This is a genomic window from Hydrogenophaga sp. (assembly GCF_035481345.1).
In the GTDB taxonomy this organism is placed as follows: Bacteria; Pseudomonadota; Gammaproteobacteria; order Burkholderiales; family Burkholderiaceae_C; genus Hydrogenophaga.
This window is the reverse complement of record NZ_DATIGV010000183.1, coordinates 1-88186: the sequence shown is the minus strand read 5'-3', so window position 1 is coordinate 88186 and position 88186 is coordinate 1. Positions and strand designations below refer to the sequence as shown.

Genomic DNA, 88186 nt, shown 5'->3' with positions numbered 1-88186 from the left:
CCTTGTCCACCTTCGCGGCGCCGACGATCGTGAAGCGGCTGGTGGACCATGCCGAATCGCACGGCCTGGCGCCCGAGGACGCGGCGGCGGCCTTCAAGACCATCGTCTACGGCGGCGCGCCGATGTACCTGGCCGACATCCAGCGCGCGCTGCGCGTGATGGGCTCGCGCTTCGTTCAGATCTACGGCCAGGGCGAGACGCCCATGGTGGGCACCGCGCTCTCTCGGCAACACATCGCCGACGCCGCGCACCCGGACCACGCTGCGCGCCTGGCCTCGGTGGGTGTGGCGCAGACGCCAGTGCAGGTGCGCGTGGCCGGTGCCGATGGCCAGCCGCTGCCGCTGGGCGAGGTGGGCGAGGTGCTGGTGCGCGGCGACACCGTGATGGCCGGCTACTGGCGCAACCCCGAGGCCACCCACGCCGCGGTGCGCGAGGGCTGGCTCTGGACCGGTGACATGGGCTCGATGGACGCGCACGGCTTCCTCACGCTCAAAGACCGCAGCAAGGACCTGCTCATCAGCGGTGGCTCCAACATCTACCCGCGCGAAGTGGAAGAGGTACTGCTCACCGCGCCCGGCGTGGCCGAGGTGGCGGTGGTGGGCGCGCCCGACCCCGAATGGGGCGAGGTCGTGGTGGCCTTCGTGGTGGTCGCGCCGGGTCAGGCGGGCGATGCCGCCGCACTCGACGCCCACTGCCTCGCGCGCATCGCGCGCTTCAAGCGGCCCAAGCGCTATGTCTTCGTGAACGCGCTGCCCAAGAACCACTACGGCAAGGTGCTCAAGACCGAGCTGCGCCAGCGCGCCGCTCAGGCGCAGCCCCCCGCGTGACGGCAGGCCTCAAGGTGAACCACTACGCCCAGACGACCAGGATCACTTGCAGCGGCGCACGCACCACGCCAGCCCCCGAAAGCGACGTCCTTGCGACGAATCGCCACCCGATGGGTGCCACTTGCCGGAGCGCGGAGCGAAGCGCCATCGCCCCTGCGCACAGGCGGTAGGGGCCGCCGCGCAGGAGCATGGCCTGGGTCGGGCTACATCCGGCCCCCGTCCACCAGGAGGCTGCGCCCGGTGATCCATCGCGCGTCGTCCGAGCACAGGAAGGCCACCACATCGGCGATGTCCTCGGGTTCGGCCAGGCGACCCAGCGGGGTCAGGCGCGTTTCGTCCTTCAATTGCTCAACCGGAATGTCGGCCGTCATGTCGGTGCGCGTGATCGCGGGGGCCACTGCGTTCACGCGGATGCCGCGTGCGCCCAGTTCGATAGCGCAGCCGAGCGTCAGGCTATCGACTGCCGCCTTGCTGGCCGAGTAGCTCACGGTCTGGGGTTCCGGGCGCACCGCCAGGCTGCTGGAGACGTTCACGATGGCGCCGCCCGCGGCGGGAAAGTGCTCGAGCGCCGCCTGTATGCTGGCAAGCACGCTCCAGGCGTTGACAGCGAACTGCCGGTGGAACGACTCTCGGCTGATCTCACCGACGGGTTCGGCTTCGAATATCCCGGCGTTGTTGACCAGCGCATCGACGCGCCCGAAGTGGCTCACCACCTCGCGCACGGCCAGACGCACCGCGGCCTCGTCCGCCACGTCGGCCTTGAACGCCGCCGCCCGCCCGCCCGCGGTCTCGATCGCACGCACCGTGGCGTCGGCCGCCTCGGCGTTGCTGCGATAGAACAGGGCCACTTGCGCGCCTTCGCCCGCGAGCCGGCGCGCGATGGCCGCACCGATGCCGCGTGAACCGCCGGTGACGATGGCGACTTTTCCAGACAACTTCATGAACGCTTCCTTCCGTGTGTGATGGGAAGAAAACGATAGCCAGCGCCCCTCGGCAGGGGTAGCCGTCGGCCGCGCAACGCGGCGTTCCAGATCTGCAACGCGCTCAGGCCATGTCGCGGAATCGCGCTTCCAGAAAGTCGATCAGGGTGCGCACCGCAAAGCTCAGCCCGCGCCGGCTGGGGTAGATCGCGTACACGGTGGACGGCGGTGGCGCGAGATCGGGCAGCAGTTCGACCAAGGCGCCATCGCGCAGCGCGTCGCGGCAGGCCTCCAGGGGGATTTGTGCCATGCCGGCCCCCGCGAGCACCGCTTGGCGCATGGCGAGCAGGTTGTTGCTGACGAAGCGGGGCTGGGGCAGGTGCGTCACCTCGCGCCCATCGGGAAGCCGAAAGACCCAGGAGCGAACCGTCTCGGCCTGGCCCTGCGCCACGAGCGGCCAGCGGTCCAGATCGGCCAGCGTGGCGGGTGCGCCATGGCGCGCCACCGCTGGCGCGCTGGCCACCAGCACCATCCTGCCGGTGCCGATCGGCTTCGCCACGATGTCCGCCGCCGCCAGCGGCGCACCCGAGACACGGATCGCCAGGTCGATGCGCTCGGCCAGCATGTCCACATAGTGGTTCGACAGGTCCAGCGACACGCGCACCTTCGGGTGCAATTCCATGAACTCGCCCAGCCAGCGAGCCAGAAAAAGCTCACCCTGCAGCAGGGACGAGCTCACGCGGATCAGGCCGCTCGGCTCGGCCAGGGATTCGCTCACCGTGGCCTGCACGGCGTCGGCCTCGTCGGCCATGGCGCGCGCGTGCCGGTACACCCGCTCGCCGACGTCGGTGAGGTGAAAGGCATGCGACGAACGCTGCACCAGGCGAACACCCAGTTGCCGCTCCAGCGCGGCAATGCGCCGGCTCAGGCTCGACTTCGGGACGCCCGTGCTGCGCTCGGCCGCCGAGAACCCGCCGGCGTCGGCCACGCGCAGGAAGGTGATCAGGTCGTCGAGCTTGTCCATGGCCTCCCCGGGCGGGCGCCCTGGCTCAGTTGCCTTTGGCGCCAGAGGCCGGCGCTCGCCAGCCGAAGAACATGGGGTAGACCTTCTGCACCACCGGGCCGTCGAAATCCCAGGACACGCACTGGCCCAGGTGCGGCGGCGGGCGGCCGTCGTCGCGCGGCGAGAAGGCGCCGGCGCGCGTCTGCATGGCGGCCGTGGCCAGGTTGTAGAGCAGCTCGCGCAGGTGGGTGCAGCCCTCGGTGTTGCCCAGGTGGCGCTGGATGGTGTGGCGCCAGCCCTTGCCCAGCACCTCGCCCACCATGCGCTGCATGTTGGGCAGGATGCCCGGGCAGGGTTCGTGCGGGAAGGCGTCCATGGCGACGGCGATGTCGCGGATCACCATGGCCTCGTCGTAGGTGACGCGGATCCACATGTGGTGGATGGGCTCGTGTGCGGCCCAGCGGCCCTCCCCACGGATGTCGACGTCGAAGGGCTTGCTGTCGTGCAGCTCGCCTTCGATCTCCCACAGACCGTCGTCGCGGCGAAAGCCCTGGTAGTGGACGCGGCGGGTGTGCATGGGCTGGCGCGCAGCGGGGGTGGGCAATGGCACGTGGGGCTCCGGGGCATCGGGAAAACCCGCAATTGTCGGACCAAGCCCCGCAAGGCGCTGGCACACTGGCGTCTTGCCCCCAGGAGCGCGCCATGGCCCACGACCACCACCACCCGCACGACGAGCACGAACACGGCCATGACCACCCCCACAGCGACGCGCCCTGGAAGCACAACGGCGTGCGCGTGATCCCGGGGAACCAGCTCGACGGCAACGTGCCCTCCACCCCGGGCATGGACCGCAAGGCCGCGATCAACTTCGCGCGCGTGGGCGCGCAGAAGCTGTGGGCCGGCACCGTCACCATCCACGCCAACGCCAAGACCGGCGCCCACCACCACGGCCACCTGGAAAGCGTGATCTACGTCGTCCGGGGCCGCGCGCGCATGCGCTGGGGCGAGCAACTGGAGTTCACCGCCGAGGCCGGCCCGGGCGATTTCATCTATGTGCCGCCCTACGTGCCGCATCAGGAGATCAACGCCAGCCCGACCGAGGTGCTGGAGTGCGTGCTGTGCCGCAGCGACGGCCAGGCGGTGGCGGTCAACCTGGACATCGAGCCGGTGGAGAAGCCCGAGACGGTGCTGTGGGTGGACCCCACGCACCCCACCGGGGGGGTCTGAGTCCCTGCTGGTGCGACTTTGCAACGAACTGCCCCGACAAGACAGTTCGCCACAGCGCCGGCCCTTGACGGAGCCGAGACGCCTCGCGGATAAACCTCCCGGACCACCACGCATCAACAATCCTCAAGGGAGGGGAGCATCCATGACGAATCGTTATCACGCGGCGCTGACGCGCCTGGCGCTGGGCGGCGCGCTGGCGCTGGCGGTCGGCTCCCTGAGCCTGGCACACGCACAAGACAAGGACAGCACCGAGAGCGAGTTCGAACGCAAGATGGCGGCCCTGGCCTGGTACAAGCCGGGGCAGATCGGTGACATCGCGGGCAAAGCCACCTTTGCGGCGAGCGAGAAATACACCTTCCTCAACCCCGGCGACACCGACACCTTCCTTCAACTCAATGGCAACCCGCCTCGGCAAGATTCCTACACGGTGGCCGGGACACAGGCCGACTGGTTCGCCATCCTGCACTTCGCGCCCGAAGGCTACGTCAAGGACGACGAGACGATCGACGCCGACGCGCTGCTGAAGCAGCTCAAGGAGAACAACCGCCGCGAATCGGAGGAGCGGCGCAAGCAGGGCTACCCTGTGCTCACGCTCACCAGTTGGGCGATCCCGCCGCGCTACGACGCGCAAAACCGGCGGCTCGAATGGGGCACGCTGCTGCGCGACGAGAGCACCCAGCAGATGCACGCCAACGTCAGCACCAAGGTGCTGGGCCGCAGCGGGTACACCAACGTCGTGCTGGTGACTTCGCCTGAGACCGTCGAGCGCGACCTCGCCGATTTCAAGACGGCCCTGGGCGGCTTCAACTACGTCTCCGGCGAGAAGTACAGCGACTGGAAACAGGGCGACAAGGTGGCCGCCTACGGACTGGGCGCGCTGGTCCTGGGCGGCGCGGCGGCCGTTGCCACCAGCAAGGGCGGACTCAAGGCGCTGGGCATCGCCGTGCTGGGTGGTCTCGCTGCGTTGTGGGCCGGCATCAAGCGGTTCCTGCGCCGCGGCAAGCCGTCCTGAGCGGAGCAGCGCGCGGTCTCTCGTGCCCCACGAAATCGCCCTGTTCTGGTTGGTCGTCGCCGGCTTCCTGGTGGCCGACAACCTCGTGTTGGTGCCGGCGGGCTGCGACCTGCTGCGCTTCGGGCGCCGGGGGGCCATCTGGTACGACGCCGGCGCGCGGCTGAGCGCCGCACGCCGCGAGTTGGTGCTGCTCAACCCCCTGAACCTCTTCGACCGGGCGTTGATCACCACCCGCTGTTTCGGCGACATCGAACCCCGACAGTGGCGCCAGGGGCGCTCGTTGGTGCGCTCGATGCTGTCGCCGCTCAACGGCCTGAGCCTGCTGGGCTATGCCTACCTGGTGCTCACCGTTTGCCTGGCTGTGCTCTCCTTCCACGTTCCGTTCGCGCCGGTGTTGCTCGGCTTCGCGGCCTTGCATGCACTGATGTGGGCGCTGAACGTGGTCGCGCTGATCTGCCTGCGCCACCGGCTGCAATTGAGCGGGTACGAGACCTTCGTGCTCTGCGCCGAGGCGGGCTTCGTTCCCGCCTATCTCATGAACATGGGAAAACGCGTGCTGCACAAGAAGCGGGTCGACATCCCCTCTCTGGGCATGGGGTTGCGCGAGCTCAAGCGCACGACCGACGAAGGCGAGCGCGAGTGGCGGGCCATGCGGCTGCAAGAGCGGCTGCAATGGCTGTGCATGACGCAAGGGCACGAGCGAGACGAGGTGGCTGCCACGGCGGGGCTTGCCCCGGGCCGGCTCAGCGCCACCCAACACTGGATCATGAAGGCCGAGGCATGTTTGAAGAGCTGAGCACCCAGGAATGGTTCTTCCTCGCCTTGGCCGCGGGCACAGGCTTCCTGGTGGTGCGGCACTTCATGGACAAGCTCCCGGGCGGTCCCGGCGGCGGGCCGCGCCGCCCGCAAGAGCCGCCCACGCAACCACCGCGCCAGCACGGCGCCGATGCATCCCCCTGGTTTCGCGGCGACACGCGCGATGGCAACGATGCCGCGAGTGACGGCCTGGCAAACGGCGGCATCCGAACGGACGGCAGCAGCGCCCCTGTCCCGCCTCTCGAAACGCCCTCTGTACCCTGGTACCGGGTACTCGACGTGAGCCCAACCGCACCGGTGGGAGAGATCAAGTCCGCCTACAGGCGCAAGCTGCGGCTGTACCACCCCGACAAGCTCGCGGGGCTGGGGCCCGAGTTCATCGCTGTCGCCGAAGCCAAGGCCAACGAAGTGGCGCAGGCTTACAGGCAAGCCTGCGCGGCCCGTGGCATCGTCGATCCAGCGCCCTGACTACCTCCCTGCGACAGGTCGCCTGAACGACGTTCGGGCAGAAGAGCCACCACGATCAGCACCAGCGCCTTGACCCACCAGGGCGTGTCCGGGTGGCGGCGCGCGAACCACAGGGTCATCGCGTCGGCCTTGAGCCGGCGCGCCCAGGCCTTCAAGCGTTCGAGGGGACCGCCGGCCATGGTGCGGGGCGTGGCCGCTCAATCGCCCTGGAAGCCCCCAGCCCGCAGCGTCACCACCAGCGTGTCGCGCCAGCCGTGGCCATCGGCGGGGTCGGGCTGGATGGGCGTGCTCTCGTGGATCACGCGCTCATCGTCGAGCAGGAGCAGCGACCAGGGGTCGCGCAGGGTGAAGCGCTGGCCGCTGGGGCCGTTGGCCTCGAACACGCGGCTTTCACCGCCCTTGATAGCGTGGCGCCGCACCAGGAACACGGCCACGAGGTCCACCCCGTCCCGGTGCGCGCCCTCGGGCGTGGGGCGGCCGATGCCGTCGGTGGTGTCGATGCGGAAGGGGTGGGCCTCGACCGCCCAGGCCTGGTCCCCACGCAGGGCGCTGGCCGCCGCGCCCAGGCGCTGCAGCAGGCGCGTCCAGGCCGGCGCCTGGACCATCGCGGCTTCCATGGGCTCGAACCAGCGCTGCATGCCGCCATGCAGCGCGTTGTATTCCACCGGCTGCCAGTGGGCGCGGTGCGGCACCTGCTCCACGCGCTCGCCATCCGCCACGAAGCAACTGTGGCGGCGCAGCCGGTAACGGCCACCGTCCTTGAGGTAGGCGTCGGGCGCCAGGCGGTCCCAGTGCGGCTCCAGGGCGCGCAGGTCGGCCAGCGGCACGCCGATCCAGGTGGCGGTGTCCTCGCCGCTGAGCAGGCCCGCGCCGCGCTCGCGCAGCGCGGTGTCGATGGCGTTGGGGGAAAGGTAAGGGGGGGAGAACTCGGCGGCGCTCATGCGCAGGAGTGTAGGCGCGCGCCTCGGGGTAAGCCCGCATCGGGGAATGCCGGCGCCGGTGGCCCAATGCCGCCATGAATGCCGCCGCAGACCCCGAACCCGCTGAAGCGCCTTCCTCAAGCCAGGTCACACGCGAACCCTCGGCGTTGGAGCAGCCCATCGCCCAGTTGCGCCCTGGCGACCCGCCGCGCTGGCTGCGGGCCGGCTGGGCCGACTTCCGGCGCTGCCCCGGCATCGGCCTGTTCTACGGCGCCTGCTTCTGCGCCATGGGGCATGCGCTGCTGGGCGTCTTCCAGGCGGCGCCAGCCTATGTGCTCGCTCTGTCGGCGGGCTTCCTGCTGATGGGCCCTTTCCTGTGCCTGGGCCTGTACGACGCCAGCCGCGCGCTGCAGCGCGGCGAGACGCCCTCGCTGGGCCGCTCCCTGCGCGCCTGGGTGCCCACCAAGGGGAGCATGGCCCTGTTCGCGGGCGTGCTGCTGGTGCTTGAAATGCTGTGGGGACGCGCCTCGCTGGTGGTCTTCGCCGTCAGCTTCACGACCCTGCCGGATGCGCAGAACCTCGTGGCCCAGGTGCTGCGCGGCCAGCACCTGGAATTCCTGATCACCTGGACGCTGGTGGGCGCCGTGTTCGCGGGCCTGATCTTCGTGACCAGCGTGGTGAGCATTCCGATGATCCTGGACCGCGGCGCCGACGCGATTTCGGCCGGTCTCACCAGCATCCGCGCCTGCCTGCAGAACCCGGGCGTGATGCTGTTCTGGGGCTTGCTCATCAGCGCCATCGTGGCGCTGTCGATGCTGCCGTGGTTTCTGGGCCTGCTGGTGAGCGGCCCGGTCATCGGGCACGCGAGCTGGCACGCCTACCGCGCCACCGTGGCGCCAGGCGGGCCTGCCCCCAACAACTGATCAGGCGCCGCGCTGCGGGCGGCGGCGATCGCGCCGCCCCGCCGCCGAGCCCAGCAGGGCCGGCTCCACCAGACCGTCGAACAGCGGCTGCAGCTTCATGATGCTGTCCATGGCGGCGCGCTCGTCGAGTTCGCGGCACAGCCAGTGCAGCACGTCGGGACGCATGAACCACAGGGCACGGGCCGATTCGGCCACCAGCAGCCGGTGGCGCAGCTGTTCCGCCTCGAAGCCGCCGTTCTCGCCCACCAGGGCCAGCATGGCCTTGCGTACGCGCGCCAATCGGTAGGGATCGTCGTCGTGGCGGTTCTCGCCCTGCAGCCGCTGGGCAACGGTGTCGAAAAGGGTCGAGAGGAACTGCTTCATGCCTGGGTGGGCGCAACTCTTGTATGGGCTTGTCGGAACATCCACTGACGACGGGCGCCATTCCAGCACAAAACGCCCGTTTTGTAACGAGCTTCGTGACGCTTCATGGCGCCACGCCCGTGGGCGCCTCTTCTCGCCACAGCCGAAGGGCCAGCCACCACGACAGCAGGGTGTTCGTCAACGCCAGCAGGCCCAACGCCAGGCGCATGCCCGGCGGCGGCTCGTGGATCTGGACGAACAGCACCAGGGCGCTGGAGAGCGCCTGGAAGCCGAGCATGAGCCAGAACAGGCCCTTGCGCGGCTGCCACAGGCGGCGAAAGGCGGCGGCGAATGAAGGCATGCGCTCATTGTGCCCGGGCGGGTTCGGCCCCTTGCGCTTCCTGGCCCCGTTCGGCCTCCCGCTCCTGCAGCCAACGCCACATGACCTTGCCACTGCCGCTCTTGGGCAGGGCGTCCACGAACTCGACCTCGCGCGGGCACTTGTACGCCGCCATGTGCTCGCGGCACCAGGCCAGGATGTCGGCCTCGCTGGTGCGGCCCTTCGCGTCGGCGCGCAGCACCACCACCGCCTTCACGCTCTCGCCCCGGTAGGCATCCCGGGTGGCGATCACACAGGCCTCGGCGATGCCGGGGTGCTTGAACATCAGCGCCTCCACCTCCGCCGGCCAGACCTTGAAGCCGCTCGCGTTGATCATGCGCTTGAGGCGGTCGGTGATGAAGAAGTAGCCGTCTTCGTCCACGCGGCCCAGGTCGCCCGAGCGGAAGAAGCGCTTGCCCTCGATCTCGATGAAGGCGGCGGCCGTGGCCTCCGGCCGCTTCCAGTAGCCGTCGAACACCATGGGGCCGTGGATCACGATCTCGCCCGTTTCGCCCTGGGGCAGCTCGCGCAGCGTCTCGGGGTCGACCACGCGCGCGTCGGTACTCATGAAGGGAATGCCCAGGCACTGCTGCTTGGGGTCGTCGGGCGGGTTGCTGTGCGAGGGCGCGGCCGTTTCGGTGAGGCCGTAGCCTTCCACGAAGCGCAGGCCGAACAGCTCGAGCAGGCGCTGCGCCACGGCCTGCGGCATGGCCGCGCCGCCGCCGCCGATGTAGACCAGGCTGGACAGGTCGTACCGATCGAAGCTGGGGCTGGCCAGCAGGTCGATCACCATGGTGGGGATGTTGGTCCAGTGCGTGACGCGCCAGCGCGAGATCAGGCGCCCGGCGAGTTCGCGGTCCCAGCGCGGCATCAGCACCAGGGTGGAGCCGGCGTAGATGGCCGTGTGCATGCCCGTGACCATGCCGGTGATGTGGAACAGCGGCACCACCAGCAGCGCCACCGTTTCCGGCGAGCTGTCCCCCCACAGGCTGCCCGCCACCGCGTTGTGCATCAGCGTGCGGTGCGGGTGCATGCAGCCCTTGGGCAGGCCGGTGGTGCCGCTGGTGTAGGGCAGCACGGCCAGGTCGTCGGGACCGCGGTTGTGTTCGGGCAGCGGCGCGGTGTTGGCCAGGGCCTCGGCCCAGGTGGCCACGCCGCCGCCGGGCAGCGCGGGGCGATCGTGCCGCGTGCCCAGCCAGCCCTGCCAGGCCGGGGGCAGGCCGCTGGCGTCATCCAGCGGGCCCATGGCGTCCGCGTAGTGCGTCACCACCAGGTGGCGCAGGCGCTTCGCCTCGGGCAGTTCCGCGTTCGCCTTCAGCAGCTCGCCGGCGAGATCGGCGGCGCACACCGCCACGCGCGCATCCGGGTCGGTGATGTAGTGCCCCAGCTCGTCGGCCTTGTTCATGGGGTTGACCGGCACCACCACCGCATTGGCGCGCAGCACCGCGTAGCAGGCCACGATCCACTGCGGGCAGTTCTGCAGGAGCAGGATCACGCGGTCGCCGTCGCGCACGCCCTGCGCGCGCAGGTGCGCGGCCAGGCGCTCGGCCTGCTCGTACAGCTCGGCGTAGGTGGTGACACGGTCGAAGAACACCAGCGCGGCCTTGTCCGGGTAGCGCCGCGCATTCACCGCCAGGTTCTCCCACAGCGAGGTCTGCGGCGGGTGCAGCGCGTGCGGCAGTCGTCTGGGCCAGACGCGGTGGTGCGCGCGCACCGGCGGCTCCTGGTGGCTCATGTCGGGTGGTCTCCTGTGTGGTTCTCGTGTGGCACGAATACTGCATCGGCCATGGGGCCGAATCGATCGGATTGTTCAATAAAGTTTTTGCATAAGCCTCCCACGTAAACCCCGATCCCTGGCCCAAAAGGCCAGGACTACATTGCCCCGCTTACGGGCGTCGCACCGAACGGGTGCCCGCGCGTACGTGTCCGACAACATCACCGACCTACGGAGTACCCGATGAAACTCAACGCCCTGAAGCTGACCGCCCTGACCCTGGGCACCACGGCAGCGCTCCTCTGCGCGCCAGCCCACGCGGGCAAGGACGTCGACGCGATCAAGAAGCGCGGTGAGCTCAACTGCGGGGTCAACACCGGCCTGCCCGGCTTCTCGGCGGCCGACAGCCAGGGCAAGTGGAGCGGCATGGACGTGGACCTCTGCCGCTCGGTGGCTGCGGCCATGCTGGGCAACCCCGACAAGGTGCGTTACGTGCCGCTGACGGCGCAGCAGCGCTTCACCGCCCTGCAATCCGGCGAGATCGACGTGCTGGCGCGCAACACCACCTGGACGCTCACCCGCGACGCCTCGCTGGGCCTGAGCTTCGTCGGCGTCAACTTCTACGATGGCCAGGGCTTCATGGTGCCCAAGAAACTCAACGTCAAGAGCGCCAAGCAACTCAAGGGCGCCACCGTCTGCGTGCAGTCGGGCACCACCACCGAACTCAACCTCACCGACTACTCGCGTGCCAACAACCTGGGCATCAAGCCCGTGGTGTTCGAAAAGCTCGAAGCCGCGCTCGCCGCCTACTCCTCGGGCCGCTGCCAGGCCTACACCACCGACGCCTCGGGCCTCGCCTCCTCGCGCGCCAAGGACATGGCCAAGCCCGACGACCACGTGATCCTGCCCGAGCTGATCTCCAAGGAACCCCTGGGCCCGGCCGTGCGCCGTGGCGACGACGACTTCGCCGCCATCGTCAAATGGGTGGGCTTCGCGCTCATCGAGGCCGAGGAATACGGCGTGACGCAAGCCAACGTCGACCAGCTCAAGGGCTCCAGCACCAACCCCTCCGTCATGCGCCTGCTGGGCATGGGCAACGAAGACACCGGCAAGCTGCTGGGCCTCGACAAGGAATGGGCGTACCGGGCGATCAAGGCCGTGGGCAACTATGGCGAGCAGTTCGAGCGCCACGTCGGCCCCAAGACCGCCATCGCCTTGCCGCGTGGCGTCAACAACCTGTGGACCAAGGGCGGCGTCCTGTACGCCCCGCCGATCCGCTGATCCACGCGGGGCCGCCATTGCGGCCCGGCCCGCTTGCAGCCCGCAGCGACCTCCGTCGCTGCGGGCGTTCTTCGTGTCCGTAGTACGTTCGTCGCGAGGTCTCCGTTGACCACACCCTCCACCCCTCCACCCCCGTCCCGGCGTTGGTCGCTCAACAGCCGGGCCACGCGCGGCGTGCTGTACCAGTTGCTCGCCCTGGCCCTGCTGGGCCTGGGCCTGTGGTACCTGGCGCACAACACGCAGGCCAACATGCAGGCCCGCGGCATCCAGAGCGGTTTTGATTTTCTCGGCGCCAACGCCGGCTTCGACATCGGCGAAACCCTCGTCCAGTACGACCCGAGCCAGAGCTATGGCAAGGCCATCTGGGTGGGCGTGCTCAACACCGTCAAGGTGGCGCTGGCGGGCATCGTGTTCACCACCATCCTGGGCGTGGCGCTGGGCGTGGGCCGCTTCTCGCGCAACGCCCTGGTGCGCGGCCTGTGCTACGGCTACGTCGAGGCCTTCCGCAATGTGCCGCTGCTGCTGCAACTGCTGATGTGGTACCTGGTGTTCATCGAGCTGCTGCCCGCCTCGAACGAGGCCATGGCGGTGGGCGGCCTGCTGTTCCTCAGCAAGGGCGGCCTGTCCTTTCCCTGGCCCACGGCCGGGGTGGGCCACGTGATCGGCGGACTGGCCCTTGGTGTGATCGCCGGCGTGCTGTGGCGCCGCCGCGTGCAGAAGCGCTTCGAGGCCACCGGCCAGGACGGTGACCGCTTCTGGGCGCCGCTGGTCATGCTGCTGGTGTTCGCCGTGGTGGGCTGGGTGGTGGCCGGCATGCCCCGCGAATGGAGCGTCCCCGAGCAACTGCCCTTCATGGTCGATGGCGGCCTGGCCCTCACGCCCGAGTTCCTCGCCCTGCTGATCGGCCTCACCACCTACACCGCGTCCTTCGTGGCCGAGGTGGTGCGCGGCGGCATCCAGTCCGTCAGCCGCGGCCAGGACGAGGCCGCGTCCGCGCTCGGGCTGAACCCGCGCCAGAAGATGAAGCTCGTGGTGCTGCCCCAGGCCATGCGCGTGATCATCCCGCCGCTGACCAACCAGTACCTCAACCTCACCAAGAACTCCTCGCTCGCCGTGGTGGTCGGCTACCCCGACGTGGTATCCATCGCGAACACCACCATCAACCAGAGCGGGCGCGCGGTGGAGTGCATCGCCATCATCATGCTGGTCTACCTCAGCACCTCGCTCACCACCTCGCTGGTGATGAACTGGTACAACCGCCGCATGGCGATCCGGGAGCGTTGATCGCCATGAACGCACAGTTCCAGCCCATCGCGCCCCGGCCCTCGCCGGCGCGCCACTCCGGCGCCCTGGCCTGGGCGCGCCGCAACCTCTTCGCCGACTGGAAGTCCACGCTCGCCACACTGATCGTCGGCGCGGTGCTGCTGTGGGCCGTGCCGAAGCTGTGGCAATGGCTGATCGTCGGCGCCGTGTTCCGGCCCGACGCCGACGCCTGCCAGGCCGCCCGCGGTGTGGGTGCCTGCTGGGGCGTGGTCGCCGAGAAGTACCGCGTCATCCTGTTCGGACGCTACCCCTTCGACGAGCAATGGCGCCCCCTGCTGGCCACGCTGCTGATCGTCTTCACGCTCGTGATCAGTTGCATGCGCGTCTTCTGGACGCGCTGGCTGGCCCTGATCTGGCTTGCGTCGCTGGCCGGCTTCTTTGTGCTCATGGGGGGCGGCGTGCTCGGCCTGTCCAGCGTGCGCACCGAGCTGTGGGGTGGCTTGCCGCTCACCCTCATGCTGGCGGTGCTCTCGCTGTTCCTGGCCTTCCCACTTGCCGTGCTGGTGGCCCTGGGCCGGCGCGCGAAGCTGCCCGCCATCCGCACCATCAGCGTGCTTTACGTCGAACTCATCCGCGGCGTGCCGCTGATCTCGGTGCTGTTCATGGCCTCGTTCATGTTCCCGCTGTTCGTGCCGCGCGGCGTGACGGTGGACGTGCTGGTGCGCGTGGTCGCTGGCCTCACGCTGTTCATCGCGGCCTACATGGCCGAAACGGTGCGCGGCGGCCTGCAGGCCGTGCCCAAGGGCCAGTTCGAGGCGGCCGATTCGCTGGGCCTGGGCTACTGGCAGACGCAACGGCTCATCGTGCTGCCTCAGGCCCTGTCCATGGTGGTCCCCAGCATCATGAACACCTTCATCTCGCTGTTCAAGGACACCTCGCTGGTCACCATCGTCTCGCTCTACGAGCTCACCGGCGCGCTCGCACTGGCGCTGAACTCCGACGTGCAGTGGCGCCCCTTCAAGCTCGAGGCCTATTTCTTCATCACCTTCATTTACTTCACCGGCTGCTTCGCCATGTCGCGCTACAGCCTGTGGGTGGAAAAACAGCTTGCCGCCAGCAAGGCGCGCTGAAAGCACAACATGCCAGAACAAGCCCAACCCATCATCCGCTTCGACCAGGTCAACAAGTGGTACGGCAACGATTTCCACGTGCTGCGCGACATCGACCTCAGCGTGGCCAAGGGTGAACGCATCGTGATCTGCGGCCCCTCGGGCTCGGGCAAGTCCACGCTGATCCGCTGCATCAACCGGCTCGAGGAACACCAGCAAGGCGTCATCGAGGTCGACGGCGTCGAACTCAAGGACGACATCAAGGCCATCGACCAGGTGCGCAAGAACGTCGGCATGGTGTTCCAGCAGTTCAACCTGTTTCCGCACCTCACCGTGCTCGAGAACCTCACACTCTCGCCCATGTGGGTGGGCAAGATGCCCAAGAAGGAAGCCGAGGAACGCGCCATGCAGCAGTTGAAGCGCGTGCGCATCGCCGAGCAGGCCGGCAAGTACCCGCTGCAGCTCTCGGGCGGCCAGCAGCAGCGCGTGGCCATCGCGCGCGCGCTGTGCCTCACGCCCAAGATCATGCTGTTCGACGAGCCCACCTCCGCGCTCGACCCCGAGATGATCAAGGAGGTGCTCGACGTCATGATCGAGCTGGCCAACATGGGCATCACCATGCTGTGCGTGACGCACGAGATGGGCTTCGCCAAGGCCGTGGCCGATCGGGTCATCTTCATGGACCAGGGCCAGATCGTCGAGCAGAACACGCCCACCGAGTTCTTCAACAACCCGCAGAACGAACGCAGCAGGGACTTCCTGTCCAAGATCCTCGGCCATTGACTTGAGGCGGTCATCGCGCGCTGACACAATGCGCGCGACACGGAGCCTGTGCCCCACAGGCCCGACAAGGAGACCGCCATGTCGCTGCAACCCCTCCCCGCCGCCCGGCGACTGACCTGGCTGCGCTGGAGCTGCACCACGGCCATGGGCTTGTCGCTGTGGTGCGCGGGTGCTGCCCTGGCTTTCGATGTGCAGGGCCACCGCGGCGCCCGGGCGCTGGCGCCCGAGAACACACTGCACGGTTTCCAGCGCGCGCTGGCCATCGGTGTGAGCACCCTGGAGCTGGACGTGGTGCTGAGCGCCGAGGGCGTGCCCATCGTGTCGCACGACACCACGGCCAACCCCGATATCACGCGCGACCCGAGCGGGCGCTGGCTGCAGACGCGCGGCCAGCCCTTTCACACCCTGACGCTGGCACAGATCGCCGAGTTCGACATCGGCCGCGTCAACCCGTCGAGCCGCTACGCGCGCGATTTCCCGCAGCAGGAAGCGGCGGACGGTGAACGCATCCCCACGCTGGCGGCGGTGTTCGACCTGGCCAAGCGCCTGCGCGCCGACCACGTGCGCTTCAACATCGAGCTCAAGCGCAACCCCGAACGGCCACAGGAATCGCCCGAACCCGAAGCCTTCGTGCGCGCCGTGCTGGAGGTGCTGCGAGGCCATGGCATGGCCTCGCGTGCCAACCTCCAGAGCTTCGACTGGAGTCTGCTCAGGATCGCCCAACGCCAGGCGCCCGAGCTGCCACTGGCCTTCCTGAGCGCGCAGCGGCCGCGTTTCAGCACCCTGAGCACCGGGCTGTGGACCGCTGGCCTGCGCGAGGCGGATTTCAAGGACGCGCCCGCGCTGCTGGCCGCCGCGGGCGCCCGCCTGTGGTCGCCCAACTTCAACGACATCGACCGCAAGCTGATCGAGCGCGCGCGCGAGGAAGGCCTGCGCGTGATCCCCTGGACGGTGAACGAGGTGCCCGACATGGAGCGCCTGATCGATTGGGGCGTCGATGGCATCATCACCGACCACCCCGACCGCCTGCGCGCCGTGATGCTGCAGCGCGGCATGGCCCTGCCCCCCACCGTCACCGGCCAAGCGAACTGAGCACCGTGCCCCACCCCCTGCTGCAACCCTCGGCCGACACCTTGGCTGACCTGCGCGACGGCCGGCTTGCGCCCGCGCAGGCCAGCGAGCGCCTGCGCGCGCAGCGCGAACTGCTCGCGGCCTTGCCGCCGCGTTTCACCGAGGTGCTGAGCGACCTGCTCGACCGGCTGGAGTCGAGCGCGCTGTTCGATGGCGAGAGCTGCTCGTTCAGCGCACGCGACCTGCACGACAGCCTGCAGTGGTGGATCGACAAGGCCGAGGCGCGCCTGTCGGCCTCCTGAGCGGCGCCTGGGGGCGGGAACTTCCCGGGCCCCGCGCCGATCATTGCCTCGCCACGAGGCCGACCCGCACGGGCCACTTCGCGTGCTGCTCAAGAAAGGAAGAACACCACCATGCCCCGCATCCACCGACGACACCTGCTGCTGAGCGGCGCCGCGCTCGCGCTGCCGACCTGGGCCCTGGCGCAGACCAAGGCGCCACTGCCCACCCTGCAGGTCTGGAAAGACCCCAACTGCGGCTGCTGCAAGGACTGGGTCGCCTACCTGCAGGCCGACGGCTTCACCGTGCAGTTGCACGACACGGGCAACACCGCCGTGCGCCGCCGCCTGGGCCTGCCCGAGCGCTACGCCTCCTGCCACACCGGCCTCATCGGCGGCTACGTGATCGAAGGCCACGTGAACGCGCGCGAGATCCGCCGCCTGCTCGCCGAGAAACCGCCAGCCCTCGGTCTGGCGGTGCCCGGCATGCCCGTGGGCAGCCCGGGCATGGACGACCCGGTCTACGGCGGCCGGCAGGATCCTTACGAGGTGCTGCTGGTGCAGCGCGATGGCACGGCGCAGGTGTACCAGTCGTACTTCAATCGCCGCTGACAACGGCGTCGCAGACTTTCCATGCGGGAGCGGGCCACTCCTGGCCGGCGACCCAATCGAGAATGCTGCACGTTGTGCGTGAACTCCAGCGCCGCTCAAACGATTGGGAGGACCACCAACTCGCAGAGATCGAAGCGGTGAAACCTTGATCTGCGTCAAACCCGGCGCCCGACGTGGCGCCGGGCGCGCGCGTAGCGCTACATATCGGCGAACAGAGGCCGATATGACGGGAACGAGGCGGCCGAACCAAGAGCCGCCCCTCCTGACCACCGTTCCATGCGCGCCAACCTCCCCGTCTCCCACCAGGAATACGTCATCCCCGACGGCGTGACCCTGGTCTCCACCACCGATCTGCAGAGCCACATCACCTACTGCAACCCCGCCTTCATCGCGGTCAGCGGCTTCGGTCGCGAGGAGTTGATGGGCCAGCCGCACAACATCGTGCGGCACCCCGACATGCCCCCCGAGGCCTTTCGCGACATGTGGGACACGCTGCGCAGCGGCTCGCCCTGGTCGGCCCCGGTGAAGAACCGCCGCAAGAACGGCGACCACTATTGGGTGGTGGCCAACGCCACGCCCATCGTGCAGGACGGCCAGACCGTGGGCTACATGTCCGTGCGCACCAAGCCCACGCGCGAGCAGGTGCAGGCGGCCGAGGCGCTGTATGCCCGGATGCGCGCCGAGCGCGAGAGCGGCCAGATGACGATGCGCCTGCGGCGCGGCCAGGTGGTGCACAGCGGCCTGGCCGGCTGGCTGGGCCGGGCCCTGCGGCCCAGCCTGGGCCGCGCCATCGGCGGGGTCTGCGTGGCGCTGCCGCTGGCCGGCCTGGCGCTCGGCGGCATCGGTGCCCGCCTGGGCACCACGGCCCAAGCCGCCCTGGCGGTCCCCCTGCTGGCGGCGGCCCTGTTCGCCGCCTGGGCCCTGCGCCGCCAGACCGTGCAACCGCTGGCGCAGGCGGTGCGCTTTGCCAACACCATGGCCGCGGGCGACCTCACCACGCGCCTGGCCCTGCGCGGTTCGGCCGAGTTCGGCGAGCTCGCCTCGGCCCTGAACCAGCTCAACGTGAACCTGCAGGCCGTGGTGGCCGACGTGCGCCACGAGCTCGAGGGCGTGCAGGTCGCCAGCCACCAGATCGCCAGCGGCAACCAGGACCTGTCCTCGCGCACCGAGGCCCAGGCCAGCAACCTGCAGCAAACGGCGGCGTCCATGGAAGAGATGAATGGGACGGTGGCGCAAAGCGCCGGCACCGCGCAGGAGGCCACCCAACTCGCGCAGCGCGCGGCCGCCGTCGCTCGCGAAGGCAACAGCGCCATGTCGCAGGTCATCGCCACCATGGGCGAGATCAGCCACAGCTCGTCGCGCATCGGCGAGATCATCCAGGTCATCGACGGCATCTCGTTCCAGACCAACATCCTCGCGCTCAACGCGGCGGTGGAAGCGGCGCGCGCGGGTGAGCAGGGGCGCGGCTTTGCCGTGGTGGCGGCCGAGGTGCGCCGCCTCGCTCAGCGCACGCTGGATGCGGCCCAGGAGATCAAGACCCTGATCGAGGACTCGTCGGACAAGATACGGCGTGGCAGCGAGCTGGTGCACGGCACGGGCCAGACCATGGGCCAGGTGGTGGGCGCGGTGGAACAGGTCAACGCGCTCATCGGCGACATCACGCACGCCACGCGCGAGCAGTCCAGCGGCATCGGGCAGATCAACCAGGCCGTGGGCCAGCTCGATGCGGTGACGCAGCAGAACGCGGCCATGGTGGAGCAGCTCGCGGCCGCCGCGAGTTCGCTGCAGTCGCAGGCCGAGGTGATGCACCAGGCCGTGCAGGTGTTCCGCCTGCAGCCGCGCGGCAGCGCCCAGGGCTGAGGACGGGGCGCCGGCCACCGGGGCCTTCGCCAGGCGCCGCCATTCGCGCCGCGCTGGCGGCGTTTCACGGCGCCAGCGCGGCGTTTCGTCTCAGCCCCGTGGCGCGCCCGGGGCCGGCGCTCGACAGTGTGGTCTCACCGCCTCACCGGAGACCGCCATGCAGCTCACCCCCGTCATCGCCATCCACCTCAGCGCCGCGCTTGCGGCCCTGGCCATCGGCCCCGTGGCGCTGTGGGCGCGCCGCAGAGGCCACCCACGCGCCGTGCTGCACCGCGCGGCAGGCTACGCCTGGGTCACGCTGATGCTCATGGTCGCCATCACGGCCGTGTTCATCCGCGATTTCCGCCTGCCCAACATCGCCGGCTACACGCCCATCCATCTGCTGGTGCCGGTCACGCTGGGCTCGCTGGCGCTGGCCTTCTGGCACCTGCGGCACGGCCGCATCCGCTCGCACCGGCTGACCATGATCGCGCTCTACATCAGCGCCTGCATCGTCACCGGCGCGCTCACCCTGCTGCCCAACCGCTACCTCGGCCAACTGGTCTGGGGCCAGTGGCTCGGCCTCATCTGACACCTACCCCGAAGGAGATCGCCATGAACACCGCCCTGAACTCCCCCTCCACCGCGTTCGACAAGGACCTGGAGCGCACCGCTCGCCGCCGCGTGGCCGCCCGCATGGGCTGGACGCTGCACGCCCTCATCTTCCTCGCCGTCAATGCCGGCCTGGTCTACCTGTCGATGCGCAGCGGGCGCGACTGGGCCATCTACCCCGCCTTGGGGTGGGGCCTGGGCCTGCTCATCCACGGCGTGGCCGTGTGGGTGCGCCTGGGCGGCGGCGGCCTGTACGAGCACTGGATGGACCGCGAGCGCGAGCGCCTGCAGCGCGAGCGCGGCCAGCGGCCCTGAGCCCCGCCCCGGCATACTGCGCCCATGGTCGCCTTCAACCCCCGCACCGTGGCGCGCCGCGTGCTGATCGCCGCGGTGTTCAACACCGTGCTGGCGCTGGCCATCAGCGCCATCAAGGGCGACAGCTTCGCCACCACCTTGCTGTATTCGCAGTTCATCGGCTTCTACATCTGGGCCGGCATCGACGGCGGACGCTACCTGCTCTCACCCGGCGGCTGGCCCGGCGTGCGGCCGATGGCGGTGCTGGTGGTGGTCGTCGTGTTCGCGGGTTACGCGCTGGGGCTGGCCTCGGGCAATCTGGTGACGGGCCGTCCCCTGCTGTCCAGCGCCAACAACCTGCCCGGCGCCACCGTGGGCTTCCTGCTCATGTCGCTGGCGCTGGGCGCCTTCGGCGCCTACTACTTCACCAGCCGCGAGATGCTGGCCAAGGCCCGTCTGGAACAGGAAGAGGCGCAACGCCAGGCCAGCGAGGCGCGGCTGCGCCTGCTCGAATCGCAGCTCGAGCCGCACATGCTGTTCAACACCCTGGCCAACCTGCGCGCCCTCATCGCCACCGATCCACCGCGCGCCATCGACATGCTCGACCGGCTCAACGGCTTCCTTCGCGCCACGCTCGCGGCCTCGCGCAGCGACGCCCACGGCGGGCGACACACCCTGCGCGACGAGTTCGCGCGGCTGGACGACTACCTCGCCCTCATGGGCGTGCGCATGGGCCCGCGCCTGCGCGTGCGCCTGGACCTGCCCGAGGTGCTGGCCGCCCTGCCCGTGCCCGCTCTGCTGCTGCAGCCCTTGGTGGAGAACGCCATCCGCCACGGCCTGGAGCCCAGCGCGCGGGGTGGCGAGCTCCACGTGAGCGCGCAGCGCGAGGGCGACACGCTGTGCCTGAGCGTGAGCGACAACGGCGTGGGCAGCGAGCCGCCCGCACGCGAGGGCTTCGGCCTGACGCAGGTGCGCGAGCGCCTGCAGGCCCTGCACGGCCCCGCCGCGCGCCTGGAATGGCACAGCGCCCCCGGCCAGGGCACGCGCGCGCGGCTGTACCTTCCCATGCCGACCACCCCATGAACGCCACCGCCCTCATCGCCGAAGACGAACCCTTGCTGGCGCAGGCCCTGCAGGCCGAACTGGCCCGCGCCTGGCCGCAACTGCGCGTCGTTGCCACCGTGGGCGACGGCGCCGCCGCCGTGGAGCAGGCCCTGGCGCTGCGGCCCGAGGTGCTGTTCCTCGACATCCGCATGCCCGCCCTGAGCGGCCTGGACGCCGCCGCCACGCTGGCAGACGACTGGCCTGCCGAGCAGCCCCTGCCCGCGCTGGTGTTCGTCACCGCGCACGACGAGTTCGCCGTGCAGGCCTTCGAAGCGCAGGCGCTGGACTACGTGCTCAAGCCCGTGCAAGCCGAGCGGCTGCAGCGCACGGTGGCGCGCGTGCAGGCCGCGCTGCGGGCCCGCGCCGCCAGCGCGGCGCCCGACTGGGCGGGCCTGCGCGCCTTGCTCGCGGGAGCGCCCTCGGCCGCTCCACGGCTGCGTCACCTCATGGCCAGCGCGGGCAACAGCGTGCAGCGCATTGCCATCGACGAGGTGCTGGTGTTCGAAGCGGCCGACAAGTACCTGCGGGTGCTGACGGTGGGGCGCGAATTCCTGATCCGCACCCCGCTCAAGGAACTGCTGCCGCAGCTGGATCCTGAGGGGTTCTGGCAGATCCACCGCGGCACCGTGGTACGGGTGGACGCCATCGATCGCGTGACCCGCGACGAGGCGGGCAAATGGCGGCTCACGGTGCGTGGCCTCGACGAGGCCTTCGCCGTCAGCCGCCTCTACGCCGACCGCTTCCGCGCGATGTGAAGCGGTGCGCGGCGGAGCGTGGGGGCCATCGTTTCAGTCGTCCCAGCCGCCACGGCGACCGTCGCGGTAGCCATGCCTGTAGCCGTGGTGGTAGCCGTGCTTGTGCCAGTGCTTCGGCGGACGGTCGTGGCGCCACTGGCGAGGATGCTCGTACACGGGGTACGAATGCACCACCACCGGATGCGGGTGCACGACCACGGGCCGTGGGTAGACCACCACCGGGCGCGGGCTGTACACCGGATAGCCATAGGACGGGTAGCTGTAGACCACGGTTGGCGCGTTCGACACGCCCACGTGCACACCCGGCGAATTCACGCCGATGGACCAGTAGACGTTGTCGCGGGCCTGCGCCTGCGTGGCCATGCCCGACAGCGCCCAGGCGCCGGCGGCCAGCGACAGCAAGGCCAGGCCGCGCAGCGCGCGGTGGTGGCGGGGGCTGAGAGACAGGGTGTTCATGGGGGACTCCAGAGAGACGGCGGCATGCCGCACCTGAATTACAGACAATGCCGGGGCCGCGCGCACCCCACGCCCGGTCAAAGCTGTTGCAACTCGTAAATGACGACCGATCTTTACATTCCCCCTCAGGCAAAACCCTTGCTCGATCAGTGGTGCGGCGACGGTCTCACCCGCCACTGGCCCAGCGAACCGCGCGACAAGCTCTGGTTCGGCTTCGACCCCGCGCAGGACGAGGAGCTGCGCCGCCGCTACGGCGCGCTGGTGGACGAGGCGCTGGCCGGCGGCCTGACCGATTGGGCCGATGCACCCCTGGGCCGCCTGGCCCTGGTGCTGCTGCTCGACCAGTTGCCGCGCAACCTGTTCCGCCGCCAGGCGCGCGCCTTCGCCGGCGATCCGCGCGCCCAGGCGCTCACGCACGCGGCCGTGGCCAGCGGTGAAGACGAGCGCCTGCCCGTGGTGGCCCGGGTGTTCCTCTACATGCCGCTGGTGCACGCCGAATCGCTGGCCCTGCAGGACGAGGCCGTGCGCTGCTTCGAGCGCCTGCGCGAGCAAGCCCCGGCGTTCTGCCACCCCACGCTGGACGAGAACCTGCGCTACGCGCGGCTGCACCGCGACATCGTCGCCCGCTTCGGGCGCTTTCCGCACCGCAACGAGGCCCTGGGGCGCGAGAGCACCGCCGAGGAACTGAGCTTTCTGAAGGACGGGCCGCGCTTCGGGCAGTAGGCGTTCGCTCAACGCCCCGCCAGCGGCCTCAAGGCCGCCGGCAGCCAGCCCGAGAGGCGCGCATGGATGCGCGCTTCGCGCCGCTGCCACCAGATGCCCAGCGCCACAAACCCCAGTCCCAGCAGCGTGAGCACGAAGGGAAACAGCAGGCTGTCGGCGAACACCTTGTAGCTGAGGTAGCCCACGTAGCCGGCCACGCCAATGGCGCCGAACACCGTGAACACGCGCCGCGCGATGGCCGCGCCCAGGAACACCAGCACCACGTTGATGAGCGCGTAGCCCAGCTTGGACAGCTCGGAGTCGCTCTCGCGAAAACTCAGCCCGCACCAGAACATGATGGCGCCAAACAGGTAGAGCCAGAAGGCGAAGTCCTGCCGGTCGCGCGGGTCGCTGGCCAGGCGGCAGCGCAGGTCCACCCACACCGCGATGGCGCAGGTGGCCAGGCCGAACACCAGGGACACGTCGCGCGTGAATTCCCAGTCAAAGCCTTCCTGGCGCGTGAGCATGTGCGCCACGTCCATGTTCATGTACCACAGCGTCACGGCCACCGGCATCACCATGAAGGGCAGGCGCAGCCACCACAGCATGACCACCGCGGCCGCCAGCGTGAGCAGCTCCAGCGTCAGCCAGCGCCAGTCGATGAGCCGGTGGTAGTCGCGGTAGCTGTCGGGCCCGCCCTCGGGCCACAGGCCCAGGCCGCTCTGCACCGACCACGCCGCCAGCGGCACCAGGCAGACAGCGATGGTCGCCAGGATGCCCGCCGGGATGTGCAGGCCGCGGCCTTGCAGGTGGCGCGCCACTGCCACCGCGCCCGCCGCATAACCCAGTGACAGCAGCAGCACACCCCAGGCGCCGAACAGCTCCCAGCCCAGGGTCATGAACAGCGTCATGGCACCGATGGCGAGCATGCCGCCGAAGTAATAGAGCACGTGGGTGAAGCTGAAGCGCGCCGGGGCGATGGCATCGCCCGCCCAGCGCGCCCACAGGCGCTCGGCCTGCTCGGGTGAGATATCGCCGGCCTGCGCGGCGGCCTGAAGGCGGGTCCAGTCGATCTGCAGGCGCTGGCTTCGGTCCGCCGCCGGGGTGTTCTCGTCGCTCATGGGGTGCTCCTCCTGGCGCGCACGATAGCGCACAAGCCCGCGGCCCTCCACCGCCCCACGGGCATCCTGCCTACCCCCTTGGCAGAAGCGGCCTTAGTCCCGAGCCGACCCTCCCTTGGTCTAGACCCGGAACGGCCCGACACAGCCCTTCACCCAAGCGCCGTCTCTTGATCATTTCGAAACATCAGATGAGCTCACTCCACGACGCGACCGATGCCCTGCGCCTGCTCACCCAAGCGAGCGAACGGCTGACCCAGATCACCGGTGTCACTGAAACCGACGATGCCACCTGGTTCATCGACTTCCAGGGCGACGGCGGCTTCATGGCCGAGTGGTCTGCCGATTGGTCTCGCCTGGTGCTCACCGCCGACCTGGGACAGCCCACGGCCGAGGGCGAGCTGAGCGCGCTGAACCTGGCCCTGTCCTACAACGCCCTGTGGCGCGAGATCGGCGACCTGCGCATCGCGCGCGACGGCGACGAAGGCGAGTTGATGCTGATCGGCGAATTGGGCCCCGAAGACGGTGACCCCGAGACCTTCAACGCCGCGCTGCTGCACTTCGAGGCCCTGCGGCGCTGGTGGATCGACGCCATTGCACGCGCGGCGACCAGCAACCCGGCGCCGCCCGCGCCACCGGGGGTCATGTTCGATCGCATCTGATTCCGCGGCGGCGGTCCCTAGAATCCGCCCATGACCTCCCCCGCATCCCCCGCGCCCACTGAAGGCGACACCAAAGCCAGCAACTTCCTGCGCCAGATCATCGAAGCCGATCTGGCCAAAGGCACCTACGCCAGCCGCCAGTGGGCCGGCTCCCCGGGCGACGCCGCCCACCAGGCCGCCGGCCAGCCGGATCCGGCCAGGATCCGCACCCGCTTCCCGCCCGAGCCCAACGGCTACCTGCACGTCGGCCACGCCAAGAGCATCTGCCTGAACTTCGGCCTGGCGCGCGATTACGGCGGCGTCTGCCACCTGCGCTTCGACGACACCAACCCCGAGAAGGAAGACACCGAGTACGTTGACAGCATCATCGACGCGGTGAAATGGCTCGGCTTCTCCTGGGAGGGCAAGGGCGGCAGCCACCTCTACCAGGCCAGCGACTACTTCGACTTCATGTACCGCGCGGCCGAATCGCTCATCGAGCGTGGCCACGCCTACGTCGATGAGCAAAGTGCCGAGGACATGCGCGCCAACCGCGGCGACTTCAACACGCCCGGCAAGAACAGCCCCTTCCGCGACCGCACCCCGGCCGAGAACCTGGCGCGCTTTCGCGAGATGCGCGACGGAAAACTGGCCGATGGCGCCGCCGTGCTGCGGGCGAAGATTGACATGGCCTCGCCCAACATCAACCTGCGCGACCCGGCCATCTACCGCATCCGCCGCGCCACGCACCACAACACCGGTGACAAGTGGTGCATCTACCCCATGTACACCTATGCGCACCCCATCGAGGACGCGCTGGAGCAGATCACCCACAGCCTGTGCACGCTGGAGTTCGAGGACCAGCGCCCGTTCTACGACTGGCTGCTGGAGCGCCTGACCGAAGCGGGCCTGCTGGGCAGCCCGCCGCCGCGGCAGTACGAGTTCGCGCGGCTGAACCTCACCTACGTGATCACCAGCAAACGCAAGCTGGCGCAACTGGTGAACGAGAAGCGCGTGAGCGGCTGGGACGATCCGCGCATGCCCACCATCGTGGGCCTGCGCCGCCGCGGCTACACCCCCGAGGCCATTCAGCTCTTCGCGGAGCGCATCGGCGTGACCAAGAGCGACAGCTGGATCGACTACAGCGTGCTCGAAGGCTGCCTGCGCGAGGACTTGGAGAACAAGGCCCACCGTGCGATGGCCGTGCTGGACCCGGTGAAGCTGGTGATGAGCAACTGGGGCGAGGTGTTCGGCAGCGACGACCACCTGGAGACCTGCATCCAGCCCGCCTTGCCGCACTCGGCCATCGCCGAGGGCCAGACCCCACCGCCCGATCGTGTCTTCAAGATCGGCAAGGCCGTCTGGATCGAACGCGAGGACTTCGAGGAAGTGCCGCCCAAGGGCTACAAGCGGCTCTTCCCCGGCAACGTGGTGCGGCTCAAGGGTGGCTATGTCATCGAGTGCACGGGCTGCGCGAAGGACGCGGATGGTCGCGTGACCGAGGTGCACGCCAAGGTGATCGCGGGCACCAAGAGCGGCACGCCGGGCGCCGACAGCGTGAAGGCCAAGGCAGCCATCACCTGGGTGGGCGTGGCGGACGGTATCCCCGCCGAGGTGCGGCTGTACGACCGGCTGTTCAGCGACCCGCACCCGGACGCGGGCGGCAAGGACTTCCTGTCGGCGCTGAACCCGGACAGCCTGAAGGTGGTTCAGGCGTGGGTGGAGCCCTCACTGGCCACCGCCAAACCCGACGACAAGTTCCAGTTCGAGCGGCACGGGTACTTCGTGGCGGACCGGGTGGAGCATGGCGTGGGTGGCAAGGCGGTGTTCAACCGGGTGACGGGGTTGAAGGATTCGTGGGGAAAGTGATACCAAGCGCGCAGTGAGCTTTCACGAAGTGCCGGCGGCTCGCGAGGGTCGCCGGCACTTCGTTTGAGGAATGGCTGATTTGCAGCGGGAGCGGCCGGCCCGGCTTGCGCGGTGAACGTTCGTTCTGCGCCACGTTGCGGACATTCAGGCGGCCGCGAACTGTGAGGACTGCTTGCAAGCGGCGGAGTCATGGCTAGACTGCCGCAATCGGCCAGGAGCGGACAAAGGGGAGGGTCAATGGTGCACAAGGCGAACGGGCGCAGAGTAGCTATCAGTCTCTCTTGCTGGCTACTTTCCAGCGTTGGCGTGATGCTGTCGCTCACGATGATTTCCGGCTCCTCGATTGCCGCGCTCGTCACAAACCCCGCCGAGGCCATCAGGAATGCCACGTTCTACTACGGCGTCGCAACAGCTTTTGCCTGGACGGCTCTTGCCGTGATGAACGTTGCGTGGTGGCGAGGTCAAACAACGTCTCGTTTTTGGCCAGTCGCAGGCGGTTTAGCGGGTTTGGTATGTACGGTCAAATTCCTGCCCCTCATCTTTCTTTTTCTCCCTTGCGCATTGCTCGGCGGGTATCTTTGCCTTGCTCATTTGGACGACGACGTGGTCAACGAACACGAACCGCATAGTGGAGGTTCTGCTTGACGGCGCCCGCTTCGGACCCGACTCAGTCCCGAGTGGCACGACGGTCATCGGCCAGGAGCCTACGTTGCCTCACGGCGTTCAGACAGTATTGAGAGCCCCCATGAGAGCCGAGTTTGAGTTTCCGGGTGATCTCACAATCGACAGTCGGGTAGAGGCAAGTCCGGTTTATTTACGTTGGTCGGACAAGTTTCTGCGTCTTTCCGGCAACGCCGAAACCGGCCCGCATCGCGATCTATTGCTGCATCCTTGCCCAAGGAGCCTGTTCTCATGCGAGCTGGTCGAGAATATCCATAAAGGCTCAAGGACGGTTTTTGCTGGGGACAACATCGGGTCTATCCTCGACATTCCGCTAGATCGGGAAGGAGGCGGCATCTATCGGATCAAGACTTGGTCGCTGAATCTGAGGTACCAAGTTGGCCCATCTCCACTTCAAGTCCAGATCGAGGGGTCAACCAATCCAGATGTTCGCTTACTACAGTCAAGCGGCAGGTACGTCGGAGGGAACGGGTTGAACTTCGTCGCTGCCTTCACGGTGCCGGACTATCCGGAGCTTCAATCAATGCTCGGCATGGCGGATCTTCGCTTCAAGTACTTTCGAGAGCACTTGGAGTCTCGCCTTAAGATGCCTTGATATTGAAGTTCGCTCGTCTTGACGGGGATTCCCCGGAGGTCAGCTCAGGGCGGTGGATTCAACACACGATGCCGCGACTAACTGCCGGGCGAACCAAACACCAGGCTCCATATCAGGGCAGATGCGAAAAGCGCCCACCCTACAAATGTTGCGCCCTTCTTAAACCAGTAGTAGTGGTGCTCGTTATTCCTGCGGTCGTAGTGGTCGACGACCAGCGCAAGCATGACAGCCGCAGCCATCACAAATGCCCCAACCATCAGCCAAGCGGCTGTCCCATGGAGATGGAAGCCTCGTGTGTACCGACCGCGCAAATAAAGGTCATCTATGTACAAGCTCAATAAGCCATAGATGAGAAGACATGCTGCCAAGAAGAGATTCCATCCTCGCTCAGCAGCCGAAAAGCGGTTCGGCACGTAGGGGCCGGACGCCTCATCGTGCTTCTCCGGTCTCACAGTGAAACGCTCCAGTCGTGGCCTACTTGGCTCCGGAAGGTTGTGGGAGTGCCTTTGCATTTCGATCTCTTCGCTCCCAAGTGGCCGCCCATGAAAGACCGCTTCTCTGATCGGCCCCCCTTGTCAAGGGAATCCGCGTTTTCTTCTGGCCGATTGCCGCAGTCTAGCCATGGCATCGTTACGTGCAAGCCATCTACATCGACGACCAGCATCCGAAGGTCTGCGACGTGGTTTAGATCGGACGTTCAAGGCGCCGACTCTGCCGACCGCAACCAGGTCTGAGCCAGCCCCTCGCTTTACCCAGTGACACATCAGAGCGCGCCAAATTCAGCGTCACTGAGTCGACCCGAATCGCCCGCCAAATTCCCCTGTCCCGCCCACCCCCACAATCAAGCGCTGCGTCGCCCGCGTCGCCCCCACGTAAAACAGTCGCGCCTCGTCGCGCTCATGCGCCCCGGCCGCGGGCATGTGACCCACGCCCACCAGCGCCACCACTGGGAACTCCAGGCCCTTGCTCACGTGCATCGTCATTACCTTGATGCAGTCGGCGGCGGGGTTGAAGGTGCCGGCGCCTTTGCGAATCTGGTGCGGCAGGTGGCGCTGGCGCAGGGCATTAGCGCAGATGTCCATCTCGCTCCAATGCCGGCACAAGATGGCCATGTCGCCCCAGGCGTGGCCCTCGTTGTGGGCGCTGGCCAGCAGTTCGACCACTCGTTGCGCCTCTTCGCGCAGAGTGGGCAGCCGGATGACGAGCGGGGCGTCGCCATCGCGGCCGCAACTCACGGGCTTGAGCAGTGGCACGCCGTCGTCGTCCTTGTCTTCGGCGGTCAGCAAGTCGGCTGCGATCAGGCTGGCGGTCTCCAGAATCTGCCGCGTGTTGCGGTAGTTGATCTTGAGGATGGTGGTGCGGCCCTGGGCCTGGATGCCCACACTCCTGAAGCTGAACTGGCGGTTCTTGGTGTGCTCGTAGATGCTCTGTGCGTCGTCGTAAAGCACCAGCAGACTGTTGGTGGTGGGGTCCACCATCTGCACGATGAGCTTGAACCACTCGGGCGCAAAGTCGTGGCCCTCGTCGATGAGCACGGCCATGTACTGGCCGCCGGGAATCTGCCGGCGCTCCACGCCGTGAATGACGCGGCGGACCATGTCGTCGAAGAAGTGCTCGCGCGGCAGGTTCTGCGCGGGCAACTCCTGCCCATACGCCACCAGCTGGTCGCGGCACCACTTGTGGAAGTGCACCGCGTGCACACGGTCGGCAATGCCTTTGGTGTGCATCGCCTGTGCCAGTTGCTTGGCCAGCGGCTCGTTGTAGCAAAGGATGAGCACGGGCTTGGTGTGTGCGGTTTGCGCGCGGGCCAGGTGCTCGGCGCGGTAACCCAGCAGCATGGTCTTGCCGGAGCCCGCCACCCCGTGGATGACGCGGTGCCCGTCGCCCAGGCTGCGCGCCAGTTGCTCTTGCTGGATGTCCATCACACGCATGATGGACGGCAGGTCGGGCGCCGCTTCGTCGGCCGCATTGAACAGCGCGCCCTGCACCGGCACGCGGACGTCGGGGAACATGATCCAGCGCACGCGGTCGATCTGCGGCAGGCTCAGCGCCTTGTTGCCAAACGCGTGCGGAAACATGTGCCACAGGCGCTGCTGGAAGGTTTCGACGTCCACCGCTTCCGTCATCTCATCGGAGCAGATGACCAGGTGCGACTCGATGGCCTCGCCCAAGCCCGCCGTTTCGAACTGGCGCCGCGTGATGTGCGTGAACACCACGCCAAAACCCCAGGGAAAGGCCAGCTTGCCCTGGTGCGGGCCAGGCCCCTGCACCAACTGCGGGTCGCGCTCCAGCGCATTGACGACCTGGATCGCGCAATGCCGCGCCTGCGCCAGCGGATTCATCACCACCTTCACCTGGCCGTCGGGCGCGATCTCCCACATCTGGCGCGTGGCGCGCTGCACCGTCTCCAGCCGCCAGTCCTTGGTCTCCAGTATGAGCAGGCCACGGCGCGGGTGCAGCAGCACGAAGTCGGGGTGCGTCTGCTTTGGGCCAATGGGCACGTCGTACCAGAGCAGGTAGTCGTCTTCCAGCTTTTGTTCGAGCCGCTCGGCGAGGCGCCGCTCACCGGGGGTCATGCGCGATGCGCAACTGCCGATTGCCGGAATCAGTGTGGCCATGCCGTTGTAAGAATTGACGTCCCTGGGGTGGCATGATGCACGCAAATACCCCCAACCGCATGCTTCGGGTGTCAACGGCGCCAATTGAGTGATCGCCGTCACGTCCGTGCAACCCGACCTCATGATGCTCGCCAATCTCACCCCCTTCCTCCTCCACTGGGCCCTCACCGCCTTCGCGCTGTGGGTGGCCAGCCATGTGTTCAAGGGCATGCGTTTCAGCGGCACCGGCGCGCTGGTGGTGTCGGCCTTGTTGCTGGGCCTGGCCAATGCCATCGTGCGGCCCCTGCTGGTGTTCCTGACCTTGCCGCTCACGCTGATCACCTTCGGCCTGTTCCTGCTGGTGATCAATGCCGTGGTGCTGATGCTGGTGGCCAAGCTGGTGGAAGGCTTCCAGCTCGACGGGTTCTGGACCGCCTTGTGGGCCAGCCTGTTCATGTCGGTGCTGAGCTTCGTGTTGGGCGCCTTCCTGCTGGGCGGCACGCCGGAGTTCACGATCCAGACCAACCCGGGGCAGGTCTGGCTCTGATCGGCTGGCGCTCGCGCGGCGCCGCTGCCCTCAAGCCGCCGGGTCCGCTGTCAACGCTGCACCTGGCATGGGCAACTCCAGGCCCTCCCACTGCGTGAGCACCTTGACCTGCCGTTCCAGGTAGTCCGTGGGGATGGCTTGCGATCCCCACACCGGCACCCGACCCGCGTATTCACCCAGCAACCAGAACTGGCGCACCGCCACGAAGGGCGCGAGCGCAGCGGTGTCGGCGTCTCCCAACGGCCGTACCTCCTGGTAGGCCGAAATGAACTGGCCCCAGCGCGCCAGTGCTTTGTCGCTCCACACCCCGTCGACCGTGCGCGGATGCAGCCACCACGGGTACACCGCCAGTTCGTAGGCCAGATGGCCCGGGCCGGTTTCATCGAAGTCAAAGAACACGGCCTCGCGGGAGCCGTCCTCGCGCGCGCGGACGAAGTTGTTGTCGCTGTGGGCGTCGCCATGGCACAGCACCTGGGTCAGCGGGCCCAGCGAGGCAATGCGCTCGTGCAGGCGCCTGCCCAGGGCCTCGAAGGAAGGGCGCAGACCGGCGTTCATGGTGGGCGCACGCAGCAGGCGCTCCAGGGGGCGCCGCAGCAGGTGATCGAGGTCCAGCCGGTACCGGCTGGTGCTCACGTCCATGCCGTCGCCGGCAGCGTGCAACTGCGCCAGTCCCCGGCCGAAGGCCTGGATGTTGGCCGCCAGGTCGGCCGTGGCTTCGCCCTCGACGTGCTCGAACAGCATGAGTGCGCGTTCCCCTTCGGGCAGGCGAACGCGGATCGCGACCTCACCATCGGCCGCGGGCAGACTGGCGGCCACCGGGAAACCACGGGTCCGCAGGTGGCGCAGCACCGCGGCCTCGAAGGCCAGATCGGGCTCACCGCGCGGGCGTTCAGCGCACAGGCGCGCCACCACTCGGCGCCCGTCAGCGAGCGCGAGCCCGTAGACCTGGTTGAAGCCGCGCCGCAGCAACTCGCCGGAGACGACCTCACCCACGGCGTAATTGGCCATCACCACGCGCGCGATCGCCGCGGCGGTGGGCGTTGACTGCGCAAACTCCAGTTCCATGGCAACTCCGCGCGAAAAAGGGCGCGATTCTAGGCGGGAGCCGATACTTCGGCCCAAGCCCGCTGCACTGCCGCGCCAATGCCCCGCCCTCACCACCACGTCTACGTCATCGAGCTGCACCCCGACGTGCTGCAGGAGCGCAAGTTCCGCCAGTGCAACCCGGGCTACGTGGACGGCAAGCCCTGTGTCTACGTGGGCATGACGGGACTGGACCCCGACACGCGCTTCGACAAGCACAAGGCCGGCATCCAGGCCAATGCCTATGTCTTCAAGTACGGTCTGCGGCTGCTGCCGGACCTGTACGAGGGTTTCAACCCCATGCGGTACCAGGACGCGGTGGACAAGGAGATCGAGGTCGCCATCGACCTGCGCTCGGCCGGCTTCGGCGTCTGGCAGGCCTGAAGCGGTTCAGTGCGTGGCGCCCGCCGCCAGCGCCTCGTCCTGCCGCACCCGCAGCGCGCATTGCACGGCCAGCCGCAAGCCGCGCACGATGTCGTCGAGTGCCATGTGCGGCGTGCCCTGTTCGGGCAGCCAGGGCACGTGCACGAAGCCGCCGCGCGTGTGGCGAAGGCTGCGGCGGGTGGCCAGGGTGCGCATGAGGCCATAGAACACGTGGTTGCAGACGAAGGTGCCGGCCGTCTGCGACACCTCGGCCGCGATGCCGGCGGCCCGCAGCTCGGCCAGCATGGCCTTGATGGGCAGACCCGTGAAGTAGGCGGCGGGCGCGCCCAGGCTCACGGGCGTGTCGATGGGTTGCCCGCCCGCGTTGTCGGCGATGGGCGCGTCGTCCACGTTGATGGCCACACGCTCCAGCGAGAGGGCGCCGCGCCCGCCGGCCTGGCCCACGCAGATCACCAGCGCGGGCCGGTGCGCGTCGAGCAACGCCGTCAGACACCGCAGCGATTCGCCGAACACGGTAGGCAGTTGCGCCGCCACCACCGAGTGGTCCAGCAGGCGCTCACCGTGCAGAGCCTGCACGGCCTGCCAGCTGGGGTTCACGGACGCGCCGCCAAAAGGGTCGAAACCGGTCAGCAGGACCGTGTCGGACGGCGCGGATATCGAGTTGGCGCGGGTGGGCATCGCACCAATCTACCGCACATGGCCCGGCGCCTCAGCGCCGCGCGACACGGCCGCGAATGTCCACCAGCTTGGCCTGCACGCGGCGCTGGTTGTCCGCCCCCATGCGCAGCAGGATCTTCTGGCCCGCCGACATCGATTGCAGTTGGGGATCGACGTACTCGTAGCGCACCCAGGGCCGGGTGGAGACCACCTCGCCCTTCACCTCCACCAGCACCACCGCCGGCGGCGAGGCAGGCACGGGCGTGGCGATGAGCTGGTCCAGCACTTGCACAAGGCGGTCGTTGAAGTAACGGCCGGGAAAACCCAACTCCTCGTACGCCTGCTGGAACAGCGGGTACAGCCGGCGGTACAGCGCCACGGCCTGGCCCGTGTCCACCGATTCGACGAACCGCACGAAGGGCGTGTAGCGCGCGGCGTTGTCCGGGTGGATGGTCTCTGCCGCGCCGTCGGCCCCCTTGGCGGAAGCGAACCGCCCGGGGGTGGGGTTGACCGGCCATACCAGTACCGGCGCGTGCGAGCGGCCCAGGTTGTCGACCGTGGCCACGGTGCGCTTCACGAAGCCTTCGAGCTGCAGGAAGCGCAGCACATTGGGTCGGCCGAGCAGTTCGCCCAGGCGATCACCGACGTAGGGATCCGCATCGGCCAACGCGGGCAGCGGTGCTGGCTCCGCCGCGGGCTCGGCGGCCGGGGGCTCCACCGGGTGCTGGATGGCAGGCGTTGCCGGCTCGGCTGGTGCGGCCGGACCGACGGGAGCGGTCGCCACCGGCGCGGGTTCCGGGGCAGGCTGAACCTGCCGGGATTGGTAATACTGCCAGCCTAAGTAGCCGGCCACGGCCAGCACCAGCAGGGCGAACAGGTAGAGGGAAAGGCGGGAGTTGTCGTCTCGTTCGGGTTCGCGCGGCATGCCTCGTCACTCGGGAAAGGTCGAAAGGCGACCCATCCTACGCGCCCGGTTGTGTCCCGGCAAACGGCTGCGAGAAGCCTTCAGTGCTTCTTGCCCGACGGCTGCGGCACCTTGCCCCCGGCCTCTCGCGCCTCGGACAGGCCGATGGCCACCGCCTGCTTGCGGCTGGTCACTTTCTGGCCCGAGCTGGACCGGAGTTTGCCTTCCTTCATCTCGTGCATCGCTTTCTCGACCTTCTCCGATGCCTTCGGGCCGTACTTCGCCATGGCCGTATCTCCTTGATTGGAAAGGGGATTGCGTCTGGCAATCCGCATGCCGCACGCTTTCATTTCCTCAATGTGAGCGGCCACAAACTTTTCACCACAGGCCTTGGGCGTGAATGGAACTTCCGCCTTAGCACTCCCTCCAAGCGAGTGCTAATATTCCTGTCCGATACCCCGAGGAGGTCATCCATGTCCCATTCGCTTGTTCCCGTGGCCGCTGCCTCGAGCAGCGATCTGGCCGTGGCCGGTTCCTGGAACCGCGCGCTCACGCTGCCGCCGCTGGGCCATCTGGATGCCTACATTTCCGCCGTGAACCGCCTGCCCATGCTCAGCCTGGAGGAGGAGCAGGACGCGGCGCGCCGCCTGCGCGACCACAACGACCTGGACGCCGCCGGCCGCCTGGTCATGTCGCACCTGCGCCTGGTGGTGTCCATTTCCCGCCAGTACCTGGGCTACGGCCTGCCCCACGGCGACCTGATCCAGGAGGGCAGCGTGGGCCTGATGAAGGCCGTCAAGCGCTTTGACCCTGACCAGGGCGTGCGCCTGGTGAGCTATGCCATCCACTGGATCAAGGCCGAGATCCATGAGTACATCCTGAAGAACTGGCGCATGGTCAAGCTGGCCACCACCAAGGCCCAGCGCAAGCTGTTCTTCAACCTGCGCTCGCGCAAGCAGGGCCTGCGCGCCGAGGCCGCCGATGGCGACACCCACCGCGAGGTGCTGAGCGACGCCGAGATCGGCTTGGTGGCGCGCGAACTGAACGTCAAGCCCGAAGAGGTGCGCGAGATGGAAACGCGCCTGGCGGGCGGCGACGTGGTGCTCGATCCCACCCCCGGTGACGATGGTGAAGACGCCTTCGGTCCCATCGCCTACCTGGCCGACGGCTCGCACGAGCCCACCGCCATGATCGAATCCGCCCAGCGAGACCAGTTGGCCACCGAGGGCGTGGCCCGCGCCCTGAGCGAACTCGACGAGCGCTCGCGCCGCATCGTGAGCGAACGCTGGCTGCAGGTGAACGACGACGGCTCGGGCGGCATGACGCTGCACGAGTTGGCCGCCGAGTACGGCGTGAGCGCCGAGCGCATCCGCCAGATCGAGGTGGCGGCCATGAAAAAGATGCGCAAGGCGCTCGCCGCCTACGCCTGATCCGGCCGGAGCGATTGCACAATCGCTCCCCATGCCTTCTGTTTCCCTGTGGCGGCGCCTGAGCGCCGCCTTCGGCCTTTGCCTGGCCCTGCTGTCTTCCCCCGCGCTCGCCGCCCCCGACCCGGTCATGCCCGCCGACGAGGGCCCCATCGTGCTCGATCAGCGCCGGGCCACCGTTCCCCTGGCCGGGCGCAGCCTCCAACTGGTGGACCCGAGCGGCGCGCTGGGCATTGAGGAAATCGCCTCCGTAGAGCGCGAACGGCCCTGGCGCCCGCTCGGCGCGGGCGACCGGGTGCGGCTCGGCGAGCACGCGGCGCTGTGGTTGCGCTTCGACGTGCTGATGCGCCACACCGACGTGCACTGGGAACTGGAACTCGCGCGCTCGGGCACCGATGCCATCGAGCTCTACTACCGCGATGCCCAGGGCCAATGGCGCGTGCAGCGCGCTGGCGATCGCCTGGCCGTGCGCGACTGGGCCAACCCCGACCGCTACCCCGTCTTCGGCCTGGACGTGAGACCCGGCGAGACCGTTCGCTACTGGGTGCGGGTGCAACACGCGCGGGTGCCGTTCTCGGGTGTTTTCCAGATCCACGACCACAACAGCCTGCGCGAGCAGCGCATCCACCAGCAGTTCGCGCTCGGCGCCTACTTCGGCATGGCCCTGCTGCTGACGCTGGTGGCGCTGGTCAACATGGCGGTGTTCCGCGACGCGGCCTTCGCGGCCTATGCCCTCTACATCACCCTGCTGGGCCTGTCGCTGGCCGCGTCGCTGGGGGTGGCCGGGCAGTTCCTGTGGCCCGGACTCGCGCTCTGGAACCAGAAAGCCGAGTTCATCCTCCTGCCGCTCCTGGGCCTGGTGGGCATGATGTTCGTGCGCCAGGTCGCCCAGCCGCGGCGCATCGGCCGCACGCTGGACCGGCAGTGCCTGCTGCTGGCGCCGCTGTGGCTGGCCGGCATCGCGTGGGACCAGCTCCTGCCGAGCCAGTTCAGCCTGCAGGCCGTCACCGCCCTGGTCTCGGTCTGCATGGTGGTGGTGGCCGCCATGCTCTGGAAAGCCTGGCGCAGCGGCGACATTTGGATCCGGTGGTTCGTGGTGGGCATGCTGCCGATGCTGGTGACCGCTGCCCTGCCGGTGATGCGCAACTTCAACCTGCTCTCCTCAGGTTTTCTGTCGCAGTACGGCATGGTCATCGCGGCGGCGATGGAAGCCCCCCTCCTCATCTACGCGCTGCTGCAGCGCTCGCAACTGCAGCACGAGGCCCAGGTGCGCGCTCTGGCCCTGGAGCGCACCGAGCCGCTCACCGGGCTGACGCACCGCCCGCATTTCCTGCAGCGCCTGCACGACAGCCTGGTGCGCGCCGAACGGTACGGGCACCAGGGCGCGGTGCTGCTGGTGCATCTGGACAACCACGCCGAGCTCAACGAGCGCCATGGCCGCGAGATCGCCGACCGCGCGCTGGTGATCGCTGCCTCTCAGTTGCGCTCGGTCGCGCGCGACGTGGACACCGCCGCGCGCGTGGACGACGACAGCTTCGCGCTGTTGATGGAAGGCCCCGTGAAGGACGAACAGGTGCTGCACACGGCCACCAGCCTGGTGGCCAACGGCCTGCGCCCCTCGCCCCGCCTGCCGGCGGGCACCACGCTGCGCCTGCGCGTGGTCGCGGCCCTGTTGCCTGACGCGAAGGGTGAGCTCGCTCAGGACGCCGGCGCGCACCTGGACTGGTTGCGCCAGGGCATGCTCACGCTCAGCGAGGACCCGCGCAAGGCGATCCTGCGGCTGAACTTCTGAGCGACCGGTCCGAGCGCGCTCAGCCCTCGCGGCGCAGCGCGGGGAAGAGGATCACGTCGCGGATGCTGGGGCTGTCGGTCAGCAGCATCATGAGGCGGTCGATGCCGATGCCGCAACCGCCCGCGGGCGGCATGCCGTACTCCAGCGCGCGGATGTAGTCGGCGTCGAAGTGCATGGCCTCGTCGTCGCCGCCGTCCTTCGCGTCGGCCTGCGCCTGGAAGCGCGCGGCCTGGTCCTCGGCGTCGTTGAGTTCGGAGAAGGCGTTGCCGAACTCGCGGCCGGTGATGTAGAGCTCGAAGCGCTCGGTCACCTCGGGCCGCTCGTCGTTGGCGCGCGCCAGCGGCGAGATCTCGGTGGGGTGCTCCATGATGAAGGTGGGGTTCCAGAGTTCGGCCTCCACCTTTTCCTCGAAGAACATCACCTGCAGCGAGGCCAGGCTGCGCGTGGACAACTGGTCTTTCTCTTCGCTGAGGCCCAGCTTGCGCAACTGGCCGCGCAGCCACTCGGCGTCGTCCACGTTCGCACCAGCGTCCGTGTACTTGACGATGGCGTCGCGGATGGTCAGGCGCTCGAACGGCGAGTCGATGTCGACCGCGCGGCCCTGGTAGGTGATCTCGCCCTCGCCGCGCACCGTGCGCACCACGTGGCGAATGAGCTGCTCCGAGAAATCCATGAGATCGTTGTAGTTCCAGTACGCCGCGTAGAACTCCATCATGGTGAACTCGGGGTTGTGGCGCACCGAAATGCCTTCGTTGCGGAAGTTCCGGTTGATCTCGAACACCCGATCGAAGCCGCCCACGAGCAGCCGCTTGAGGTACAGCTCGGGCGCGATGCGCAGGAACATCTCCTGGTCGAGCGCGTTGTGGTGCGTGACGAAGGGCTTGGCGTTGGCCCCCCCGGGAATGGGGTGCAGCATGGGCGTCTCGACCTCCAGGAAGCCGTGCGAGACCATGAACTGGCGCAGCGCCGTGACGGCCTGGCTGCGCGCGACGAAGCGGCGGCGCGCGCCCTCGTCGGTCATCAGGTCCACGTAGCGCTGGCGGTACTTGATCTCCTGGTCGTGCACGCCGTGGAACTTGTCGGGCAGCGGGCGCAGGCTCTTGGTGAGCAGGCGGATCTTGTCGGCGTGGATGGTGAGCTCGCCGGTGCGGGTGCGAAACAGCACCCCCTCGGCGGCCACGATGTCGCCCAGGTCCCAGTGCTTGAAGGCGTTGTGCTGCGCCTCGCCCACGCTGTCGTTGTTCAGATAGATCTGGATGCGCCCGCCGCTCTCGCCCAGGGAGGCGTCCTGCAGGGTGGCGAAGCTGGCCTTGCCCATCACGCGCTTGAGCATCATGCGGCCCGCCACGCTGGCGCGCACCGGCGCGGCCTCCAGCTCTTCCTTGCTGCGCTGGCCGTGCGCGGCGAACAGGGCGGCCGCGTTGTCGGTGGGCTTGTGGTCGTTCGGGAAGGCCACGCCCTCGCCCCGCTTCTGGGCCTCGCGCAGGGCCTTGAGCTTCTCGCGGCGTTCGGCGATGAGCTGGTTGTCGTCTTGTGCGACGGGCGCGGCGGCGGTGTCGGGGGTGTTGGCTTGGCTCATGAAAATGAAAGCGGGTTGGGCGCCTGAATGGCGCGCAACCCGCGATTGTAGTTTTTGGCGGCCCGCCGGGCCGCCAGCGGTCATTCGCCCAAATAAGCTGCGCGGACCTTGGGATCGGTGAGCATCTGCTTCGCGTCGCCCGTCATGATGATCTCGCCCGAGTCCATCACGTAACCACGGTCGGCGATCTGCAGCGCGCGGCTGGCGTTCTGCTCCACCAGCAGGATGGTCACGCCCTGCGCCGACACGTCGCGCACCACCTCGAAGATCTTGTCGACCATGATGGGCGACAGGCCCATGGAAGGCTCGTCGAGCAGCAGCACCTTGGGCTGGCTCATCAGCGCGCGCGCCATGGCCAGCATCTGCTGCTCGCCACCGCTCATGGTGCCGGCGAGCTGGTCCTTGCGCTCCTTCAGGCGCGGGAAGATGCCGAACATGCGCTCGATGTCCTGCGCGATGCCGGCCTTGTCCTTGCGAACGTAGGCACCCATCTGCAGGTTCTCGGTGATGCTCATGCGCGTGAACACGCCGCGGCCCTCGGGCACCATCGCCAGGCCCTGCTTCACCAGGTCCCAGGCGCCCTTGCCCTTGATGCTCTTGCCCATGTACTCGACATCGCCCGCCTCCATGGCGAGCGATCCGGTGATGGCTTTCATGGTGGTGGTCTTGCCGGCGCCGTTGGAGCCGATGAGCGAGATCAGCTCACCCTCGTTCACTTCGAGGTCGATGCCCTTGACCGCCTTGATGCCGCCGTACGCGACCTTCAGGCCGGCGACTTTGAGTAGTGTGTTTGCCATGCTGTTCTCCTGCCGACTCAATGACCACCCGTGCCGAGGTAGGCCTCGATCACTTTCGGGTCCTTCTGCACCTCGGCCGGCGTGCCGGTGGAGAGCTGCTTGCCGTAGTCGAGCACGGTCACGCGGTCGCACAGGCCCATGACGAGCTTCACGTCGTGCTCGATCAGCAGGATGGTGCGGTTGTCCTTTCGGATGCGGTCGATGAGTTCGCGCAACTGCACCTTCTCGGTGGCGTTCATGCCGGCCGCGGGCTCGTCGAGCGCGATGAGCTGCGGGTCGGTCGCCAGGGCGCGCGCGATCTCCAGGCGGCGCTGGTCGCCGTAGCTGAGCGTGCGCGACTTGTAGTCGGCGAACTTGGCGATGCCCACGTAATCGAGCAGTTCCTTCGCGCGTTCGGTGATCTCGCGCTCCTCGCGCTTGAACTTGGGCGTGCGCAGGATGGCGCCGAGCAGCCCCGAGCCGGTGCGCACGTGGCGTCCAACCATCACGTTCTCCAGCGCCGTCATCTCGGCGAACAGGCGGATGTTCTGGAAGGTGCGCGCGATGCCGGCCCTGGCCACTTCGTGGACGGCGCTCGGCGTGTAGGACTGGCCCGCGAGTTCGAAGGTCCCGCTGTCGGGCGTGTAGAGGCCCGTGAGCACGTTGAAGAAGGTCGTCTTGCCCGCGCCATTGGGACCGATCAGGCCGTAGACCTGGCCGCGCCGGATTTCGATGCCCACGTCGCTGAGGGCTTGCAGGCCGCCGAAACGCTTGGAGACGCTGGCGACTTTCAGGATGGTGTCTGTCATGCCGCGCTCCTCACTTGCTCAGGGACTTGCCGTGTTCGGGAGACGGCCACAAGCCCTTGGGACGCAGCAGCATGATGACGATCATGGCCAGCGCGATGAGCAACTGGCGCAGGATCTCGGGGCCGAGACGGCCGTCCGTCATGGCCGTGAGCGGATGCGCCACGTGGCGCAGCAACTCGGGCAGGCCCGCCAGCACCAGCGCGCCCAGGATGACGCCCGGGATGTGGCCCAGGCCACCCAGCACCACCATGGCAACGATCATGACCGACTCCATGAGGATGAAGGACTCGGGGTAGACGCCGCGCATGAAGGAGGCGAACAACACGCCGGCGATGCCGCCGAAGGTGGCGCTCATGCCGAAGGCCGCCAGCTTGAGGTTGCGCGTGTTCAGGCCCATGGCCTTGGCCGCGATCTCGTCCTCGCGGATGGCCATCCAGGCGCGGCCGATGCGCGAGTCCTGCAGGCGGTAGGCGATGACGATCGCCACGACCACGAAGAACAGGATGAGGTAGTAGTACATCGTGACCGCCTCGAAGGTGTACGAGAAGTCGCCGATGTTGATTTCCAGGCGTTGGCTCATCCGGTGCCCGAACACGCTCACCGCGTCCACGTTGGTCAATCCCTTGGGGCCGTTGGTGAGGTTGATCGGCCGGTCGAGGTTGAGCATGAAGATGCGCACGATCTCGCCGAAGCCCAGGGTCACGATGGCCAGGTAGTCCCCGCGCAGCTTGAGCACGGGAAAGCCCAGGATCAGCCCGGTGACGCCGGCCACGATGCCCGCCAGCACCATCACGAGCCAGAAGTTCATGTGCAGGCCGTTGGGGAAGGTGGCGGCCAGCCAGGCGAAGGTATCGGTCAGGTGCGGCGAGGCGAGCAGGCCGTACAGGTACGCGCCCACCGCGAAGAAGGCGATGAAGCCGAGGTCGAGCAGGCCGGCGTAGCCCACCACGATGTTCAGGCCCAGGGCCAGCAACACGTAGAGAAGCGCCACATCGACGATGCGCACCCAGGAGTTGCTGCCCGTGGATTGCAACACCAGAGGCAGGACCAGCATCAGCACCGCGACCACCAGGAAGGCGATCAGCTTGACGGGTTTGGAGTTCATCATGAGCGTTCCCCCGTCGGATCAGGCGCGATCCGCCACGCGCTCACCCAGCAGGCCCGAGGGACGCAGGATCAACACGAAGGCCAGCACGATGAAGGCGAAGATGTCGGTGTACTGGCTGCCCAGGAAACCGCCTGTGAGGCGGCCCAGGTAGCCGGCACCCAGCGACTCGATCAGCCCCAGGGCCACGCCGCCGAGCACGGCGCCCGCCAGGTTGCCGATGCCACCCATGACCGCGGCCACGAAGGCCTTGAGGCCGGGCATGAAGCCCATCGCGTGCTGCACCGTGCCGTAGTTGGACGCCCACATGATGCCGGCGATGGCCGCCAGCATGGCGCCGATGATGAAGGTGGCGGAGATGACCACGTCGGGCTTGATGCCCATGAGCGCGGCCACGCGCGGGTTCTCGGCGGTGGCGCGCATGGCGCGACCCAGGTTGGTGCGGTTGACCAGCCACATCAGCAGCGCCAGCACGATGACCGTGGTGGCGAGGATGGTGATCTGGGTGATGGAGAGCACGGCGCCGAAGAAGTCGATCGGCTCGCGCGAGAGAGTGGAGGGGTAGGACTTGGGGTTGGGCTTCCAGATGATCATCGCCAGGGTCTGCAGCAGGATCGATACCCCGATGGCGGTGATCAGCGGCGCCAACCGCGGCGAGTTGCGCAGCGGCCGGTAAGCCAGTTTCTCGATGGTGAAGTTGAGCGCCGCGCACACCACCATGGCGATGACGGTGGCGACGATGAGCACCAGCCAGCCGGGCATGCCGGGCGAGGCGTCCTGCATCGTGGTGATGAGGGTCCAACTGGTGAGCGCCCCCACCATGAGGACGTCGCCGTGGGCGAAGTTGATGAGGCCGATGATGCCGTACACCATGGTGTAGCCGAGGGCCACCAGTGCGTACATGCTGCCCAGCACCAGACCGTTGAGGATCTGCTGTAGCAAGACTTCCATGAAAGGTTCTCCGTGGTTTTTGACCGCGGGGGTGCTGTGGACACGCCCCCCGTTTCAACCTAGCAAAAAACCCGCCAGAGACGGCCTGGATAAGGCCGGGGGCGGGTCGGTGGTGCGCGATTGTAGCGAGGGGTATCGGGCTTCCGATTGGGGAGATTCCCCGGTAAATCAAGGGAAAACCCGGGTCTTGAACACCCGCATCAGTGTCTCTGCGGGTGCATCAGCCTTTCTGATGATTGAGGCGGCGCAGCTCGCGCAGCTTCTCGCCGATGCGGATTTCCAGGCCCCGGTCCACGGGCTCGTAGAAGCTCGGCGGCGACATGCCCTCGGGGAAGTAGTTCTCGCCCGCGGCGAAGCCGCCCTCCTCGTCGTGGGCGTAGCGGTAGTCCTTGCCGTAGTCCAGCGACTTCATCAGCTTCGTCGGCGCATTGCGCAGGTGCAGGGGCACGGGTCGCGTGCCATCGCGCTTGACGAAGGCCTTGGCCTCGTTGAACGCCTTGTAGACGGCGTTCGACTTGGGCGCGACCGCCAGGTAGACCACGCACTCGCCCAGGGCGAGTTCGCCCTCGGGGGAGCCCAGGCGCTCGTAGACCTCGCTCGCGTCGAGCGCGAGCCGCAGCGCGCGCGGGTCCGCCAGTCCGATGTCCTCGGCCGCCATGCGGATGAGGCGGCGCGCCACATAGCGCGGGTCCACGCCACCGTCGAGCATGCGCACGAACCAGTACAGCGCGGCGTCGGGGTCGGAGCCGCGCACGCTCTTGTGCAGGGCGCTGATGGTGTCGTAGAACTGCTCGCCACCCTTGTCGTAGCGGCGCATGCGCTCGCCCAGCACCTTGAGCAACCAGGCGTCGGTGACGCTGGCGAGCTTCTCGCGCGTGGCGGCCACGGCCAGGGTCTCCAGCGTGTTGAGCAAGCGGCGCGCGTCGCCATCGGCGTAGGCGATGAGGCGGTCGAGCGCGGCGTCCTCGACGGCGGGGATGGCGTCGATGGCGCGCGCCTTGGCCACGATGGCGCGCAGGTCGTCCTCGGTGAGCGGCTGCAGCACGTACACCGCCGCGCGCGACAACAGCGCGGAGTTGACTTCGAACGAGGGGTTCTCGGTGGTGGCACCGATGAAGGTGAACAGGCCGCTTTCCACGTGCGGCAGGAAGGCGTCCTGCTGGCTCTTGTTGAAGCGGTGCACCTCGTCGACGAAGACGATGGTGCGCTGCGGGTGCAGGCCGTCGCGCGCGAGCTGCGCCTTCTCCACCGCTTCGCGGATGTCCTTCACGCCGCCCAGCACCGCGCTGATGGTGATGAACTGCGCATCGAACGAATCGGCCATGAGCCGCGCGATGGTGGTCTTGCCCACGCCCGGCGGGCCCCAGAGGATGCAGCTGTGCGGCTGACCGGATTCGAAGGCCAGCCGCAGCGCCATGCCCTCGCCCAGCAGATGCTGCTGGCCGATCACCTCGCCCAGGGTGCGCGGGCGCAAGCGCTCGGCCAGGGGCGCGTGAGCGAGGGTGCTCACTGGCGGATCACGTCGGCGCCGGCCGGCGGTTCGAAGCGGAAGTCGCCCGTGGCCAGGCCCGGGTTGGCCTGCCATCCCTTGAAGGTGAGTTCGGAACGCTGGCCCAGGCCGTCCTCGATGTCGAGCACGGCGAGCTGCCTGGCGCGCAGGCCTACGCGCACGCGCTGGAGCTGGCCATCGCGCGCCTTCGGCACGGCCTCCACCCACTGCAAGCCGTCCTTGTCGGGCAGGGCCTTGAAGTCGAAGGCCGCGCGCAAGGACGAGAGGTCGCCGCCCGAAGCGATCAGCGCGGCGGGCGTGCTGCCCAGCGCGTCTTTCTGGGCGCGCACGGTCACCTGGTTCAGGTCCACGTCGTGCAGCCAGAGCCGCTGGCCGTCGGCCACGATGGTCTGCTCGAAAGGCTTGGCGTAAACGAAACGGAAGCGGTCGGGCCGCAGGAATTCGAAGCGGCCCGAACTGGTGCGCTGGCGCGGTGCGGCCTCGCCCGACTTCTTCGGTGAGGTGACCACCTGCGTGAAGTCGGCGCGCGCGCTGCCGACCTCGCGCAGGAAGGTGTCGAGCGCCTGCAGGCCATCGGCGTGCGCGGGCCAGGCCAGGCCCGCCAGCGACACGGCGGCCGCGCTCAGGAGGGTGCGGATGTTCATGGCAATGTGATTCCCCCGCGGCCGATGAGTTGCACTCATTCGACGCGCCCGCCGACCAGGATGTCGCGTTGCCCGCTGCTGGTGAGCGCACTCACCAGGCCGGCGTTCTCCATGTCTTCCAGCAGGCGCGCGGCGCGGTTGTAGCCGATCTTGAGCTTGCGCTGCACGTAGGAAATGCTGGCCTTGCGGTCCTGCAGGACGATGGCGACGGCCTGGTCGTACAGCGGGTCCTTTTCGCCGCTGGCGTCACCGCCCTCGCCGAACATGTCGCCGCCTTCGCCATCGCCGCCACCGCCATCCAGCACGCCGTCGATGTAGTTGGCCTCGCCCTGCTGCTTGAGGTAGCCCACCACGCGGTGAACCTCGTCGTCGCTCACGAAGGCGCCGTGCACGCGCGTGGGAAAGCCCATGCCCGAAGGAAGGTAGAGCATGTCGCCCATGCCCAGCAGGCTTTCCGCGCCCATCTGGTCGAGGATGGTGCGGCTGTCGATCTTGCTGCTCACCTGGAAGGCGATGCGCGTGGGGATGTTGGCCTTGATCAGGCCGGTGATCACGTCCACGCTGGGGCGCTGCGTGGCCAGCACCAGGTGGATGCCGGCGGCGCGCGCCTTCTGCGCCAGGCGAGCGATCAACTCTTCGATCTTCTTGCCCACCACCATCATCAGGTCGGCGAGTTCGTCGATCACCACCACGATGTAGGGCAGCGTCTCCAGGGGCTCGGGCTGCTCGGGCGTGAGCGAGAAGGGGTTGCCGATGATCTCGCCCCGCGCCTTGGCATCCTCGAGCTTGGTGTTGTAGCCCGCGAGGTTGCGCACGCCCAGCTTGCTCATGAGCTTGTAGCGCTTCTCCATCTCGGCCACGCACCAGTTCAGGCCGTTGGCCGCGTGCTTCATGTCGGTCACGACCGGCGCGAGCAGGTGTGGGATGCCCTCGTACACGCTCATCTCGAGCATCTTGGGGTCGATCAGCAGCAAGCGCACATCCTTCGGGTCGGCCTTGTACAGCAGCGACAGAATCATCGCGTTGATGCCCACCGACTTGCCCGAGCCGGTGGTACCGGCCACCAGGCAGTGCGGCATCTTGGCCAGGTCGGCCACCACCGGCTGGCCGCCGATGTCCTTGCCCAGGCCGATGGTGAGCAGCGAGCGCGCGTCGTTGTAGACCTGCGAGCCCAGGATCTCGGACAGGCGGATGGTCTGGCGCTTGGCGTTGGGCAACTCCAGGGCCATGAGGTTCTTGCCCGGGATGGTTTCGATCACGCGGATCGACACCAGCGACAACGAGCGCGCGAGGTCGCGGCTGAGGTTGACGATCTGCGAGCCTTTCACGCCGGTGGCGGGCTCGATCTCGTAGCGCGTGATCACCGGGCCCGGCGCGGCCGCCACCACGCGCACTTCCACGCCGAAGTCCTTGAGCTTCTTCTCGATCAGGCGGCTGGTCATCTCCAGCGTCTGCGCGTCCACCGTGCTCTGCTGGCCGGAAGCGGCGTCCAGCAGGTCCACCTGGGGTAGCTTGCTGTCGGGCAGTTCGGTGAACAGGGGCTTCTGGCGCTCCTTGGCCACGCGCTCGCTCTTGGGCACCTCGACCATGGTGGGCTCGATGACCACCGGCACGGGGTGGTGCTCCTCGCTCTCCACGCGCTCGGTCTTCACCACCTCTTCGCGCTCGCGCGCGGCGACGCGGCCGATGCGCTCGTCCTCCACGGCCTCGCGCTTCTCGCGCCGGGCCTCGAACCAGCCGTCCACCGTGTGGCCCACCACCTCGGCCCAATGGCCCCAGGAGAAACGAAACACCAGCGGCAGGCAGGCCAGCAGGCCCGCCAGCAACGCCAGCGCCGAACCGGTGAAACCCAGCCAGCGCTCGGCCAGGGCGCCCAGCGCATGCCCCAGCACACCGCCCGCGTGCCCAGGCAGCAAGGGCTCCAGCCGGTACAGGCGGCTCCATTCGAGCGCGCAGCTCAGCATCAGCAACGCCACCAGGCCGCCCCAGAAGGCTGCGCGGCGCATGTGCGGGCGCTGCCACCAGCGCGGGGCATCGGGCACGGGTGAAGGCCCACGCAGCCAGCGCGCCAGGCCCGATAGCCAGGCACGCACACCGGCGGCAAAGCACCACCAGACGGAAAAGCCAAAGAGGAAGTAGCTCGCGTCGGCCACGATGGCGCCGAGTCGGCCGGCCCAGTTGCCGACCTCGGCGGACGTGCCGGTGGTGCTCCAGGCCGGGTCGGCCAGCGAATGGCTCAGCAGGGCCAGCAGCCAGAAGGCCAGCGCGGCGGCCCCGAGCACGAGACCGATTTCCTGGGCGAAGCGCGCGATGCCACTGGGCGCGGACGCGCCCTGTCGATCGGCGTTGAGGGTATTGAGCGAGTACGTCATGGCGCGAATCAAGGGGCTAGCTTACCCCAGCGCCCTGCCCCGCCCCGCAGCTCAACCGAGGGTGTTGAGCCGTTCCTTGATGATGGTGCTGCCGTCCTCGGCGACCTCGATGAAGCCGCGGTCTTCCAGGTCCTTCATGACGCGGCTGACCATCTCGCGCGAGGCGCCGATCATCTTGGCCACGTCCTGGCGCGACACGCGCTCGCGGATCATGAGCTGGCCGTCGCGGCCGGGCTGGGCCTGCTCCAGCAGGGCGCGGGCCACGCGGCCGTACACGTCCAGCAGGGCCAGGGATTCGATCTTGCGGTCGGCCTGGCGCAGGCGCTGCACCAGGCCGCGCATGACGGCGTAGGCCATGGACGAGTTCTCGGGCAGGCAGCGGGCGAACTCGTTGCGGCCCAGGATCAGCACGTCGGTCTGCACCTCGGCGCGCACCGTGGCCGAGTGCGGCTGGTTGTCGATCAGGCTCATCTCGCCCACGTAGTCGCCAGGGTTCATGGTGGCCAGGATGACCTCGCGGCCACGGCTGTCGGTGGTGACGACCCGGGCCCGGCCGGTCAGCACGATGGCCAGGCAGTTCGACTTCTTGCCCTGCTCCACGATCATTTCGCCGCGCTTGTAGCGGCGCTTGACCACCGCATCCGCCACCGACTCGGCCTGCGCCTGCGTAAGGGTCGAAAACAGCGGCACACGGCGAATCAGGTCGAGATTGGACAGAATGGACATGCGTGTATTCCCAGACAGCGGGGAAAGAAAGGGCCCGCTTCCCTACAATCCCGGCCGGTCATGGCTTGCAACGATCGACGCCATTGACGCGCGTTATTTGACTATCGCGCCGGGTATCTCCATATACCCCCTCGACTCTAAACCAATTGCTGCGTTTTTCGATAGCGCGCACCAAGATGAAACACGCCAAAGTCCTGATCCTGGGTTCCGGCCCTGCCGGCTACACCGCCGCCGTGTACGCGGCCCGCGCCAACCTCAACCCCGTGCTCATCACCGGCATCGCCCAGGGCGGCCAGCTCATGACCACCACCGAAGTGGACAACTGGCCTGCCGATGTGGACGGCGTGCAAGGCCCCGAGCTGATGCAGCGCTTCCTGCAACACGCCGAGCGTTTCAAGACCGAGATCGTGTTCGACCACATCAACAAGGTCGACCTTTCCCAGCGGCCGTTCACGCTCACGGGCGACAGCGGCACCTATACCTGCGACGCGCTGATCCTGGCCACCGGCGCTTCCGCCCAGTACCTCGGGCTGCCGTCCGAAGAAGCTTTCATGGGCAAGGGCGTGAGCGCCTGCGCCACCTGCGACGGCTTCTTCTACCGTGGCCAGACCACCTGCGTGATCGGCGGCGGCAACACCGCCGTCGAGGAAGCCCTGTACCTCTCGAACATCGCCAGCAAGGTCTACCTGGTGCACCGGCGCGACAAGTTCCGCGCCGAGCCCATCCTGGTGGACAAGGTGATGGAGAAGGTCAAGGAAGGCAAGATCGAGCTCAAACTGTTCAAGACCCTGGACGAGGTGCTGGGCGACCAGAGCGGCGTGACGGGCGTGCGCCTGAAAGACACGCAGACCGGCGCCACCGAAGACCTGCACCTGCAGGGCTGCTTTATCGCCATCGGCCACCGGCCCAACACCGAAATCTTCCAGGGCCAGCTCGACATGAAGGACGGCTACATCGTCACGAAGTCGGGCCTGAGCGGCATGGCCACCATGACCAGCGTGCCCGGCGTCTTCGCCGCGGGCGACGTGCAGGACCACGTCTACCGGCAGGCCATCACCAGCGCCGGCACCGGCTGCATGGCCGCACTGGACGCCCAGCGCTTTCTGGAGCAGCAAGGGGCCTGAGCCCCTGAGGCCCGCGGTTATGGCTATAATCGCGGGCTTTGCTGAAAGTCCGGCGTTTGCCGAACCGACTGCGATCAAGGGTTACCGCCACCCACAACTGGCGAGGTGAGGCTGGGCGCCAGTTGCCGGGAATTCCCCCGGCGGCCCGCTGCGAACAGCCGTGAAAATGGATCGGAGTGTCCTCATGGCACGCGTCTGCGACGTCACGGGCAAGAAGCCCCAGGTCGGGAACAACGTTTCCCACGCCAACAACAAAACCAAGCGCCGGTTCCTGCCGAACCTGCAATACCGCCGTTTCTGGGTCGAGAGCGAGAACCGCTGGGTTCGCCTCCGTGTGTCGGGCGCCGCGCTGCGCCTGATCGACAAGAAGGGCATCGACGTCGTGCTGGCCGACATGCGCGCCAAAGGCCAGGCTTAAGGAGAATCACCATGGCAACCAAAGGCGGTCGCGAAAAGATCAAGCTGGAGTCCACTGCGGGCACCGGCCACTTCTACACCACGGACAAGAACAAGAAGACCACGCCGGACAAGCTTCTGATCAAGAAGTTCGATCCGAAGGCCCGCAAGCACGTGGACTACAAGGAAGTGAAGCTCAAGTAAGAGCTCGCCTCCCAACAAAAAGCCCGCTGAGTTCAGCGGGCTTTTTGCTTTCCAGGGTGCCATGGATCCGGGTTTCCCGGTCCATTGGCACCGCCCCCTCGAGGGGGTGACGCCGCGCCGCAGGCGCGGCGCGGGGTGATCACTCAAGCATGAGCAGAACGCAGGCGGATGGAGAAATCGCGCAGCGCGGCGATGCCACTCTCTTCCGCGCGGCGGCACCAGGCCTGCAGGTCGGCCGCGAGTTGCTCGCGCGTGGCGTTCGTGCTGGACCACAGGGCGCGCAGTTCTTCGCGCATGGTCACCATCTTGTCGAGCACCGGGTGCTCGGCGCGGGCCTGCGCCAATTGCGGCTTGATCGCCGGCGGCACCTTGTCGTCGTCCCGGTGCAACCAGCGCTTGGCCGCCTTGAGCACCGAGGCGTCGGCCTGGCGCTCCTTGAGCGCGGCGAGCTCCGCCTTGCACGCCACCCGCAGTTCGCGGGCGTAACCGGCCATGACTTCGTAGCGGTTGGCGATGATGGCTTCGAGGGTCCTTTCGTCGGCCACCGGCTTCACTTCGCCGAACGCCATCTTCGGCGGCACCTTCTTGACCGTGGCCAGCCCGACCGACTGCAGGATGCTGATGTACATCCAGCCGATGTCGAACTCGTAGGGCTTGACCGAGAGCTTGGCCGACGTCGGGTAGGTGTGGTGGTTGTTGTGCAGCTCCTCGCCGCCAATGATGATGCCCCAGGGCGACACGTTGGTGCTGCCGTCCACCGCTTCAAAGTTGCGGTAGCCCCACCAGTGGCCAATGCCATTGATGATGCCGGCGGCGGTGAGCGGGATCCAGATCATCTGGATCGCCCAGACCATCAGGCCCAGGGCACCGAACAGCACCACGTTCAGGATGAGCATGAGACTCACGCCCAGCGCGGAATAGCGCGAATAGACGTTGCGCTCGATCCAGTCATTGGGCGTGTTGTGGCCGTAGCGGGCCATGGTGTCGGCGTTCTTGGCCTCGGCGCGGTAGAGCTCGGCGCCTTCCCAGAAGACTTTCTTGATGCCGAAGATGTGCGGGCTGTGCGGGTCACCCTCCTGCTCGCACTTGGCGTGGTGCTTGCGGTGGATGGCCGTCCACTCCTTGGTGACCATGCCGGTGGTCATCCAGAGCCAGAAACGGAAGAAGTGCGCGGCGATCGGGTGCAGATCGAGCGCGCGGTGCGCGGAATGGCGGTGCAGGTAGATCGTGACGCTGGCGATGGTGATGTGCGTGAGCACCAGCGCGATCAGCACGACCTGCCACCAGCTGGCACCGGTCACGCCGTTGATCAGGAAATTCACCACGCCGTCGAGCAACGCGGAAAAGGCACCAGGGTCGGAAGCGGTCATCGAAGTCCTATCAGGACTGCCCGGAAACGGAGGACGAAGCCTTCACACGCGCCCGGGGCAGGCGGGCGGCGCAGGCGGGATTTTAGGCGGGGGGTGTCTCCCGACCAAGCACTTGGTCCGCCCAGAAGGCCGGAAGTGCCCGTAACTTCAGGGCCAATTGACCTCGATCAAGCCTTTTTCCGCCAGACGGCGGCAAAAAAGCCGTCTGTCAGGTGCCGATGGGGCCACAGGCGCAGGAAGCGCTCACCTTCACCGGCGCCGCACAAGGCCTGCGCATCGGGCACCCGCAGCGCCTGCAGCAGCGGCGCCACGGGCTCCGCCTCGAAGCCGGGATGGGCGGCGCCAAAGGCCTCGGCCACGTCTTCGTTCTCCTCGCGCAGCAGGCTGCAGGTGGCGTAGACCAGCCGGCCGCCCGGCTTGAGCAGGCGCGCCGCGCTGTCCAGGATGGTGCGCTGCAGCGCCGCCTGCGCCGCCACCGTCTCGGGGGTCTGACGCCATTTGAGGTCGGGGCTGCGGCGCAGCGTGCCCAGACCCGAGCACGGCGCGTCGACCAGCACGCGGTCGATCTTGCCGGCCAGTCGCTTGATGCGCTCGTCGCGTTCGTGCGCGATGGCCACCGGGTGCACGTTGGACAGGCCGCTGCGGGCCAGGCGCGGCTTGAGGGCGTCCAGCCGGTGGGCGGACGTGTCGAAGGCGTAGAGACGGCCGGTGTTGCGCATGGTGGCGCCGATGGCCAGGGTCTTGCCGCCGGCACCCGCGCAGAAGTCCACCACCATTTCGCCGCGTTTGGCGTCGAGCAGCAGCGCGAGCAGTTGCGAGCCTTCGTCCTGCACCTCGAGTTCACCATTCGCGAACGCCGGCAAGCGGGCCAGCGAGGGCTTGCCCTCCAGGCGGATGCCCCAGGGCGAATGCGGCGTGGGCTCGCCCTTCAGGCCGGCGCCGTGCAGCGCGGCCAGCGCGGCCTCGCGCCGGGTCTTGAGGATGTTCACGCGCAGGTCCAGCGGCGCGGGCTGCAGCAGGCTGGTGGCCAGGGCATCGAATCCCTCGCCCACCTGCTCGCGCAGGGCATGGGCCAGCCACTCGGGCAGGTTGTGCCGGTGCGGCGCCAGCCAGTCGTCCTCGCGGACCTTGACGCAGGCGTCCAGCCAGGCCTTCTCGGGCTCACTCAGCGCGCTCTTGAGGAAGTCGCGGTCCCCCGAGAAGCCCAGGATGGCCAGGCGGCGCCACTTGGAGCCGCTGCCCGAGCGCGCCAGCCACTCGAACTTCAATCGTTCTCGCAACGCGGCGTAGACGGTGTCGGACAAGGTGCCGCGCTCGCGCGGGCCCAGCGATTTGTTCTCGCGGAAATGGCGGGCAACGACGGCATCGGCGGGGTGATCGAAGCGGAACACGGCCTCGATGAGGGCGGCGCATTCGTCGAGCAGGGCTTTGGGGTGCATGGGGGGATTGTCCGCGACCGGTTTCGCCGCCGGGCCGCCCCAAGGCGAAACGCGCCCCCTCGGGGAAACGACCCGCGAAGCGGCGGAACGTGGGGGCTCGATAATCGCCGGTTATGTCCGAGATTCAAGACCAGGTGCGCCGACGCCGCACCTTCGCCATCATTTCCCACCCCGACGCCGGCAAGACCACCCTCACCGAGAAGCTGCTGCTGTTCTCCGGCGCGATCAACATCGCTGGCAGCGTGAAGGCGCGCAAGGCGGCGCGCCACGCCACGAGCGACTGGATGGAGATCGAGAAACAGCGCGGCATCTCGGTCGCCTCCAGCGTGATGCAGATGGAATACCGCGACTGCGTCATCAACCTGCTCGACACACCCGGCCACCAGGACTTCTCGGAAGACACCTACCGCGTGCTCACCGCGGTGGACGCGGCGCTGATGGTGATCGACGCCGGCAACGGCGTGGAGCCGCAGACGCGCCGCCTGCTGCAGGTCTGCCGCGCGCGCAACACGCCCATCATCACCTTCATCAACAAGATGGACCGCGAGGTGCAGCAGCCGCTGGACCTGATGGACGAAATCGAGCGCGAACTCGGCATGACCGTGGTGCCCTTCACCTGGCCGGTGGGCATGGGCAAGACCTTCCGCGGCGTGTACGACCGCCGCGCCGATCAGATGCGCGTCTTCACCGCGGGCGAGGACAAGCGAGGCGGCGAGGAAGAGGTGCTGGCGGGCCTGGACAACCCCGAGAGCGCCTCGCGCTTCGGCAGCGAGTTCGCGCAGGCCAAGGACGAGCTGGAACTGGTCGCGGGCGCATCGCCCGCCTTCGACGAACAGGCCTTCCTGGAAGGCCACCAGACGCCCATGCTGTTCGGCTCGGCCGTCAACAACTTCGGCGTGCGCGAGGTGCTGGACGCGCTGGTGGACCTGGCGCCGCCACCCGGCCCGCGCCCGGCGATCCAGCGCACGGTCGAGCCCGTCGAACCGAAATTCAGCGGCGTGGTGTTCAAGATCCAGGCCAACATGGACCCGGCACACCGCGACCGCATCGCTTTCGTGCGCGTGGCCAGCGGCCACTTCGAGCGCGGCATGCGCCTGAAGGTGGTGCGCAGCGGCAAGGAGCTGCGGCCCAACACGGTGGTGAGCTTCCTGTCGCAGCGCCGCGAACTGCTCGACGAAGCCTTCGCGGGCGACATCATCGGCATCCCCAACCACGGCGTGCTGCAGCTTGGCGACACGCTCACCGAGGGCGAGGCCCTGCAGTTCACCGGCCTGCCCTTCTTCGCGCCCGAGATCATCCGCAGCGTCGAAGTGGCCGACCCGCTGCGCAGCAAGCAGTTGCGCGCCGGCCTCACGCAACTCGGTGAGGAAGGCGCGATCCAGGTCTTTCGCCCCGTGGCCGGCAGCGTGCTGCTGCTGGGCGCCGTCGGCCAACTGCAGTTCGAGGTGGTGGCGCATCGCCTGGAGCACGAGTACGGCGTCAAGGCGCGCATCACCGGCAGCTCGTACAACGTGGCGCGCTGGGTCACCTGCGCGCCCGAGGACGGTGGCGAGCAGGAGCTCAAGCGCTTCATCGACGCCAACGCCCACCGCGTGGCCCTGGACGCGGTGGACGCGCCCACCGTGCTGCTCGACCACATGGCCACGCTGCGCGCGGTCGAGGCCAACTGGCCCAAGATCAAGTTCCACGCGATGCGCGAGCACGCGGGCCTGGTCTTCCACCGATCGATGTGAACGCGGACATCCACCACGTCCAGGTGCGGCCCGGCCCCGTGGCCGGGGTGCACGCCGTGCTCACGCACAGCGCCCGCGGCTTCGGCCGGCACTGGCACGACAGCTTCGGCTTCGGGGTAATGGACGAGGGCGCCCACCGCTCGGCCAGCGGTCGCGGCCCGGTGCTGGCGACGGCGGGCCAACTGATCGCCACCAATCCGGGCGAGGTGCACGACGGCGTGCCCGTGGACGACCGGGCGCGCCGCTGGCGCATGGTCCACATCAGCCTCGAGGCCATGGCCGCGATGGCCGACCTGCGGCCCGGCCACGAAATCACCCAGCCGGTGTTCGACGACACCCTGCTGCGCGGCGCCATCCAACGCCTGTTCCACTGCTGGGACGCAGAGCGTGGGGACTCGATCTGGGAAGAGGCCCTGACCAGCGCCTGCGGCCTGCTGGTCCTGCGCCACGGCAACCGCCAACCCGACGAACCCGGCCTCGACCACGGCGGCCTGAAGCGCGCGCGAGAGCGCCTGCTCGACCGCCTGGACCAAGCCCCCACACTGGGCGAACTGGCTGGCGTGGCGGACCTGTCGCGTTTTCAACTGGTGCGCCAGTTCGCCCGGGCGCACGGCCTGCCGCCCTTCGCCTGGCTGCAGCAGCAGCGCCTGAGCCGCGCCCGCGCCCTGATCGCCACCGGCACGGGCCTGAGCGAGGCCGCCCTGGCCTGCGGTTTCGCGGACCAGAGCCACCTGCACCGGCATTTCGTGCGCAGCTTCGGCTTCACGCCGGGGGCCTGGCGCCGCGCCTGGCTGCAATAGCGTTCAAGACGGCCGGCGCCCATCGCGACAGGATGCGCTCGCGGCCCACCCCGAGGCCGCGTCATCCACGGAGCGCCGCATGCCCAGCCTCGACTTTCTCCTCACCTCCGCCGTCGTGGTGGTCACGCCCGGCGCGGGCGTGCTGTTCACCGTCTCCACCGGCCTGTCGCAGGGGCGGCTCGCGGCGGCTTACGCCTCGCTGGGCTGCACCCTGGGCATCGTGCCGCACATGGCCGCCACCGCCATGGGCCTGGCCGCCGTGATGCACGCGGGCGCCCTGGCCTTCCAGTTGCTCAAGCTGGCCGGCGTGCTCTACCTGCTGTACCTGGCCTGGGCCACCTGGCGCGACCGCTCGGCCTTCGCGGCCGACCCGTTGGCGCCCGCGCGCTCGCCGCTGCGCCTGATGGGCAAGGCGGTCCTGCTCAACGCCCTCAACCCCAAGCTCACCCTGTTCTTCTTCGCCTTCCTGCCGCAGTTCATGGACCCCACCGACCCGGCGCCGATGCGGCAGTTCGCCGTGTTGAGCGCCGTGTTCATGGCGATGACGCTGGGGGTGTTCGTGGTCTACGGCGCGCTCGCCGACGCCTTCCGCCAGCGCGTGCTGGCCTCGCCACGCACGCAGAACGCGCTGCGGCGCGGCTTTTCGGCCGCCTTCGCGCTGATGGCCGCCAAACTCGCCACGAGCGAGCGCTGAGCAAAGGCGTGAGCCGGGGGCCTCAGCCGCCGGCCAGCACCCGCTCCACCGCGCGCGGGTAGATCAGGTGCTCCTGCGTGAGCACCCGGGCCGCCAGCGCCTCGGGCGTGTCGCCCGGCAGCACCGGCACCACCGCCTGTTCCAGGATCTCCCCGTGGTCGAGTTCGCTGGTCACGCGGTGGATGGTGGCGCCAGCGAAGCGGCAGCCCATCTCGATCGCGCGCTGGTGCGTCTTCAGGCCCGTGAAGGCCGGCAGCAGGCTGGGGTGGATGTTGAGCAGCCGCCCCTCGTAGTGGCGCACGAAGCCCGGGGTGAGGATGCGCATGAAGCCCGCCAGCAGCACCAGCGCGGGGGCGTGGGTGTCGATGGCGGCCATCAGCGCGGCGTCGAAGGCCTCGCGGTCGGCGTGCTGCTGGTGGTCGACCACGGCCGTGGCCAGGCCCTGCTCGCGTGCCCAGGCCAGGCCGGCGGCGTCGGGGCGGTTGCTCAGCACCGCCACCACGCCCGCGCCGAAGCGCTCGCGCCAGCGGGCCCGTTTCGACGCCTCCACCAGGGCGGCCATGTTCGAGCCGCTGCCCGAGATGAGGATGACGATCGGGCGGACTGGGGGCGCTGACATGGGGCGGGAGTGTAATGAGGCCGACACGGGCGATCGACCCGGCTGGCGGCTTGTCGCCGCCTCGACACGCAAAAACGAACGGTCGTGCGTAAACTCGATCGTCACGCAACCCGGGGCCCTGAGCGCCCCTGCTGAGGAGACACACGATGGATCTGGCCTTCACGCCTGAGGAACAGGCGTTTCGCGACGAGATACGCGCCTGGGTGCGCGCCAACCTGCCCGCCGAGATCAGCCACAAGGTGCACAACGCGCTGCGCCTGACGCGCGACGACATGCAGCGCTGGGCGAAGATCCTGGGCAAGAAGGGCTGGCTGGGCTACGGCTGGCCCAAGCAGTTCGGCGGCCCGGGCTGGAACGCGGTGCAGAAGCACCTGTTCGAGGAAGAATGCGCCCTGGCCGGTGCGCCACGCATCGTGCCCTTCGGCCCGGTGATGGTGGCGCCCGTGATCATGGCCTTCGGCAACAAGGAGCAGCACGAGCGCTTCCTGCCCGGCATCGCCAGCGGCGAGGTCTGGTGGAGCCAGGGCTACAGCGAGCCGGGCTCGGGCTCGGATCTGGCCTCCCTCAAGACCCGCGCCGAACGCAAGGGCGACAAGTACATCGTCAATGGCCAGAAGACCTGGACCACCCTGGGCCAGTACGGCGACTGGATGTTCAACCTCGTGCGCACCAGCACCGAGGGCAAGCCGCAGACCGGCATCTCCTTCCTGCTGCTGGACATGAAGTCCAAGGGCGTGTCGGTGCGGCCGATCAAGCTGCTCGATGGCGAGTGCGAGGTCAACGAGGTCTTTTTCGACAACGTCGAGGTGCCGGCCGAGAACCTGATCGGCGAAGAGAACAAGGGCTGGACCTATGCCAAGCACCTGCTCAGCCACGAGCGCACCAACATCGCCGACGTGAACCGGGCCAAGCGCGAGTTGGAGCGCCTGAAACGCATCGCCAAGACCGAGGGCGTGTGGGACGACACGCGCTTTCGCGACCAGATCGCCCTGCTGGAGGTCGACGTGGTGGCGCTGGAGATGCTGGTGCTGCGTGTGCTCTCGGCGGAGAAGTCGGGCAAGAACTCGCTGGACATCGCCGGCCTGCTCAAGATCCGCGGCAGCGAGATCCAGCAGCGCTACAGCGAACTGATGATGCTGGCGGCCGGCCCCTACAGCCTGCCCTTCATCGAAGAGGCCATGGAAGCCGGCTGGCAAGGCGACTTCCCCGGCGGCGTGGTGGCCAATGCGCCGCTGGCCTCCACCTACTTCAACATGCGCAAGACCACGATCTACGGCGGCTCCAACGAGGTGCAGCGCAACATCGTGGCGCAAACCGTGCTGGGCTGAGGAGACAAGAATGGACTTCGATTTTTCCGACGACCAGGTCGCGCTGCGCGACGCCGTGCAGAAGTGGGTGGAAAAGGGCTACGGCTTCGAGCGCCGCCGCGCCATCGTGGCGGCCGGCGGCTTCGACCGCGCGGTCTACACCGAACTCGCCGAGCTGGGCCTGGCCGGCCTGTACGTGGACGAAGCCAATGGCGGCCTGGACATGGGCCCGGTGGAGGCCATGGTGGTGATGGAGGAACTGGGCCGCGGCATCGTGCTGGAGCCGCTCGCGCAGACCCTCATCGCCACGGGCGTGATCGGCGCCTACGGGGCCAACGACCTGAAGGCCGCCTGGCTGCCGCGCATCGCCAGCGGCGAGGCCCTGGTGGTGCTGGCGCAGCAGGAGCGCGGCGCCCGCTACCGGCTCGACCGCATCGCCGCCACCGCCAGCCAGACCGGCGGCGCCTGGACGGTCTCCGGCCACAAGCACCTCGTGCCCGCGGCCGATCGCGCCAATGCCTTCCTGGTGCCCGCCGTGGCCAACGGCCAGCCAGCGCTCTTCCTCGTGGAAGCGGACGCCAACGGGGTGAAGACCACCGGCCATCTCACGCAGGACGGTAGCCGCGCGGGTGACCTGGTGCTGGACAAGGCGCCCGCCACGCTCGTCACCGCCAACGGCCAGGCGGCGCTGGAGCACGCCGTCGACATCGGCATCGCCGCCACCTGCGCCGAGGGCGTGGGCGCCATGGACCGCACGCTGGCGCTCACCGTGGAGTACATGAACACGCGCAAGCAGTTCGGCGTCGCCATCGCCAGCTTCCAGGCCCTGCGCCACCGCGTGGCCGACATGAAGATGCAACTGGAGCTGGCGCGCTCCATGAGCTACTACGCCAGCCTCAAGCTCAACGCCCCGGCGGCCGAGCGCCGCGCCGCCATGGCGCGCGCCAAGGTGCAGCTGGGCAACGCCATGCGCTTCATCGGCCAGCAGTCGGTGCAGTTGCACGGCGGCATCGGCGTGACCGACGAGTACATCGGCAGCCACTACTTCAAGAAACTCACCCAGCTGGAGATGACGTTCGGCGACACCCTGCACCACCTGGGCGAGGTGTCCTCGCGCATGCAGGACACCGCCGGCGTGTTTGCTTGACCCCGCCCGCGCCGCGCCTGCGGCGCGTCACCCCCTCAAGGGAGCAACGCCAGCGGCCCGGCAAAGCCGGTTCCGCGGCGTTCCCGGTTCAGGCATGCAGGCGCGACGACTTCGGCAGGTGCGCCATCAGGAACTCCATCTGGTCCGCGAGGATGCGGCGGTTGCGCAGGATGAAGTCCTCCCAGAGGCTGGGCACGTAGGGCGTGTAGAGCAGCGGCATGTGCGCCTGCTCGGGCGTGCGGTTGCCCTTGCGGTGGTTGCACGACTTGCAGGCCGTGACCACGTTCATCCAGGTGTCGCGCCCGTTCTGGCCGAACGGCACGATGTGCTCGCGCGTGAGGTCTTCCTCGTGGAAGTGGTGGCCGCAGTAGGCGCAGACGTTGCGGTCGCGCGAGAACAGCTTCTGGTTCGTGAGCGTCGGCCGAAGCTCGAAGGGGTTGATGCGGGGCACACCCTGCGTGCCGATGATCGAATTGATCGTGATCACCGACTGCAGCCCGGTGATGGCGTTGTGCCCGCCATGGAACACCGCGATCTCGGCACCCGCCTCCCAGCGCACCTCCTCGGCCGCGTAGTGCAACACGGCTTCTTCGAGGCTGATCCAGGACTGGGGCAGTCCCTGGGCCGAGAGCTTCAAAACCTTCAAAACCGGCTCCTTCGTGCAATCGAGACACTGGAAGGGCCCGGAACCCGCGAAGGGCCCCGGGGCCTGCGATTTTCGTGTGCCAATATAACAATCTTTGATGAATGAACGTGTCCATGCGGGACATGCCCCCGCGATGTGACAAAACCAGGCGCCCGACCCATGCAAATCATCCGCGGCCTCTCGAGCCGCCCCCACGGCACGCCCGACGGCGTGCGCGGCTGCGCCCTCACCATCGGCAACTTCGACGGCGTGCACCGGGGCCACCAGGCCATGCTGGCCCTGCTGCAGAACGAGGCCCGCCACCGCGGCGTGCCCAGTTGCGTGATGACCTTCGAACCGCACCCGCGCGACTACTTCGCGGCCCGCCACCGCAAGCCCGAACTCGCGCCCGCGCGCATCGCCACCCTGCGAGACAAGCTCGAAGAGCTGAACCGCTGTGGCGTGGACCGCTGCGTCATCCTGCCCTTCAACGAGCGCCTGGCCTCGCAGACCGCGGCCTCCTTCATCGAGGACACCCTCGTCGGCGCCCTGGGCGTGAAGTACGTGCTGGTGGGCGACGATTTCCGCTACGGCGCCCAGCGAGCGGGCGACTACGCCATGCTCGACGCCGCGGGCGCTCGCCTGGGCTTCGACGTGGCGCGCATGCAGAGCTATGAGGTGCATGGCCTGCGCGTGTCCAGTTCGGCCGTGCGCGAGGCCCTGAGCGAAGGCCGCATGGACGACGCCGCCGCGCTGCTGGGCCGGCCCTACGCCATCAGCGGCCACGTGGTGCACGGGCGCAAGCTGGGCCGCGCCCTGGCCGAATCCGCCCCGGGCAAGGGCGACGGCTTTCGCACCATCAACCTGCGTTTCCAGCACTGGAAGCCGGCCGCCAGCGGCATCTTCGCGGTGCTGGTGCATGGGCTGTGGCCCGAGCCCCTGCGCGGCGTGGCCAACCTCGGCGTGCGCCCCTCGCTCGATCCGGGCGACGCCAACGGCGGGCGCGTGCTGCTCGAAACCCATTGCCTGGACTGGCCCGCGGGCCTGGCGGCCAGCCTGCCGGGCGGGGAGGCCTACGGTAAAATCGTGCGGGTGGAACTGCTGCACAAACTGCACGACGAGCTGAAGTACGACAGCCTCGATGCCCTCACGCAAGGCATCGCGAAGGACGTCGCCGACGCGCGTGCGTTCTTCGAGGCCATGCACGGCCGCACGCACCGGCAGACCACGCGCGACCGAATTTGACGGGCCAAGGCCCGCTCGCTGCCCTTCGACAAGCTCAGGGCGAACGGTCGCTGAATCTCTCGCACACGCGCTCCCCCGCTCGGGCTGAGCTTGTCGAAGCCAACACGCGAATCACCATGTCCGAGACCAAGAACGCCTACCCCGTCAACCTGCTGGACACGCCATTCCCCATGCGCGGCGACCTGCCCAAGCGCGAGCCGGGCTGGGTGAAGCAGTGGAACGACGAGGGCCTGTACCAGCGCCTGCGCGACGCGCGCCGCGGCGCCCCGCTGTTCGTGCTGCACGACGGCCCGCCCTATGCCAATGGCCAGATCCACATGGGCCACGCCGTCAACAAGGTGCTCAAGGACATGATCGTCAAGAGCCGCCAGCTCGCCGGCTTCGACGCGCAGTACATCCCCGGCTGGGACTGCCACGGCCTGCCCATCGAGAACGCGATCGAGAAAAAGCACGGGCGCAACCTCAGCCGCGACGAGATGCAGGCCAAGAGCCGCGCCTACGCCACCGAGCAGATCGGCCAACAGCGCGAAGACTTCAAGCGCCTGGGCGTGCTGGGCGACTGGGAGCGCCCCTACCTCACCATGGCGCCGGCCAACGAGGCCGGCGAGATCCGCGCCTTCAAGCGCGTCATCGAGCGCGGCTTCGTCTACCGCGGGCTGAAGCCGGTGTACTGGTGCTTCGACTGCGGCAGCTCGCTGGCCGAATTCGAGATCGAGTACGCCGACAAGAACAGCGACACGCTGGACGTGGCCTTCGAGACCGATGACGCGGCGAAGCTGGCCGCCGCTTTCGGCCTGAGCGCCCTGCCGGCCGGCAAGAGCGGCTTCGCCGTCATCTGGACCACCACCGCCTGGACCATCCCCGCCAACCAGGCGCTCAACGCCCACCCCGAACTGAACTACGCCCTGGTCGACACACCGAAGGGCTGTCTGGTGCTGGCCGAGACCCTGGTCGACAAATGCCTGGAGCGCTTCGGCCTCGAGGGCACGGTCATCGCCACCGCCACGGGCGACCAACTCGGCGGCCTGCAGTTCCGCCACCCGCTGTACGACGCCGACAAGGGCTACCGGCGCCTGTCGCCCGTGTTCCTGGCCGACTACGTGAGCGACAGCGACGGCACCGGCATCGTGCACTCCTCGCCCGCCTACGGCCTGGACGACTTCAACTCCTGCATCCACAACGGCTTCACCGTCGAGGACATCCTCAACCCCGTGCAGGGCAATGGCGTCTACGCGGCCGACTTCCCGCTCTTCGGCGGCCAGCACATCTGGAAGGCCGTGCCGCTCATCATCGCGGCGCTCAAGGCCGCGGGCCGGCTGATGAGCACCGTGGGCATCAGCCACAGCTACCCGCACTGCTGGCGCCACAAGACGCCGGTGATCTACCGCGCCGCCGCGCAGTGGTTCGTGCGCATGGACGAGGGCGAGGGCGTGTTCACCAAGGACAAGGCGCCCAAGACCCTGCGCCAGACCGCGCTCGAAGCCATCGACCACACCGGCTTCTACCCCGAGAACGGCCGCGCCCGCCTGCGCGACATGATCGCCAACCGGCCCGACTGGTGCATCTCGCGCCAGCGCAGCTGGGGCGTGCCCATCCCCTTCTTCCTGCACAAGGCCACGGGCGAGCTGCACCCGCGCACCATGGAGATCCTCGACCAGGCCGCCGACATCGTCGAGAAAGGCGGCATCGAGGCCTGGAGCCGCGTCACCGCCGAAGAGATCCTGGGCGCCGCGGACGCGCCGCACTACGACAAGAGCAGCGACATCCTGGAGGTCTGGTTCGACTCGGGCTCGACCTTCTCGCACGTGCTGCGCGGCAGCCACGCCAAGGCCTATCCCAATGGCGCCTTCCACACGCAAGGCCCCGAGGCCGACCTGTACCTCGAAGGCCACGACCAGCACCGCGGCTGGTTCCACAGTTCGCTGCTGCTGGGCTGCGCGCTCAACGACCGCGCGCCCTACCGCGGCCTGCTCACGCACGGCTTCACCGTGGACAGCCAGGGCCGCAAGATGAGCAAGTCGCTGGGCAACGGCATCGACCCGCAGGAGGTCAACAAGAAGCTCGGCGCCGAGATCATCCGCCTGTGGGTCGCCGCCAGCGACTACTCCGGCGACATCGCGGGCGACGACAAGATCCTGGCGCGCGTGGTCGACGCCTACCGCCGCATCCGCAACACCCTGCGCTTCCTGCTCGCCAACCTGAGCGACTTCGACGCCGCGAAGCACGCCGTGCCGCTGAACGAACTGCTCGAGATCGACCGCTGGGCCCTGGCGCGCACCGCGCAGTTCCAGGCCGAGGTGCTGGCCCACTACGAACGCTACGAGTTCCACCCCGTGGTGGCCAAGCTGCAGGTGTTCTGCTCCGAAGACCTGGGCGCCTTCTACCTCGACGTGCTCAAGGACCGGCTCTACACCAGTGCCCCCGACAGCCACGCGCGCCGCAGCGCGCAGACCGCGCTGCACCTCGTCGCGCAAGCCATGCTGCGCTGGATGGCGCCCTTCATGAGCTTCACGGCCGAGGAGGCCTGGCCCGTGCTCGCGGGCGCGGCGAACAAGGGCTCGATCTTCTTCGAGACCTGGGCCGACCTGCCGCCGGCCGATGAAGGCCTGCTGACCAAGTGGACGCGCCTGGGCGAGATCCGCAACCTGGCCAACAAGGAAATCGAGAACCTGCGCACGCAGGGCGCGGTCGGCTCCTCGCTGCAGGCCCTGCTCACCATCACCGCGCCGGCCGACGACGCCGCGCTGCTGCGCTCGCTCGGCGATGACCTGCGCTTCGTCACCATCACCTCGGCCGCGAGCGTGGTCGACGGCCCGGAACTGGCCGTGCAAGTGGCGCCCGCCACCGCGCCCAAGTGCGAACGCTGCTGGCACTACCGCGAGGACGTGGGCCACGACCCCGCCCACCCCACGATCTGCGGCCGCTGCACCAGCAACCTCTTCGGCGCGGGCGAAACCCGCACGGTGGCCTGATGGCACGCGCGGGCCTGCGCGACATCGCGCCCTGGCTGGGCCTGGCCGCGCTGGCCTTCGCGCTCGACCAGATCACCAAGTGGCTCATCCTGGCGCGCTTCGCGCTGGGCGACAGCGTCACCGTCACGTCCTTCTTCAACGTGGTGCGTGTGCACAACGAGGGCGCGGCCTTCTCCTTCCTGGCCGGCGCCAGCGGCTGGCAGCGCTGGTTCTTCACCGCCATCGGCATCGCCGCCTCCGTGTTCATCGTCTGGATGCTGCGCAGCCACCCGGGGCAAAAGCTCTTCGCCTTCGCGCTCGCCTGCATCCTGGGCGGCGCCATCGGCAACGTGCTGGATCGCCTGGTGCACGGCTACGTCGTGGACTGGCTGGACTTCCACTGGTCCTTCCTCGGGGGCCTGTTCCCGGGCGGGCACTTCCCGTCCTTCAACCTGGCCGACACCTTCATCTCCATCGGCGCGGCCTGCCTGATCCTCGACGAGATCCTGCGCGTGCGGAAGTCACGCGCCGCGCAGGCCCATTGACGCGGGCCCTCGCGGCCCGGCGCCGCCGATGACAGAATGCCCGCTCATTCGATCATCCGAGGAGACACCCATGCCCGGCCTGCTGCCCGACGTCGACCCCGACGGCCTGTACGAGTTCTCGGTGGTCTACACCGACCGCGCGCTCAACCACATGTCCAAGCGCTTCCAGGGCGTGATGACCGGCATCTCGTCCCTGCTCAAGCGCGTGTACGGCGCGCATTCGGCGGTGCTGGTGCCCGGCAGCGGCACCTTCGGCATGGAATCGGTGGCGCGCCAGTTCGCGCACGGCAAGCACGTGCTGGTCATCCGAAACGGCTGGTTCAGCTACCGCTGGACGCAGATCTTCGACATGGGCGCCATACCGGCGAGCCACACCGCGATGAAGGCGCGCCCCGTGCACAAGAACGCGCAGTCGCCCTGGGCGCCCGCGCCCATCGACGAGGTGGTGGCCACCATCGCGCGCGAGAAGCCCGCGCTGGTGTTCGCGCCGCACGTGGAAACGGCGGCCGGCATGATCCTGCCCGACGACTACCTCAAGGCCGTGGCCGACGCGGTGCACGCCGTGGGCGGCCTGTTCGTGCTGGACTGCATCGCCTCGGGCGCGATGTGGGTGGACATGAAGGCCACCGGCGTGGACATCCTCATCAGCGCGCCTCAGAAGGGCTGGAGCAGTTCGCCCTGCTGCGCCATGGTGATGCTGAGCGAACGCGCGCGCGCGGCCATCGACGCCACGCAGAGCACCACCTTCGCCATGGACCTGAAGAAGTGGCTGCAGATCATGGAGGCGTATGAAGGCGGCGGCCACGCGTACCACGCCACCTTGCCCACCGATGCGCTGGCCCGCCTGCACGCCACCATGCTGGAAACCGAGGCCTATGGCTTCGAGCGCGTGCGCCAGGAACAGATCGCGCTCGGCCAGGCCGTGCGCGAACTCGTGGAACGGCACGGCTTCGCCAGCGTCGCCGCCGATGGCTTCAAGGCGCCGGGCGTGGTCGTGAGCCACACCACCGACGCCGAGGTGCAATCCAGCAAGGCCTTCCTGGCGCTGGGCCTGCAGACCGCCGCCGGCGTGCCGCTGCAGTGTGACGAAGGCCCGGACTTCAAGACCTTCCGCATTGGCTTGTTCGGCCTGGACAAGTGGCACGACGTGCCGGCCACGGTGGCCAGGCTGGAAACCGCCCTGCAGCGCGTCGCGCCTTTGCAGGAAGCCCGGGCGGCCTGAGAACGCTCAGGGCAAGAGCACCGTGCAGCCCGTCGTCGCGCGGGCTTCCAGGCTCTCGTGCGCCTTCCTCAAGTCCGTCAGCGCGAAGCGCTGGTCGATGCGGATCTTCACCTTGCCGCTCACCACCACCTCGAACAGATCGTCCGCCATCTGCTGCGTGCGTTCGCGGTTGTTGATGTGCGAGAACAGCGTCTGGCGCGTCACGTAGATCGAACCCTTGCCCGCCAGGATGCCCGGCGCGAACGGCGGCACCGGCCCCGAGGCGTTGCCGAAGCTCAGCATCAGACCGAAGGGCTGCAGGCAGTCCAGCGACTTGTCCCAGGTGTCCTTGCCCACCGAGTCGTACACCACCTTCACGCCCTGCCCGCCGGTGATGGCCTTCACCCGCGCGGCGAAGTCCTCGGTGCGGTAGTTGATCGCGTGCTCGGCGCCGTGATCGAGTGCGAGCTGGCACTTCTCGGCCGAACCCGCCGTGGCGATCAGGCGCAGGCCCAGCGCCTTGGCCCACTGGCAGGCGATCAGGCCGACACCACCGGCCGCCGCGTGAAAGAGCACGAAGTCACCCGCCGCCAGACCCTCCACCGGCTTGCAGCGCTTGAGCAGGTACTGCGCCGTCAAGCCCTTCAGCATCATGGCCGCGCCGGTCTCGAAGTCGATCGCATCGGGCAGCTTGCAGACGTTCATCGCCGGCATCACGCGCACGTCGCTGTAGCTGCCCGGCGGGTTGGCCGCATAGGCCGCGCGGTCGCCCGCTTTCAGGTGCGTCACGCCCTCGCCCACGGCGTCGATCACGCCCGCGCCCTCCATGCCCAGCGACAGGGGCATGGGGAAGGGGTAGAGCCCCGTGCGCTGGTAGACGTCGATGAAGTTCAGGCCGATCGCGTGGTGGCGGATGCGCACCTGGCCCGGGCCGGGCTCGCCCACCTCCACGGTGTCGATCACGAGTTGCTCGGGGCCGCCGTTGGCGTGGATGCGAACGGCGCGGCTGCTGGTGCTCATGGGGGTCTCCTGTGTGTTGTGCCAAATGGGGCCGATGCTGCCACGATTCGCGCCCCCCTCCAGCGGGGACGCGGTGCACCCCCGCGCCGCGGCAGGTCTTCCCGCGCTTGCTACAGTCGCGCCCCATGTCCGCTGCACCCCCGGGCCGGCTGAGCCCGTCCACCATTGCCCTGCTCGTGCTGCCGCCGCTGTTCTGGGCGGGCAACGCGGTGGTGGGGCGGCTGATGAACCAGACCGTGCCGCCCAGCACGCTCAACTTCCTGCGCTGGGTGCTGGCGCTGCTGATCCTGCTGCCCCTGGCGGCCTGGGTGCTGCGCCGCGGCAGCCGCCTGTGGCCGAACTGGCGCCGCTTCGCCTTGCTGGGCGCGCTGGGCGTGGGCAGCTACAACGCGCTGCAGTACCTCGCGCTCAGGACCTCGACCCCGCTGAACGTGACCCTGGTGGCCGCCAGCATGCCGGTGTGGATGCTGCTGGTGGGGCGTGTGCTGTACGGCGTACCGGTGCCGCGGCGCGCGGCCTTCGGCGCGGCGCTCTCGCTCGGCGGCGTGGCCGTGGTGCTATCGGGCGGCAGCCTGGCGCGGCTGCTGGCCGTGCAGTTCGTGCCGGGCGACGGCTGGATCCTGTTGGCCACGCTGGTGTGGTCCTGGTACAGCTGGCTGCTGGTGCGCCCGCCCGAGGGCGGCGACCCGCCCGAGATCAAGGGCGACTGGGCCGCCTTCCTCATGGCGCAGGTGGCGCTGGGTCTGGTGTGGTCGGGCGCGCTGGCGGCGGCCGAATGGGTCTATCTGCCGGCGGCCGATCTGCACATCGACTGGGGCTGGCCCCTGCTGGCGGCCCTGGCCTACGTGGCCATCTTCCCCTCCGTGCTGGCTTACCGGTGCTGGGGCGCTGGCGTGGCCCGCGTGGGGCCGGCCGTGGCGAGCTTCTTCACCAACCTCACGCCGCTGTTCGCGGCCCTGCTGTCGGCCGCGATGCTGGGCGAGGCGCCGCGCTGGCACCACTTCGCGGGCTTCGCGCTCATCGTCGGCGGCATCCTGATTTCCTCGCGCGGCAAGGCCTCAACGTAGGCGGAAGGCCGCCACCGCATCGACCAGTTGCGCGGCCTGCTGCTTCAGGCTCTGCGAGGCGGCGGCACTCTCTTCCACCAGCGCGGCGTTCTGCTGCGTGGCCTGGTCCATCTGGGTGACGGCCTCGCCCACCTGCGACACGCCCTCGCTTTGCTCGCGACTGGCCGCGCTGATCTCGCCCGCGATGTCCGTCACGCGGCGGATGCTGGCCACCACCTCGCCCATCGTGTTGCCTGCCTGGTCAACCAGCGCCGATCCCTGCTCCACGCGCTCCACGCTCTGCTGGATCAGCTCCTTGATCTCGCGCGCCGCCCCCGCGCTGCGCTGCGCGAGGTTGCGCACCTCGCCCGCCACCACGGCGAAGCCGCGGCCCTGTTCGCCCGCGCGCGCCGCTTCCACCGCGGCGTTAAGCGCCAGGATGTTGGTCTGGAAGGCGATGCCGTCGATCACGCTGATGATGTCGGCGATGCGGCGCGAGCTGTCATTGATGTCCTTCATCGTGTCGACCACACGCGCCACCGCGTCGCCGCCCTGCGTGGCCACCGTGGACGCGCTGATGGCGAGCTGGTTGGCCTGTTGCGCGTTGTCGGCGTTGAGTTTCACGGTGGAACTCAGCTCCTCCATCGAGGCGGCGGTCTCCTGCAGCGCCGAGGCCTGCTGCTCCGTGCGCGCGGAGAGGTCGTTGTTGCCCTGCGCGATCTGAGAACTGGCCGCGGCCACGCCCTCGGCGTTGCCGCGCACGCTGCCCACCACCTGGGTCAGCGAGTCCTGCATGCGCGCCATGGCCGTGAGCAGCTGGCCCATCTCGTCGCGTCCGCCTTTCGGCACGGCTTGGCTCAGGTCGCCGGACGCCACCCGCACCGCCACCTCGCGCGCCAGTTCGGCCGGCCGGATGATGGAGCGCCCGATCAGCAACGCCAATGCGAGGCCTGACACCAGCAACGCGCCGATGGCGCCCAGCACCACGGCGATCTCCGTGCGGCGCGCCGCGTATCGCTGGCCCAGCGCCGCATCCAGCTCCTTGGCGGCTGTGTCGCTCAGCGCGTACATGCCGTCGATGGCCTGCGTCGTGGCCTTGAAGTAGTCGGCCGGTGCGTACTGCAGCACCTGCGCCTGCACGATCTGCTCGCGAGCGAGCTGGGTCGCGCCTTCGAAGGTGGCGCGCGACTGCTTCAGCGGCTCCTCCAGGCGGGCCTTGATGGCAGCGTCTTGCTCGAAGGACTTCTCCATACTGATGCCCAGCTCGCGCGTGCCCACGCGGGCCCGCTCGGCCAGGCTGGCCACTTCGGCGCGCTCCTCGGGCGAGGCGGTCATGCGCACCAGCAGCGCCGAGCCGCGCGCACGGGCCTGGCCCAGCATTTCGGTCAGGCGCGGCATCTGCTGCAGCGTGCCGATGATGAGGAAGTAGGTGGCCTTCTCCGGGTCGGCGGTCAGGCCGAAGTGGTCGGCCACGCGGTCATTGAGTTCGATGAAGCCGGCGATCATCTCGGTGTGACGCGCGAAACTCTCCGCGGCCGTGACGCCGCGCGCGCCGATGGCCTGCGACAGCGCCTGCCATTGCTGGCTGCCGCGCTGCCAGTCGGCGCGGATGCGCGCATCGTCGATGCCACTGGCCACCAGCGCATCGACAACCTGCACCGCCTTCTGCAGCTCCGCCGCGCGCGCCTGGCGCTGCGGCTCCACGTCGGCCTTGCCGCCCAGCACGGTGGCCGTCATGCCTCGGTGGATCTGCGCCAGTCGCACCACCTCCAGCAAGGCGTGCGAGGGCGCCAGCCCGGCGCGTTCGGTGGCGATGGTGGTCAGGTCGGCCAGCGCGTTGCGCACGTAGGCCGTGAGCGGCACGGCGACCAGCAGCGCGGCGATGGCGCCGAGCAGCACGAGCTTGCGGGCCAGGCGCAGGTTCTGGATGAAGGAGGTCATGGGTAGCGTTCGGTCGGGTCGGGGCCAACACCCGAGCGCGGCGCTTGCCGCGATCGGATCTGTCTGCCCGGCCTATCGACGGCCTGCCCGCCGAATTGAGCGCCTCACCCCGTATTCACCAAAGCGGCGCGACTTTGCCCGGTGCTGGTGCATGAATTGCGCCGCGCCGGTGCACACCAGCGGCGCGGGCGCGACCGCCCGCGCGCCATGGGCCCGCTCAGAACGTGCCCGGGTAGGCGCCGCCGTCGGCCAGCACGTTCTGGCCCGTGATGTAGCCCGCCTGCGCGCTGCACAGGAAGGCGCAGATCGCGCCGAACTCGGCCGCGTCGCCGAAGCGCTTGGCCGGCACGTTCTGGCGGCGGCCGTCGGCGATGGCCTCGTACGACTTGCCCTGCTTCTGCGCCAGACCGCCCAACGTGGTGCGCAGGCGGTCCGTCTCGAACGCGCCGGGCAGCAGGTTGTTGATGGTCACGCCGCGCGCGGCGATCTCGCTGCGCGCCAGGCCGGCCACGAAGCCCGTGAGCCCGGTGCGCGCGCCGTTGGACAGGCCCAGCACCTGCAGCGGCGCCTTCACCGCGCCCGAGGTGATGTTGACGATGCGCCCGAAGCCGCGTTCGGCCATGCCGTCCACCGTCGCCTTGATGAGCTCGATGGGCGCGAGCATGTTGGCGTCCAGCGCGGCGATCCAGGTGTCGCGGTCCCACTGGCGAAAGTCGCCCGGCGGCGGGCCGCCCGCGTTGGTGACCACGATGTCGAAGGCCTTGCCGGGGCCGCCGGGTGCGGCGAAGACGGCCGCGCGGCCCTCGGGGGTGGTGATGTCGGCCGCCACCGGCAGTGCCTGCACGCCCGGGTGCGCGGCGACGATGGCCTGCGCCGCGGCCTGCAGCGCCTCGGCACCGCGCGCCACCATCACCACGTTCACGCCCTCGGCCGCCAGCGCCTGCGCGCAGCCCAGCCCCAGGCCCTTGCTGGCGCCGCCCACCAGCGCCCATTTGCCTTTGATGCCCAGATCCATGTTCTTCAATCTCCAGTTTTGACGGTGGGGGCCGCGGCCTTGCCCGCGCCGAAGCGCGTCACCAGAAACACGCCCGAGAGCACGAGCACCGTGCCCACGATGATCCAGCCGTTGAACGGCTCACCCAGGATGAACACGCCCATGAGGATGGTCGACATGGGGCCGATCATCCCCGTCTGCGCGGCCAGCCCGGGGCCGATGCGCTCGATGGCCATCATGACCATGAGCACCGGCGCGAAGGTGCACAGCGTGGCGTTGAGCAGCGACAGCCAGATCACCTCGGGCGCCACGGCGGCGGCCGACAGCGGGCGCAGCAGCCCGAACTGCGCGATGCACAACACGCAGGCCACGGTGGTGGCCAGGCCCACCAGGCGCGTGGAGCCCAGGCGCTTGACGAGCTCGCCGCTGTAGACAAGGTAGATGGCGTAGCTGATGGCGCTGGCGAAGACGAGGAAGGCGCCGAGGGCGGCGTTGGGGCCTTGTTCGCCGAGCTCGTGCCCGAAGACCAGCAGCACACCGCCGTAGCTCACGGCCATGGCCACGGCCTGCAGCGCGCTGATGCGGCGCCGGTACAGCAGCCAGCCGAGCAGCAGCACAAGGGTGGGGTTGAGGTAGAGGATGAGGCGCTCGAGGCTGGCGGTGATGTACTCCAGGCCCCAGAAGTCGAGGAAGCTGGCGAGGTAGTAACCGGTGACGCCGAGGCCCAGCACGCCAAGCCAGTCGCGCCGCGTGAGGGGTTCGGGTTTTTTCTCGAGGCCGGGGCGGTGGGTGGACCACCAGGTGAGCGCCAGGAACAGCGGCAGCGCGAACAGCATGCGGTACATGATGAGCGTGACCGCATCGACCCCGTAGCGATACGCCAGCTTGACGATGATGGCCTTGCCGCTGAAGGCGATGGAGCCGAGGATGGCGAGGGTGAGGCCGGAGGCGAGGTGGGGGTGGGTGTCGCGCGACATGAGCCTTTGATTATCTGTGGCGTCACATGAGCCCCTTTTGTCGTGGGCTATTGGGGTCTTGTGGCGTTTCGCTCGTTGCACCTCGCGAAGCTCGCGGCCACTGGGTGCCTTGTTCCGCGAATGTCCCCCGGACGGCTGCGCCGTCCTCCTCCTTTATTTCGCTACGCAGGGCACCCAGCGTCCGCGAGCAACAGGCACGGCGGCACGCCAACAGACGAGTGCCAACGAGGTCGTCGGTGATCGGGTGTCCGGCGCAGCGACATAAAGGAGGAGGAGTGGATCGCGCCAGCGATCCACTCCGGGGGACAGTCGCGGAGCCGGACACCCGAGCGCCGATGACCGGAGCACCGACCGGAGCAGCCGACCGGAGCAGCCGGAGAAAAACCCGCCTCTCCGGAGAAAGAAAAGCTATTGCACTGGCGGTGTCGTCGCCAGCACCTCATCCAGCGTGGTGAGACCTTCCGCCACCCGCGCCGCCCCCGCCAGCCGCAGCGGTCGCATGCCGTCCGAAACCGCCTGCGCCCGCATCGTCTCCAGCCGAGGCTCACGGATGACCTGGTTCTTGAACGCCTCGGTGACCGTGAGCAACTCGTACAAGCCCATGCGCCCCCGAAACCCGGTCATGCGGCAGTCGATGCAACCCACCGGCTGATACGGCCGGTAGCCGCCGGTTATCTGCCACGGCTTCACCAGCTCCGCCAGCTGCTCGCGCGCCTCGGCCGCTTCGTCCTTGTCCACCCGCGTCTTGCACGCCACGCACAGCGTGCGCACCAGGCGCTGCGCCAGCACGCCCAGCACCGTCGCGTTGATCAGGTACGGCGGAATGCCCAGCTCCATCAGCCGCATCACCGCCGACGGCGCGTCGTTCGTGTGCAGCGTGGAAAACACCAGGTGGCCCGTCAACGCCGCCTGCACCGCCATCTCCGCCGTCGCCAGGTCGCGGATCTCGCCCACCATGATGATGTCCGGGTCCTGCCGCATCAGCGCGCGCAGGCCCTGCGCGAAGTCCAGATCCAGGTGCGGCTGCACCTGCGTCTGGTTGAAGGCCGGCTCGATCATCTCGATCGGGTCCTCCACCGTGCTCACGTTCACCTCTTCCGTGGCCAGGCGCTTGAGCGTGGCGTACAGCGTTGTCGTCTTGCCCGAACCCGTGGGGCCCGTCACCAGCACGATGCCGTGCGGGCGGCGCGTGAGGCCCTCCCAGCGCGCCGCGTCGTGCGGGCCGAAGCCCAGCGCGGCCAGGTCCTTCACCGTCGACTCGGGGTCGAAGATGCGCATCACCAGCTTCTCGCCAAAGGCCGTGGGCAGGGTCGACAGGCGCATCTCCACCTCGTCGCCCTTGGCCCCGCCTACGCCGGGCTTGAGCGTCTTGATGCGCCCGTCCTGCGGGCGGCGGCGCTCCACCACGTCCATGCGGCCCAGCAGCTTGATGCGCGCCGTCATCGCGTTCATCACACCCAGCGGCAACTGGTACACCGGGTGCAGCACGCCGTCGATGCGGAAGCGGATCACGCCCTGCTCGCGGCGCGGCTCCAGGTGGATGTCGCTCGCGCGCTGGTCGAAGGCGTACTGCCACAGCCAGTCCACCACCTGCACAACGCCCTGGTCGTTGGCGTCGATCTGCTTGTTGCCCTTGCCCAGCTCCACCAGTTGCTCGAAGCTCTGGAAGCCTGCGCTGCCACCGCTCTTGGTGGCCGCGCGCACCGACTTGGCGAGCGCGAAGAACTCGGCCGTGTAGCGCGTGATCTCCGCCGGGCTGGCCAGCACCAGGCGCACGGTCTTGCGCGTCTGGCGCTCGACTTCACCCACCCAGTCGGTGAGGAAGGGCTCCGCCGTGGCCACCACCACCTCGGCCGGCCCCACCTGCACGGGCAGCACCTTGTGGCGCTCGGCGTAGGCCGCGCTCATCACGTCGGCCACCTTGCCCACCTCCACCTTCAGCGGGTCGATGCGCAGGTAGGTGAGCCCACAGCGCTGAGCGAGCCACTGCGTGAGGGTTTCGGCGTCGAGCACGTGGCCGTCGGCCGCGCGCGCCATGCCCACCACCGCCAGGCGCTGCAAGGGGTGCTGCGCGCTGTGCGCCGACGAGATGCGCGCCTCGGTGCGGCGCGCCTCATCCTCGCTGATCACGCCGTCCTCCTTCAGCCAGCGCAGCACGAGCCGCCAGTCGAGCGGGCCGTTGGGGGTGGAAGCGGCGGCTTGGGCGGTGGCGGTTTTCATGTGTCAGTCGTGAACGGGTTTGAACACGCGCATCCATTTGGCGGCGGGCAGGCCCCAGCGCTCCTGCACGGCCTCGGCGCGCGCCAGCAGCTCCAGCCGCGAGGGCCGGGAGGCGTGGCGCTGGGCCAGCACCACCGTGTTGCCTTCGCGCGTGGGCTTGAAGGCCCAGACCGCGTCCTTGCCGAAGGCCGCGCACAAGCTCTCCAGCGAGCGCTCATAGCTTGAGTGGCGGCCGAAGAGGTTGACGGTGAGACAGCCTTCGTCGGTGAGCGCGTGCCGGCAATCGGCGTAGAAATCCGGCGAGTCGAGCACGGGCGCAGCGGCCTCGTGGTCGTACAGGTCCACCTGCAGCGCGTCGTAGCGCCCGGTGTGCTCCTGGCGGCGGATCAGCTCGCCCGCGTCGCCCATCAGCACACGCAGGCGCGCCCCGTCGGGCGGCAGCTTGAACCACTGCCGGCACACCGCCACCACCTGCGGGTTGATCTCGATCGCCGTCGTGTCCATGCGCAAGCGCTTGTGGCTGAACTTGGTGAGCGCAGCCGAACCCAGCCCCAGTTGCAGCGCGCGGCGGCCGGGCACCGAATCGGGATCGACGAAGAGCAGCCAGGCCATCATGCGCTGCACGTACTCCAGCTCGATGTCGAAGGGCGCGTCGAGCAGCATGGAGCCCTGGATCCATTCCGTGCCCAGGTGCAGGAAACGGACCTCGCCGTCTTCGGAGATGTTGACTTCGGGCAGGGGGTTCGTGTTTTTCATCAAGGCTTGCGCTACCGTCGCGTCCGCGGCCGGGCCGCGAGGGAACCATCCACCAACGGGAAGGCAGGAGCATTATGAACACGGAAGTGATCTGGAATTTCATCGTCACCCAGGGGGCCGACTTCGGCCTGAAGGTGCTGGGCGCGATCGCGGCCTGGGTCATCGGCCGCTGGCTGATCGGCATCGCGGTGCGCCTGATCGGCGTGGCCATGGAGCGCGGCGGCAAGATCGACATGACGCTGATCCGCTACCTCAAGTCCATCCTCTCGGTGCTGCTGACCGTGGTGCTGATCATGGCCATCCTGGACATCTTCGGCATCCGCACCACCTCCTTCGCGGCCCTGCTGGCGGGCGCGGGTCTGGCCATCGGCGCGGCCTGGAGCGGCATGCTCGCCAACTTCGCGGCGGGCATCTTCCTGCAGGTGCTGCGGCCCTACAAGGTGGGCGACTTCATCAGCGCGGGCGGCGTCACGGGGACCGTCAAGGAGCTGGGCCTGTTCGCCACCACCATCCTCACGCCCGACAACGTGACCACCATCGTGGGCAACAACAAGGCCTTCGGCGACAACATCCAGAACTACAGCACCGAGGCCTTCCGCCGCGTGGACTGCGTGGCCAAGGTCGCCAACGGCGTGGACGTGGTCGACGCCATGCAGCGCCTGCGCGCCGCCGTGGCGGCCATACCCAACGTGAAGGACACGCCCGCGCCCGACGTGGAGATCCTGCAGTTCACGCCCGAAGGCCCGCTGCTGTGCGTGCGGCCCTACACGCACACCGACCACTACTGGCAGGTCTACTTCGACACGCACAAGGCCATCGTCCGCACCTTCGGCGCGGCCGGCTACCCGGTGCCCGAGACACCGGTGCTGCACCGCACGGTGGCGGTCGCGGCCTGATCGCGGATCAGACGCCCGCCGCGTCGCGCTCGCCCTGGCGCCTGGCGCGCCAGGCGCCGAAGACCGCGATCAACCCCGGGATGATGATCAGCGCCCAGATGATCTTGCTGAGGTTGGCCTGCACCCAGGGCAGGTTGCCGAACAGGTAGCCCGCGCCCACCAGGCCGATCACCCAGATCAGCGCGCCGATCACGTTGTAGGCGGTGAACTTGGCGCGCGTCATCTCGGCCACGCCCGCCACGAAAGGCGCGAAGGTGCGGATGAAGGGCATGAAGCGCGCCAGGATGATGGTGATGCCGCCATAGCGCTCGTAGAACATGTGGGCCTGGTTGAAGGCGTCCTTGTTGAACAGGCGCGACTTCTCCCACTGGAACACCTTGGGCCCGAAGTAGCGGCCGATGGAGTAGTTCGTCTGGTCGCCCAGAACGGCCGCCACCACCAGCAGCGCCATGGCCAGTGGCAGGCTCATCAGCCCTGCGCCGCACAGCGTGCCCACCACGAACAGCAGCGAATCGCCCGGCAGGAAGGGCATGACCACCACGCCCGTCTCCGTGAAGATGATGAGGAACAGCAGGGCGTACACCCAGGGCCCGTAGGCCTGCACGAAAGCCTGCAGGTGCTGGTCGACGTGCAGGATGAAATCGATGAGGAAGGTGATCAGTTCCATGGCGGGGCATTATCCGTGTCGCTTCCTACAATGCCGTGATGACCACCCTGCCCCCGCGCCGCCCCATCCGCGAACTGCCCGATGAGCTGATCAGCCAGATCGCCGCGGGCGAGGTGGTGGAGCGCCCCGCCTCGGTGGTGCGCGAGCTGGTGGACAACGCGCTGGACGCCGGCGCCACGCAGATCACCGTGCGCCTGCTGGGCGGCGGTGTGCGGCTGATCGCGGTGGAAGACGATGGCGTGGGCATTCCCCCGGCCGAACTGCCGCAGGCGGTGAAGCGCCACGCCACCAGCAAGATCGCCAGCCTGGCCGAGCTCGAATCCGTGGGCACCATGGGCTTTCGCGGCGAGGCGCTGGCCGCCATCGCCTCGGTGGCCGAGATGGGCCTGCTCTCGCGCACCGAGGGCGATGGCCACGCCTGGCAACTGGACGTGCGCAGCGGCGAACTCGCTCCCGGTGCGCGTTCGCAAGGCACTTCCATCGAGGTGCGCGAGCTGTTCTACGCCACACCCGCGCGGCGCAAGTTCCTCAAGTCCGACAACACCGAACTCGCGCACTGCATCGAGGCCGTGCGCCGCCACGCGCTGGCGCGGCCCGACGTGGGCTTCGCCATCTGGCACGAGGGCAAGCTCTCGGCGCAGTGGCGCGCCGTGCCACTGCAAGGCCTGGACGGCACGGCGCGGCGCCTGGCCGACGTGCTCGGCGAGGACTTCATCGAACGCGCGGTGCCGCTGATGTGGCCGGCCGACGGGTCTGACGCGCGCGGCCTGCGCGTGAGCGGCTTCGCGGGCATTCCGGACGCGGCGCGCGCGCGCGCCGATCAGCAGTTCGCCTACGTCAACGGCCGCTTCGTGCGCGACAAGGTCATCTCGCACGCGGTGCGCGCGGCCTTCGACGACGTCTTGCACGGCCAGCGCCAGCCGGTCTACGCGCTGTTCGTGGAGATCGCGCCCGAGCGCGTGGACGTGAACGTGCACCCGACCAAGATCGAGGTGCGCTTTCGCGACAGCCGCGAGGTGCACCACGCGGTGCAGCAGGCGGTGGAATCGGCGCTGGCGGTGCCGCGCGCGGGGCAGGCAACGGACGCCGCCGCGTACGCCCCCCCGCCGACGGCAACACCCGCCTGGACGCCACCGGTGCGCCAGGCCGGCTTCAGCTTCCCACCGCGCGAGCCCGAGGCGGGCCACCGCGTGAGCGATGTGTCGGCGCTGTGGGGCGCGGTCGGCGCGCCCACGGCGCCCGCGGTGCCCGCCATGCCCTTCGCGCCGGCCACCGGTAGCGCAGCGGCGTCGCCCGAAGGCGGCTTCGCGCCGGGCCTGCGCGACTGGGCACCGCCCGCCGCCGCCCAGCCCTCCCTCCCCGACGGCGACTGGCCCCTGGGCCGCGCGATCGCGCAACTGCAAGGCATCTACATCCTGGCCGAGAACGCCCACGGCCTGGTCATCGTGGACATGCACGCCGCGCACGAGCGCATCGTCTACGAACGGCTCAAGCGCCAGCTCGCCGAGCGCGCGCTCCACAGCCAGCCGCTGCTGATCCCCGCCACCTTCGCGGCCACGCCCGAGGAAACCGCCACCGCCGAAAGCCGCGCCGAGGCACTGGCCTCGCTGGGCCTGGACGTGGCGCCGCTGTCCGCCCGCACCCTGGCGGTGCGCGCCGTGCCCACCACCCTGGCGCAGGGCGACCCGGTGGAACTCGCCCGCAGCGTCTTGGCCGAGCTGGCCCAGCACGACGCCAGCCACGTGCTGCAGCGCGCCGAACACGAGCTGCTGGCCACCATGGCCTGCCACGGCGCGGTGCGCGCCAACCGGCGCCTCACCCTGGACGAGATGAACGCCCTGTTGCGCCAGATGGAAGTGACCGAGCGCAGCGACCAGTGCAACCACGGCCGCCCGACCTGGCGGCAACTGAGCCTGCGCGAACTCGACGCGCTCTTCCTGCGCGGGCGCTGACCCCCGCGCCCGCGCGGCGGGCGTGAAAAAGTCGGCGCTGGCGCCCCGGCATCGCACTTGCTTGCCTGGGATTTACCCCAGCGACATGAACTTTTCCGGTGCGAACCGCCTCACTATCCCGGTCCATGACCCGACTGCTGCTCGCCCTCGCCACCGCCCTGGCCCTGCTGGCCGGGTGCGCCACGCTGGATGAAAAGCAGCGCGTCTGGATCTTCCAGCCCTCCGACCGCGCCTGGAGCGGTGGCGTCTACGCCGCCGAGTCCATGGAGGACGTGTGGATCGACTTCCACTCGGCGCAGGACAAGGAAGACGTGCGCCTGCACGGCCTGTGGGCCCAGCACGAGAACTTCGCCGCCAACCCCCAGGCACCGGTGCTGCTGTACCTGCATGGCGCGCGCTGGAACGTCACCGGCTCGGCCTTTCGCATGCGCCGCATGGAAGAGCTGGGCTTCTCGGTGCTGGGCATCGACTACCGCGGCTTCGGCCAGAGCACCAAGCGCCTGCCCTCCGAACGCACCGCCTCCGAGGACGCGCGCGCCGCCTGGGACTGGCTCGCCCAGCGCTACCCCGACCGGCCCCGCTACATCTTCGGCCACTCGCTGGGCGGCGCCATCGCCATCGAGCTCGCCACGCAAGTGAGCGACGAAAAGGGCACCCTGGTGGAAGGCACCTTCACCTCCATCCCCGACGTGGTGAGCACCTTCAAGTGGGGCTGGCTGCCGGTGTCGCTGCTCATCACGCAGCGCTTCGAGTCGGTCAAGCGCGTGCCCGACATCGGCTCGCCCCTGCTGGTGGTGCACGGCACCGACGACAAGCTCATCCTCCCCGAGCTGGGCCAGCGGCTCTACGAGGCCGCGCGCCAGCCCAAGGCCCTGGTGATGGTGGAGGGCGGCTCGCACCACAACACCAACTCCGTGGGCCAGGCCCAGTACCGCGCGGCCCTGGCCGAGCTGTTCGGACTGAGCGACGACATCCGCCTCGTCGCGCGCTGAATCACCCCCCGGGGGTACCGGGAAAACCCGCAGGGCATCTGCTACCCTCAGCCGGATGTCCGCCCCCTCCTCCGCCATGTCACCGGGCCTGGTCGTGCTTGTGCTCACGCTGCTGCTGGGCATCCAACCCGTCACCACCGACCTCTACCTCCCCGCCCTGCCCGCGCTCACCCAGGGCTTCGGCGCCAGCGTGGCGCAGGCGCAGTTCACGCTCACGGCCCTGCTGCTGGCCTTCGGTGTCTCGCAACTCGTGTGGGGGCCGCTGTCCGACCGCTTCGGGCGCCGCCCCATCCTCATCGGTGGCATGGTGCTGTACATGCTGGCCACCGTCGGCGCGGCGTTCTCGCAGTCCATGGAACAGCTCATCGCCTGGCGCACGCTGCAGGGCGTGGCCATGGGCGCGGCCGTGATGTGCGCGCGCGCCATCGTGCGCGACCTGTACGCCCCCGCCGAGGGCGCGCGCATGATGAGCAAGGGCCTCACCGGCCTGGGCGTCATCGCCTGCGTGAGCGCGCCGCTGGGCGGCGTGCTGTCCGACCACTACGGCTGGCGCGTGGCCTTGCTCGCGCTGTCGGTGTTCGGCGCCGGCACGCTGGCGGTGCTGGTCTGGCGCTTCCAGGAAACCGTGCCGCGCCTCAACCCCGACGCGCTGCGCCCGGGCCCGCTGCTGCGCAACTGGACCCACATCGCGCGCCACCCCACCTTCTGGGCCTGGACGCTGCTGGCCACCGGCTCCTACGCCGGCCTGTTCAGCTACCTCGCGTCCTCGTCCTTCGTGCTGATCGGTGTGCTGGGCCTGAGCAAGACGCAGTACGGCATCGTGATGTTCACGATGTCGCTGGTCTACATCGTGGGCACCTTCATCTGCCGCCGCCTGCTGGTGCGCCTGGGCGTGCGCCGCACGGTGGGCCTGGCGGCCGGCGTCACGCTCACGGGCGGCACGCTCGTGGGCGTGCTGCCCCTGCTGGGCGTGCAAAACCTCTGGAGCGTGCTGCTGCCCTTCTACCTGTTCATGCTGGCCCACGGCGTGCACCAGCCCTGCGGGCAGAGCGGCGCGGTGGCGCCCTTTCCGCAAGCGGCCGGCGCGGCCTCTGCGCTGGCGGGCTTCATCATGATGGTGGTGGCCTTCGGCATCGGCGGCTGGCTGGGTGTCGCGCTGGCCGATCCCGCGCTGGGCGCCGGCACGGTGCGCCCCCTCACCGACAGCGTGTGGTTCTGGTGCGTGGTCATCTCCACCACGGCCTGGACGCTGGTGCAGCGCCACGGCGAGCCGCACGCGCCGCCGACGCGCGTCGCAACGACATGAATCCTGCCGCGCCTCGCTGCCTCGCGCTGGCCGGCCCCACCGCCAGCGGCAAGACGGCGGCGGCCCTGGCCATCGCCGCGCGCTGGCCGGTGGAGGTGATCAGCGTCGACTCGGCGCTGGTCTACCGGGGCATGGACATCGGTACCGCCAAGCCCACCGCGGCCGAACGCGCGGCCGTGCCGCACCACCTGATCGACATCCGCGACCCCGCGCAGGCCTACAGCGCGGCCGACTTCGCGCGCGACGCCACGCGCCTCATCGGCGAGATCGCCGCGCGCGGGCGCACCGCGCTGCTGGTGGGCGGCACCATGCTCTATTTCAAGGCCCTGCTCGACGGCCTGGACGAGCTGCCCGCGGCCGACCCCGCCGTGCGCGCCGCCCTCGACGCGCGCGCCCGCGCCGAGGGCTGGCCCGCGCTGCACGCCGAACTGCAGCGCGTCGACTCCGTCACCGCCGCGCGCCTGTTCCCCAACGACGCGCAGCGCATCCAGCGCGCGCTGGAGGTCTACCAGGTCTCGGGCCGCCCACTCGCCAGCTTCCACTCGGGCCGCGAGCGCGACCCCGATGGCCCGCTCGACGAGGCCCACCTCCTCTCGCTCGAACCGAACGACCGCGCCTGGCTGCACGCGCGCATCGCCGAGCGCTTCGACGCCATGCTCGCCGCCGGCCTGCTCGACGAGGTGCGCGCCCTGCGCGCGCGCGGTGATCTGCACGCCGATCTGCCGTCCATGCGCTGCGTGGGCTACCGCCAGGCCTGGGCCGCACTCGACGCCCACCCCACACCCGACGCCGCCGCGCTCGCCGAACTGCGCGACCGCGGCGTCTTCGCCACGCGCCAGCTCGCCAAGCGCCAGCTCACCTGGCTGCGGTCCATGCCGGGGCGCGTGGTGGTGCCGGCCGACGCGCCGGACGCGCTGGAGCAGGTGCTGGCAAAGGTTCAGCCATGGTTAGGGGGGGCGCGATGAGCCTCATCACCGACAAGCTCGGCAAGTTCTACGGCGACACGCCCGTGTTCCGCCACGTGGACCTGCGCGTCGAGCCTGGTGAGTTCATCGCCATCGTCGGCGAGTCGGGCGTGGGCAAGTCCACCCTGCTCAACTGCCTGGCCGCGCTGGACGACTGGAGCGAAGGCCGCGTGCTGCACAACGGTACCGACCTCGGCACGCTCGACGAAGCGCAGCGCGCCCACTGGCGCCGCGCGAACCTGGGCTTCGTGTTCCAGGCCTTCCACGTGCTGCCGCACCTGGACGTGGCGCAGAACATCGGCCTGCCCCTGCTGCTGCTCAACCGCCCCGAGCCCGCGCGCGTGCAGGCCCTGATGGACGCCGTGGGCCTGCAAGGCCTGGGCGCGCGCCTGCCCGCGCAGCTCTCGGGCGGTCAGTTGCAGCGCGTGGCCATCGCGCGGGCGCTGGTGCACCGGCCCGCCATCGTGCTGGCCGACGAACCCACCGGCAACCTCGACCCCACCACCGCCACGCGCGTGATGGACCTGCTGTGCGCGCAGATCCGCGAGCACGGCGCCTCGCTGGTGCTGGTGACGCACGCCGAGGCGGCCGCGCGCCGCGCCGATCGCGTGCTGCGGCTCACGGCCGATGGACTGCGGGCCGATCCCGCGCCGACTTGACGGAACCCGCGCGGTGCGACACGGTCGCACCCTGAGCGAGGACCCCGCACCGCGAACCAAAGGTAACCCGTTGGTAACTTTATTTCACTATGATCGGGCCACTTCGTAACTCCTGACGCCCAGAAAGAACGATGGAGACCAGCACCCCACCCGACGCGCCCCTGGACCTCGTCATCTTCGGCGGCGCGGGCGATCTCTCCCTGCGCAAGCTGCTGCCCGCGCTGTACATGGCGCACCTGCACAAGACCCTGCCCGACGACACGCGCATCGTCGCCCTGGGCCGCCACGCCTGGGACCGCGCGGCCTTCACGGCCTTCATCGACGACAAGGTGCGCGGCTTCATCGCCAGCGACGCGCTCGACGCGCTGTCCTGGCAGGGCTTCGTGCAGCGCCTGGTCTACGTCTCGCTCGACGCCACGCGCGCCGAGGACTTCGCGGCCCTGGGCCAGGCCTTGCGCCCCAACGTGGACCGCGTCTACTACCTCGCCACCGCGCCCACGCTGTTCACCACCATCTGCGCCCACCTGCACGGCGCCGGCCTGGTCGATGCGCGCTCGCGCGTGGTGCTCGAAAAACCCCTGGGCCACGACCTCGCCTCCGCGCGCGCCATCAACGACGAGGTGGCCAGGTACTTCAGCGAGTCGCAGACCTTCCGCATCGACCACTACCTGGGCAAGGAGACGGTGCAGAACCTCATGGTGCTGCGCTTCGGCAATGCCATCTTCGAGCCGCTGTGGCGCAGCCCCAGCATCAAGAGCGTGCAGATCACGGTGGCCGAGTCGGTGGGCGTGGGCAGCCGCGCGGGCTTCTACGACGGCACCGGCGCGCTGCGCGACATGGTGCAGAACCACCTGCTGCAACTGCTGTGCATCGTGGCCATGGAGCCGCCCGTCTCGCTCGACCCCGACGCCGTGCGCGACGAAAAACTCAAGGTGCTGCGCTCGCTGCGGCCCATGACGGTGGCCGACGTGGCGCGCGACACCGTGCGCGGCCAGTACACCAGCGGCAACGTCGGCGGCGAGCGCGCCGTGGGCTACCTGCAGGAAGACAACGTGCCCGCCGGCAGCGAGACCGAGACCTTCGTCGCGCTGCGCGCCCACATCAACAACTGGCGCTGGGCCAACGTGCCCATCTTCCTGCGCACCGGCAAGCGCCTGGCCGAGCGGCGCAGCGAGATCGTCGTCGAGTTCGCGCCCCTGCCCTACTCGCTGTTTCCCGATGCGCCGCGCCAGCCCGTCAACCGCCTGCTGATCCGCCTGCAGCCCGAAGAGCACGTGCAGTTGCAGATGATGGCCAAGCAGCCCGGCAGCGGCATGAAGCTGCGCCCCGTCGCGCTCGACCTGGACCTGCAGTCCGCCCTGGCCGGCCGCCGCGCCGAGGCCTACGAGCGCCTGCTCATCGACGTCATCAAGGGCCGGCTCACGCACTTCATGCGGCGCGACGAACTGGAGGCGGCGTGGACCTGGGTCGAGCCCATCATCGACGGCTGGAAGTCCCTGGGCGAGAAGCCGCGCGCCTACGCGGCCGGCAGATGGGGCCCGGCCGCGTCCTCGGCGCTGATGGCGCGCGAGGACTCCTCCTGGTCGGAAGAGAACTGACACCGCCGCCTTGTCGTGAACCAGCACATCTGCAACACGCCCGCCGAACTCGCGCAGCGCCTGGCCGCCTGGATCGGCCTGCGCCTGCACCAGGCGATCGAGCAGCGCGGCCACGCCGTGCTGGCGGTCTCGGGCGGCAAGTCGCCGGTGCCGCTGTTCGAGGCCCTGCGCGCGCAACCGCTGGACTGGTCGCGCGTGAGCATCACCCTGGTGGACGAGCGCTGCGTGCCGCACGACCACCCCGACAGCAACACCGCCCTGGTGCGCGCGCACCTGCTGCAACAGGGCGCGGCGGCGGCCAGCTTCGTGCCCTGGTTCGACGCGCTGCCCGACCCGCTGGATGACAAGGCCCTCCAGGCCCTGGCCGACGCCGCCAGCCAGCGCCTGGCCCGCGAGCCCTGGCCCTGGGACCTCGCCATCCTTGGCATGGGCGAGGACGGCCACACCGCCTCGCTCTTTCCTCACGCGCCCGGTCTCCAACAGGCCCTGCACGCCAGCGGGCCCGTGGCCTGGACGCGCCCCCTCAACGCGCCCCACCCGCGCCTCACCCTGACCCTGCCCGCGCTGCTCGCCACGCGGGAACTGGTCTTGCCCCTCATCGGCCCGGCCAAGCTGCGCGTGTACCAGCAGGCCCGGCTGTCCGAAGACGACACGCTGCCGATCTCGCTCGTCCTGCACCAGCACCAGACGCCGGTGCAGGTCTGGCTCGCCTGATCGCCCCACGACCATGAACCAGATCCCACCCAACCCCATCCTCGATCGCGTCACCCGGCGCATCACCGAACGCAGCGCGCCCACGCGCACCGCCTACCTGGAACACATGGCCGCGCAGCGCACGCGCGGCACGCAGCGCGCCGGCCTGGGCTGCGCCAACATGGCCCACACCACGGCCGCGCTGCCCGCCGACGACAAGCTGCGCATCCACGCCGAACGCGCGCCGCACATCGGCATCGTCACGTCCTACAACGACATGCTGTCCGCGCACCAGCCCTTCGAGGCCTACCCCAGCCTGATCCGCTGGCACGCGCAGCAGGTGGGCGCCACGGCCCAGGTGGCCGGTGGCGTGCCCGCCATGTGCGACGGCATCACCCAGGGCGAGGCCGGCATGGAACTCTCGCTCTTCTCGCGCGACACCATCGCGCTGGCCACCGCCGTGGCGCTCTCGCACAACGTGTTCGACGCCGCGCTCATGCTGGGCGTGTGCGACAAGATCGTGCCCGGCCTGTTCATGGGCGCGCTGCAGTTCGGCCACCTGGCCACCGTGTTCGTGCCGGCCGGTCCCATGACCTCGGGCCTGTCGAACGAAGAGAAGGCCAAGGTGCGCCAGCAGTACGCGCAGGGCCTGGTGGGACGCGAGGCCCTGCTCGAATCGGAAGCGCGCGCCTACCACAGCCCCGGCACCTGCACCTTCTACGGCACCGCCAACAGCAACCAGATGCTGATGGAGATCATGGGCCTGCACCTGCCGGGCAGCTCCTTCGTGAACCCGGGCACGCCGCTGCGCGAGGCGCTCACCAAGGCCGCCGTGGAACGCGCCGTGGCCAACAGCGGGCGCACCGGCCAGCCCTACCTGCCGCTGTGGCAGATCGTGGACGAGAAGGCCATCGTCAACGGCATCGTGGGCCTGCTGGCCACGGGCGGCTCCACCAACCACACCCTGCACCTGGTGGCCATGGCGCGCGCGGCCGGCATCCTCATCGACTGGGACGACTTCGCCGAACTCTCCGCCGTGGTGCCGCTGCTGGCGCGCGTGTACCCCAACGGCAGCGCCGACGTGAACCACTTTCACGCGGCCGGTGGCCTGGGCGTGCTGATGCGCGAGCTGCGCGGCGCCGGCCTGCTGCACGCCGACGTGCACACCGTGATGGGCCCGGGCCTGGACGCCTACGGCCTGGAGCCCTGGCTCGACGGCGAGCGCCTGGCCTGGCGCCCCGTGCCCGAGCGCAGCGCCGACCTGAACGTGCTGCGCCCCGCCAGCGACCCCTTCAGCGCCGATGGCGGCCTGCGCCTGCTCACCGGCAACCTCGGCCGCAGCGTCATCAAGGTGTCGGCCGTGAAGCCGCAGCACCGCGTGGTGCGCGCCCCCGCCGTGGTGGTGCACGACCAGCAGGAACTGCTCGCCAAATTCAAGGCCGGCGAACTGGAGAAGGACTTCGTGGCCGTGGTGCGCTACCAGGGCCCGCGCGCCAACGGCATGCCCGAACTGCACAAGCTCACGCCGCCGCTGGCCGTGCTGCAGGACAAGGGCTTCCAGGTGGCGCTCGTCACCGACGGCCGCATGTCCGGCGCCTCGGGCAAGGTGCCCGCGGCCATCCACTGCACGCCCGAGGCCCTGGCCGACGGCCCGATCGCGCGCGTGCGCGATGGCGACATGATCACCCTCGACGCCGAGCGCGGCCTGCTCAAGGTGGACGTGGACGAGGCCACGCTGGCCGCGCGCGCGCTGCCCGAGCCCGATCTGTCCCACAACACCCACGGCACGGGGCGCGAGCTCTTCGGCCTGTTCCGCGCCCACGTCAGCGGCGCCGAGCAGGGTGCGTCCCCGCTGTTTGCCTGATACCGCCACCCGCTTCATCGCCATGCAAGACCAACACCTCAGCCACCCCGCCTTCACCTCGCGCGTCGTGCCTGTCATCGTGCTCAACGATCCGAAGCAGGCCGTGCCGCTCGCGCACGCCCTGCTCGAAGGCGGCATCGACGTCATGGAAATCACCCTGCGCTCGGACGTGGCGCTCGACGCCATCGAGGCCGTGGCCAAGGCCGTGCCGCAGATGCACCTGGGCGCCGGCACCGTCACCCGCGCCAGCGACGTGCCGCGGATCATCGACGCCGGCGCGCGCTTCGCGCTCTCGCCCGGCTGCACCGACGCCCTGGTGGACGCCATGCGCGCCACCGGCCTGCCCTTCATCCCGGGCGTGATGACGCCGGGCGAGGTGATGCGCGCGCGCGAGCAGGGCTTCACGCTCATGAAGCTCTTCCCCGCGCAGCAGGCCGGCGGCATCGGCATGCTCAAGGCCCTGGGCGCGCCCATTCCCGACGTGCGCTTCTGCCCCACCGGCGGCGTGAGCCCGGAGAACCTGCGCGACTTCCTCGCCCTGCCCAACGTCGCCATGGCCGGCGGCTCCTGGCTCACCCCGGCCGATGCGCTGCGCGACGGCGACTGGGCGCGTGTCACGAAGCTGGCACGCGAGGCGACCACCATCGCGAACAGCCACTGACATGACCTTGCCCACCGCCCTGCCCGCCTGGCACAGCCTCGACCAACTCGCCACCCAGGCCCAGCCGCACCTGCGCGAACTGCTCGCCCAGCCCGGCCGCGCCGAACGCATGAGCTGGTCCGTCGCGGGCCTCACGCTGGACGCGAGCCGCCAGCGCCTCACGCCCGCCATCGAGCAAGCCCTGCTCGAACTCGCCGCGCAAAGCGGCCTGGCCGAGCGGCGCGAGGCCATGTTCCGCGGCGACGTCATCAACACCACCGAAGACCGCCCCGTGCTGCACGTGGCGCTGCGCGGCGGCGAAGCGGGCGGCCCCTGGGGCAACCAGATCCACGCCCAGGTGCAGCGCGAACTCGACCGCGTCTGCCGCTTCGCCGAAGAAGTGCGCGCGGGCACCGTGCGCGGCCACGCCAACGACGCCTTCACCGACGTGGTGAACATCGGCATCGGCGGCTCCGACCTGGGCCCGCGCATGGCGGCCGACGCGCTCACCCACCTGGCCAGCGACGCGGTGCGCGTGCACTACGTCTCCAACCCCGACGCCTGGGCCCTGTGGAGCGTGCTGCGCGGGCTCGACGCCAAGCGCACCCTGTTCATCGTCTCCAGCAAGACCTTCACCACGCAGGAGACGCTCACCAACGCCGCCAGCGCGCGCCACTGGCTGGCCGACAACGGCGTGCCGGCCGACGCGATCGCCCAGCACCTGGTGGCCATCACCGCCACGCCGGCCAAATCGGCCGAGCTGGGCTACGACCCCGAGCGCACCTTCCTGTTCTGGGACTGGGTGGGCGGGCGCTACTCGCTGTGGTCCTCGCTCGGCCTGCCGCTGGCCATCGGCATCGGCGCGGCGGCCTTCCGGCAACTGCTCGCGGGCGGGCGCGCCATGGACGAGCACTTCCTGCACACGCCCCTGAACGACAACCTGCCCGTGCGCCTCGCGCTGCACGGCGTGTGGAACCGCAACTTCCTGCGCATGCCCACGCAGCTCATCGTGAGCTACGCCTCGCGCCTGGTGCGCTTCGTGCCCTTCGTGCAGCAGATGGACATGGAGTCCAACGGCAAGCGCACGCACCTGGACGGCAGCGACGCGGCGGTGGACACCGGCCCCATCGTCTGGGGCGGCCTGGGCATCGACGGCCAGCACGCCTACTTCCAGCTCGTGCACCAGGGGCGCCATGCGCTGCCGGTCGATTTCATCGGCGTGCAGAGCGAGGACACGCCCCTGCCGCTGGCCGGCGCGCACCACGCCGTGGTCAACCTGAACCTGCGTGCCCAGGCCCAGGCCATGGCCCTGGGCCGCACCCTGCAGGAGACCGAGGCGCAGTTGCTGCAGGACGGCGCCGACGCCGAAACCGCGCACGCCCTGGCGCCGCACCGCCAGTTCCCCGGCAACATCCCCAGCCACGTGATCTGGCTCGACCGGCTCGACCCCGAGCGACTGGGCTCGCTCATCGCGCTGTACGAGCACAAGGTGTTCTGCCAGGCCGCCATCTGGAACATCAACGCCTTCGACCAGTGGGGCGTGGAGCTGGGCAAGACCATGGCCAAGGCCATGGAGCGGGCGGGGGGCTGACCGAAGCGGCGGCGGATCGCACCGTCACGATCGGTGACGGGCCTTGTCCGGCGTGCAGGTCGGACCTCTCCTACAAGCACCGGGCGAAGCGCTTCCTAGCATGGGTGACCGCACCAGGGCCCGGCCCGCGTGCGCACAGGAGAACCACCCATGAGCCTTTCCAACGTTTCCTTCACCCGCCACTGCCTCGCCGCCGCGGCCATCGCGCTCACGCTGCCCGCGTGGGCCCAGGGCACGGCCAAGACCGCGGCCGACAGCCGCTACCAGCAGGAACGCGCCGCCTGCGCCGCCATGAGCAACCCCGAGTCGCGCACCAACTGCCTGCGCGACCTGGGCGCCGCGCGCCAGCAGGCCCAGCGCCAGCCGCGCGCGCCCGTGTCGCAGGAACAACTGCAGCGCAATGCCCTGCAGCGTTGCCAGGTGCACACCATCGCCGAGGACCGCGCCATCTGTGAGCGCATGGTGCGCGGCGAAGGCGAGGTCTCCGGCTCGGTGAGCGGTGGCGGCCAGATCCGTTCGATCGAAACCACCG

The 88186-nt window shown here is 69.0% G+C and carries 87 protein-coding genes; 52 read left to right on the top strand and 35 right to left on the bottom strand.

Annotated elements, in window-relative coordinates:
- Nucleotides 1-827, top strand: an 827-nt coding sequence (locus VLG41_RS19560) for a class I adenylate-forming enzyme family protein (RefSeq protein WP_325351061.1), incomplete at its 5' end; no start/stop codon positions are given.
- A 203-nt stretch (nucleotides 828-1030) separates the two neighbouring features.
- On the opposite strand, the gene VLG41_RS19555 is transcribed toward VLG41_RS19560, so the two are convergent.
- The 3 genes from VLG41_RS19555 to VLG41_RS19545 all read right to left on the bottom strand — a co-directional run bounded on the left by VLG41_RS19555 (nucleotide 1031) and on the right by VLG41_RS19545 (nucleotide 3360).
- Entirely contained in the window at nucleotides 1031-1768 is a 738-nt protein-coding gene (locus VLG41_RS19555) for an SDR family oxidoreductase (protein WP_325351060.1), read from the bottom strand.
- Between the two features lie 103 nt (nucleotides 1769-1871).
- Complete coding sequence (locus tag VLG41_RS19550) at nucleotides 1872-2771, bottom strand: LysR substrate-binding domain-containing protein (RefSeq protein ID WP_325351059.1); 900 nt, start codon at nucleotides 2769-2771, stop codon at nucleotides 1872-1874.
- A gap of 25 nt (nucleotides 2772-2796) precedes the next feature.
- On the bottom strand, nucleotides 2797-3360 hold the full coding sequence (locus tag VLG41_RS19545) for a DUF2889 domain-containing protein (protein WP_325351058.1): 564 nt from the start codon (nucleotides 3358-3360) through the stop codon (nucleotides 2797-2799).
- 92 nt (nucleotides 3361-3452) lie between these two features.
- On the opposite strand from VLG41_RS19545, the gene VLG41_RS19540 reads away from it, so the two are divergent.
- The 4 genes from VLG41_RS19540 (at nucleotide 3453) to VLG41_RS19525 (ending at nucleotide 6273) form a co-directional block, all read left to right on the top strand.
- Nucleotides 3453-3977, top strand: a complete 525-nt coding sequence (locus tag VLG41_RS19540) for a cupin domain-containing protein (RefSeq protein WP_325351057.1) — start codon at nucleotides 3453-3455, stop codon at nucleotides 3975-3977.
- A gap of 142 nt (nucleotides 3978-4119) precedes the next feature.
- Entirely contained in the window at nucleotides 4120-4989 is an 870-nt protein-coding gene (locus VLG41_RS19535) for a DUF2167 domain-containing protein (RefSeq protein WP_325351056.1), read from the top strand.
- Nucleotides 4990-5059: 70 nt separating this feature from the next.
- On the top strand, nucleotides 5060-5785 hold the full coding sequence (locus tag VLG41_RS19530; RefSeq protein WP_325351055.1) for a hypothetical protein: 726 nt from the start codon (nucleotides 5060-5062) through the stop codon (nucleotides 5783-5785).
- Nucleotides 5770-6273 carry a J domain-containing protein gene (locus VLG41_RS19525; protein ID WP_325351054.1) on the top strand — a complete coding sequence of 168 codons (504 nt, stop codon included), beginning with the start codon at nucleotides 5770-5772 and terminating at the stop codon, nucleotides 6271-6273. The genes VLG41_RS19530 and VLG41_RS19525 overlap by 16 nt, the downstream gene beginning before the upstream one ends.
- Here VLG41_RS19525 and VLG41_RS19520 read toward each other — a convergent pair.
- Both VLG41_RS19520 and VLG41_RS19515 read right to left on the bottom strand, forming a co-directional pair.
- Complete coding sequence (locus VLG41_RS19520) at nucleotides 6225-6452, bottom strand: hypothetical protein (RefSeq protein ID WP_325351063.1); 228 nt, start codon at nucleotides 6450-6452, stop codon at nucleotides 6225-6227. The two genes, VLG41_RS19525 and VLG41_RS19520, sit on opposite strands and share 49 nt — an antisense overlap.
- A gap of 18 nt (nucleotides 6453-6470) precedes the next feature.
- Nucleotides 6471-7214 (bottom strand): 2OG-Fe dioxygenase family protein, encoded by a 744-nt coding sequence (locus VLG41_RS19515; RefSeq protein ID WP_325351053.1) that lies wholly within the window; start codon nucleotides 7212-7214, stop codon nucleotides 6471-6473.
- Between the two features lie 74 nt (nucleotides 7215-7288).
- On the opposite strand from VLG41_RS19515, the gene VLG41_RS19510 reads away from it, so the two are divergent.
- Complete coding sequence (locus VLG41_RS19510) at nucleotides 7289-8116, top strand: DUF2189 domain-containing protein (protein ID WP_325351052.1); 828 nt, start codon at nucleotides 7289-7291, stop codon at nucleotides 8114-8116.
- Here the strand turns inward: VLG41_RS19510 and VLG41_RS19505 are convergent, their stop codons facing one another.
- The 3 genes from VLG41_RS19505 to VLG41_RS19495 form a co-directional block, all read right to left on the bottom strand.
- The gene (locus VLG41_RS19505; RefSeq protein WP_325351051.1) at nucleotides 8117-8479 is read right to left on the bottom strand and encodes a hypothetical protein; all 363 of its coding nucleotides are present in this window, start codon (nucleotides 8477-8479) and stop codon (nucleotides 8117-8119) included.
- Between the two features lie 103 nt (nucleotides 8480-8582).
- Nucleotides 8583-8819, bottom strand: coding sequence for a hypothetical protein (locus VLG41_RS19500; RefSeq protein ID WP_325351050.1), 237 nt, complete (start codon nucleotides 8817-8819; stop codon nucleotides 8583-8585).
- Nucleotides 8820-8823: 4 nt separating this feature from the next.
- The gene (locus VLG41_RS19495; protein WP_325351049.1) at nucleotides 8824-10572 is read right to left on the bottom strand and encodes a long-chain fatty acid--CoA ligase; all 1749 of its coding nucleotides are present in this window, start codon (nucleotides 10570-10572) and stop codon (nucleotides 8824-8826) included.
- Between the two features lie 222 nt (nucleotides 10573-10794).
- Here VLG41_RS19495 and VLG41_RS19490 point away from each other — a divergent pair, with 222 nt between their 5' ends.
- The 12 genes from VLG41_RS19490 to VLG41_RS19435 all read left to right on the top strand — a co-directional run bounded on the left by VLG41_RS19490 (nucleotide 10795) and on the right by VLG41_RS19435 (nucleotide 21552).
- Nucleotides 10795-11832: an amino acid ABC transporter substrate-binding protein gene (locus VLG41_RS19490; RefSeq protein WP_325351048.1), complete on the top strand. Its 1038-nt coding sequence runs from the start codon at nucleotides 10795-10797 to the stop codon at nucleotides 11830-11832.
- 174 nt (nucleotides 11833-12006) lie between these two features.
- A complete protein-coding gene (locus tag VLG41_RS19485) occupies nucleotides 12007-13116 on the top strand; it encodes an amino acid ABC transporter permease (RefSeq protein WP_414652518.1) in 1110 nt (369 codons plus the stop codon).
- 5 nt (nucleotides 13117-13121) lie between these two features.
- Nucleotides 13122-14225, top strand: coding sequence for an amino acid ABC transporter permease (locus VLG41_RS19480; RefSeq protein ID WP_325351046.1), 1104 nt, complete (start codon nucleotides 13122-13124; stop codon nucleotides 14223-14225).
- 9 nt (nucleotides 14226-14234) lie between these two features.
- Complete coding sequence (locus tag VLG41_RS19475) at nucleotides 14235-14987, top strand: amino acid ABC transporter ATP-binding protein (protein ID WP_325351045.1); 753 nt, start codon at nucleotides 14235-14237, stop codon at nucleotides 14985-14987.
- A gap of 78 nt (nucleotides 14988-15065) precedes the next feature.
- On the top strand, nucleotides 15066-16079 hold the full coding sequence (locus tag VLG41_RS19470) for a glycerophosphodiester phosphodiesterase (RefSeq protein WP_325351044.1): 1014 nt from the start codon (nucleotides 15066-15068) through the stop codon (nucleotides 16077-16079).
- Nucleotides 16080-16084: 5 nt separating this feature from the next.
- Nucleotides 16085-16360: a hypothetical protein gene (locus tag VLG41_RS19465; protein ID WP_325351043.1), complete on the top strand. Its 276-nt coding sequence runs from the start codon at nucleotides 16085-16087 to the stop codon at nucleotides 16358-16360.
- A 111-nt stretch (nucleotides 16361-16471) separates the two neighbouring features.
- A complete protein-coding gene (locus VLG41_RS19460; protein WP_325351042.1) occupies nucleotides 16472-16948 on the top strand; it encodes a DUF411 domain-containing protein in 477 nt (158 codons plus the stop codon).
- A gap of 276 nt (nucleotides 16949-17224) precedes the next feature.
- The gene (locus tag VLG41_RS19455; RefSeq protein WP_325351041.1) at nucleotides 17225-18808 is read left to right on the top strand and encodes a methyl-accepting chemotaxis protein; all 1584 of its coding nucleotides are present in this window, start codon (nucleotides 17225-17227) and stop codon (nucleotides 18806-18808) included.
- Nucleotides 18809-18965: 157 nt separating this feature from the next.
- Complete coding sequence (locus VLG41_RS19450) at nucleotides 18966-19379, top strand: DUF2306 domain-containing protein (RefSeq protein ID WP_325351040.1); 414 nt, start codon at nucleotides 18966-18968, stop codon at nucleotides 19377-19379.
- A gap of 23 nt (nucleotides 19380-19402) precedes the next feature.
- A complete protein-coding gene (locus VLG41_RS19445; protein ID WP_325351039.1) occupies nucleotides 19403-19714 on the top strand; it encodes a 2TM domain-containing protein in 312 nt (103 codons plus the stop codon).
- A gap of 24 nt (nucleotides 19715-19738) precedes the next feature.
- Nucleotides 19739-20776 carry a sensor histidine kinase gene (locus tag VLG41_RS19440; protein ID WP_325351038.1) on the top strand — a complete coding sequence of 346 codons (1038 nt, stop codon included), beginning with the start codon at nucleotides 19739-19741 and terminating at the stop codon, nucleotides 20774-20776.
- Nucleotides 20773-21552, top strand: coding sequence for a LytTR family DNA-binding domain-containing protein (locus tag VLG41_RS19435; protein WP_325351037.1), 780 nt, complete (start codon nucleotides 20773-20775; stop codon nucleotides 21550-21552). The genes VLG41_RS19440 and VLG41_RS19435 overlap by 4 nt, the downstream gene beginning before the upstream one ends.
- A gap of 33 nt (nucleotides 21553-21585) precedes the next feature.
- Here VLG41_RS19435 and VLG41_RS19430 read toward each other — a convergent pair whose 3' ends face one another.
- On the bottom strand, nucleotides 21586-22008 hold the full coding sequence (locus VLG41_RS19430) for a hypothetical protein (protein WP_325351036.1): 423 nt from the start codon (nucleotides 22006-22008) through the stop codon (nucleotides 21586-21588).
- 99 nt (nucleotides 22009-22107) lie between these two features.
- Here VLG41_RS19430 and VLG41_RS19425 point away from each other — a divergent pair, with 99 nt between their 5' ends.
- The gene (locus tag VLG41_RS19425; RefSeq protein ID WP_325351035.1) at nucleotides 22108-22731 is read left to right on the top strand and encodes a DUF924 family protein; all 624 of its coding nucleotides are present in this window, start codon (nucleotides 22108-22110) and stop codon (nucleotides 22729-22731) included.
- Nucleotides 22732-22739: 8 nt separating this feature from the next.
- Here the strand turns inward: VLG41_RS19425 and VLG41_RS19420 are convergent, their stop codons facing one another.
- A complete protein-coding gene (locus VLG41_RS19420; RefSeq protein WP_325351034.1) occupies nucleotides 22740-23831 on the bottom strand; it encodes a DUF4401 domain-containing protein in 1092 nt (363 codons plus the stop codon).
- Between the two features lie 188 nt (nucleotides 23832-24019).
- Between VLG41_RS19420 and VLG41_RS19415 the strand changes: the two genes are divergently transcribed.
- The 4 genes from VLG41_RS19415 (at nucleotide 24020) to VLG41_RS19400 (ending at nucleotide 27614) form a co-directional block, all read left to right on the top strand.
- Nucleotides 24020-24490 (top strand): type III secretion system chaperone, encoded by a 471-nt coding sequence (locus tag VLG41_RS19415; protein WP_325351033.1) that lies wholly within the window; start codon nucleotides 24020-24022, stop codon nucleotides 24488-24490.
- A 30-nt stretch (nucleotides 24491-24520) separates the two neighbouring features.
- A complete protein-coding gene (locus VLG41_RS19410; RefSeq protein ID WP_325351032.1) occupies nucleotides 24521-26338 on the top strand; it encodes a glutamine--tRNA ligase/YqeY domain fusion protein in 1818 nt (605 codons plus the stop codon).
- Nucleotides 26339-26647: 309 nt separating this feature from the next.
- Nucleotides 26648-26983, top strand: coding sequence for a hypothetical protein (locus tag VLG41_RS19405; RefSeq protein ID WP_325351031.1), 336 nt, complete (start codon nucleotides 26648-26650; stop codon nucleotides 26981-26983).
- Nucleotides 26984-27083: 100 nt separating this feature from the next.
- A complete protein-coding gene (locus tag VLG41_RS19400) occupies nucleotides 27084-27614 on the top strand; it encodes a hypothetical protein (RefSeq protein ID WP_325351030.1) in 531 nt (176 codons plus the stop codon).
- 785 nt (nucleotides 27615-28399) lie between these two features.
- Here the strand turns inward: VLG41_RS19400 and VLG41_RS19395 are convergent.
- Nucleotides 28400-30232, bottom strand: coding sequence for a DEAD/DEAH box helicase (locus tag VLG41_RS19395; RefSeq protein WP_325351029.1), 1833 nt, complete (start codon nucleotides 30230-30232; stop codon nucleotides 28400-28402).
- A gap of 124 nt (nucleotides 30233-30356) precedes the next feature.
- On the opposite strand from VLG41_RS19395, the gene VLG41_RS19390 reads away from it, so the two are divergent.
- Nucleotides 30357-30758, top strand: coding sequence for a phage holin family protein (locus VLG41_RS19390; RefSeq protein ID WP_325351062.1), 402 nt, complete (start codon nucleotides 30357-30359; stop codon nucleotides 30756-30758).
- Nucleotides 30759-30788: 30 nt separating this feature from the next.
- On the opposite strand, the gene VLG41_RS19385 is transcribed toward VLG41_RS19390, so the two are convergent.
- Nucleotides 30789-31823, bottom strand: coding sequence for a phosphotransferase enzyme family protein (locus VLG41_RS19385; RefSeq protein WP_325351028.1), 1035 nt, complete (start codon nucleotides 31821-31823; stop codon nucleotides 30789-30791).
- Between the two features lie 78 nt (nucleotides 31824-31901).
- Between VLG41_RS19385 and VLG41_RS19380 the strand changes: the two genes are divergently transcribed.
- A complete protein-coding gene (locus tag VLG41_RS19380) occupies nucleotides 31902-32225 on the top strand; it encodes a hypothetical protein (protein ID WP_325351027.1) in 324 nt (107 codons plus the stop codon).
- A gap of 6 nt (nucleotides 32226-32231) precedes the next feature.
- Here the strand turns inward: VLG41_RS19380 and pcp are convergent, their stop codons facing one another.
- The 3 genes from pcp to VLG41_RS19365 form a co-directional block, all read right to left on the bottom strand.
- Nucleotides 32232-32903, bottom strand: a complete 672-nt coding sequence (gene pcp, locus VLG41_RS19375; protein ID WP_325351026.1) for a pyroglutamyl-peptidase I — start codon at nucleotides 32901-32903, stop codon at nucleotides 32232-32234.
- Nucleotides 32904-32934: 31 nt separating this feature from the next.
- Nucleotides 32935-33807 (bottom strand): DUF3014 domain-containing protein, encoded by an 873-nt coding sequence (locus VLG41_RS19370; protein ID WP_325351025.1) that lies wholly within the window; start codon nucleotides 33805-33807, stop codon nucleotides 32935-32937.
- Between the two features lie 80 nt (nucleotides 33808-33887).
- Nucleotides 33888-34073 carry a DUF6496 domain-containing protein gene (locus tag VLG41_RS19365; RefSeq protein WP_325351024.1) on the bottom strand — a complete coding sequence of 62 codons (186 nt, stop codon included), beginning with the start codon at nucleotides 34071-34073 and terminating at the stop codon, nucleotides 33888-33890.
- A gap of 186 nt (nucleotides 34074-34259) precedes the next feature.
- Between VLG41_RS19365 and rpoH the strand changes: the two genes are divergently transcribed.
- The gene (rpoH, locus tag VLG41_RS19360) at nucleotides 34260-35216 is read left to right on the top strand and encodes an RNA polymerase sigma factor RpoH (protein WP_325351023.1); all 957 of its coding nucleotides are present in this window, start codon (nucleotides 34260-34262) and stop codon (nucleotides 35214-35216) included.
- Nucleotides 35217-35247: 31 nt separating this feature from the next.
- Nucleotides 35248-37005: a diguanylate cyclase gene (locus tag VLG41_RS19355; RefSeq protein WP_325351022.1), complete on the top strand. Its 1758-nt coding sequence runs from the start codon at nucleotides 35248-35250 to the stop codon at nucleotides 37003-37005.
- A gap of 19 nt (nucleotides 37006-37024) precedes the next feature.
- Here VLG41_RS19355 and lysS read toward each other — a convergent pair whose 3' ends face one another.
- From lysS to VLG41_RS19310, 9 genes are all read right to left on the bottom strand, one after another.
- Complete coding sequence (lysS, locus tag VLG41_RS19350; protein WP_325351021.1) at nucleotides 37025-38584, bottom strand: lysine--tRNA ligase; 1560 nt, start codon at nucleotides 38582-38584, stop codon at nucleotides 37025-37027.
- A gap of 80 nt (nucleotides 38585-38664) precedes the next feature.
- A complete protein-coding gene (locus tag VLG41_RS19345; protein WP_325351020.1) occupies nucleotides 38665-39381 on the bottom strand; it encodes an ABC transporter ATP-binding protein in 717 nt (238 codons plus the stop codon).
- Between the two features lie 17 nt (nucleotides 39382-39398).
- Nucleotides 39399-40169 (bottom strand): ABC transporter ATP-binding protein, encoded by a 771-nt coding sequence (locus VLG41_RS19340; RefSeq protein WP_325351019.1) that lies wholly within the window; start codon nucleotides 40167-40169, stop codon nucleotides 39399-39401.
- 10 nt (nucleotides 40170-40179) lie between these two features.
- Nucleotides 40180-41274: a branched-chain amino acid ABC transporter permease gene (locus tag VLG41_RS19335; RefSeq protein ID WP_325351018.1), complete on the bottom strand. Its 1095-nt coding sequence runs from the start codon at nucleotides 41272-41274 to the stop codon at nucleotides 40180-40182.
- A 21-nt stretch (nucleotides 41275-41295) separates the two neighbouring features.
- Nucleotides 41296-42225: a branched-chain amino acid ABC transporter permease gene (locus VLG41_RS19330; RefSeq protein WP_325351017.1), complete on the bottom strand. Its 930-nt coding sequence runs from the start codon at nucleotides 42223-42225 to the stop codon at nucleotides 41296-41298.
- Between the two features lie 220 nt (nucleotides 42226-42445).
- Nucleotides 42446-43735 carry a replication-associated recombination protein A gene (locus VLG41_RS19325; RefSeq protein ID WP_325351016.1) on the bottom strand — a complete coding sequence of 430 codons (1290 nt, stop codon included), beginning with the start codon at nucleotides 43733-43735 and terminating at the stop codon, nucleotides 42446-42448.
- On the bottom strand, nucleotides 43732-44379 hold the full coding sequence (lolA, locus tag VLG41_RS19320) for an outer membrane lipoprotein chaperone LolA (protein WP_325351015.1): 648 nt from the start codon (nucleotides 44377-44379) through the stop codon (nucleotides 43732-43734). Before lolA ends, VLG41_RS19325 begins: the two co-directional genes overlap by 4 nt.
- 35 nt (nucleotides 44380-44414) lie before the next feature.
- Nucleotides 44415-46751: a DNA translocase FtsK gene (locus VLG41_RS19315; protein ID WP_325351014.1), complete on the bottom strand. Its 2337-nt coding sequence runs from the start codon at nucleotides 46749-46751 to the stop codon at nucleotides 44415-44417.
- A 51-nt stretch (nucleotides 46752-46802) separates the two neighbouring features.
- Nucleotides 46803-47477 carry a Crp/Fnr family transcriptional regulator gene (locus tag VLG41_RS19310; protein WP_009516830.1) on the bottom strand — a complete coding sequence of 225 codons (675 nt, stop codon included), beginning with the start codon at nucleotides 47475-47477 and terminating at the stop codon, nucleotides 46803-46805.
- A gap of 176 nt (nucleotides 47478-47653) precedes the next feature.
- Here VLG41_RS19310 and trxB point away from each other — a divergent pair, with 176 nt between their 5' ends.
- From trxB to rpmG, 3 genes are all read left to right on the top strand, one after another.
- Nucleotides 47654-48601, top strand: coding sequence for a thioredoxin-disulfide reductase (trxB, locus tag VLG41_RS19305; RefSeq protein WP_325351013.1), 948 nt, complete (start codon nucleotides 47654-47656; stop codon nucleotides 48599-48601).
- Nucleotides 48602-48785: 184 nt separating this feature from the next.
- Nucleotides 48786-49019, top strand: a complete 234-nt coding sequence (gene rpmB, locus VLG41_RS19300; protein WP_325351012.1) for a 50S ribosomal protein L28 — start codon at nucleotides 48786-48788, stop codon at nucleotides 49017-49019.
- A gap of 11 nt (nucleotides 49020-49030) precedes the next feature.
- Nucleotides 49031-49201, top strand: coding sequence for a 50S ribosomal protein L33 (gene rpmG, locus VLG41_RS19295; RefSeq protein WP_009516827.1), 171 nt, complete (start codon nucleotides 49031-49033; stop codon nucleotides 49199-49201).
- Nucleotides 49202-49344: 143 nt separating this feature from the next.
- Here rpmG and VLG41_RS19290 read toward each other — a convergent pair whose 3' ends face one another.
- On the bottom strand, nucleotides 49345-50571 hold the full coding sequence (locus tag VLG41_RS19290) for a DesA family fatty acid desaturase (RefSeq protein WP_325351011.1): 1227 nt from the start codon (nucleotides 50569-50571) through the stop codon (nucleotides 49345-49347).
- A gap of 167 nt (nucleotides 50572-50738) precedes the next feature.
- Nucleotides 50739-52010: an RsmB/NOP family class I SAM-dependent RNA methyltransferase gene (locus VLG41_RS19285; protein ID WP_325351010.1), complete on the bottom strand. Its 1272-nt coding sequence runs from the start codon at nucleotides 52008-52010 to the stop codon at nucleotides 50739-50741.
- Between the two features lie 113 nt (nucleotides 52011-52123).
- Here VLG41_RS19285 and VLG41_RS19280 point away from each other — a divergent pair, with 113 nt between their 5' ends.
- The 3 genes from VLG41_RS19280 to VLG41_RS19270 all read left to right on the top strand — a co-directional run bounded on the left by VLG41_RS19280 (nucleotide 52124) and on the right by VLG41_RS19270 (nucleotide 55237).
- The gene (locus tag VLG41_RS19280) at nucleotides 52124-53743 is read left to right on the top strand and encodes a peptide chain release factor 3 (RefSeq protein WP_325351009.1); all 1620 of its coding nucleotides are present in this window, start codon (nucleotides 52124-52126) and stop codon (nucleotides 53741-53743) included.
- On the top strand, nucleotides 53740-54543 hold the full coding sequence (locus tag VLG41_RS19275) for an AraC family transcriptional regulator (protein WP_325351008.1): 804 nt from the start codon (nucleotides 53740-53742) through the stop codon (nucleotides 54541-54543). Before VLG41_RS19280 ends, VLG41_RS19275 begins: the two co-directional genes overlap by 4 nt.
- 79 nt (nucleotides 54544-54622) lie before the next feature.
- Nucleotides 54623-55237 (top strand): LysE family translocator, encoded by a 615-nt coding sequence (locus tag VLG41_RS19270; protein ID WP_325351007.1) that lies wholly within the window; start codon nucleotides 54623-54625, stop codon nucleotides 55235-55237.
- A 22-nt stretch (nucleotides 55238-55259) separates the two neighbouring features.
- Here VLG41_RS19270 and purN read toward each other — a convergent pair whose 3' ends face one another.
- A complete protein-coding gene (gene purN, locus VLG41_RS19265) occupies nucleotides 55260-55856 on the bottom strand; it encodes a phosphoribosylglycinamide formyltransferase (protein WP_325351006.1) in 597 nt (198 codons plus the stop codon).
- 146 nt (nucleotides 55857-56002) lie between these two features.
- On the opposite strand from purN, the gene VLG41_RS19260 reads away from it, so the two are divergent.
- On the top strand, nucleotides 56003-57184 hold the full coding sequence (locus tag VLG41_RS19260; protein WP_325351005.1) for an acyl-CoA dehydrogenase family protein: 1182 nt from the start codon (nucleotides 56003-56005) through the stop codon (nucleotides 57182-57184).
- Nucleotides 57185-57194: 10 nt separating this feature from the next.
- Nucleotides 57195-58310 (top strand): acyl-CoA dehydrogenase family protein, encoded by a 1116-nt coding sequence (locus VLG41_RS19255; RefSeq protein ID WP_325351004.1) that lies wholly within the window; start codon nucleotides 57195-57197, stop codon nucleotides 58308-58310.
- 88 nt (nucleotides 58311-58398) lie between these two features.
- Here the strand turns inward: VLG41_RS19255 and VLG41_RS19250 are convergent, their stop codons facing one another.
- A complete protein-coding gene (locus VLG41_RS19250; RefSeq protein WP_325351003.1) occupies nucleotides 58399-58956 on the bottom strand; it encodes an HNH endonuclease in 558 nt (185 codons plus the stop codon).
- A 159-nt stretch (nucleotides 58957-59115) separates the two neighbouring features.
- Here VLG41_RS19250 and VLG41_RS19245 point away from each other — a divergent pair, with 159 nt between their 5' ends.
- The 4 genes from VLG41_RS19245 (at nucleotide 59116) to VLG41_RS19230 (ending at nucleotide 64898) form a co-directional block, all read left to right on the top strand.
- Entirely contained in the window at nucleotides 59116-60180 is a 1065-nt protein-coding gene (locus VLG41_RS19245; RefSeq protein ID WP_325351002.1) for a bifunctional riboflavin kinase/FAD synthetase, read from the top strand.
- Nucleotides 60181-60296: 116 nt separating this feature from the next.
- A complete protein-coding gene (gene ileS, locus VLG41_RS19240; protein WP_325351001.1) occupies nucleotides 60297-63152 on the top strand; it encodes an isoleucine--tRNA ligase in 2856 nt (951 codons plus the stop codon).
- Nucleotides 63152-63676, top strand: a complete 525-nt coding sequence (gene lspA / locus VLG41_RS19235; protein WP_325351000.1) for a signal peptidase II — start codon at nucleotides 63152-63154, stop codon at nucleotides 63674-63676. Before ileS ends, lspA begins: the two co-directional genes overlap by 1 nt.
- Nucleotides 63677-63746: 70 nt before the next feature.
- Nucleotides 63747-64898 carry an aminotransferase class V-fold PLP-dependent enzyme gene (locus VLG41_RS19230; protein WP_325350999.1) on the top strand — a complete coding sequence of 384 codons (1152 nt, stop codon included), beginning with the start codon at nucleotides 63747-63749 and terminating at the stop codon, nucleotides 64896-64898.
- A 6-nt stretch (nucleotides 64899-64904) separates the two neighbouring features.
- On the opposite strand, the gene VLG41_RS19225 is transcribed toward VLG41_RS19230, so the two are convergent.
- Complete coding sequence (locus VLG41_RS19225; RefSeq protein ID WP_325350998.1) at nucleotides 64905-65897, bottom strand: quinone oxidoreductase; 993 nt, start codon at nucleotides 65895-65897, stop codon at nucleotides 64905-64907.
- Between the two features lie 125 nt (nucleotides 65898-66022).
- Between VLG41_RS19225 and VLG41_RS19220 the strand changes: the two genes are divergently transcribed.
- Nucleotides 66023-66964, top strand: coding sequence for a DMT family transporter (locus tag VLG41_RS19220; protein ID WP_325350997.1), 942 nt, complete (start codon nucleotides 66023-66025; stop codon nucleotides 66962-66964).
- Here VLG41_RS19220 and VLG41_RS19215 read toward each other — a convergent pair.
- From VLG41_RS19215 to VLG41_RS19195, 5 genes are all read right to left on the bottom strand, one after another.
- On the bottom strand, nucleotides 66956-68884 hold the full coding sequence (locus VLG41_RS19215; protein WP_325350996.1) for a methyl-accepting chemotaxis protein: 1929 nt from the start codon (nucleotides 68882-68884) through the stop codon (nucleotides 66956-66958). The genes VLG41_RS19220 and VLG41_RS19215 overlap by 9 nt on opposite strands.
- Nucleotides 68885-69101: 217 nt before the next feature.
- Nucleotides 69102-69899, bottom strand: a complete 798-nt coding sequence (locus tag VLG41_RS19210) for an SDR family oxidoreductase (protein WP_325350995.1) — start codon at nucleotides 69897-69899, stop codon at nucleotides 69102-69104.
- A gap of 5 nt (nucleotides 69900-69904) precedes the next feature.
- Nucleotides 69905-70855, bottom strand: a complete 951-nt coding sequence (locus tag VLG41_RS19205; protein WP_325350994.1) for a DMT family transporter — start codon at nucleotides 70853-70855, stop codon at nucleotides 69905-69907.
- 408 nt (nucleotides 70856-71263) lie between these two features.
- Complete coding sequence (locus VLG41_RS19200) at nucleotides 71264-73075, bottom strand: GspE/PulE family protein (protein ID WP_325350993.1); 1812 nt, start codon at nucleotides 73073-73075, stop codon at nucleotides 71264-71266.
- A 3-nt stretch (nucleotides 73076-73078) separates the two neighbouring features.
- On the bottom strand, nucleotides 73079-73831 hold the full coding sequence (locus VLG41_RS19195) for a spermidine synthase (protein WP_325350992.1): 753 nt from the start codon (nucleotides 73829-73831) through the stop codon (nucleotides 73079-73081).
- 74 nt (nucleotides 73832-73905) lie between these two features.
- Between VLG41_RS19195 and VLG41_RS19190 the strand changes: the two genes are divergently transcribed.
- Nucleotides 73906-74727, top strand: coding sequence for a mechanosensitive ion channel family protein (locus VLG41_RS19190; RefSeq protein WP_325350991.1), 822 nt, complete (start codon nucleotides 73906-73908; stop codon nucleotides 74725-74727).
- 7 nt (nucleotides 74728-74734) lie between these two features.
- Here the strand turns inward: VLG41_RS19190 and VLG41_RS19185 are convergent, their stop codons facing one another.
- Entirely contained in the window at nucleotides 74735-75394 is a 660-nt protein-coding gene (locus VLG41_RS19185; protein WP_325350990.1) for a DedA family protein, read from the bottom strand.
- A gap of 38 nt (nucleotides 75395-75432) precedes the next feature.
- On the opposite strand from VLG41_RS19185, the gene mutL reads away from it, so the two are divergent.
- From mutL to VLG41_RS19130, 11 genes are all read left to right on the top strand, one after another.
- Entirely contained in the window at nucleotides 75433-77346 is a 1914-nt protein-coding gene (mutL, locus tag VLG41_RS19180; protein WP_325350989.1) for a DNA mismatch repair endonuclease MutL, read from the top strand.
- Between the two features lie 125 nt (nucleotides 77347-77471).
- A complete protein-coding gene (locus tag VLG41_RS19175) occupies nucleotides 77472-78338 on the top strand; it encodes an alpha/beta hydrolase (RefSeq protein ID WP_325350988.1) in 867 nt (288 codons plus the stop codon).
- Nucleotides 78339-78393: 55 nt separating this feature from the next.
- Nucleotides 78394-79644, top strand: coding sequence for a multidrug effflux MFS transporter (locus tag VLG41_RS19170; protein ID WP_325350987.1), 1251 nt, complete (start codon nucleotides 78394-78396; stop codon nucleotides 79642-79644).
- Entirely contained in the window at nucleotides 79641-80609 is a 969-nt protein-coding gene (miaA, locus tag VLG41_RS19165; protein WP_325350986.1) for a tRNA (adenosine(37)-N6)-dimethylallyltransferase MiaA, read from the top strand. Before VLG41_RS19170 ends, miaA begins: the two co-directional genes overlap by 4 nt.
- Nucleotides 80606-81268, top strand: a complete 663-nt coding sequence (locus VLG41_RS19160; protein WP_325350985.1) for an ABC transporter ATP-binding protein — start codon at nucleotides 80606-80608, stop codon at nucleotides 81266-81268. Before miaA ends, VLG41_RS19160 begins: the two co-directional genes overlap by 4 nt.
- Before the next feature lie 131 nt (nucleotides 81269-81399).
- Nucleotides 81400-82866 (top strand): glucose-6-phosphate dehydrogenase, encoded by a 1467-nt coding sequence (zwf, locus tag VLG41_RS19155; RefSeq protein WP_325350984.1) that lies wholly within the window; start codon nucleotides 81400-81402, stop codon nucleotides 82864-82866.
- A gap of 15 nt (nucleotides 82867-82881) precedes the next feature.
- Complete coding sequence (gene pgl, locus VLG41_RS19150) at nucleotides 82882-83580, top strand: 6-phosphogluconolactonase (RefSeq protein ID WP_325350983.1); 699 nt, start codon at nucleotides 82882-82884, stop codon at nucleotides 83578-83580.
- A 13-nt stretch (nucleotides 83581-83593) separates the two neighbouring features.
- Entirely contained in the window at nucleotides 83594-85423 is a 1830-nt protein-coding gene (gene edd, locus VLG41_RS19145) for a phosphogluconate dehydratase (protein WP_325350982.1), read from the top strand.
- A 22-nt stretch (nucleotides 85424-85445) separates the two neighbouring features.
- On the top strand, nucleotides 85446-86084 hold the full coding sequence (locus tag VLG41_RS19140) for a bifunctional 4-hydroxy-2-oxoglutarate aldolase/2-dehydro-3-deoxy-phosphogluconate aldolase (protein WP_325350981.1): 639 nt from the start codon (nucleotides 85446-85448) through the stop codon (nucleotides 86082-86084).
- 1 nt (nucleotide 86085) lies between these two features.
- Nucleotides 86086-87654 (top strand): glucose-6-phosphate isomerase, encoded by a 1569-nt coding sequence (pgi, locus tag VLG41_RS19135; RefSeq protein WP_325350980.1) that lies wholly within the window; start codon nucleotides 86086-86088, stop codon nucleotides 87652-87654.
- Between the two features lie 150 nt (nucleotides 87655-87804).
- On the top strand, nucleotides 87805-88186 hold a 382-nt coding region (locus VLG41_RS19130; protein ID WP_325350979.1), incomplete at its 3' end, for a hypothetical protein.

Excerpts from the sequence above, each read along its gene's own strand:
- VLG41_RS19555 (WP_325351060.1), bottom strand. The coding sequence starts at position 1,768 with ATGAAGTTGTCTGGAAAAGTCGCCATCGTCACCGGCGGTTCACGCGGC.
- VLG41_RS19550 (WP_325351059.1), bottom strand. The coding sequence starts at position 2,771 with ATGGACAAGCTCGACGACCTGATCACCTTCCTGCGCGTGGCCGACGCC.
- VLG41_RS19540 (WP_325351057.1), top strand. The coding sequence starts at position 3,453 with ATGGCCCACGACCACCACCACCCGCACGACGAGCACGAACACGGCCAT.
- VLG41_RS19535 (WP_325351056.1), top strand. The coding sequence starts at position 4,120 with ATGACGAATCGTTATCACGCGGCGCTGACGCGCCTGGCGCTGGGCGGC.
- VLG41_RS19525 (WP_325351054.1), top strand. The coding sequence starts at position 5,770 with ATGTTTGAAGAGCTGAGCACCCAGGAATGGTTCTTCCTCGCCTTGGCC.
- VLG41_RS19520 (WP_325351063.1), bottom strand. The coding sequence starts at position 6,452 with ATGGCCGGCGGTCCCCTCGAACGCTTGAAGGCCTGGGCGCGCCGGCTC.
- VLG41_RS19515 (WP_325351053.1), bottom strand. The coding sequence starts at position 7,214 with ATGAGCGCCGCCGAGTTCTCCCCCCCTTACCTTTCCCCCAACGCCATC.
- VLG41_RS19510 (WP_325351052.1), top strand. The coding sequence starts at position 7,289 with ATGAATGCCGCCGCAGACCCCGAACCCGCTGAAGCGCCTTCCTCAAGC.
- VLG41_RS19505 (WP_325351051.1), bottom strand. The coding sequence starts at position 8,479 with ATGAAGCAGTTCCTCTCGACCCTTTTCGACACCGTTGCCCAGCGGCTG.
- VLG41_RS19500 (WP_325351050.1), bottom strand. The coding sequence starts at position 8,819 with ATGCCTTCATTCGCCGCCGCCTTTCGCCGCCTGTGGCAGCCGCGCAAG.
- VLG41_RS19495 (WP_325351049.1), bottom strand. The coding sequence starts at position 10,572 with ATGAGCCACCAGGAGCCGCCGGTGCGCGCGCACCACCGCGTCTGGCCC.
- VLG41_RS19490 (WP_325351048.1), top strand. The coding sequence starts at position 10,795 with ATGAAACTCAACGCCCTGAAGCTGACCGCCCTGACCCTGGGCACCACG.
- VLG41_RS19480 (WP_325351046.1), top strand. The coding sequence starts at position 13,122 with ATGAACGCACAGTTCCAGCCCATCGCGCCCCGGCCCTCGCCGGCGCGC.
- VLG41_RS19475 (WP_325351045.1), top strand. The coding sequence starts at position 14,235 with ATGCCAGAACAAGCCCAACCCATCATCCGCTTCGACCAGGTCAACAAG.
- VLG41_RS19470 (WP_325351044.1), top strand. The coding sequence starts at position 15,066 with ATGTCGCTGCAACCCCTCCCCGCCGCCCGGCGACTGACCTGGCTGCGC.
- VLG41_RS19460 (WP_325351042.1), top strand. The coding sequence starts at position 16,472 with ATGCCCCGCATCCACCGACGACACCTGCTGCTGAGCGGCGCCGCGCTC.
- VLG41_RS19455 (WP_325351041.1), top strand. The coding sequence starts at position 17,225 with ATGCGCGCCAACCTCCCCGTCTCCCACCAGGAATACGTCATCCCCGAC.
- VLG41_RS19450 (WP_325351040.1), top strand. The coding sequence starts at position 18,966 with ATGCAGCTCACCCCCGTCATCGCCATCCACCTCAGCGCCGCGCTTGCG.
- VLG41_RS19445 (WP_325351039.1), top strand. The coding sequence starts at position 19,403 with ATGAACACCGCCCTGAACTCCCCCTCCACCGCGTTCGACAAGGACCTG.
- VLG41_RS19440 (WP_325351038.1), top strand. The coding sequence starts at position 19,739 with ATGGTCGCCTTCAACCCCCGCACCGTGGCGCGCCGCGTGCTGATCGCC.
- VLG41_RS19435 (WP_325351037.1), top strand. The coding sequence starts at position 20,773 with ATGAACGCCACCGCCCTCATCGCCGAAGACGAACCCTTGCTGGCGCAG.
- VLG41_RS19430 (WP_325351036.1), bottom strand. The coding sequence starts at position 22,008 with ATGAACACCCTGTCTCTCAGCCCCCGCCACCACCGCGCGCTGCGCGGC.
- VLG41_RS19425 (WP_325351035.1), top strand. The coding sequence starts at position 22,108 with ATGACGACCGATCTTTACATTCCCCCTCAGGCAAAACCCTTGCTCGAT.
- VLG41_RS19420 (WP_325351034.1), bottom strand. The coding sequence starts at position 23,831 with ATGAGCGACGAGAACACCCCGGCGGCGGACCGAAGCCAGCGCCTGCAG.
- VLG41_RS19415 (WP_325351033.1), top strand. The coding sequence starts at position 24,020 with ATGAGCTCACTCCACGACGCGACCGATGCCCTGCGCCTGCTCACCCAA.
- VLG41_RS19410 (WP_325351032.1), top strand. The coding sequence starts at position 24,521 with ATGACCTCCCCCGCATCCCCCGCGCCCACTGAAGGCGACACCAAAGCC.
- VLG41_RS19405 (WP_325351031.1), top strand. The coding sequence starts at position 26,648 with ATGCTGTCGCTCACGATGATTTCCGGCTCCTCGATTGCCGCGCTCGTC.
- VLG41_RS19400 (WP_325351030.1), top strand. The coding sequence starts at position 27,084 with ATGAGAGCCGAGTTTGAGTTTCCGGGTGATCTCACAATCGACAGTCGG.
- VLG41_RS19395 (WP_325351029.1), bottom strand. The coding sequence starts at position 30,232 with ATGGCCACACTGATTCCGGCAATCGGCAGTTGCGCATCGCGCATGACC.
- VLG41_RS19390 (WP_325351062.1), top strand. The coding sequence starts at position 30,357 with ATGCTCGCCAATCTCACCCCCTTCCTCCTCCACTGGGCCCTCACCGCC.
- VLG41_RS19385 (WP_325351028.1), bottom strand. The coding sequence starts at position 31,823 with ATGGAACTGGAGTTTGCGCAGTCAACGCCCACCGCCGCGGCGATCGCG.
- VLG41_RS19380 (WP_325351027.1), top strand. The coding sequence starts at position 31,902 with ATGCCCCGCCCTCACCACCACGTCTACGTCATCGAGCTGCACCCCGAC.
- pcp (WP_325351026.1), bottom strand. The coding sequence starts at position 32,903 with ATGCCCACCCGCGCCAACTCGATATCCGCGCCGTCCGACACGGTCCTG.
- VLG41_RS19370 (WP_325351025.1), bottom strand. The coding sequence starts at position 33,807 with ATGCCGCGCGAACCCGAACGAGACGACAACTCCCGCCTTTCCCTCTAC.
- VLG41_RS19365 (WP_325351024.1), bottom strand. The coding sequence starts at position 34,073 with ATGGCGAAGTACGGCCCGAAGGCATCGGAGAAGGTCGAGAAAGCGATG.
- rpoH (WP_325351023.1), top strand. The coding sequence starts at position 34,260 with ATGTCCCATTCGCTTGTTCCCGTGGCCGCTGCCTCGAGCAGCGATCTG.
- VLG41_RS19355 (WP_325351022.1), top strand. The coding sequence starts at position 35,248 with ATGCCTTCTGTTTCCCTGTGGCGGCGCCTGAGCGCCGCCTTCGGCCTT.
- lysS (WP_325351021.1), bottom strand. The coding sequence starts at position 38,584 with ATGAGCCAAGCCAACACCCCCGACACCGCCGCCGCGCCCGTCGCACAA.
- VLG41_RS19345 (WP_325351020.1), bottom strand. The coding sequence starts at position 39,381 with ATGGCAAACACACTACTCAAAGTCGCCGGCCTGAAGGTCGCGTACGGC.
- VLG41_RS19340 (WP_325351019.1), bottom strand. The coding sequence starts at position 40,169 with ATGACAGACACCATCCTGAAAGTCGCCAGCGTCTCCAAGCGTTTCGGC.
- VLG41_RS19335 (WP_325351018.1), bottom strand. The coding sequence starts at position 41,274 with ATGAACTCCAAACCCGTCAAGCTGATCGCCTTCCTGGTGGTCGCGGTG.
- VLG41_RS19330 (WP_325351017.1), bottom strand. The coding sequence starts at position 42,225 with ATGGAAGTCTTGCTACAGCAGATCCTCAACGGTCTGGTGCTGGGCAGC.
- lolA (WP_325351015.1), bottom strand. The coding sequence starts at position 44,379 with ATGAACATCCGCACCCTCCTGAGCGCGGCCGCCGTGTCGCTGGCGGGC.
- VLG41_RS19315 (WP_325351014.1), bottom strand. The coding sequence starts at position 46,751 with ATGACGTACTCGCTCAATACCCTCAACGCCGATCGACAGGGCGCGTCC.
- VLG41_RS19310 (WP_009516830.1), bottom strand. The coding sequence starts at position 47,477 with ATGTCCATTCTGTCCAATCTCGACCTGATTCGCCGTGTGCCGCTGTTT.
- trxB (WP_325351013.1), top strand. The coding sequence starts at position 47,654 with ATGAAACACGCCAAAGTCCTGATCCTGGGTTCCGGCCCTGCCGGCTAC.
- rpmB (WP_325351012.1), top strand. The coding sequence starts at position 48,786 with ATGGCACGCGTCTGCGACGTCACGGGCAAGAAGCCCCAGGTCGGGAAC.
- rpmG (WP_009516827.1), top strand. The coding sequence starts at position 49,031 with ATGGCAACCAAAGGCGGTCGCGAAAAGATCAAGCTGGAGTCCACTGCG.
- VLG41_RS19290 (WP_325351011.1), bottom strand. The coding sequence starts at position 50,571 with ATGACCGCTTCCGACCCTGGTGCCTTTTCCGCGTTGCTCGACGGCGTG.
- VLG41_RS19285 (WP_325351010.1), bottom strand. The coding sequence starts at position 52,010 with ATGCACCCCAAAGCCCTGCTCGACGAATGCGCCGCCCTCATCGAGGCC.
- VLG41_RS19280 (WP_325351009.1), top strand. The coding sequence starts at position 52,124 with ATGTCCGAGATTCAAGACCAGGTGCGCCGACGCCGCACCTTCGCCATC.
- VLG41_RS19270 (WP_325351007.1), top strand. The coding sequence starts at position 54,623 with ATGCCCAGCCTCGACTTTCTCCTCACCTCCGCCGTCGTGGTGGTCACG.
- purN (WP_325351006.1), bottom strand. The coding sequence starts at position 55,856 with ATGTCAGCGCCCCCAGTCCGCCCGATCGTCATCCTCATCTCGGGCAGC.
- VLG41_RS19260 (WP_325351005.1), top strand. The coding sequence starts at position 56,003 with ATGGATCTGGCCTTCACGCCTGAGGAACAGGCGTTTCGCGACGAGATA.
- VLG41_RS19255 (WP_325351004.1), top strand. The coding sequence starts at position 57,195 with ATGGACTTCGATTTTTCCGACGACCAGGTCGCGCTGCGCGACGCCGTG.
- VLG41_RS19245 (WP_325351002.1), top strand. The coding sequence starts at position 59,116 with ATGCAAATCATCCGCGGCCTCTCGAGCCGCCCCCACGGCACGCCCGAC.
- ileS (WP_325351001.1), top strand. The coding sequence starts at position 60,297 with ATGTCCGAGACCAAGAACGCCTACCCCGTCAACCTGCTGGACACGCCA.
- lspA (WP_325351000.1), top strand. The coding sequence starts at position 63,152 with ATGGCACGCGCGGGCCTGCGCGACATCGCGCCCTGGCTGGGCCTGGCC.
- VLG41_RS19230 (WP_325350999.1), top strand. The coding sequence starts at position 63,747 with ATGCCCGGCCTGCTGCCCGACGTCGACCCCGACGGCCTGTACGAGTTC.
- VLG41_RS19225 (WP_325350998.1), bottom strand. The coding sequence starts at position 65,897 with ATGAGCACCAGCAGCCGCGCCGTTCGCATCCACGCCAACGGCGGCCCC.
- VLG41_RS19220 (WP_325350997.1), top strand. The coding sequence starts at position 66,023 with ATGTCCGCTGCACCCCCGGGCCGGCTGAGCCCGTCCACCATTGCCCTG.
- VLG41_RS19215 (WP_325350996.1), bottom strand. The coding sequence starts at position 68,884 with ATGACCTCCTTCATCCAGAACCTGCGCCTGGCCCGCAAGCTCGTGCTG.
- VLG41_RS19210 (WP_325350995.1), bottom strand. The coding sequence starts at position 69,899 with ATGGATCTGGGCATCAAAGGCAAATGGGCGCTGGTGGGCGGCGCCAGC.
- VLG41_RS19205 (WP_325350994.1), bottom strand. The coding sequence starts at position 70,855 with ATGTCGCGCGACACCCACCCCCACCTCGCCTCCGGCCTCACCCTCGCC.
- VLG41_RS19200 (WP_325350993.1), bottom strand. The coding sequence starts at position 73,075 with ATGAAAACCGCCACCGCCCAAGCCGCCGCTTCCACCCCCAACGGCCCG.
- VLG41_RS19195 (WP_325350992.1), bottom strand. The coding sequence starts at position 73,831 with ATGAAAAACACGAACCCCCTGCCCGAAGTCAACATCTCCGAAGACGGC.
- VLG41_RS19190 (WP_325350991.1), top strand. The coding sequence starts at position 73,906 with ATGAACACGGAAGTGATCTGGAATTTCATCGTCACCCAGGGGGCCGAC.
- VLG41_RS19185 (WP_325350990.1), bottom strand. The coding sequence starts at position 75,394 with ATGGAACTGATCACCTTCCTCATCGATTTCATCCTGCACGTCGACCAG.
- mutL (WP_325350989.1), top strand. The coding sequence starts at position 75,433 with ATGACCACCCTGCCCCCGCGCCGCCCCATCCGCGAACTGCCCGATGAG.
- VLG41_RS19175 (WP_325350988.1), top strand. The coding sequence starts at position 77,472 with ATGACCCGACTGCTGCTCGCCCTCGCCACCGCCCTGGCCCTGCTGGCC.
- VLG41_RS19170 (WP_325350987.1), top strand. The coding sequence starts at position 78,394 with ATGTCCGCCCCCTCCTCCGCCATGTCACCGGGCCTGGTCGTGCTTGTG.
- miaA (WP_325350986.1), top strand. The coding sequence starts at position 79,641 with ATGAATCCTGCCGCGCCTCGCTGCCTCGCGCTGGCCGGCCCCACCGCC.
- VLG41_RS19160 (WP_325350985.1), top strand. The coding sequence starts at position 80,606 with ATGAGCCTCATCACCGACAAGCTCGGCAAGTTCTACGGCGACACGCCC.
- zwf (WP_325350984.1), top strand. The coding sequence starts at position 81,400 with ATGGAGACCAGCACCCCACCCGACGCGCCCCTGGACCTCGTCATCTTC.
- edd (WP_325350982.1), top strand. The coding sequence starts at position 83,594 with ATGAACCAGATCCCACCCAACCCCATCCTCGATCGCGTCACCCGGCGC.
- VLG41_RS19140 (WP_325350981.1), top strand. The coding sequence starts at position 85,446 with ATGCAAGACCAACACCTCAGCCACCCCGCCTTCACCTCGCGCGTCGTG.
- pgi (WP_325350980.1), top strand. The coding sequence starts at position 86,086 with ATGACCTTGCCCACCGCCCTGCCCGCCTGGCACAGCCTCGACCAACTC.